Raw genomic sequence first — 83,924 nt, 5'->3', positions numbered from 1 at the left:
AGCAGCACGGTAGCTCGTCGGGCTCATAACCCGAAGGTCGCAGGTTCAAATCCTGTCCCCGCAACCAAATGGTCCCGTGGTGTAGTGGTTAACATGCCTGCCTGTCACGCAGGAGATCGCCGGTTCGACCCCGGTCGGGACCGCCATTTATGTTGGCTCGGTAGCTCAGTCGGTAGAGCAGAGGACTGAAAATCCTCGTGTCGGCGGTTCGATTCCGTCCCGAGCCACCATTTTTTTATGCCGACTTAGCTCAAYTGGTAGAGCAACTGACTTGTAATCAGTAGGTTGGGGGTTCAAGTCCTCTAGTCGGCATCCTTTAGGGGCATAGTTTAAAGGTAGAACTGAGGTCTCCAAAACCTCCAGTGTGGGTTCGATTCCTACTGCCCCTGTAAAAGTGTATGGGCCTATAGCTCAGCTGGTTAGAGCGCACGCCTGATAAGCGTGAGGTCGATGGTTCGAGTCCATTTAGGCCCACCATATATTATTCCGCAGTAGCTCAGTGGTAGAGCTATCGGCTGTTAACCGATCGGTCGTAGGTTCGAGTCCTACCTGCGGAGCCATGGCCCGTTGGTCAAGTGGTTAAGACACCGCCCTTTCACGGCGGTAACACGGGTTCGAATCCCGTACGGGTCATAAAAAAAAGAGTCAGCAATATGCTGACTCTTTTTTTATTTTGTGGAATCCTCCTTTATCAACTGATTTTCCTGAAATAAATAAAGGGATTTAGGAAAAGCTATGGTATGTATAAAAAGGAGGAGACAAAAATGACACGAGTGAGAGACTTTATGAGTACTGATGTTGTACATTGTACACCGCTAGACAATGTATATGAGGCTGCTGTAAAGATGAAAGAAGAATCGATTGGATTGATTCCGGTTGTTGAAAATGAGCAAGTTGTTGGTCTTGTTACGGATCGAGATTTAGTTGTTCGAGGGATTGCTGAGAAACATCCTGGATCTAATAAAATTACAAATGTAATGACAACAAACATTGTTTCAGTTTCTCCAGATGAACCTATTGAAAAGGCTACAGAGTTAATGGCACAGTATCAAATTAGACGATTGCCAGTAGTTGAGAGTGGTCAACTCGTTGGGATGTTAGCACTAGGAGATTTAGCTATAAAAGAATCGGCAGATGATCAAGCGGGATTTGCTTTAAGTGAAATATCAGAGCATACGGAATGAAGTGAGACTTTAATTAGTGGAATAAGTTACGTATAAAAATCAGATACATTATTCTAGTATATAGGGTTAAGCTAATATGTTAGCATGATGTATCTGAGCCATTATATAATAAGTATACAGTTAGTAATTTCAACAGTTTATTTAAATTTGTCATTCCTAATTTTAAATAAGAGAAAAAATGATATACTGATAGATATAAGTATTATGATAGATTTCGAATATAACAATATTTATTGTTAATGATGTAATAATGGATTAATATTTCCTATGTAGACAAAAGGGAAGGGGAATTATATGAGGGCTATACAGCGCGATCCAAATTGGAATTTGGTTACAGATACATATATAGAACCAAATAATTTCGCTGAATTATTTTCTTTACTTGTACCTTGTCATCCGAAAGGTGAAGGGAAAGAAAGAACTATATTAGTGTGGAAAGAAAAAGAATTTTATAAAGAAGAAAATTTAGCGGCATTTATCGTATATGGAATGGATAAAGCAAAAAATTTACCACAGTTTCATAAAGATGAAATTCCAACTTTATTACGTATTCTTCGTTTATGCCAAGAGATTGGCTGGTATGAAGAAGCAAATACTTTTATGGTAACTCAAGGCCTAGCTGAGTTTGTTCACACTTCATTGGAATATGAAACGTGGGATCTTTTGACACAAGCGGTTGCTTTAAACTATTTAATTATTAAATATCGTATTGGTGAATTAACTGATGAGGATGTAGCAATTTGGGATAGAGTTAAATTTAATGAGAAATGTATAACGGACTGTAAACATTTATTATCCCATAAAGAAGTATTAGAATTTACATTCTTTTATATGTGTAAGAGAGCTAAATCTCTATCAAAAGAGCAATTAAATAGTGATATGATGAGTCTAGCAATGTATTGTAATACTTTTGTATATGACTTATATACACATGACTTATTACGAAAATATCGTAAGTGTACAGACTTCCTATCATACTATGGACCTAGTCAAGCGGTGTTAGCTTGTCAAAGAGCTGTACTTTCTCAAATTTCAGATCGATTAGACCCACTCAAGACTACTCATGTAGATGATTATTTATATGTAATGAAAGATATGATGGAGCACATGACGATAGGAATAATGGATCGATATGATCATTTCATCGGAAAACTATTATCATATGTGCCATTTTTCGAAATGATTCAAGTTCCACAACATGCGTATTATTGTGAAGAATTATTGTATATTTGTAAGGGCATTGAATATAAAGAAGAAATATTACGCAATTATATATTTATACAATTACATGATTGTTTACCATCATTCTTTAAACTATTTCTTAAAAATAAGCGTTATGCAACAATTCATGATATTCTGTTCTATTGGTGTGATGATGAACAAAGAATGAGCTTAGAGAAAAAATATAATCTTAGCTTTATTTATGAAAAATATGCTTGCGGATAAAGAGCATTTTCTATATAAATTAAAAAGGATCTCAAGTTTATGTGAGATCCTTTTTTTATTAGTAAAGCAAGGAGAACGCAATTAAGACGAGAAATAACATTCCATAAAGGAGAAATTGTGCCGTATTACTTCCTTGTATACCAAAAAAAGTATTTATTTTTGTGTATAAATTCAATATATATTTTATCGGATTATCTTTGAAAGATCGGTACACAGTGTCTCCTCTTTCTAAGCTTCTTGTTCGTGTTTTTTGGTATTAGGGACATGAATGTATCTAGCTATGAATAATAAAACAGCCATAAAGAATACAGGAAATACGGTAGATAAATAAAAACCATTACTAATAATATTTGTTATTAGGGCACTTAATAGAAAGATGGCATTATATATATGAGCAATTTTTTGTTTTAGTTGTACTTGAAAGGATTCCATCATAATTTCTAAAGTAACAAAAGCAATGATAATAGATAAAAATACAGTGTTTGTATTGTAAATGATTAAACAACAGATTAAACCTAAAAAGGCGAAGTATTCAATTAAGAGAGGTATATTGATATTGCGTTGCATACAATTTACCTAACTAAATATGGCAGTGGGTTTACTGCATTTGTTTTTTCAAAATTCCATTCTCCATTGTGTAATTCAAAATGAAGATGTTGCCCGTATGAATGACCTGTGTTTCCCATATGACCTACTAATTGTCCAGCTTGTACTTGATCACCAGCTTGTACAGTGCGATCTTTCATGTGTGCATAGACTGTTGTATATAATTTCCCGTTTATTTGATGGGCGATGAACACAACATTGCCATAGCTAGCTGAATAATATGATTTCACAACTTTACCTGCAGCTGCCGCCTGGATTGAGACATTACCTTGAGCCGCAATATCTATACCATAATGCATTTGTTCCCAACGTATATCAAAGGTTGAGCTAATTCTTCCTTGAGTAGGGAATTTGAAAACTGCTGGAATGGAAGTAGGTTGAGCCGTTTGAGCTTGTGATTGCATTTGATTTTGCACCACATAATGTTTTGCCACGTATCCGTATCCTGTGCCAAAACGAATTTTATACCAAGTTCCTACAGTTTCCACTACTTGTATTTGTGTACCATTTTGTAATGAACCAAGTAGTGCACCACTTGTACTAGCGTTGCCACGTACATTAAGTTTAGGTGTTGCAACTGTGTATTTCGTATTAGTTTGAACTGTGATGCCTTTTACTAAAGGCTGTGAACCATTAGATACGAATGCTTTTTGTACGTAACCTGTTTTGCCATTATGTAAAATTTTATACCACTCGCCTTGTTCTTCTTGAATGGTAACGAATTTCCCATTTGGTAATACATCTAAAATTGAAGATTCTAAATTAGGTTCAGAACGAACGTTTAATGCATTGGCATTAACGATGTATTGATTATTAGATTGAAGTTTGTTTTTTAGTAGAATAGCATCTTTTTGTACGTAACCTACTTTATTATTAACAGATACTTTATACCAGCCATTAGTTGTTTCAAGTATGTTTACCTTCGTATTAAAGCGAATTGTATCAATTGATGAGCTATTTGCGTTATCTTTTGTATGTAAGGCTACTTGATCGACTTTGACATATCCAGTTTTCACATTAGATAATTGTTCAGCGTTGGCTGTTTGTACATTTGTTTCTCCCATAGAAGGAAGTAAAGAGGCAATTGCGACAGTAGTTGCTGTTAAAGCAGTAGCTTTCATATTCATATAATAGAGACCTCCTCTAGTTGTATAGTTGTAATTTTATTATAGTATAAAGATATAATATAGTGGGTGTATTCACATAAATGTAATATGAAATCAATATAAAAATAAATTTTTTGAGGATAATGATTCCTTTTTATCCAATTAATTAGGATAATAATTTCTAAGATAGAATATAAGTATTATATAGTTTTGTTATTTTGTTGACAATTGGGAAAATTAAAACAGTTGATGATGTCTTATTACGATGTTATACTGACAGTGTTAATTTCATAGTTTGCTAGGAGAGCTGGTGTTGCCAGCTGAGAGTAGGCCGTAAGCCTTTGATCCTTTTCATTACCTGATCTAGATTATGCTAGCGTAGGGAAGCAATTCGGACACTAATAATGAGTCCCCGTTTCTTTGCGTATAGAAACGGGGCTTTTTTGTTTGAAAATTTCATATTGAAACCACTAGGGGTGCTTGTTGTGCTGAGAGAGGAATAATCCTTAACCCTTACAGACCTGATCTAGGTAATACTAGCGAAGGGAAGTGGAACAACGAATAAATTATAATTTTATTTGCTGTAACCACTTCTTATTTAGAAGTGGTTTTTTATTTAGATATATAAATTGAAAGGGGATAGAGAAATGAAATTTTGCGATAGATTATTAGAAACTGTACAACCAGTTTGGGAGATGAGTCATAATCACCCGTTTGTAGTAGGTATGGGAGATGGCACGTTAGAAAAAGATAAGTTTCAGTATTATATTATTCAAGATTATTTATATTTGTTAGATTATGCAAAGCTATATGCGATTGGTGTTGTAAAAGCAACGAATCCACAAGTAATGGGGAAATTTGCTGAACAAATTGATGGCATATTAAATGGAGAAATGACGATCCATAAACAATATGCAAAAAGACTTGGTATTTCTATAGAGGAGATAGAATCTGCAAAACCATCTGCTAAAAATTTAGCCTATACAAATTACATGATGTCTGTATCTCAAAATGGCACACTTGCGGAATTAATAGCAGCACTTCTTCCATGTATGTGGAGTTACTGGGAAATTGGAAAGCGTTTAAACGATATTCCTGGAGCAAGAGATCATGAGTTCTTTGGTGAGTGGATTCAAGGATATAGTTCAGAAGAATACGGTAGCCTTTGTATTTGGTTAATAGATTTATTAAATGAAATGGCAGTTGGAAAGTCTGACAAAGAGTTAGATCGATTAGAGGAGATATTCCTATATTCCAGTCGATTTGAATATTTATTCTGGGATATGTCCTATCGTAAGGAGATGTGGGGATTTGAGGAGCAAGAACATACTACAGTTTCATAATGTTTCTTTTCATTATGATGAGAAAACAATCATCAATGAATTAAATGCTTCTATACAAGATAAAGAGTTTGTAAGTATTATCGGACCGAGTGGATGCGGGAAAAGTACTTTATTTCGCCTTATTACAGGTTTAGAAGAGGTGAGTACTGGACAGATAGAGCTGACAGAAACAAAGAGCCATCCTGTAGGCTATATGCCCCAAAAAGATATGCTCCTGCCATGGAGAACGATTATTGAGAATGCTGCCCTGCCGCTAGAGTGCCAAGGTGTACAGAAGAAAGAAGCGCAAATAAAGGCAAAGGAACTGTTACATAAATTTGGTTTACAAGGGTATGAGACAAAATATCCGAAAGATTTATCTGGTGGTATGAGGCAACGCGTATCTTTCATTCGAACTTTATTAACAGGCGGGGAGATATTGTTGTTAGATGAACCGTTTAGCGCGTTGGACGCTTTAACGAAGGCATCTTTGCAAGAATGGCTGTTTGAACAATGGAAAGAGTGGGAAAAAACAATTTTATTTATCACTCATGATGTGGAAGAAGCGTTGTTTCTTTCTAATCGAATTTTAGTAGTAGAGCAGCAACCGATAACTACTTTAACCGAGAGGGTTGTACCACTTGATCGTAATCGAACAAGAAAAGATTTATATAAGCCTGAAGTGTTAGCGCTTAAAGATGAGCTTCTTAGTATGTTACAAAGGCAGGTACTCGTATGATGAACCGGTTGAAGGAGCTATTACCTGCCCTTACACTTACTAGTATTTTACTTGCCTTTTGGGAAGTAGGCGCAAGAATCGTAGACGAAATGTACATTTTACCGTCACCGTCTGCAATTGTGATGAAGATCTGGAAACTAAAAGATATATTATTTACGGTTCATTTGCCGGCAACCTTATCCGTCGTTTTAATAGGGGTGGCTATTTCTATCGTACTTGGGGTAGGACTAGCGATGTTAATGAATGCGAGTAATTGGATGGAGAGGGCATTTTATCCACTATTAGTTGCCTCACAAACGATTCCGATTACAGCGCTTGCTCCGCTCTTCGTTTTATGGTTTGGATATACGATCTGGAGTAAGGTCGTTGTTACGGTTTTAATTACGTTTTTCCCAATTGCGGTCAATACGTATGATGGACTACGCAGTACGAAAAAAGAATGGGAGGAGCTATTAGTTACGTATGGGGCAACGAAAAAAGATGTTTTTCTTAAATTAAAATTGCCGTCTGCTCTTCCTTATTTTTTCTCAGCTTTAAAAATTGCAGTTCCGCTTAGTGTAATTGGGGCAGCAATTGGTGAATGGCTCGGTGCACAAGCTGGGCTAGGGTATTTCAGTAAAAGAATGATGACGCAGTTAGACGGCGCAGGTGTATTTGCACCCATTGTATTGTTATCATTATTAGCTATTTTCTTCGTCATACTTATTTCGATTTTAGAAAAGAAATTTATTAGTTGGAGGAAGTATTCATGAAATTTTTAAAACGCATCTTTGTGTTTACATTATTAGTTGCAATGATTGCTGGATGTTCTAGTAATTCAGCGTCAGATAAGGGGAAAAAGGAAAAAGAAATAACGGTCATGCTTGATTGGTACCCAAATGCGGTACATAGCTTTATTTATGCGGCGATTGAAAAAGGCTACTTTAAAGAAGAAGGAGTAAAGGTGAATATTAAATTCCCTTCCAATCCGACTGATCCATTAACTTTAGCAGCTGCAGGAAAAGTAACGGTTGGCTTATATTATCAGCCAGATGTTGTCATGGCAAAAGCAAATGAACAAATTCCAGTGAAATCAATTGGAGCTGTCGTACGTTCACCATTAAATCATGTTGTATCGCTGAAATCAGCAGGCATTCAATCGCCAAAAGATTTAGAGGGGAAAACAGTTGGCTATTCTGGAACACCTTTAAGTGAGATGTATTTAAAAACGATGGTAAAAGAAGCTGGTGGTAATCCAGATACAGTAAAAGTAGTCGATGTTGGCTTTGATTTAGTACCGGCATTAATTACGAAAAAAGTGGATGCGGTAACAGGGGCATACATTAACCATGAAGTACCTGTTATGCGTCATGAAGGTCATGAACCAGCGTACTTTAACCCAGCAGATTACGGTGTACCGAATTACCATGAGCTTGTATTTGTAACAGGTGATAAAACGTTGAAAAAAGATAAAGAAGCGTTACAAGCTTTCTTACGTGGTACGAAAAAAGGCTATGATTTCATGAAGAAAAATCCAGATGAAGCATTAAATATTTTATTAAACCATCAAGAAAAAGAAAACTTCCCGCTTGTACCAGAAGTTGAAAAAGAGAGCATGAAAATTTTATTAGAGAAGATGGAAACGAAAGATGAGCCATTCTTATCGGATTCAAAAGAGTCATGGGAGAAACAAAATAAATGGCTGAAAGATAAAGGAATGACGAAAGAAATCGTTCCGGCTGAGGAATTATTCGAAAACATTTTAAAGTAGGCGAATGAATATGAAAAATGAGCTTCATGTAATCTCAAATGGTCACATGTCATTCGAAGAGTTAGTGAATGTAGCGATGCAAATTGAGAGTGAGATTGATTATTTGCATATTCGTGAGCGTGAGAAAAGTACGAAGGATTTGTATGAAGGTGTGGAAAGTCTTTTGAAGAAAGGCTTTCCAGCATCGAAGATAGTAATAAATGATCGAATTGATATTGCTATTTTATTAAACATTCCGCGCGTGCAGCTCGGATATCGAAGCGCAAATGTAAGGTCAGTGAAAGAAAAGTTTTCTTATTTGCATGTCGGCTATTCTGTACATTCTTTAGAAGAGGCGATCGATGCATTTAAGAATGGAGCGGATTCACTCGTCTATGGTCATGTATTTCCGACAGATTGTAAAAAAGGTGTACCAGCGAGAGGGCTTGAAGAGCTTTCAGACATTGCAAAGTGTTTATCCATACCGATTACAGCAATTGGAGGAATCACCACGGAAAACACTAGGGATGTTCTTGCTAACGGTGTCAGTGGTATTGCTGTTATGTCTGGGATTATAAGTAGTAGTAACCCGTATAGCAAAGCGAAATCTTATAAGGAATCAATAAGAAAGTGGGCGGAAAAACATGTGTAAGAAGTATGATGTAGCAATAATTGGCGGTGGTGTAATTGGTAGTTCAGTTGCACACTTTCTAGCAGAAAGAGGGCATAAAGTAGCGATTATAGAGAAGCAAAGAATCGCATCTGAAGCTTCGAAAGCAGCTGCTGGTTTACTCGGGGTTCAGGCAGAATGGGATGCATATGACCCGTTATTTGAACTTGCTAGAGAAAGCCGTGCTATATTTCCACAACTTGCAGCAGTTTTACGTGAAAAAACAGGCATCGATATTGGGTATGAAGAGAAAGGCATTTATCGCATTGCCCAAAATGAAGATGAGAAGGAAAGAATTCTTCACATTATGGATTGGCAGCAGAAAACAGGTGAAGATTCTTATTTTCTAACGGGAGACCTTTTACGAGAGAAAGAGCCGTTTCTATCGGAGTCAATTATAGGTGCTGTATATTATCCAAAAGACGGTCATGTTATTGCACCGGAGCTTACGAAAGCATTCGCACATTCCGCATCAATTTCGGGTGCTGATATATATGAACAGACAGAAGTGTTTGATATTCGTATTGAAAATAATAAAGTGACTGGGATTGTTACAAGCGAAGGTATTATCGCGTGCGAGAAGATTGTGATTGCGGGCGGTTCATGGAGCACGAAGTTACTAGGTTATTTTCACCGCGAATGGGGTACATATCCAGTTAAAGGAGAAGTAGTAGCGGTAAGAAGTAGAAAACCACTTTTAAAGGCGCCTATTTTCCAAGAAAGATTTTACATTGCCCCAAAGCGTGGTGGACGTTACGTAATTGGAGCAACGATGAAGCCTCATACGTTTAATAAAACAGTGCAACCAGAAAGTATTACTTCTATATTAGAGCGTGCTTATACAATATTGCCAGCTTTAAAAGAAGCAGAGTGGGAAAGCACATGGGCAGGATTAAGGCCACAATCAAATCACGAAGCTCCTTATATGGGAGAGCATGAAGAAATAAAAGGTCTATATGCTTGTACTGGACATTATCGAAATGGCATTTTATTAAGCCCGGTTTCTGGTCAGTATATAGCTGATTTAATAGAAGGAAAGCAGGAGAATCACTTGCTAGATTCATTGCTTTCTAAACCGGTTTAGAAAGGGGATGGAAGTTTGAATTTAAAAATTAATGGTAATCAAATAAAAGTGCCAGAGAGTGTAAAAACAGTAGCTGAGCTACTTACACATTTAGAATTAGATAACAGAATTGTAGTAGTAGAGCGTAATAAAGATATTTTACAAAAAGATGATCATGCAGATACATCTGTTTTTGATGGAGACCAAATTGAGATTGTAACTTTCGTAGGAGGCGGTTGATTATGTTAAACATTGGACCATTTTCATTTCATTCTAGACTTTTATTAGGAACAGGAAAATTCCCTGATTTTGATGTACAGCAAAAGGCAATCGATGTATCTGAGGCTGAGGTTTTAACGTTCGCAGTACGTCGTATGGATATATTTGATGCAAAGCAGCCTAATTTATTAGAGAAACTTGATGTGAAAAAATATAAGTTATTACCGAATACAGCTGGAGCAAAAAATGCTGAAGAAGCTGTTCGTATTGCAAAACTAGCAAAAGCTTCGGGGCTTTGCGATATGATTAAAGTGGAAGTTATTGGTGATGATAGAACGTTATTACCTGATCCAGTAGAAACGTTAAAGGCATCTGAAATGTTACTAGAAGAAGGATTTATCGTTCTTCCGTATACATCTGATGATGTTGTATTAGCACGTAAATTACAAGAACTAGGTGTGCATGCAATTATGCCAGGAGCATCACCAATCGGTTCAGGACTTGGTATTGTAAATCCGTTAAATTTAAGTTTCATTATTGAACAAGCGACAGTGCCAGTTATCGTTGACGCTGGTATTGGTAGCCCGGCTGATGCGGCATTTGCGATGGAATTAGGAGCGGATGGTGTGTTATTAAATACTGCTGTATCGGGAGCAAAAGATCCAATAAAAATGGCACAAGCAATGAAATTAAGTATTGAAGCAGGACGATTAGGATTTGAAGCAGGTCGTATTGCACGTAAACGTTGTGCAACAGCAAGCAGTCCTTTAGAAGGAATGAGCGTAGTTGAATAATCGATATTCTCGCCAAGAATTATTTTCTCCAATTGGAGAAGAGGGGCAACGAAAGATAAGAGAAAAGCATGTACTCATTATCGGTGCAGGTGCATTAGGTAGTGCAAATGCAGAGATGTTTGTAAGAGCAGGTGTTGGCACAGTAACGATTGTTGACCGAGATTATGTCGATTGGAGTAATTTACAAAGGCAACAATTGTACGCAGAGAGTGATGTGGAAAATAATCTTCCAAAGGCTGTAGCGGCAAAAAAACGTCTAGCAGAGATCAATCGTGAAGTAAGAGTAGAGGCTCTCGTTCAAGATGTAACAGCTGAGGAATTAGAAGAACTCGTTACAAAGGTTGACGTAATTATTGATGCAACTGATAATTTCGAAACGCGTTTTATTGTGAATGATATAGCGCAAAAACATTCCATTCCATGGGTTTACGGAGCATGTGTAGGGAGTTACGGCCTTTCTTACACAATTCTTCCTAGTAAAACGCCATGTTTATCTTGTTTATTACAATCGATTCCGCTGGGCGGGGCGACATGTGATACAGCGGGCATTATATCACCTGCTGTATCTCTCGTCGTTTCTCATCAAGTAACGGAAGCTCTTAAATTGTTAGTGGAAGATTATGAATCACTTCGAGATGGACTTGTGTCGTTTGATGTGTGGAAGAATGAATATTCATGTATGAATGTGCAAAAGCTTCGTAAGCATAATTGTCCTTCGTGCGGAGAGAATGCGATATACCCGTATTTAAATAAAGAAAACACATCGAAAACAGCAGTTTTATGCGGGAGAAATACAGTTCAAATTAGACCACCTCATAAAGAGGAAATGGATTTTGAACGATACAAAGAGCTGCTGAATGATCGTGTGCATGATTTAAATGTAAATCCATATTTATTATCATTTTCTGTGGAAGAAAAGAGATTAGTTGCTTTTAAAGATGGTCGTGTACTTGTACATGGAACGAAAGATATAAGCGAAGCAAAAACAATTTATCATCGCTATTTTGGATAGAAAAGGATGAGTGGGATGAAAGTAAATAAAGCTTTAACAATTGCAGGATCTGATAGTGGCGGCGGTGCCGGCATTCAAGCAGATTTAAAAACATTCCAAGAGCTTGGTGTGTATGGGATGACGGCTATTACGGCAATTACTGCTCAAAACACGCTTGGCGTTCAAGGGGTATATCCAGTTTCGTTAGAAGGTATTACGGAACAGTTGAATTCAATTGGTACGGATTTAACACCAGATGCTGTGAAACTAGGAATGTTATTTAGCAGTGAAATTATTCAAATTGTAGCAGAACATATTAATAAATTTGGCTGGAATAATATTGTACTAGATCCTGTTATGATTGCTAAGGGCGGTGCATCATTATTACAACAAGAAGCAGTACAAGCATTAAAAGAATATTTATTACCAGTAGCAACGGTTGTAACACCGAACGTACCTGAAGCAGAAGTGTTAACTGGAATGGAGATTCATAATATTGAAGATAGTAAGGAAGCTGCGAAAGTACTGCATGAATTGGGTGCAAAATATGTGCTTATGAAGGGCGGACATGCAGAGTATCAAGGTAATGAAGTAGTTGATTTACTCTTTAATGGTGAGCAGTTTATCGAATTTAAAAGTGAAAGAATTCCTTCAAAGCAAACGCATGGAAGCGGGTGTACATTTGCTTCAGCGGTTACAGCAGGGCTTGCTAAAGGATACTCAATTGAAGAGGCAGTTCAAGAAGCAAAACAATTTATTAGTATAGCAATTGAAGAGCCGCTGCATATTGGAAGTGGTCATGGACCGACGAATCATTTTGCATATAAAGTGAATAAAACGCGTGTATAAGTAAGTGGAAAGTCAGTTTTGTAACTGGCTTTTTTTCTGTTTACTTTTTCCAACTACAGGAGTAATATATCAGCCAGAATATATTTTTTGTAATACGCTGAGTCCAATTATATGGAGCGGAGGAACCAATTTGTGCAGTGTCACTAGGGGTGAATCTTTCAATTTTGAAAGTAGGGCTACTCTCAAAGTCCGAATCCGACAGCTAACTTCGTAAGCGTCTTGAGAGAGGACGGTGCCATGATGGATACATCACTTCATCGATCTGATTAGTATAGGGGAATATCAATCTATGTTTGAGTTCTTTTATGCTAAGGAGGATGAGGTATATGGAATTAACACTTATTTGTGTTGGGGAAGAAAGCAAGGTAAATAGTTTAAGAGATTTAGTAGCATTTCAACATGAGTTAATTATTTTTACAGCAAATGAAGAGATAGCTGCTGAAGTTAGGAATTGTGGGTTTGATTGGACTTATAGCTGTAGTAAGGCACAAGATTTTACTAGTATTTGTGAGTGTATTAAGAAGGTGATTTTACTAGGGGATGAGCTTCCAATCATTAGTTTCTTCACAGAACACATTCGCTTTTCTTTTCAAGCACCTATTACTGTTGTTACAAAGAATAAACGATATCCAACGAGGCTCTATGAAACAATTGGAGCTACATTTGTCGTGTTTACGAATTGTGATAATATTTCTTTTTTATTTTTTGAATAGGGCGGGGGAAAAAGATGAAGGTGTTGTTACTAGGAGATATAGCGAATCGTTGGGCGGTATCAGTAGAACGAGTTCAAGAATTGGTGGTGCTTGATCCCATTTTTCCGAGGCCCTATATCATATTGCCATCGAAAGATGCTTTATATTTAAAAACAGATGTTATCGAATATGAGCAGCTACATGCAGAATTGTCACAAGTTTATATTCGTGGGAGAAATTTGCGCGCGTTTTTGCGTGGAGAATAAATAGTGAAAAAAAGAGCGAATGCTAAGTGCAACAAGCTATGCACTTCATGTCATTCGCTCTTTTTGTTTCGTATTTAAAAGATCATTTCTGTGAAAAAGAAAGAAAAGACGAGAAAACAGATGAAATAATATTAATAACACTCAATGTAAGCGTTTAAATAGATGGATATTTTCTTATTTTAAGTAATTTGACTCTTTACAAGTTAAATATAGAGGAGTATATTTACTCTCATAAATCATTCATAAAATTTCCAAAAAAACCTAAAATCGCTGAGTTCCAGAAATGGAGCGGGGGAACCAATTTTGTGCATCGTCACTTGGGGTGAATCTTTCAGTTTTGAAAGTAGGGCTACTCTTTAGGCCCGAATCCGACAGCTAACCTCGTAAGCGTTTAGAGAGGAGGTTTACTTTGTGTTGTTCATTTCGAACACTAAGTAGAGCTTAGTGTTCTTTTTTTAATAATTTAATGGTAAATTTTTACAGTAGGGAGAGGGGTAGCTATGTTAGATGTTGTAATGATCGGGATTTTTGTTGTGTTAGTCGCATCGATGGTAAGTCTTGCAAGTTGGTCAGATAAAGTTGTGAAAGAAGGGGAGCAATCATGACGGTTGCCTTATCGGTTATTGTTGCAGCAATTACTGTGTACTTAGTGTATGCATTATTAAATCCAGAAAAGTTTTAATTAGGGGGAATCATTCATTATGATTTGGGTCGCAGTTGTTATTACAATGCTGTTGTTTATTCTTGTGGCAAAGCCAATGGGGATTTATTTAGAGAAAGCCTTTCAAGGTAGTAAAAAGTTAGATAAAGTATTCGGGCCTTTTGAAAAACTTATTTTTAAAATTACGGGTGTAAAAGAATACAATCAAACGTGGAAACAGTACGCATTGTCATTAGTTTTATTAAATGGATTTATGATTGTTGTCGTATATTTCATTTTCAGACTACAAGGAGTATTGCCATTAAATCCAGCGCATATTGAAGGGATGGAGCCTACGCTTGCTTTTAATACAGCAATTAGTTTTATGGCTGATACAAACTTACAGCATTATAGCGGTGAAAATGGTTTATCTTATTTATCACAATTAATCGGAATTACATTTTTAATGTTTGCAGCACCAGCAACGACTTTAGCACTTGTAATGGCGTTTATAAGAGGGCTTGCTGGGAAGGAACTCGGTAACTTTTTCGTTGATTTTACGAGAGCTTTAACGAGAGTATTTCTTCCTATTGCGTTTGTTGCAGCGCTAATCTTTGTCGCACTTGGTGTACCACAAACGTTAGACGGGGCAGTTACAGCACAAACAATTGATGGGGCAAAGCAAAGTATATTACGTGGGCCTGTTGCATCATTCGTGTCCATTAAGGAACTCGGAAATAACGGCGGTGGATTTTTCGGAGCAAACTCTACACATCCTTTCGAAAATCCAGGGCAAATGAGTAATATTTTACAAATGATGCTTATGATGTTATTGCCAACAGCACTTCCATTTACGTACGGACGAATGGTAGGAAATAAAAAACAAGGTCGTATCCTTTTCGTATCACTATTCATGGTGTTTTTACTAGGATTTATAACGATTACTACATCTGAATTACATGGGAATCCAGCGTTAAATGGAATGGGCATCGAACATGTACAAGGGAGTACAGAAGGAAAAGAAGTACGATTTGGAACAGTATTTTCTTCCCTATACGCAACAGTGACGACAGCTGCTGAAACAGGAGCCGTTAATACGATGCATGATACGTTAACACCAATTGGCGGGTTAGTACCACTCGTAAATATGATGTTAAACACAGTGTACGGCGGCGTTGGGGCAGGTTTTGTGAACATTATTATGTATGCGATTATCGCAGTCTTTATATCTGGATTGATGGTTGGACGGACACCAGAGTTTTTAGGTAAGAAAATTGAAGGTAAGGAAATGAAATTAATTGCGGTAACGATACTATTTCATCCACTGCTTATTTTAGGGTTTTCAGCATTAGCTCTTTCAACAAGTTTAGGAACGGATGCCATTTCTCATTCTGGTTTCCATGGTTTAACGCAAGTGGTATATGAATACACATCGTCAGCTGCGAATAACGGATCTGGATTTGAAGGGTTAGCGGATAATACACCGTTTTGGAATATTACAACTGGCTTAGTTATGTTTTTAGGGCGCTATTTCAGTTTAATTACGATGCTAGCTGTTGCAGCTTCATTGAAAGAAAAGACGGTAGTACCAGAAACAGTCGGAACGTTCCGTACGGATAATAGTTTATTTGGCGGCATTTTCATCGGAACAATTGTAATTGTCGGTGCATTAACATTCTTCCCGATGTTAGTACTCGGCCCAATTGCAGAATTTCTTACATTGAAGTAATGGAGGGTAAATGATGAGACCGGTAGTAGTAAAAGAAAAGAGAGTAAATGAGTCACAAATACATGCTGTAGAAGATGAAGTTAGACAAGCGAAAACGATGGATCGTGATATCGTGAAACATGCGATGAAACAATCCTTTGCGAAATTGAATCCGAAAGTCATGATAAAGAATTCGATTATGTTTGTTGTAGAAATTGGATTTATCATTACGTTCATTTTATCGTTTCTTCCAAGTCGTTCTAGTAGTGTACCAGGATGGTTTAATATAACAGTTTCTCTCATTCTATTATTTACAGTTTTATTTGCTAACTTTGCAGAAGCGTTAGCGGAAGGACGGGGGAAAGCTCAAGCCGATTCTTTAAAACAGTCGAAGAAAGATGTGTTTGCAAATGTTGTAAAAGAAAATGGAGACATTGTTCAAGTTTCAGCAACTGATCTAAGAAAAGATGATGTTGTTATTGTAAAACAAGGAGAAATGATTCCGAGTGATGGGGAAGTAATTAAAGGATTAGCGTCTGTTGATGAATCTGCGATTACAGGGGAATCAGCTCCTGTAATAAAAGAAGCGGGCGGCGATTTTTGTTCCGTAACAGGCGGGACGATGGTCGTCAGTGATGAGATTACAATTGTCATTACGAGTAATCCTGGTGAATCATTTATTGATAAAATGATTTCGTTAGTAGAAGGAGCTGCTCGTCAAAAAACGCCGAATGAGATTGCTTTAAATACAGTATTAACGAGTTTAACGCTTATTTTCTTAATCGTTGTTGTGACGTTGCCGATTTTTACAAACTATTTAGGGTTTCAAATTGATACAGCTGTACTTGTAGCGTTGTTAGTTTGTTTAATTCCAACGACAATTGGTGGTTTATTATCAGCAATTGGTATTGCCGGGATGGATCGCGTGACAAAGTTCAATGTGTTAGCGATGTCGGGTAAAGCAGTAGAAGCTGCGGGTGATATTAATACAATCATTTTAGATAAAACAGGTACGATTACTTTCGGGAACCGAATGGCTCATACATTGCTTCCTGTAGGAAATGAAACGATTGAGCAAGTAGGAAAATGGGCTGCGATTAGTTCAGTTTTAGATGAAACACCAGAAGGTCGATCGGTTATAGAATATGTAAAAATGAAATCTATATCATATAATCGAGAAATTGCAGAACAAGGTGAGTTTGTTCCGTTTAAAGCAGAAACGAGAATGAGTGGTGTCGATTTACAGGACGGAACGAAAGTGAGAAAAGGTGCTGTAGGTAGCGTAATTGAATGGGTTAGGTCACAAGGTGGAACGATTCCGAAAGATGTAAATCAAAAAGCAGATTCCATTTCCAAAGAGGGCGGGACACCACTTGTAGTTGCAGTGGATAATCGTATTTACGGTTTAATTTATTTAAAGGATACAGTAAAGCCAGGTATGCGTGAGCGTTTTGAGCAATTGCGTCAAATGGGGATTAAAACGGTTATGTGTACAGGTGATAACCCGTTAACAGCAGCAACGATTGCAAAAGAAGCAGGGGTAGATGAGTTTGTTGCTGAGTGTAAGCCAGAAGATAAAATTGCGGTTATTAAAGCAGAGCAAGATAAAGGGAAACTTGTAGCGATGACGGGTGATGGTACAAATGATGCGCCGGCATTAGCGCAGGCTGACGTTGGATTAGCGATGAATAGTGGTACGACAGCTGCGAAAGAAGCAGCGAATATGATTGATTTAGATTCGAACCCGACAAAAATTATTGAGGTTGTAGGGATTGGTAAGCAATTGTTAATGACGCGTGGTGCGTTAACGACGTTTAGTATTGCGAATGATATCGCAAAATATTTTGCAATCATTCCAGCAATGTTTACACTTGCGATTCCGCAAATGGAAGCATTAAACATTATGAAACTAACATCACCACTGTCAGCGATTTTATCAGCATTAATATTTAATGCAGTTATTATTCCATTACTCATTCCGTTAGCGATGAAAGGTATCGCATATAAACCGATGAGTTCGAATGCACTACTTAGCCGAAACCTACTTATTTATGGACTTGGCGGGGTTATTGTACCGTTCATTGGAATTAAAGTAATTGATATAATTGTCGGCTTGTTCATATAAGGGAGAGGGGAAAAAGATGGCGAAGAAACAAAGTATACTATCATCGATTGTCCGTATTACTTTTACATTTTTAGTGTTGTGCGGCCTTGTATACCCGCTTATTGTAACTGGTATTGCACAAGCGGTAATGAAGGATAATGCGGATGGAAGTCTAATATATAATGATAAAAATGAAGTGATTGGTTCTAAATTAATCGGTCAAAATTTCACAGATCCACGTTATTTTCATGGGCGTGTTTCTAGTATTGAATATAAGGCAGAAGCATCTGGTTCAAATAACTATGCACCGTCTAATCCAGATTTAGAGAAACGAGTAGAGAAAAGTATTGAAGAGTGGAAGAAACAAAATCGGGCTGTTCCGGTAACAGAAGTGCCGATTGATCTAGTGACGAATTCAGGTTCAGGGCTAGATCCTGATATTAGTCCGCAGGCAGCTTCTGTGCAGGTGGATCGTATCTCTAAATTAACGAATATTCCGAAAGAAAAGCTAAATCAGTTGATTAAAAATCAAACAGAAGGTGCTGCACTTGGCTTATTTGGAGAGAACCGCGTAAACGTTTTAAAGTTAAATTTAGAATTGCAGAAACTACTGAAATAGTAACAGTGCTACCTCAATCTAACGGATTGAGGTAGTGTTGTTTCGAAAGAAAGGTTGTGAGTGTGTTGTATGCGGATGACTATAAACCAACGTTTCAAAGGCGAACACCAGAAGAGTATTTAGAATATATTCGTCAGCAAAACCGCGGGAAGTTAAAGCTATACGTAGGAGCGGCTCCAGGAGTAGGGAAAAGTTATAAAATGCTACTTGATGCTAGAGAGATGAAAAAGGACGGTATGGATATTGTAATTGGTTTAATTGAAACGCATGGAAGAAAAGAGACAGAAGACGCAATTGCTGATTTAGAAAAGGTTCCTTTAAAAGAAATAGATTATAAAGAGAAAGTGTTTTATGAACTCGATGTAGAAGGAATTATAAAACGTGCACCACAAGTAGTTGTTGTGGATGAACTTGCGCATAGTAATATTCCTGGATCTAAAAATAAGAAACGTTATATGGATGTACAGGAATTGCTAGACGCTGGTATATCCGTATTATCAGCGTTTAATATTCAACATTTAGAAAGCGTACATGACATTGTAGCTCAAATTACGAATGTTAAAGTGCGAGAACGTATTCCAGATTTTATTTTACAAAAAGCAAATGAAATTCAGCTCGTTGATGCAACCCCAGAAGTATTAAGGAAGAGATTAATAGACGGGAAGATATATAAGGAAGAAAAAATAGAGCAAAGCTTACAAAATTTCTTCACGCTTAATAATTTAGGGGCACTAAGAGAATTATCACTTCGGGAAGTTGCCGATGATATGGACGAGAAAATTAGCCAAACCGTTATAGAACCGATTGGTGTGAAAGAAAAAATTCTCGTTTGTGTACAATACAGTTCAACAGCAGAGAAGTTAATACGAAGAGGTTGGCGTATGGCGGATCGGTTAAATGCTGAATTGTATGTATTAAATGTTGAAAGGGAAAATATAGAGTCCCTTTCAGCGGGGAAAAAGCAAACAATTGAAGAGTGGAAGTTGCTAACGAATCAATTTGATGCGAGTTTTGTTTTAGAAGAGGCAAAAGGAAGAAAGCCAGCGGATGTTATTATTGAAGTCGCGAAAAGGCTACAAGTAACGCAAATTTTACTCGGACAATCAGCAAGAACAAGATGGGAAGAAATTCGAAAAGGTTCAATTGTAAATGAAATTATGAGGCAAACGAAGTATATTGATATTCATATTGTTGCGGATCAAAGAGTTTAGAATAGAGACCATTTGTAGGTCTCTATTTTGCTTTTTGTGTGGCAGGGAAGCGTAGCAGTTTCATCGCATATAAGATTATGAGTAGAAACATAATTGCACCTATGAAGAAAATCCAAAAGTAATTTTGATTAAATAAAAGAAATCCACCTACAAGTGGTCCTGTTCCCATACCGAGATAGCGAATAAAGTTGTACATACCGATAGCAGTTGCGCGTTCTTGTACGAATTCTTCTGTTAATAAAGTAGTGTGAGTTGGCATAGAAAGTCCCATACTAAAACCGTATAAAGATGTAACGATAATGATGAATGAGATATTGATGTTATATGTGAAAGAGAATAAAGTGACACATATAATATTGAAGAAACTAGTGATGAATAAAGCTTGCTTTGTTGTGAGGCGTTTTTGCAAAAGCTTGTAGCAATAACTTCCTAACATAATAGAAAGGGACATCGGTACAAATATAAGACCAATTTCACTTGCAGTTAAGTGAAATAAATTTGTTAAAATGCTCGGTAAAAAAATGAGAAAGCAAAAGTAAATACAAAATTGAATAAAGCCAATAAGAGTAATAGAAAATCCAGTTTTATTTTTTAAGATAAACCAGTAATTCTTTTTTGCTTGCGGTTGCTTAATTACAGTGGGTTTTGTTTCTGGAAGTAGTGAAATGTTTATAATTAATAAGAGAATGCCAAGTGTAGATAAAAACAAAAATACGTATAAATGGCCATTTATACTGCCGAGATAACCACCTATAAGAGGGCCAATTGCAGGTGCGAGAGCAAGTAACATTTGATACAGGCTCATCGCCTCTCCGCGTTCTTTTCCTTCAAATAAATCACCGATAATCGTTGCTGCAACTACAGGTATAGCCGCTATTCCTATTGCTTGAACAGCTCTAAAAAAAAGAAATAAATAAACGTTCGCCGAAAAAGCACATCCGATTGAACCAATTGTACTAATGATTAAACTAGGGATAAGGATAGATTTTCTCCCTTTTGTATCAATTAAAGGTCCATATATGAGCTGCATAATTGCAAGAACGAATGTGAATAGTGAAACTGTTAAATTTACTAGATAAAGAGAAGTGTGAAAAGAAGCTTGAATCATAGGCAAGATAGGTGTGTAAATATTTTGAGCGAAGGAACCGAGTAAGGCACTCATACAGACAACGTATAAAATGAAATGTAGTTTGGATTTTTTCATTATGTTAACCTCCTTATAATTTAGTTTCCTAGGAAACTAAATTTATTTTAACATGTTTTTCTCACTTGTAAATATGAAAAAATGATTTTAAAATGGTATATAGTTAAATTGTTTCTTTGGAAACTTAGGGGGCGAACGGATTGGATCATGCAACGAAACAAATGGAAATACTTTCGGACATTCGTACACTTTTGCATAAAAAAGAAGAACATTTGAAAGGGCAAAATGAGAAGTTTCTTCGTGAGACAGGTATAAGTGGTATGTCTTTATCTGAACTACATGTGATCGAGTGTATCGGAAAAAATGCTCTGATGAATGTAACTGCTATTACGACAGAAATGGGAATGACGAAGGGTGCAATCTCTAAAATTTGTACAAAGTTGTTTCAAAAGCAATTCGTTGAGAAGATGCAAATGTTAGATAATCAAAAAGAAATTTTCTTTCGCTTAACGGAAAGCGGAAATGAAATATATAAAGCTCATGATAAATTGCATAAACAAGCTGAAGAAAAGTGGCTGCTATTGTTAGATGGATATACGGAAGAAGAGCAAGATTTTATTCAAAGGTTTATAAAGGATGTCTCCGGTCATTTGGAAATATAATTGGAAGAAAAAACTCCTTTATTTCAAGACTTTTGAATATAATTTCTAAAAGAACTCATATATAATAGAAAAAGATACTTAACATGGTGAATAATTAAAGAGTCAATATATAAAGAGGAGAGAATAACATGCTTGAAAATACGGGGTTAGTATTAGAAGGCGGCGGTATGCGTGGTGTATATACGGGCGGGATATTAGAATACTTTATGGAACAAGATTTATATTTTCCATATGTAATTGGTGTATCAGCTGGTGCTTGTCATGCAGCGTCGTATCTTTCCAGACAAAGAAATAGAAATAAAACGGTCAATATTGATTATGCATCACACCCACAATATTTATCGTATAAAAATTTATGGAGAAAACGCCAATTGTTTGATATGGAGTTCATTTTTCATGAAATTCCAGAAAAACATGTCCCGTTTGATTTTGAAACATATTTTAATAGCCCAGAGCGTTTCCTTGTAGGAACAACAGATTGTGAAACAGGACAGTCTGTTTATTTTGAAAAAGAAGGAACGAATGATGATGCACTAAATTTATTACAAGCATCTAGTTCATTACCTTTCATTGCACCTGTAGTAAATTACCGTGGTAAGCAGTTATTAGATGGTGGGATTTCTGATCCAATTCCAGTTCGTAAAGCACAGGAAGATGGGTTTAAAAAATCAGTCGTTATTTTAACGAGAAATCATGGTTACGCGAAGAAAAAGTCAAAGTTTGGATGGGTGGCAGCGAAAGCATATAAAAAATATCCGAACCTTGTGAACACGATGTTGAATCGTTATGAAGTATATAATGAAACACTTCACTACATTGAAAAAGAAGAGCAAGCCGGGAATTTATTTGTTATTCGCCCAGAAGTGCCGCTTCAAGTAGATCGTATGGAAAAAGATACAGCAAAACTACAAAATCTATATGAGCAAGGCTATGAAGATGCAAAGAGACAGTTTGCAGATTTACAGTCGTTTTTACAAAAATAAGTATTAGACTGCGGGGAAGAGTTTCTCCGCAGTCTTTTTTGTATTGCTTGCTTATCCGTTACTTTTTAAAAATGTATGAATGTTTAAGTGTTTAAAGAGTTTGTAAAACATATGGGTGTCTTATTGAGAAGAATTTACTTGAGAGGTATTATGACGATGTAGCGCTACAAAAAAACTATTTAATTTACGAGGTGATTGTTAATGAAGGGAAAGTTTTTTTCGATTACGACTTTAGTATTATTAGCAACATCAATCTCAACAAGTGCATTTTATCCAACTTTAAGTGGCCACAAAAGCGGTAACTTACTATCTTACAGAGCTCAAACGACTACGAATCAAAACGCATCTCGCTGTTCAGTAGCGATTTCTTTTATTAATTCAAAAGGAAGTTATTCATATATTGAAAGTGCTTCGGATAAATTAGGATCACATGAATCGGGAAGAGCATTAAATGCCACTGTTAGTAATGGCGCATATAACGCCTTTGGTGCAAAGGGGCTATATTCTGAGCATTATGCTAATGAGAATAATGACTATCAAGAAGATACACACAAAGGTACTTTTGATAGTAACGGTAACTTACGATTACAGTGGTAAAAAATATTAAATAGTTGTCTTTATAAATATTTGGATAAGGAGAAGGGGATGTGCATCATCTCCTTCTTATCTAAAAGGAGCAGAGACATGTATTTAGCTTTTAAAAATATAAAAAATAACAAACTGTTTTCAGTCATTCTTCTTATATCATTTTTTATTTCGTTTCTTTCTATATCAGTAGCTGCGCTTTTAACAGAATCTAAACGAAATTTCATATCTGCTTTTCAAATCGGCTTTCCAGAAAAGAATCAAACGTTAACTGTTCCGATAGCGAATACAACTGAATTGGAAGCGATAATTCCTGTCATACAAGATATTTTTGTAAAAAGTGATATTTACGTAGAGCATTTAAAAGCATTAAATAGTTCAGGTGCAATAAAAATCGTAGCTGTGAATTTAAAAGATGATTATTATTGGAAGCCATATATTTCTGAAGGACAATATTTTTATCGTGAAAATGTAAACGATATGGTTGTTGGCGATCAAACGAATGTAGAGGACTTATATGAATTTGATGATACATATAAAAAAATAGGAACTATATCGAGAAAAGACAGTGACGTCGGTGTATCAGACATATACATCCCACTTCAAAATTTACCTACTATATCTAAAAAAGGTATTATCGCGAGTAAACAATTACAATTAACAGTTGTTAATCCTACATCATCTATTCATAACGAAATAAAAAAATTTATGGGTAGGAGTAAAGAAGTGCTTTCGGGAGATGTTCAAATACTGAATGAACGAGATCTTCAGGAACTACATGTGACACATATAGATCCAGCAAATAAGTATTATTATAAATTTATTCTTGTTGCAATTGTTTCTGGCATTTCTGCGGTTTTATTTTGGATTTATAAAAAAGAAAGAGAGATTTCATTAAAAAAAGCAGTAGGCGCTTCTAATATATCTATTTACTACGAACTATATATTCAAATTTTGTTTATTTCTCTAGTAGCGATGTTCTCAGTTTTTTTTACGCTAGAAATATTTTCGGGAACAATTCATACGTATTTTCAGACATACTTATTAAAACCGTTAACACTATATGTATTGATATATAATGTTGTTTTTATAATTTTTCTTACAATATTTGTTACTGTAATTCCAATCAAGCACATCATAAATATATATCCTTCAAAACATTTAAGAACGTAGGTGGTCGTCATGTTTTTTATATTTGATTCTATACGATCTATGAAAAAACGGTTGTTACCAAGTTTAATTATAGTAATTTCTTTAATTATTGCATTTTCTTCATCTATAGAATTTATTAGTAATCTGTCGGGATATCGAAAAATGATGACGGTAGCAAATCATTTATCGACTCATAAAAATTTCTATGAACTTTATGCGACGCAAGATATAACATTGTTTAGCGAAGAAAAAGCGAGAAATGATTATCAACAATTCATTCAAGGGTTATCTAATACGATACCAATAACAAATACAACAAATTATTTGCTCCGTAACTATTCACTTAGCTTAAAAAAAGAAAATGGAACGATAAAGACTCTTATTATTGATAAAGATATTAATAAGTACTTTCATATCCGACTTTCACAAGGAAGGTATTTTGAGGAATCGGAATTTCATAAATCAGTATTTGATATTAGACCTGTTATATTAGGGGCTAATTATAAAGAGAAGGTATCTATTGGTGAGGTTATACCATCTGGAAAAATGAAGCTAAAAGTAATTGGCTTTTTAGAAAAAAATTCACCATTTACATATCCTCGGAGCGGTGAAATATCGGATAATCGTATTACATTATTAGATGACATGGCAATTTTACCAATTGGAACGGAAGAAATAGAGTTCTATAGTGTAGACCTGTTATACAATGGGTTAATTATAGAAATAAATGAGAATATAAATATAAATGAATTTCAAAAGAAAGTATTAAAGGTAACGGAAGGTAAGGGATATTCGTATTATGTTACAAATCCGAATAAATTGTTAGAAAACGAAAAGCAAGGTATTGATAATATGTCATACCCCTTATTATTAAGCGGTACAGTCTTATTTTTTTCATTTCTATCTATCGTATTAACATCAATGGCCGCACTTTATATGGAGCGTAAAAATATTTCTATTAAATCAGCGTTAGGTGCAAGTACTTTTCAAATATGTCTTCCATTTATTATTGAGTATATGTTGTTATTCATTTTATCGATATGTATAGGAATTATGCATTTTCAATGGGAGAATAGCGGAGTAATTGAAATTCAAAAAGAGCTAGAAAATAGTACCATATCTTTTTTTGGAACGTTACAAGTCTCTATAGAATCATTGGTTGTTATAGGTGCTCTATCAATTGCAATGATCCTCGTTATATATACAATCATTTATTTCAATGTACTAAAAATAAAAAATACATATATGAAAGAGGTGTTATAGATGATTCAGCTCGCAAATGTGGCTAAGGGATACGGAAAGAGTAATTTTAGTGCTTTAAAAGATATTAATCTTACAATAGAAAAAGGCGAAATGATAGCTATTATGGGACCCTCTGGTTCGGGGAAATCTACTCTCCTTAACATTATTGGCTTAATCGATAGCCCCTCTGCTGGAAAGTATTTTTTAGATGGAATGGATACGAGTACATTAAAGGCCAACTATCATAAGTATAGAAATAAGGAAGTTGGATTTGTGTTTCAGAACTTTTCACTACTAGATGATTATACAGTTATTGAAAATGTAATGCTCCCGCTTATATATAGAAAAATCTCTCATACGAAACGTATACAAATATCAAAAGAAATGCTGGAAATGGTAGGGCTGGAGAGACATATTAACAAGTATCCTCACGAATTATCTGGAGGAGAGCAGCAAAGGACAGCGATAGCGAGGGCATTAGCACAAGATACAAAAATTATACTTGCTGATGAACCGACTGGTGCTCTCGATCAAGAAAACGGAGAAAAAATTATGAGCATTTTAAAAGAGGTTCATAAACAAGGAAAAACGGTGCTAGTTGTTACACATGATCAAAAGGTAGCTGCATACTGCCAGAGGACAATACGTTTGCTCGATGGATGTATGGTATAATATGGATAAAAGTATGTGAAGAGGTGATACATATGGAAAATGTATATAAAGGTCTTAGGCATACTGGATTTACTATGATGTTTATTTTTGGTGGTGTATTTTTACTGCGCTGGTTCATTCATGATGAAATGCTACTGGATCAGCTTATTGGATTTAGTGTAGGGATGGTAATGGTTATTTCATCCGTTTTCATTCAAAAGTATAGTAAAGAAGTACAGATGAATGAAAAATATTAATAAGTTTTAACTTCTTTTATATTGTTCATAGTTTAGGAATAGTGGAGGCTTTCGTATGATTTTCTTATTTGTAGTATATTTTGTGATCATTATGACATTAGTAATTACGTTTCTTCTTTCAAAAAAATCATATAAGAAGCCTATTATTAAATATATACCAACGTTAATATTGTTTATTTTAGCTTTCATTTCTTCTGTTATGTTTGTATTGAATAACGGAATGGGAGAGCTGATAATAGCGGTATTTTTAGGGATTGCAGCGATAGTGAACGGTCTTTTACTTCTTGTATTGAAAGTAGTTCGTGTGATTGTTGCAAAAGGAAAATAGAGCATCGAAATTCGATGCTCTATTTTTTTATACATAAAAAAAAATCCCTCTTTATGAGGAATTTTAATGTGGTAAGAAAATCAATTGATAAGCGAACAAGATTCCGAATACATACACAAGTGGGTGAACAGAACGGAATTTACCTTTTGCCACTTTCATAAGTGGGTATGAAATAAATCCAAGTGCGATACCTGTTGCAATACTTGATGTAAGTGGCATGCTTAATATTACTAAGAATGCTGGGAATGCTTCATCAAATGTGTCCCAATCGATGTGGCGAACTGATCCCATCATAAGACTACCAACGATAATTAATGATGGTGCAGTAATAGCTGATACGCCAGAAACAGCACTTACTAATGGTCCGAAGAATGCTGCTAGTGCAAATAGAACAGCTACTGTAACAGTTGTTAAACCAGTACGACCACCAGCTGCAACACCAGCAGATGATTCAATGTACGCTGTTGATGGTGTTGTTCCGAACATAGAACCGATTGTTGCTGAGAATGAGTCAGATAGAAGAGCTCGTCCAGCTTTTGGAAGCTTTCCATCTTTCATAAATCCACCTTGTTGAGCAACTCCAAGTAATGTACCTGTTGTATCAAATAATGTAACAAGGAAGAATGAAAATACAACGCCGTACAATCCGTAGTTAATTACATCAGATACAGCAGTAATTGGATTGGAAACGATGATTCCTTCTGGTAATCCAGGCATTGATGTAACGCCGTTTGAGAACGATAATTGTCCTGTGAAGTAAGCGATAATACCAGTTAATAGCATGCCGATAAATAGTGCACCATTTACATTTAAAGACATAAGGACAATTGTAATTCCAAGTCCAGCTAATGCTAGTAGTACTGGAGCAGAGTGAAGATCACCAAGTCCAACTAAGTTTGCTTCATTTTTTGTAACGATACCTGTTAAACGTAAACCGATAAAGGCGATGAAAAGACCGATACCAGCAGTAATTGCATGTTTTAAGTTTTCAGGAATTGCTTCCATTAATTTTGTACGGAAAGATGTGAATGATAACAAAATTAAAATCATACCTGCTACGAATACAGCAGAGAATGCAATTGCGAAAGTCATGCCTTCATGAGCTTTTACAACAGAGTAAGAGAAGTAAGCATTTAATCCCATACCTGGTGCGATTGCGATTGGTAAGTTTGTAAAGATTGCCATAAATAATGTTCCGACAACAGCAGCGATAATTGTTGCTGTAAATGCTTGTTCAAATGGAACACCTGCATCCCCAAGGATGACAGGGTTTACGACAATGATATATGCCATTGTTAAGAAGGTAATAATACCTGCCATAATTTCAGTTTTAATAGAAGTTTTATGTTTTGAAAGGTTAAACATATAAACATCCTTTCTGTTTACGAATAATTTTCACAACAGTTATATATAATATTCGTTTTTTAACTATTTTGCAATAGTTTTGCATAAAAAGTTTACAACAATTCATATTTTGTGTCTTAAATTCGAATATTAATCGTAAAACGATGTGTGAATTTCAGTTTTTATTGTGCGCATATTATAAGGAAAAGGAGTTGAAAGAAGATATGCCACAGCAAAAAAACTTTGTAACAATGCCAGCGCAACATCAAAATAAACAACCTGGTATTGAATCGTTAATGAATCCTCTACCACAGTTCGAAGACCCAAATTATAAAGGAAGCGAAAAGTTAAAAGGAAAAAATATATTAATTACAGGAGGAGATAGTGGGATTGGACGCGCTGTTTCCATCGCTTTTGCGAAAGAGGGAGCAAATATTGCGATTGCGTATTTAGATGAGGAGGAAGATGCAACTGAGACGAAACAATATGTTGAGAAAGAGGGGGGGAAATGTGTATTGTTGCCGGGTGATTTAAGTAATGAACAGCATTGTAAAGATATTGTAGAAGAGACCGTTCGGCAGCTAGGTAGTTTGAATGTTTTAGTAAATAATGTCGCGCAGCAATATCCGCAGCAAGGGCTAGAGTATATTACAGCAGAACAGCTAGAAAAGACTTTTCGTATTAATATTTTTTCTTATTTTCACGTTACGAAAGCAGCACTTTCTCATTTAAAGCAAGGGGATGTCATTATAAATACGGCGTCTATCGTTGCGTATGAAGGAAATGAAACTTTAATTGATTATTCCGCAACGAAAGGAGCAATCGTAGCTTTTACAAGATCGCTTTCTCAATCGTTAGTGCAAAGAGGGATTCGTGTAAATGGTGTTGCGCCGGGACCAATTTGGACACCACTTATCCCATCGAGTTTTGATGAGAAGAAAGTCTCTCAGTTTGGAAGCAATGTTCCGATGCAAAGACCTGGTCAACCATATGAACTAGCGCCAGCATATGTATACTTAGCGTCTGATGATTCATCCTATGTTACCGGACAAATGATGCATGTAAATGGAGGCGTTATTGTAAATGGATAGTTTTCATTGATAAGAGCAAAGTAAAGTTAATTCCACTAATTATATTGAGCGCTAGGGGAGGGATATAGATGAAAAAATTATATTTCGTCATACTATTATTTTTCATCCTACCGGTTAGTGCTTTTGCTGATACAGATCATTTAATATTAGTGAATCTTACGACAAACCAGTTGTCTTTTTTTGAAAATGGAAATTATACAAAAACATTCCCCGTAACAACTGGAAGAGATCGTACACCTACGCCTGAAGGTAATTTTTGTATTATAACTAAATTTAAAAATAAAGAATACCATCGAAAAAAAATAGCTGGTGGTGCACCGAATAATCCTCTCGGTACGCGTTGGTTAGGTTTGGATAAAAAGGAGTATGCGATTCATGGAACAAATCGGGAATGGACGATTGGAAGCCGAGAGTCGAATGGCTGTATTCGCATGCATGACCGGGATATACAATGGTTATATGATCGGGTGCAATTACAGACGAAAGTAATCATTTCTCGTTTTCATACGAGCCCTGAATATGAAGCGAATAAGCTTGGTTACCGCGTTGTGAGCTGGAATGGTCGTAAAATAGAAGAAGAGCAAATTGGCATGCTTACGTTAGTAGACCGTGCTGATATATATTGGCAAGAACCAAATGGGCAGTTAACGAAAGTGAAAACGGTATTGCCGAACGAAAGATATGCAGTGTACTCAAAACGAAAAGATGGAATATATTATATAGGAAACAATTTGTATATTGTGGATGAAACAGGAGAAAAAATTCGTTATGAGCAAATTCCTGCCTCGACTTTAAGTAATATATATAAACGGAAATATAATGTTCCATAATGGCTACCGTATTACAGACGGTAGCTTATTTCTACTTCGAGTTTAACTGCAACTATTGTATTTTGCTGAATATAATACAGTACAGATAGGGGGCGGTTACATTATGAAAAGTGAATTTGCTTTTAAAGTTTTCTTAGTAACGACCTGTTTATTCATCGTGTATTTGTATGCGTTTCTCGTCTTTTCTTTTTATGTTCCATATTTTGATTTAATATTATTTTTCGGATTTATTTGGGCATTTGTGAAAGCGAGAGAAGGAGAGAAGAGTATATATCGGCGCATTACCTTATGTGGGACAGTTGTTCTCGTTATTTTGTACTTTTTTATCATGCATGATTTTTGGAGAGGAATGTAAAAAAAGCATACGAGTAATCGTATGCTTTTTATGTTTAATATTTAGGCTTAAATGTATGACAACAAGTTTCTACACTCGTTGCTACAGAACTTTCTAGCGTCTCGTTTGTTAAAACCGCACCTGTATACGAATCATTTGCATTCGAACCGGCCTCTTGTGCATCTGGTTGAACAACGATTGCACTTGCTTGACAAAAGTTACCTTGTCCCCAAAATGAGCAATTGGAAACAGAACATTTCACTTCTGGCATAAAACCCCCTCCTTATACATTAGTTTGGGATTTTACGCCCATTTCATGTGTAGAAGGAGTTTCCTTTTCGCATTATTTTTTTGTTTGCTCAAGCCATTCTTTTAATTTGTCTTTCGGTTGTTCCCCACTAATACGGCTTACTTCTTTGCCATCTTTGAAATGAATAATTGTCGGAGTTCCTTTAATGTTATATTCATCCCAAGGAGCATCTATTTTTTCAATATCCATAACTTTCATATCAACGTTCAAGTCTTTAGCCATTGGTACTACGACAGGAGATAGCTTTTGACAGTGAACACAAGATGTTTGATAAAAGTATACTGTTTCTTCTTTTTTCTCTTTTAAATTCTTTTGAAGATCTGAAAGAGAGATTTTGTTTGTATAGTAGTCAGGACCATTTGTTTTACTATCAGTAGCATTATCAATTTTTTGACTAGTAGCATTTTTTTCTTCCATTTGTGTGACAGCGAAAATTGCTGCAAATAAGGCGATAATAATACCACCAAATATAAGCATTTTTTTCATTGTTTCATCTCCTTATTTGTTTTTTATTACAATAAAACTACATACAGCGATTGTAATAAAGCCGATAAGTGCTAAAAACGGGATTGTAATAAAACCAAACCAGTTTATGAATTCTCCGGTGCAAGGTACACGGCCGCAAGCTGCTCCAGCAGCTGAAAATGCTGGGACTTTTTGAATTGCATAGTGATATAAAGAAATACAAGCACCGATACTTGCAATTGGTAAAGAATAACTTGCGATGCGATAATCTTTCTTTGCTACAGCGATACCAAGCCATAAAACGAATGGATACATAAAAATACGTTGATACCAACAAAGTACACAAGGCTCAAATTTCATGATTTCGGAAAAATACAGACTTCCTAGTGTAGCGATAAAAGAAGCTCCCCATGCGGTAAGTAAAGCATATTCTTGCTTTTTTTCTCGTCCCATATTTTATACCTCTCTTATAATAGTTACATACTAAATTATAGTATGAAGTAGCACAGAAAAGAAAGAAAAAATATGTTTATCAATAAAAGTTTTATAAGGGGAAACTTTTATTGATATAAACATTTTAAAAAAGCGCTATTCTCATAAAGAGAATAGCGCTATATTTTACATTTGAATTTGCTCTACTTCTTCTATATGTGACTTTTGGGATGCATGGTCAATATATTGAAATAGGAGCTGCAATTGTTTATCAACTTCTGGCATTTCTTTACTGTATTGATAAGCGTGTAAAAAATGTTCAATACGCTTAGAAAATAGTTGATCGTTCGTTTGAACCATAAGAACGAGTAATTTATCCCAATTACAGCTATACGTGTAATAGAGAGCTTTGTCATAGTCGTTATATGTTTGCACTGTGTACCCTCCTTACTGAGGAGTTATATATAGTGTGTGACAAGCAAGGAGAAATACACTTGAAAGAATTTGTTAAGAAAAAAAGCGAATGAAAAGAAAAAACGAGGAATATCCCCGTTTTTAAGCTTTTGGCATTGGCGTAGGTGTTGGCTTGCCGTAGCCCTCTTTATATTTATTGTCGATATAGTTACGAATTTCGAGCGTTGATTTTCCTTTTTGTTTCATGGAAGCAGATTCAACCGCGATTTCTAAGCAATTGACGCAAGTCGTTGCATGGGAGTCCCAAACAACTTCACCATTCTTTTTCATTTCACGAATAAAGCAGTTTTTATTATTTTTATGTCCCACACTCTCACCGCAACCACAGTAACATGGAATCCAATCTAATAGCTCTGCATTTTGCCCAGCGACAGTGTAGATATCTTTCATTTGTGGATCAAGCTTGTCTAGGAAGGTAGGAAGTGTGTCGACCCCTTTTGTTTTTTCTTGAATGTCAGCTTGCTGAGTATGCGATGCGTGGTCATGCTCTTCTTTTGATTCAGATGATTTCTTTTCATTTGTACTAGTAGCTCCGCAACCAGCAAGAATTAAACTTAGTACTGCAAGTAAAGAAAATACATATTTCTTCATACGCTTGTCCCCTTTACAAATGTATTACTCAAATTGTATCAGAGATTATGGTGTATCGGTTGAAGATTTTTTCGACGGATTTTTGAAACGCCATCGTACTGAATGGAATAGAAATAAAATTGGGATATAAGCGTATACAATATATAAACCAGCTTGAGATAGCACCGTATTTAATGTGTTGATACTTTCACGATTTGTGAAAAATAAGGAAGCTGTAAAGACCATGAAAATAAAAAATGGTAATGTGAATGTAAAGGGAATATGGAATGAACGCTTCATCGTTTGACATGATGACCAAATGGTTAAACAAAGGTTTGGCAAAATAATTAAAAACCAAACGAAAATAATAATATATTCAAAGCGTTGAATGAAAGGGACTTTAATGATTTTTAACATTGTTAAAGTAGGCCAAATCGTGTGATTTAATTGGCCCTCGCTATAATACATAAAAGATACGATGGCTAAAACTACATAAATTAAGGTACTAAAAGCAATACCTGCATGAGCCCATCTTTTTAAGGATTTTCCTTTTTCAATAAATGGATAGAAGATTAAGATTGTCTCAAAACCAAGAAACTCTAACGCAGAGTGTTTTGCAGATATAAGCATGTCAAAAGGTGAATGTGTAAAAATAGGTAAAATATTGCGGAAATGTGCATATTTCATTGGATAAATTAAAAAGAATACAACGAAAATAGGAAGAACGACTCCCCAAAAACATATTCCCGTCACAGAGCGAAATCCTCCCTTTATAATATAGTAAGTCACTAATAAAAACATAAGGGTTAGTTTCCATAACTTAATGGTAGGGAAAATCCAAACTTGTATTACTTCTATATATGTACGAAGAACAGTAAGGCAAAATAATAAGCAATAAAGAGTAAAAATTACAGAAAATATAGAACCGATCCATTTTCCAAAGCTCGTTGTATGAATGCTAATTAAATCGCCATCTTTTTCTAACATTTTTAGCATACAAAACAGTACAATATGAGTTGCAATACCTGCTATGATTAGAGATATCCAAGCGTCATAACCAGCATTTTTTAAAATTACCCGTTGATATCCTAGAATTCCTATTCCAATTTGAAGAGAATGTAACAAAACAAATGCAAAATATGGAGAGACAGTCTTTGTTTTATTCATTGTATGCATTGCTTATTTCACCTCACTATTCTCCAATTCCAGATTGTACAATGTTAATATCTAAATTTATATCCACAGCTATATTCGGGTACATATTTCGAATTTGGTTTATATTCCATTTTCTCGTATGGCTTCTAATTTCATCGCGTATTCCTAAAGGATCAATTCTCTTTTGTTGAAATTGTTTTATTAATTCTTCACAATCTTGTTCAACGTTTCGTTCAATTTGTTTTTTTATATAATTGATATTTGTTTTTTTTCTTAAATCAATCCAATTAGGGGAGTTTTTAATTAGTCCATTTAGTTTTAAATGGATTTTTACTTTTGGTATGTCACCAGTTTGATCAATATCATACTTGCTTTCCCCAGCTAAGTTTTGTATGACAACCATACCTTTATGTTTGTTCTTCTTTATCGCTGCTTCGTAACGTCCATTTTTCGTAGGGTTAATAAGTAATTTTGCTAAAACAGAATGTCTTTTATCTGTATACATAACGACTTTATCACCTTTTAAAAAAGCAAGTCCTTTGACAGCCACGGAATGATTATCGTCCATTTTAATATAAGGAACATACGCATCACATACAGAAGAGTAGTAATTATATAAAAAAATGTTTAATGTGGTTTGTGGAATGTTCTCGTTTCGTATATTTTGTTCAAGTAAATCAGCAATGTATAACGAACCATTTTTTTTTACATAATTTAAAAGCTCTTCAGCCGAGCCATCTACAATTGCTAGTTGTACATCACGCCCGATATTTGGGTCACGTTGTAAGTTAGTAATAATTTCCCCCATTCCTTGTTCTCCTAGATCTTTTCCAAATAGAACGACACGCATTTGACCTACAACTACATTGTGGGGGGATTTTGCATTTAATCGTGAAGCGATTGTTTCAAGTGAGCGGGCAGATGTTGATTGAGTTTCTGGTTTCGATTTTACACCATGTGTATACTCTGGAAATAAGATCGTTCCTTGGAATCTTTTGTTTTTTGTGATGTCAAATCCAGCAATATGAATAATACGCTGTGTATCCACTATATACGTTTGTGTACAGCCAGTTTGTAGAACAAAAAGGGGTATAATAAGGAACAATAAGAGTTTTTTCATTCATTATCACCATCACGTTTTTGCTTCGCTTTGTTCGGATTATAGCGCCATTTAGATTTTGGTCTAAGGAAAGAAGGCCTTTGTGCAGTTTGGCTAAACGGTAAACGGAAAAAACCTTCCGCTGTACCTAAACCACGAAATGGATATAAAGGTAATAAATAAGGTGATCCAAGTGATTTTAATTTAATTAAATGAGCTAAAATAAACACAAACCCGACAATAAGACCTAATCCACCAAATGCACCAGCTAAAAGAATAAGCGGGAATCGTAACAACCGAATAGTAGAAGACATTTTTACAGTCGGCGTTGTGAAAGATGCAAGAGCGGATAAAGCAACTGCAATTAATAAAATTGTACTCGTTAAAGCGGCTTCAACAGATGCTTGCCCAATTACAATCCCGCCAACAATACCAATTGTTTGTCCGACTTTCGTCGGTAAACGTGCTCCCGCTTCACGAAGCAATTCGATTGTAATCTCTAGAAAGAGTGCTTCTAGAATAGGCGGGAAAGGTACGTTCGCTCTCGAGAAAATAATAGGTCCTAGTAAATCAGCAGGAATCATTTGATAATGATATGTTAAAGCCGCTGTATAAATAGCGGAGGAAAAAAGAGAAAATATAGCTCCGAAAAAACGGATAACGCGAAAGAACGATCCAATCATCCACGGTAAATAATAATCTTCTGGTGAAATGAAAAAATCTAGTAACGTTGTCGGTCCTAATAAAGCATATGGAGAGCCATCTGTTAAAATTAAAACTTCCCCGTTAATTAATGCAAATACTGCTCGATCTAATCGTTCTGTAGGTAATAGAACAGGGAATGGTGAATTGCTATTATCACTAATAAATTGCTCAATCATAGTCGAATCAAAGGGAACATCAAAGTCAATGTCTTCTAGTCGTTGTATTGCAGTGTTGATAAATTGTTCATTTGTAACCCCTTCAATATAAGCAACTGCTACTTTCGTTTTTGACATAGATCCAACGATAACTTCTTTGAAAATGAGTTGCTCCGTTACAATATTTCGGCGCAATAAGTGTATATTTGTATCAAGGTTTTCAACGAAACCGATTTTAGGTCCAATTACGCTATACTCATTTTCTGTATCGTTATATAATCGTGTTCCTAAAACAGTACTTTCGGCACGAATTAAAGCATATTGATCGGGATTCGAATTGCTTTTTAAGCGTACTAAAATATATCCACCTAATAATTTCTCACGAATATCATCAATAGAGGGAGAGGTAATAATATCTTCAATGGAGACAATATTACATAGGTCAGAGATATTTTGAATATGTTCTGATTCCTTTTTCATAGGAGTTAAAATAAACTGTTTAATAATAAGTGCTTCCACGACAGATTTATAATAAAACAAGCATAACGTTTCATCTTCAAGTACGTTATAAGATACAAAATCGCTAGATTCTTTCATGGTATGTATAAATTCTGGAATAGAACAAAGTGGTTTTGCCGTAGTCTTTTTGGATTTTTCAGATGAGAAACCGAACATTTTTACACCCCCTGACATATAGCATTTACTTATGTTAGTTTTTGGGAAAGGCGGGAATTTATACTTGAAAATTGAAAGTTCATAAAGAAAAGGAAGGGTATTGGGAATCCCTTCCTTTTTTGGCGTATTAATTTGTTTTCTTTTCCTTAATAGACTTCACTAATTTAATCATTTCTGCTCGTATATCTTCTTTTTTTACATTTAATTTTTCTGCAATTTGTTTAATGTCCATTCCGTCTTTTTTCATTTTTAGTACATCATCAAGAGGAGTGTTACTTTTTTGAGAGATGATTGTTAATACCGTGAGCTGACGTAATCCGATATTATAATCTTTCATTTTTTGTTTTAGGCCGTCTGGTGTAGATTTTTGCATATTTGCTAATTCTTGCAGCAGTGCTTTTTTCGTCTCTTTATTCATATGATGCTTTTTTAATTTACTTGGATCTACACCGAAATGCTGGGCTGTTTTCTCCCAAGATTTATTTTGCTTATAGTAAGCTAAAACGTCTTTTATTTCTTTTTTACCGATTCTTGCAATGTGAGCAGCTTTCCAAATTTCATGTTTGTTATAGCCGAGTTTTTCGAGCGACTGCATTTCTTCTTCTGAAATAGGCTTATGATGGTGCAATGTTATTTCTTTTGGCGTGGCAGCGAAAGTAGGGAAGACGGTTGCCCCGAATAATAATGTTGCCATAGTCATACTTACTGCGATTTTTTTGTACATATAAACTCCTCCTAGATGGATAATGTGGAAAACTGTACACATATCATTTCCATAAAATGTGAAATACTTGTGAACAAGTTAAGTTTTTTTATTCACAGTATAAAATGACGTTTTTGGAAGTTTTCCAACATAAAACATTGATTAATAGTAAAAAACTAAGGTATAATCGAAATTGAAAATCAATATCAATAACAAATGTATACATATAGATGAAAATAAGGGAGAGAAAAATATGACTACATATACTTCCATCGCAAATGTGATTAAAGAAAGACGCTCTGTACGTACATTTACAGATAAAGCTGTAGATAAAGAGTTATTAATTGAACTATTAAACGACGCAACATGGGCACCGAATCATAAACACCGTGAACCATGGAATTGTAAATTATACATTGGAGAAGGCCGCAAAAAATTAGTAGATGCAGTATTAAACTCTTTCACAGAAGAAGAAAGAGCGAAACGAGGCAAAATTTTATCAGATCGTTTCTTAAGCACGCCGGCACAAATTGTTGTTTATATTAATGAAGATCCACGTCAAATTCAACGCGACGAAGATTACGCTGCAACATGTGCATTTATGCAAAACTTCCAACTGCTTGCTTGGGAACGTGGCTTAGGTTGCGTTTGGAAATCAGGCGGATTAAACTACAATCCATTATTTATAGAAGGACTTGGTTTAACAAGAGGTCAACGCATCGTTGGAATTCTTCACCTTGGCTATTTCGATAAAGCACCAGAAGGAAAAGCTCGTACGCCGATTACGGAGAAGATGGAGATTATTGAAGGTTAATAGATGAGACATTCTCGTTTTTATGAGGATGTCTTTTTATTATGCAATCAATCCTCATGAAAGCTTGTTCCTCATCATACACTTTCTTAAGGGAAAGTGTAAGGAGGGAAAATAATGAGAGCAAGTGAAGATAAAGCGCTGCAATATGCGATTGCGGAAATTACGGAAATTGCGACTGGATTTGGGCTTGATTTTTATCCGATGCGTTATGAAGTATGTCCAGCGGAAATTATTTATACATTTGGTGCATATGGGATGCCGACGAGGTTTTCGCATTGGAGTTTTGGAAAGCAATTTTTCAGAATGAAATTACAATACGATTTAGGACTTAGTAAAATTTATGAACTCGTTATTAACTCTAATCCATGTTACGCCTTTTTATTAGATACGAATTCTTTAATTCAAAATAAATTAATCGTGGCGCACGTTTTAGCGCACTGTGATTTCTTCAAAAATAATATTCGTTTCTCTAATACGAAACGCGATATGGTGGAGAGTATGGCAGCGACAGCAGATCGTGTGAAGGCGTATGAACATAAGTATGGAAGAGAAGAGGTAGAAACGTTCTTGGATGCAGTACTTGCCATTCAAGAACATATTGATCCATCGCTTATGCGTCCGAAACTTGCTTGGAGTATTGGAGATTTAGAAGAGGATGTAGAAAAGAAAAAGATATCACAGTACGATGATTTATGGAATTTAGATGATCGAAACAAAAAGAGGGAACGACCTAATATGCATAAAAAGAAGAAAATCCCACCGCAGCCAGAAAAAGATTTACTCCTCTTTATTGAAGAATATAGCCGTGAGCTAGAAGAGTGGCAGCGCGACATATTAACGATGATGCGCGAGGAAATGTTATATTTCTGGCCACAGCTTGAAACGAAGATTATGAATGAAGGCTGGGCTTCCTTCTGGCATCAACGCATACTTCGTGAAATGGACTTAACATCTTCTGAAGCGATTGAATTCGCAAAGCTTAATGCAGGTGTAGTTCAACCATCAAAAACAAGCATTAATCCATACTACCTCGGTATTAAAATGTTCGAAGATATTGAAGAACGTTACAACAACCCGACAGAAGAAATGAAGCGACGCGGTGTAAAACCAGGATCTGGTCGAGACAAAATTTTTGAAGTACGTGAAATTGAGTGGGACGTATCGTTCTTAAGAAACTACTTAAATAAAGACCTCGTAATGAGAGAAGATATGTACTTATTCCAGCGCCAAGGAAAAGAATATAAAGTGATTGATAAAGAATGGGAGCATGTGCGTGATCAACTTGTAAATATGCGTACTAATGGAGGTTTCCCGTACTTAGTAGTAGAAGATGGAGACTACTTAAAGAATGGGGAATTGTACATTAAACATAGCTATGAAGGAATTGAACTAGATTTAAAATACTTAGAAAAAGTATTACCGTATCTTCATCAGCTATGGGGAAGAACGGTGCATATGGAGTCCATTGTGGAGAGTAAGGGCGTTGTGTTTTCTTATGATGGGAAGATGGTGCATCGGAAGTATGTGTGATGAAAAGAACGGACATAGAATGCTATGTCCGTTCTTTTTTATTTGGAACAAGGTTAAATATGCTATTCTTGAAAAAGGGAGTTACATAGAGAAATGGAGCGATTCAAATGAGCAAAATAGGGGTATGCAAGGTGGATATTACGCCGCCTGTCGGTATTGATTTTGTCGGATACCATAGAGAGACAGGAATAAATAATATTGAAGAGCGTATTTACGGGACGGTCTTTGTATTTGAAAAAAATGAAATGAAAACGGTGTTTATAAGTGTTGATAATATTGGGATGTTAGTAGAAGATACGAATGTTATTCGTGAGCGAGTAGCTAGTAGGCTTCATGTGCCATTTGAGCGAATAACAGTTGTTTATACACATACACACTCTGGTCCAGAAACAGTCGGTGAGCAATCTTTAGTAAAGTCGTATAAAACGATTTTAGTAAATAATGTAGTGCAAGGTGCGGTTACTGCGGATAACAACTTGAAGCTCTGTGAAGTTGGCTGGGGTGTTACGACAGGTGATATTGGGGTCAACCGAAGAGAGAGAACATCTGATGGAAGAGCAAAGATGGGAACAAATATAGAGGGTGTTGTAGATAAACGAATTGGTATGTTAGCCATAAGAAATGCTGAAACGAAGGAGCTATCTGGGATTGTAGTATTTTGTACGGCTCATCCAAATGTTTTAAAAGGTGATAGTGATGTGTTATCAGCGGATTATCCTGGAATGACGAGAGAGGTTCTTGAGAAGATAGTAAACTGTCCTGTTATTATTGTGCAAGGGGCTGCTGGTAATGTAAATGCGAAGTATCGCGGTTCAAGAGAAGCATTAAAGAAAATGGCTTACACACTTAGTGGACATGTATTAACGATGTTGCCAACAGTTACATACAGCCCAATTGTAAATTTAAGAACGATTTCGAGTACGATGCAAATGAAGTTGAAAGATATTCCTGAAATGAATGAGATACGAAGCATGGCTCGATTGGCCGAGAAGCAGTGGGGGATGAATACGGATGAATGGCTTACTATCATTTTAGAGAAATATAAGCAAGGTATTCGGCAGTTACGTATTGATTTAGAAGTTCAACTGTTTCAGGTTAATGATGGTATGTTCTCTGGTATACCGATGGAACCTTTTTCAGAAACTGCGTTAGAAATGAAAGAGAGTCTTCAAAATGAACTAGCTTTCTTTGGTGGATATACGAACGGATATATTGGTTATTTACCTACAAAGGAAGAGTTTGTATATGGTGGATATGAAGTGGAATTAAGTCCTGTCGTATATGGGCCAGCTACAAATTTGTTGATGCCACCGGAGGAGAATACGGCGAGTTTGATTGTGCAGAGAGTTATGAAATCATATAATGTTTAAAATATAGACTTTCATGTATTTAATATAAAATTTAAAAGAAACAATAATTATTAATAAAACTGTAAAAAACGAATCCATTTTGAAAAAGAATAATCAAAATGGATTCGTTTTTTATATGGAGTTTTTGTTTACCAAACAGGGCGTATATTTGATGATAATTTTCCTGTATTTTTTTTAGTAACGAATGTTGTTAAATCTTCTTTAAGCATTTGCATTCGTTCTGCACCTATGTTTTCAATCCATCGCTGTTCTATTTCAGCTATTATTTCTTCTTTTGCTTTCATTACTGACAAACCACGTTCGGTTAAAACAATGATCTTACCTCTTTTATCAGTAGGATGCGTTTTACGTGTAACGTAACCACTACTCTCAAGAGAATCTATCATTTTACTTACAGCTTGTTTGGAAATCCCTAAATACTCAGCTAGTTCTATACCAGTTGCTCCATTAGGAAGAATGCGTTTGAACATAAAACCATGTGCTGGCCTAATATCTTCAAATCCTAATTCACTTAATTTTTCATGTAGTTCAGTAATTAATGTACTGAAAGATAATGATAAAAGTGAAGTAAGGTCTAGTTCGTTAAATGTTGAATGATCCATGTATATAACCTCCGTAATTATAGTCAATTAAGTTGACTACATGCGAAACCTATTGTACTATACGGAATATAGTCAATCAAATTGACTATATTCCGTATAGTACAAATAATGATTTATATAAATAGAATCAATGGAGGTTTCACATGGTTAATATCGTTAAAATTAGAGGGAGTGTATTTGCACCATATGCATCGCTGGAACCTATTAAGGATTCTGCAACAGGAAGGGTGTTTGAATATGCTGGAGATGCACGTGAGTTTACACCATACGCTGTGAACACAAAGCGTTCAAGATTAGAACAAGAAGTGAATATTGATTTTTATAAAAAAGAAATTTTCACATATGCAGATGCTTGTATCGTCACTGTGAAGATTACAAATCCAGATGGCTCAATTGAGTATCAAAAAGGAGAAACAAGTACAGAAAGCATTGTATGTACAAATATTGTATGGAGTGAAGATGAAGTTTCATTTGAAATGAGAGCAAGTGCAAGTAATCCGTTAAACACGACAGCACCTGCAGCTGACTATTTTTTGACTATACGAGTTAATGAATGTGGTACTGTGCATGTTGAAGGTGTACACGATGGTTTCCCTTGCTATGAATTTTATAAACAAATAGACTTTGGTTCATTTGAATTAATATACACACATGATTTCAGAGAAACGGATGATACCCCAGCAGCACTAGCTGGAGAAATGGAATATAGTTTTAAAACGACAATCTAATAAATATAGCGCTATTTTTCAGAAGGAAGTAGCAAACGTTAAAAGAGAAATCTATTGATTATGGGACCGAAATTGTGATCTGTTTTACTCAATGGTATGCAGTATTTAAAATAAAATTATAGAGGTGTTTCTTATGACTAATATCGTTAAAATTAGAGCCAGTGTATTTATTCCAATGTCTTGGACTGAAGCTAAGAAGGATATGGAAACGGGAAAAGTAATCCAATTCGAAGGTGATTCCCGTGAATTTACACCGTATGCGGTAAACGCTATGCGCTCTAGAGTTGAGCAAGAGGTAGTAGTGGATTTTTATAAAGAAGAAGTGTTTTCATATGCGGACACGGGTATTACGACAGAGAAGGTTACAAACCCAGATGGTTCGGTGAATAAAAGAACAGGAAAAGCGAGTACTGAAAATATTGTGTGTACGGATATTGAATGGAATTCTGATGGTGTGCAATTCAAAATGAGAGCAAGTGCAAGTAATCCGTTAAATGTGTATGCTCCTCCTGTGGACTATTTATTAACTGTATGTGTGAAAAAGGATGGTAGTATCGATATTCAAGGAGAACATGATGGTTTCCCTTGCTATGAATTTTATAAGCAAGTAGATTTCGGTTCATTTGAACAAATTTATACACATGATTTTAGAGAAACTGGTGATACACCTGAAGCGTTAGGTGGAGAAATGGATTATCGTTTTACAAAGATTTTATAGGAAGTATGACAAATTACTTCATTCGTAAATGAATTCAGCCGTCAAAAATAAGTATTACTCCATACTACGCCGCCTTTAGGCATGGATTTAATCATACAGAAAGGAACCTGGAGATAGCTAGGTTCTTTTTTGTTTCGAATTTGTGAACAAAAGATATATATATTGAAAATGATTTTTGTATATTTTATTATATACCCATACGGGTATAAGTTTTCTGTTTTTGATACATTGAGTAAATAAATCATATGGAGGTTTAAAATATGTCTAGAAAAATTGTTGTAGTAGGTGGAGTTGCGGGCGGGGCATCAGTAGCTGCAAGGCTTCGTCGTTTAAGTGAAGAAGATGAAATTATTATGGTGGAGCGTGGTGAATATATTTCATTTGCGAATTGTGGATTACCATACTACATTGGCGGTGTCATTACAGAAAGACAAAAGTTATTAGTTCAAACTGTTGAAAGAATGTCAAAGCGTTTTAATTTAGATATACGTGTATTGAGTGAAGTAGTAAAGATTAATAAAGAAGAGAAAACAATTACGATAAAGAATGTAACTACAAATGAAACATATAACGAGGAATATGATATTTTAATTCTTTCACCAGGGGCAAAACCAATTGTTCCACCTATTCCAGGTATTGAAGAAGCGAAGGCGTTGTTTACGTTACGAAATGTACCTGATACAGATCGTATTAAAGCGTACATTGATGAGAAGAAACCACATCATGCGACGGTTATTGGTGGCGGATTTATTGGAGTAGAAATGGTTGAAAACTTAAGAGAACGAGGAATTGATGTTACTCTTGTAGAGATGGCAAATCAAGTAATGCCACCAATTGATTATGAAATGGCAGCATATGTGCATGAGCATATGAAAAAGCACAATGTTGAGCTTGTTTTAGAAGATGGTGTAGATGCATTAGAAGAGCACGGGACTGTTGTACGTTTAAAAAGTGGTTCAATCATAAAGACAGATATGATTATTTTAGCAATTGGTGTGCAACCAGAGAGCAGTTTAGCGAAGGATGCAGGGTTAGTACTAGGAGTTAGAGGAACGATAAAGGTAGATGAGAGTTTTCAAACGTCGGACCCGCACATATATGCAATTGGTGATGCGATTGAAGTAAAGGATTTTGTTACAGAAACAGAAACGATGATTCCGTTAGCGTGGCCAGCTAATCGTCAAGGTCGCATGTTAGCAGATATTATTCATGGTCATACGGATTCTTTATATAAAGGTACGATGGGAACTTCTGTAGCTAAAGTTTTTGATTTAACAGTTGCTGCGACGGGAGTAAATGAGAAAATATTAAAACGATTAAATATACCCTATGAGGTAGTACACGTACAGGCGAATTCGCATGCCGGATATTATCCGAATGCGACGCCAGTGTTAATAAAATTAATTTTTAATAAAGAAAGCGGAAAAATGTATGGGGCGCAGGCGTTAGGGCGTGACGGTGTAGATAAGCGTATTGATGTTATTGCAACGGCAATGAAGGCAAACTTAACCGTAATTGATTTGCCAGATTTAGAATTATCATATGCCCCGCCTTATTCTTCTGCAAAAGACCCAGTAAACATGGTGGGGTATGCGGCAAGTAATATAGTAGATGGTTTTGTGGACACAGTACAATGGCATGAGGTAGATCGTATTGTTGAAAATGGTGGATATCTTATTGATGTTCGAGAGCCTAATGAACTCAAACAAGGAATGATTAAAGGTTCTATTAATATCCCCTTAGATGAGTTACGTGATCGTTTGGATGAAGTACCGGTAGATAAAGAAATATATATTACCTGTCAACTTGGTATGAGAGGTTATGTCGCAGCGCGCATGTTAATGGAAAAAGGATATAAGGTAAAGAATGTAGATGGTGGCTTTAAATTGTATGGGACAGTATTACCAGAACGTGTTGCGTATTAATATTTTTTCATCTTCCACTTCAAAATTTAGTGGAAGATGAAAGCTTATGTATTAAGGTTTCACTTTTTGTTTTGTGAATATATAAGATAAACATTAAAAATAGGGGTTTACAAAATACCCTATAGGGTATAATATATTGTCATAGGTTATAAATAGTGACATAATGGTAATGAGGTGATTATAGAATGGAATATAATCAAGATATGAAAAATAGATTGAAACGTATTGAAGGTCAGGTTCGTGGTGTGCTTCGTATGATGGAAGAAGGAAAAGATTGCCGAGAGGTTATTACACAGTTAACGGCATCTCGTTCTGCACTTGATCGTACAATTGGACTTGTTGTGGGAACGAATTTAGAGCAATGTTTGCGTGAGCAGTTTGAAAGCGGTAATGGTTCAAATGAAGAGTTAATTAAAGAAGCTGTTCAATTACTTGTAAAAAGCCGATAATCTGTCAAACATAAGTGTTGACAGATTTTCAAAAACATTTTAATATACCCCTACAGGTATATGTGTATAAATTATGGAGGAATCGACTATGAGTATAAAAGTGGATATGAGTTTAGATTGTAAAGGTTTGGCCTGTCCGATGCCGATTGTGAAGACGAAGAAGGCGATGGAAGGTTTGACATCAGGGCAAGTGATTGAAGTTCAGGCAACAGATAAAGGGTCTACTGTAGATATACAAAGTTGGGCGAGTAAAGTAGGTCATCAGTACATCGGGACGAAACACGAAGGTGATGTATTGATGCATTACGTTAGAAAAGCACACGAGCATGAAGTGAATGAAGTAGTGAAATATCCTCAAACAATTACGAATTCGGAATTGGAAGAGATATTATTAAGTGGTGAAGAGTGTATTGTAGTAGATGTTCGTGAAGCGGCGGAATTCGCTTTTGGTCATATTCCATCGGCTGTTTCCGTGCCGTTAGGGGAATTAGACAGTGCAGCGTTAGATCAGAAGAAGCAAATTTATGTTGTTTGCCGAACTGGTAACCGTAGTGATGTAGCTTGCCACATGTTGAAAGAGAAAGGTTATGCAAATGTGAAAAATGTCATTCCAGGCATGTTAGAGTGGCAAGGCAATGTGGAAAAATAAAATTTTTTAAATAAAAATATACCTATGGGGGTAATGAGATGAACGTTAAACCGTTACAAGCAAAAGATGTTGCAGAGAAAGTTTTATTCGGAGAGTTATTTATTTTAGATGTTCGTAATGAGGCGGATTATGAAGATTGGAAAATTGAAGGAAAAGAAGTTACTTCAATGAATGTGCCGTACTTTGATTTATTAGAGGGTGTAGATCATATTGTAAGTGAACTACCTAAAGATAAAGATGTTTTAGTAGTATGCGCAAAAGAAGGGTCTTCTATATTTGTGGCAGAGCAATTAACAGAGGCTGGATTAGAAAATGTTTATTATTTATCTGGTGGTATGAAGGCTTGGAGTGAATATATAAAGCCTATAAAAGTTGGAGATTTAAAAGATGGCGGAAGTATGTATCAGTTTAACCGTCTTGGAAAAGGTTGCTTATCTTATATGGTCGTTTCAAACGGTGAAGCAGCAGTTATTGATGCAGTAAGAACAGTTGAAGCGTACGAAGAGTTTGCGAAAGAGCATGGTGTTACGATTACGAATGTAATGGATACACATTTACATGCAGACCATATTTCTGGCGGACGTAAGTTAGCGGAAAAAGTAGGTGGTACGTATTGGTTGCCGCCAAAAGATGCGGAGGAAGTTGTGTTCTCATATAAACCACTTGTTGAAGGATCTGTTATTACGGTGGGGGGTACTAAAATTGAAATTGACGCATTATACTCACCGGGGCATACGATTGGAAGTACGTCATTTATTGTAGATGATTCCTATTTATTATCAGGCGATATTTTATTTGTAGATTCAATTGGGCGTCCAGACCTTGCTGGGAAAGCTGAAGATTGGGTAAGTGATTTACGTACTACTTTGTATAGCCGATATAAAGAACTATCTCAAAACTTAGTTGTGTTACCGGCTCATTATTCAAAAATAATTGAAATGGACGAGAGTGGCATTGTTAGTGCTAAATTAAAAGATTTATTTGCGTATAATGCAGGATTAAATATTGAGGATGAGGGAGAGTTTCGTAAAGTTGTAACAGAGAATTTACCACCTCAACCGAATGCATATCAAGAAATTCGTCAAACAAATATGGGGCGATTAAATCCAAGTCAAGACGAAGAGCGTGAAATGGAGATTGGTCCAAACCGTTGTGCTGTTCATAATTAATTCGGTTTCAAATGAAATAAAAATAGGAGGTATATAAGATGAAGGTGAAAGAAGTATTAGATGTAAAAGGATTAGCATGTCCAATGCCAATTGTGAAAACAAAGAAGGCGATGGAAGCATTACAATCGGGGGAAGTTTTAGAAGTACACTTAACAGATAAAGGTGCGATTAAAGATATTCCAGCATGGTCACAAAAAGGCGGTCATGAAGTGTTAAAGCATACAGAAGAAGACGGCGAATTAAAGTTCTGGATTAAGAAAGCTTAATTATAAAAATAGGAGGCATATAAGATGAAAGTGAAAGAAGTATTAGATGTAAAAGGATTAGCATGTCCAATGCCAATTGTAAAAACAAAGAAGGCAATGGAAGCATTACAATCGGGGGAAGTGTTAGAAGTACACTTAACAGATAAAGGTGCGATTAAAGATATTCCAGCATGGTCACAAAAAGGCGGTCATGAAGTGTTAAAACACACGGAAGAATCTGGTGAATTAAAATTCTGGATCAAGAAAGCATAGCAGTTCAATAACAAGTGGAAGATTACATCCTATGCTTATTATTGAAAGTAAAGAGGATAATCATATATGTTTTATATAGTTATATCTCTACTAGTATGGATGCTAGGAATTTTAGTAAAACGTTACATTCCGGTTTTAAACGTTGCATATATTTCGTTAGAACAAGTAAGGAAAATGGAAAGTGTTGTTGTAGATGTACGCAATTATACAGAGAGTCACAGTGATAACACTTCTAGAATTATGTGTATACCGTATGCGTATTTAAAACGGTATTATCATGAAATACCAAATAAGCCTTTGCATCTTATTGTTCATAATAAAGTGGATCGGAATTTAAGTGTTCGTTTTTTAAGAAAGAAAGGGTTCCATATTCAAAGCTATAGTATATATTTGGACGGGAAAAAAGCACAAAAGGAGTTTAAATAGTTTTATGGATGTAAAGACAATATTAAATGTAATCTTAATTGTACTTGTATCGTGGTTTATTATTTCTCGCTTCTTACCAGTTAGAGGAGTAAAAAATATTTCAGGAAAAGATTTAAAACGGATGATGGGGCAAAAGAATAAACAATTTATCGATGTACGTACAGTAGGTGAGTATAGAGGGAATCATATGAAAGGGTTTCAGAATATCCCATTAAATGAGTTAGCTAGTAAAGCAAATCAATTAGATAAAAATAAGGAAGTAATCGTTATTTGTCAGAGCGGGATGAGAAGTAAGCAAGCAGCAAAGGTATTAAAGAAATTAGGATTTCAGCACGTTATCAATGTTTCAGGCGGTATGAATGGTTTGTGAGGAGGAAATTTAAAATGAAAGAAATGACAGTAAAAGAATTAGAAGAAAAATTGTTACGTAAAGAAGCAGTCAATATCGTAGACGTACGTGAAGTAGAAGAAGTTGCCGAGGGGAAAATCCCAGAAGCATGTAATATTCCACTAGGACTATTAGAGTTTCGTATGCATGAGTTGGATAAAAAGAAAGAGTATATTATCGTTTGTCGTTCTGGCGGAAGAAGTGCACGAGCAGTTCAGTTTTTAGAGAGCTACGGTTTTCAAGCAATTAATATGGTAGGTGGTATGTTAGCATGGGAAGGTAAAGTCGTATAGTACAGAGATACATGATTTGAGCCTTTTTATAAATGACAAAATACCCCTATAGGTAATTGGAGGGAGAAAAACATGGAACAACAGAAGAAAACAACAATCGTTTTATTTAGCGGAGATTATGATAAAGCAATGGCTGCTTATATTATTGCAAATGGTGCAGCGGCGTATGATCAAGAGGTAACTATTTTTCATACTTTTTGGGGATTAAATGCTTTAAGGAAAGATGAGCATGTGAAGGTGAAGAAAACTTTCATCGAAAAAGTATTTGGAAAGATGATGCCACGCGGTGCGGATAAGATGGGATTATCAAAAATGAATTTTGCAGGTATGGGACCAAAGATGATTAAAGGTATTATGAAAAAACATAATGCGATGCCTTTACCCGATTTAATCGATTTGGCGAAAGAACAGGGGATTAAACTTGTCGCTTGTCAAATGACAGTAGATTTATTAGGGTTAAAAGAGGAAGAGATTATGGAAGGGGTAGAGTTTGCAGGAGTAGGAGCTTATTTAGCAGATGCTTCGGATGGGAATGTAAACTTATTCATTTAATTCACCTTCTTTTTAGAAGGGAGGGGATGTAAGATGAGCTTAGTCGTATTACTTTTTATAATTGGGTTTATAGGATCGTTTATATCAGGAATGGTTGGAATTGGCGGTGCGATTATTAATTATCCGATGATCTTATACATTCCGGTATTGCTGGGGTTTACTGGCTATACGTCACATGAAGTAAGTGGTATTACAGCGGTTCAAGTATTCTTTGCAACTTTTGCAGGGGCATGGGCCTATCGGAAAAGTAATGATATGGATAAAACACTAGTTGTGTATATGGGAGCTAGTATATTAATAGGAAGTTTCATAGGGAGTTTTGGTGCTAACGTATTAGCGGAACATACGGTCAATGTTGTTTATGCAGCGTTAGCAACAATAGCTGCTATTATGATGTTTGTCCCGAAACGAAATAATAGTGGTGAAGTGACATATAATAAATGGTTAGCAAGTTTGTTAGCATTTATTGTAGGCGGAGCATCAGGCATTATAGGTGCTGGAGGTTCTTTCTTATTAGTTCCCATTATGCTGGTCATTTTAAAATTGCCGATACGTACAACAATAGCAACATCTATCGCAATTACGTTTATTTCCTCAGTAGGAATTACGACTGGAAAAGTAATAACTGGGCAAGTAGTTGTAATTCCAGCTCTTATTATCGCGATTGCAAGTATCTTTGCTGCGCCGCTTGGAGTGCGAGTCGGGAAGAGGATCAATCAAAAAGCATTGCAATATATGTTATCGATTTTGATTGTAGGCACTGCTGTTAAGATGTGGATTGATATGATATCGAAATAAAAGGATGGTGCTGCTTGCAGCTCATCCTTTTATTTATGCCGCTATTTGAAGGTAGTAAACGCCTGATTGGTGCAGGCTGATTTATGCCCAAATAACTTTCATTAAGTTTTTATATTCGTCATTTGCTAATTTATATAGCATTCTCGTATGTTCAAAGACAAGTGCTGGATTAAAGTTTGGTTCTGAGAATGCAAGCGATGCTGAAATATCAATTGCATTTTGCTTGTTTAATGTGAATTTTGCAAATCGATAAGATGTGTTTAATTCATTGATAACATGCAAAATATCATTTGTTGATGTTGCATCAGGTACGTGAGCAACATTGAAGCAGTATATATCCACAGTAGGATGTTCGTTTTGGAAAGCAGCGATAAGTTGAATTTTTGCGCCAGCTTCTGTTTCTAAGCCTACTGAAAAATGAACAGAACCATCATTTTCATCTATATTTTCTTCCATGTATATATCGTTGGATTTTAAGTAGTCTTTAAAATCTGAGATGTTATGTTTTACTGCAGCTTTCATATGTATGAGCCCCCTGATAATTGGAATAGATTGCTACTATTTATTATAATTTAAAAATATTAAAAAAGATAGTTAGAAAGTTCTGATTTTTGATTTAGAAGAAATAAAAAGAAGCAGTACTCTACCTCCATAGAGAACTGCTTCTTTTTTATTCATTGTCGTTAGACGATGCTTCTGTATCTTCACTGCTATTTTTATTCTTATTTTTCACTTCATTGTTACTTGATTCGCGTTCACTTGAATTTTCAGACTTAGATTCTTTTGTTTTCTCTGTGCTTGTTTTCTTCGAATCAGAGTCTGTTTTTGTATATGCAGGTAATCCAAGGTGAGCGCGAAGCCCGTTTGTTACATTTGCTAATTCTTTTTTATCTGGATTGTAGTAATATGTTCGGCCGCCGCCAGCAGATTTGCTACATGTATCGTCACCTTTTTCCATATAGCAGTCTTCACCTTGAATTTGTAATTTCTCAATTTCCGAATCCGATCCGTACTTATAGAATGAAAGCATATCATCGAATGTTAAGTTCGTAACGAATTGGCCGTTAATATCATCAATGATGTTACCAACTTTTGTTACAGATCCAACGCTTGTTAGTTTCTTTAAAATAGCTTCAATAACGAGCTGTTGGCGTTGTCCACGCATTGCATCACTATCGATGTGGCGCGTTCTAGCAAGGGCAAGAGCTTCTTCACTATTTAGCTTTTGAACACCTTTCTTCAGGTGAATCGCATCAGCAGTATCATTACTATCTTGTTCAGTAAATTCAACTGGTACATCGACTTCAATACCACCTAAATCGTCGACAATTTTCATAAATGACTTGAAGTTAAACTTTACAAAGTAATCAACGGGAACATTCATTAATTTTTCAACTGCATCAATGCTTGCTTGGGGTCCACCATCTTTTCCGTTTTTAGTAGAACCGTATGCATGAGCGTGTGTAATTTTATCTTTTTTCTTTTCCACTGGGATATAAGTATATGTATCTCGTGGAATACTTAATAGTTTTACAGTTTTGCTATCTTTATTAAACGTTGCAAGTAGTAGTGCATCCGTTCTTATAGCTTCTCCATATTCTTTCCCGCGGACATCGCTTTCATCAACACCCATGATTAAGACGGAGACGTTATTTGTGATAGGTTTTACAGCTTTATCACGTAAATCAGATTTATCACCGCGCGCTAAATCGTGTGCGGCATTTCGAACAGCAGAAGATGCTTTATTTACTAAAAACCAAGTATAACCGCCACCTATTATTAAAAAGAATAGAATAACGCTTATAATAATTTTTGTTTTTTTCCTACTTTTTTTCGGTTTACTGCGTGTATTTTCTTGCAAAGATGGGTTTTGCTCCATTTCCTGTACTCCTTCATTTGGATTGAAATACGACACTCACATCCACTTATTATAATGAAATTTGACGAAAAAAGACATTACAAATCATTTACATTTCGTAAAAATTCAATATATTTATAAAAAGTCAGATTTTCTATATTTTATTTTTCAGATGTAGAATAAGTATAAGTTGTTTTAGTGGAAATGAAAACATGTATTGTGAGAAAGTGATAGAGAAGTAAGATTTGTTGAAATATAGCCAAGAAGAAATGAGTAGGTTTACTGGTTTCTTCTATATAATAAAGAAGAATTTTACGGATAAAGGAGCGGGCATAGTGAATCATACATCATTCCGAGCAATCGTTGTGAACGAAACAGAAAGTAAGCAGTTTGTAAGAAACATTGTAGAGAGAGAAGTAAGTAGTTTACCTGAGGGGGACGTATTAATACAGGTTCACTATTCTTCATTAAATTATAAAGATGCGCTTTCAGCCACGGGTAATAAAGGTGTTACGAGAACATATCCTCATACGCCAGGAATTGATGCAGCAGGAGAAGTTGTGAGTAGTGAAGGGGAAACCATTAAGGTAGGAGATCAAGTCATTGTAACGGGATATGATTTAGGTATGAATACTTCTGGTGGTTTCGGAGAATATATTCGCGTGCCAGCATCTTGGATCACCCCTTTACCAGAGGGAATGTCATTAAAGGAAAGTATGATGTACGGGACAGCAGGTTTTACAGCTGCTTTATCAGTATATAAGCTTATTGGAGCAGGCATAACGCCTAGTATGGGAGATGTTTTAGTAACGGGTGCCACAGGCGGCGTAGGGAGTGTAGCTGTTAGTATTTTAAGTAAGCTAGGATTTAACGTAGTAGGAGCGACAGGGAAAATGGAAGAGGAAGAGATGCTACTACGTCTAGGAGCGAAACAAGTGATTCATCGTACGGAGTTGAATGATGAATCAGGAAGACCAATGTTAAAAGGGATATACGCCGGGGTTATCGATACTGTAGGTGGACATATGCTAGAAACCGCTTTAAAAACGGTAAAGTATGGTGGTTGTGTAACGACATGCGGTAATGTGGCAGGGCAGGAGTTACAAACAACGGTATATCCGTTTATTTTGCGAGGTATAAGTCTTTTAGGAATAGATTCTGTGCAATGCCCAGTGGATGTGAGAAGAAATGTGTGGACGCTCTTAGCAAGTGAATGGGAAAATAATGAGTTACTATCTTATACAGAAGAATGTACATTGGAAGAGTTAGATGAAAGGTTTACACTTATATTGCAAGGAAAGTTAAAAGGAAGAACGGTTGTAAATATGAAATAAAAAAGAGACGCTAACTTAAGCGTCTCTTTTTTATTATAATGATTGTTTTAAATTGATTTTACCTTGTTCACCTAAAACACCATCAGCGATATTTACAGCGTGATCACCGATACGCTCTAAGTTACTTACCATATCAACGTAGATGATACTTGCATCACCTGAACAGCTACGTTCATTCAGACGTAATACGTGACGTTTACGAAGAACACGTTCCATTTGGTCAATTTTACGTTCTTTTGCAATAACCGTTTGAGCTAGTTCAGTGTCGAAGTTAGTTAAAGCATTGATTGCATCTTGTAATGTTGAAATTGTTAACTCAAGCATTTCATTTAATTCAGCTAGTGCTTCGTCTGATAGTGAAACACGATGTGAAATTTGGAAATCTACAAGTTCTACAAGGTTTTCTACATGATCACCGACACGTTCAATATCTCCAACGACACCTGCTAGCACCGAATGCTTTTCAGAGTCTGTAGGTGAAAGTGGTTTTTCTGATAGTAAAACTAAATACTCGATAATTTTTTTATCTAAATTGTTAATAGCTCCTTCTAATTGAGTAGCCATATCAGCGTGTTTTTTGTCTTGTGTATTTAAAAATTGATTCGCTTCTTTTAATCCGTGTAATGAAAACTCAGCCATACGGATGATTTCTTTTTGAGCTTCTGTTAAAGCAATAGCTGGAGATTGCTCAATAAAGATTGGGTTTAAATGTTGCGGTTTGAAGTTAATAGATGAATCTTCACCACGAATGATTTTTGTTACGATCCATGCTAATACTGCAATGAATGGGAACTGAATAATTGTATTCGTTACGTTAAATGTTCCGTGTGCAAATGCAATTGTCATTTCTGGATTTAAATTTAATGACGTTTGGAAATATTGAATTAAACTTGTAAATGGTATTAATATAATCGTAAAGATAAGGGTACCGATAATATTAAAGATAACGTGAACTAATGCTGCACGTCTTGCAGCAATTGAAGTACCGATTGCTGCTAATACTGCTGTAATTGTCGTACCGATATTATCACCGAATAATACAGGAAGAGCAGCTTGTAAATCAATAGCACCTTGACCGAATAGTTCTTGTAAAATACCGATTGTTGCGCTTGAGCTTTGTACAATTAAAGTGAACACTGTACCGACAATAATTCCTAAAATTGGATTGTCACTCATGCTAACCATTAACTCTTGGAATGCCTCTAAAGAACGAAGAGGTTTCATACCTGCGCTCATTAATTCTAAACCGAAGAATAACATACCAAAACCAAATACAACTTGACCTACAGAATGTACTTTTTTATTTTTAAAGAAGAATAGCAAAATTGCTCCAACTGCCATAACTGGGAGAGCGTATTCTCCGATTTTAATTCCGATAATAAATGCAGTAACTGTCGTACCGATGTTCGCACCCATAATAACACCGATTGCTTGTCTTAATGTCATAAATCCGGCACTTACAAGTCCGACTGTTAAAGCGGTTGTTCCTGAACTTGATTGGATTAATACAGTAACTAACATACCTGCTAGCACACCCATAAGTGGGTTTGTTGTAAAGCGATCTAAAATATCGCGAAGACGATCTCCAGCTGCTTGTTGCAGTCCATCGCCCATGTATTTAATACCGAATAAGAAAATACCTAATCCACCAATGAACTGGAAGATCATATCTTGAATATTGTATTCCACGCATTCCACTCCTTAAATTTCATGTACGATGTAATTATTAACTAAACCTTGAGGCACTGTAAACGGTTTGCTAGTAAAATTTACACTAACTTTACAAAGGGGCAAAAAGTTTACAATTCTTTAAAGAAGCAGCTGTATTTTATTGGTTTTCATCTTGTATAAATCTTAATTTTGTAAATAAATCACACTTTTTAGAATAGTATTGTTCAGGTGGATATGAAGGAAGGCGTCTGCGAGTTCATCGTATATTTTTTGATGAAAGTTAAAAAAATATGTAGGAAAATGCATGTAGTTTTATAACAGCAAAAATACGATAAAAAAAGCCACTGAAATTATCCAGCAGCTTTTTCTCTGTTTTTATCTCCATGCTTTTGCTTTCTTATACTTGTAATGTAAATGAATAGGAAAGCAATAAGTAATAGAGAGGAATATCGATATACAGTTGCATAGTTGGTAAAGTGTGCAATGAATCCAAATATAATTGCGCCAGCGCCAATGCCGAGGTCAAATGCTGAGAAGAATGTAGCTGTTGCGACTCCTCGTCGGTGTGGTGCTACTCGGTCGATCATCCATGCTTGTAGTGCAGGTTGAATCGCTCCAAAACCACTTCCGTAGCATGCTGCTGCAATAATTAAACTCGGAATTGTAGTTGTATACGACAATAAAATAATACCTGTAAACGTAATGATAACCCCTGGAATAATAACGAATGCATGACCTTTCGCATCGTATAACTTTCCAGAAAACGGACGAGTGACAGCGATTGCAAGTGCATTAAATAAGAAGAAGAGGCTTATATCAGCAATTCCGACTTCCGTAGCAAATAATGTAATAAAGCTCCCGATTCCGCCGTACATTAATGTAATACATAATATTAATAAGGAAGGAAGTAAAGCTTTGCGCTCAATAAATCCATCGAGAAAATTACCAGATGTTTGCTGTGGTGGTTGCGGCGATTTTTTGATTTGAAGTAGTTTCGTTAATATTAATGAAACAATTGTACATGAAAGTGCACATAAAAAAAGAATCGTGAAGTTATATGTTTGCATGAGCCAAAGTCCGATAAGTGGACCGAGCGCCATTGCAATCGTTCCAGAAAGACCGAAATATCCCATGCCTTCGCCGCGACGAGCTTGCGGAATTAAATCTGAAACGACAGTTCCATATGTAGTCGTTGTAATACCAAAGCCAGCTCCGTGTAAAATTCGCACGGCAAGCAATAGGAAGACGGTTGAAGCGAAAAGATAACTACCCATAGCGAGTAAACAAATAGCAGTACCGATCATTAAAATGATTTTTTTGTTGAATTTTTGCAAGGCGTTTCCAGTCAGTGGTCGAACAAAAAGTGCCGCCACGGTAAACATGCCTACAACAAATCCGATATTAGAACTTGTGCCGCCAATTTCTTTCACATAAACAGGTAAAGTAGGAATTAACATTTGAAACCCTAAAAACATACATAAGTTTGCAAAAATTAAAGCGACAAACTCTTTCGTCCATAACGATTCTCGTTTTACGAGTATTGCTTCTCCCATATATTCATCCCCTATATAAAATTTTCTCTTTTCTTTCGAGTATATGTATTGGTCAATGTAACAGTCAAGGAAGGTGCCTTGAAAACGTATAACAATTTTTGCGGTGAAAAAACTGACAAATTTGTGTAAAAGCTACACAACTATGAAAAAAAGATGTAAAGTATAGATGTATAGACTTGTAGTTGTTATGAATGATAGAAGTTGTTTTTTCTTTAAAGAAAGCGGATTCAAAAAGTAGTGAATGAGAAGGGGATATATACTTTTTCACTACACATATTTGAAAAGGTTTACAAAACAATGAAGAAAGAGGCGTGTACATATGAGACGATTAGGTATTTCTATTTATCCAGAACATTCAACAGTAGAGAAAGATAAGGAATATTTAACATTAGCAAGTAAATACGGATTTACTCGTGTATTCACATGCTTATTGTCTGTAGATGGAGAAAAAGAGAAAATTATAGAAGAGTTTAAAGAAACGATCTCTCATGCAAATGCATTAGGGTTTCAAGTATTAGTTGATATTAGTCCGTCTGTTTTTACACAATTAGGTATTTCATATAATGATTTATCTTTCTTCCATGAGTTAGGAGCGTACGGTATTCGTTTAGATGTTGGATTCTCTGGTTTAGAAGAATCGATTATGACTTACAATCCATACGGCTTAAAAATTGAAATTAATATGAGTAACGGTACGAAATATGTAGATAACATTATGAGCCATAGACCAAATCGTGAAAATTTAATTGGTTGCCATAATTTTTATCCGCATCGTTATTCAGGATTATCATACGATCATTTCATTAAATGCTCGAAACAATTTAAAGATTACGGTATGAGAACGGCTGCGTTTATTTCATCATTTGATGCAACGTACGGACCTTGGCCAGTAACAGAAGGGTTATGTACGTTAGAGCAGCATCGTGAATTACCGATGACAACACAAGCGAAGCATTTATTTGCGACAGAATTAATTGATGATGTTATTATTGCGAACGCGTATGCATCAGCAGAAGAATTACAAGCACTAGGTGCATTAAATAAAGAGAAACAAACATTTGATATAGGATTATATGATACAACAACAGAACTAGAAAAAATTATCGTATTAGACGAGCCTCATTTTTACCGCGGAGATGTATCTGAATATATGATTCGCTCGACACAAAGTCGTGTGAAATATAAGAAAGAAGAGTTCAAACCGCATAATACACGCGAAATTAAACGCGGTGATCTTTTAATTGATAATGAACAGTATGGTCAATATAAAGGTGAATTACAAATTGCGTTAAAAGATATGGTGAACACAGGAAAAACAAATGTAGTTGGCCGAATTGTAGAAGAAGAAATTTTCTTATTAGATTATTTACAAGCATGGGATAAATTCGGATTTACATTAAAGAAATAGATAAAATGAAAAAGGAAAAAACTACTGACCTCAGCAGCTTTTTCCTTTTTATATATAAATTGTGAGAGGAAGAGCTATGACAAAAGTGCATCAGCGATTAATTTCTATTTTAGAGGAGTTTTTAGAAGAGAAGTCGATGTTAAATCGAGCGTTTCTAGCGAGCCGTTTACATGTATCAACGAAGACGATTCAAAAAGATATAAAATTATTAAATGATATATTGGAAGAAAACGGAGCGAAAATTGAATCGCAAAGAGGGACTGGATACGAACTAGAAATTATACAGGCGAAGAAATTTGAAGAGTTTTGCTTGAGTCTATTTCAAAAACAGACTGAAAAGATCCCGACTTCTTATGAAGAAAGGATAGCGTACATTCTGCAACGTATTGTAACGACAGAGGGGTATGTGAAGCTTTCACAGTTAGCAGAGGAGATTTATGTGAGTAAATCGACTGTAAATTTAATTATGAAAGATGTGACAGATATATGTGGTCGCTATCAATTACAAATTGAAAAGAGACCGTATTATGGTATACGTATTGTGGGAGAGGAGTTTCATATTCGGTCTTGTTTATCACAATATGGTTTACCGCGCTATGATCATACTCCGTTTCATGAGCAATTTGAGCAGAGGGATACATATTTATCGTTACCTCATATCACACTTATCCGTTCGGTTATCTTAAAGTATATCGAGGGAGGAACGATATATTTATCAGATATAGAAATTGATAATTTAGTCATTCATATTGCAATTGCAATAAGGCGTTGTGAAGATCAACATTATATGAAAGGACTGAATGCGGAGCAATCAGAACTCATAATAAAGAAAGAGTATACAATTGCGAAAGAGATTGTAGGGGATTTAGAGAAAGAGTTGCATCTTTCATTTCCAGAAGAAGAAGTTTTATATGTGACGATGCATTTATTGAGTACTGCTGTTACAGCGAGAGATCGTTATGAAAATGTGGAAGAACTATTAGGGAAAGATCTATATGCATTTATGCAACATATTCTTTTTAAAGTAGCGGAAGAACGGAATCTTATTTTTTATTATGATGAAGAATTATTATTTGGATTTGGTGTTCATTTAAAAACGTTATTAAACCGTTTGAAGTATAAGTTAAATACGAGAAATCCTCTTTTGGCAGAAGTGAAAAAGAATTATCCGTATGCTTTTGAAATTGCGGTTCTCGTTGGAGATATAATTGGTGAATATACGGGAGAATCGATTCCGGAAAGTGAAATTGGTTATATTGCGATTCACTTTGGCGGAGCGATGAGTCGTTTACAGGAACAGAATCAAAAGAAAAGATGTTTACTAGTTTGTGCGACTGGTCAAGGAAGCGCCCAGCTATTGAAATATAAAATTTTATCACAGTTCCGAGATAAATTAGAGATTGTAGGGATTACAGGTTATTATCAATTGAAAGTGGAAGACCTTTATAAAGATAAAATAGATTGTATTATTAGTACGATTCATATACCGAGTGGTTTGCCTGTGCCTGTTATAAAAGTGAACTCAATATTTGATGATAAAGAGATTAAGTCAATCGGTCAGCAGTTGTTTACGCATGTGAATACTAGTGTGCAGCAGTATATAAAGGAAGATTTAATCTTTTTAAATCATAGTGCTTCTACGAAGGAAGAGGTTATCCAGTTTTTATGTGAGAAAGCTGCTGAGAAAAACTATGTACTAGAAAACTTTTATGATTCTGTTATGGAAAGAGAAAATACATCTCCGACAGCGGTTGGGAATTTAGTTGCGATTCCTCATCCGATGCAGTTATTAAGTGAGAAAACATTTTTGATGTTTTGTACACTTGATAAGTCCGTTGACTGGGGAGATAAAAAAGTACAAGTTATTATTTTATTTAGTGTAAAGCGCAATAATAGTGAAGATTTACAAAAGCTTTATGATTTTTTATATGATATTATGTCTAGTCAGCATACGATAGAGAAATTAACTCAGGCTGGAATGATTGAAGAATTTCAAGAGATTTTACTATCGTTTTGAAAAAGTATATAAAAACTTCCGTTACATAACGGAAGTTTTTTATGTTTAATTGTATGCGTTTTCATAATAAGATAACAATATAGAAAAAAGATAGCTTGGGGGAATTTAAAATGACTGATATGCAAACTCCATTTGCGTTAATTTTACATGGTGGCAATGCGAGAAGCGCAGCGCTTGAAGCAATTGCTTTTGCAAGACAAGGAGATTTTGAGAATGCTAGTGAAAAGATGACACTTGCTAGTGAAGAGATTTCAGCAGCTCATCGCATTCAAACAGACTTAATTCAAGAAGAAGCAAGAGGAAATCATGCAGAAATCAGTTTACTGTTAGTGCATGCACAAGATCATTTAATGAATGCAATTACAGTGAAAGAACTTGCTGAAGAATTTATTACTCTTCATAAACGAGTGGAAGAGAAAGTGACAGTATAAGATGTACATTTTATTATGTTGTGCAGCAGGCATGTCAACGAGTATGGTCGTAAGAAAAATGCAAGAAGAGGCAAAGAAACAAGGGAAGGATTATAAAATTAAAGCAGTTGATTCAGAACTTGTGAAACTGGAAATAAAAAATGCTGATGTTGTTTTAATCGGACCACAAGTGAAGTATTTGTTTCCAGCGGTACAGTTTCTTGCGAAGTCATACGATATACCGGTTGCAATAATAGAACAAAGAGATTATGGCATGTGTGACGGTTTAAAAGTACTGAAACAAGCAGAACAATTAGTTTTAGCATAATTATATTTTTTTAAATATAAACATTATAATGTTATAACTTTTTATTCTTACGTATTAAAGAGAAAGAGGAGGGGTATTGATGAATGGTTTTATGAGTTTTATGGAACAAAAGATTATGCCAACAACGCAAAAGATTGCAGGACAACGACATTTATTAGCAATTCGAAACGGAGTTATTTCTACATTGCCGTTAACGATTGTCGGATCATTTTTCGTTATCTTTTTAAATTTACCAATTGATGCATATATGGAATGGATTGCACCATTTCGCCATATTTTAGATATTCCATTCCGGTTTACAGTAGGTTTAATGGCATTATACGCAGCATTTGGGGTAGGAGCTTCACTCGCAAACTTTTATCAGCTCAATCAGTTAAGTGCAGGGTTGTTATCTGTACTCGCCTTTTTACTAGCATCAGTTGAACCAATTCAAATTACGAAAGCTGTACCAGGTGTTATTGATGCAGGAAGATACATTTCAGTAGGAACATTAAGTGCAACGTCTTTATTCGGCGCAATTGTTACAGCATTAATTGCAGTAGAAATTTATCACTTTATGATTAAGCATAATATCTCGATTAAATTACCAGACAGCGTACCACCAGCAGTTGCAAACTCGTTTGCAGCATTAATTCCAACTTTAGTCGTTATTCTTTTATTCTGGGGTATTCGTTACGGTTTAAAATTCGATGTGAATACAACAATCACATATTTAATCGCACCACTAAAATCAGTATTAGTAGGAAATAATTTATTCGGCGGTTTATTAACAGTATTCTTAATCGTGTTCTTCTGGTCATTCGGTATACATGGCCCAGCGATTTTAGGACCAATCATTCGTCCGATGTGGGATTCAGCAATTCTTGAAAATATGGAAGTATTCACAGCTACAGGAAATGCACATCAATTACCAAACTTATTTACAGAGCAATTTATTCAATGGTTCGTATGGATCGGTGGATCAGGCTCAACATTAGCTTTAGTTATTATGTTTATGTTCTCTAAATCTAAATTCCTAAAAGAGTTAGGTAGATTATCATTCGTGCCAGGTTTATTCAATATTAACGAACCGATTATTTTCGGGGCACCAATTGTAATGAACCCAATCTTAATTATTCCATTCGTTATAACACCGTTAGTTACAACGACAGTATCATATTTCGCAGTTGTTTCAGGCATGATTCCGCTCATGATGGCGAAACTGCCATTTACGATGTTAGCACCAATTGCAGCGATTATTAGTACGGACTGGACAATTATGGCTGGTGTACTTGTACTTATTAACTTTGTTATCTCATTCGTTATTTACTACCCATTCTTCAAAATGTATGAGAAACAACAATTAGCAGGAGAGGAGAAAACAGAATGCTCGGAGCAATTATCATCTTAATTACATTCGTAGCGGGGCAGTGTATTGCACATTACTCAAAATGGGTACAAAGTAAATCTTTATTAGTGTTACTACTCGTATCAATTGTATTTATCGGTAGTTCAATGGGTGCCTATGTAATGTTAGGGTTACAATCACCGTACGTAATCATTGTACCAACGATTTTATGTGCAACATGTTTATCTGCAAAATATAGATTTACGAGCATGGCATTAATACAACGTGTGAAGGAGATGCAAAAGCATGGAGCGTAAATTAGGAATTTCACTTTATCCAGAGCATTCAACGAAAGAACAAGATATGGCATACATTTCGGCAGCGGCACGCCACGGTTTTTCAAGAATATTCACATGTCTATTATCTGTGAATCGTCCGAAAGAAGAAATTGTAGCTGAATTTAAAGAAATTATTAATCATGCAAAAGATAACAATATGGAAGTTATTTTAGATGTAGCTCCGGCAGTATTCGATCAACTTAGTATTAGCTATAGTGATCTATCATTCTTTGCAGAGTTAGGTGCAGACGGTATTCGTTTAGATCTAGGATTTGACGGATTAACAGAAGCGAAAATGACGAATAATCCGTACGGCTTAAAAATTGAGCTAAACGTAAGTAACGATATTGCATACTTAGAGAATATCCTTTCGCACCAGGCGAATAAACCAGCTTTAATTGGCTGTCATAACTTCTATCCACAAAAATTCACTGGTCTTCCATATGATTATTTCATTCGCTGTAGTGAACGCTTTAAAAAGCATGGCATTCGCACGGCAGCCTTTATTACGTCACATGCAGCCGACATCGGTCCATGGGATATTAATGACGGATTATGTACGTTAGAACAACATCGTAACTTACCGATTGAAGTACAAGCGAAACATTTATGGGCGACAGGGCTTATTGATGATGTGATTATCGGAAATGCTTATGCGAGTGAAGAAGAGTTAAAGAAACTAGGAAACTTAAATCGTTACATGTTACAGCTGAAAGTACACTTTGTAGAAGAAGCGACTGAAGTAGAAAAGAAAGCGACGCTGCAAGAATTACACGTAAGACGCGGCGACATAACAGAATATATGGTGCGTTCTACAGAAGTACGTAAAAAGTATAAAGACTATGACTTCCCAGTGCGCGAAAGTGTATTACAGGAAAGAGGGCAAGTTGTAATTGGAAACAACTCATTTGGTAAGTATAAAGGCGAATTGCAAATCATTCTAAAAGAAATGCCGATAGATGAACGGAAAAATATTGTCGGTACAATTGCAGAAGAAGAGTTATTCTTACTAGATTATGTAGGAGCTTGGACGCAGTTTACTTGTGTGGAATAGGGAAGGGCAGGAGAGGATGCTATGGCATCCTCTTTTTTTGTTGAAATAGTAATCTATCGTATATAGAATGCAAAGAGATAGATTTAATTTGGACGGGAGAGAAGGAGAAAGAATACAAGAATTATAAAAAAAGAGTCAGTCTCAACAATGAGACTGACTCTTTTTTATATAGTAATTAGTTTAAAACTTTTACTGTAACTGTTTTACGTCCCCAGTTACTAGATGTACCTTTATCAGGCATTAAAACGTCGATTTTATTTCCTTTAATAGCTCCACCAGTATCACCAGCGATTGCTACTCCGTAACCTTCAACCCATACTTTTGAACCTAATGGAATGACACTTGGATCAACTGCAATTAGTTTCATGTTTGGGTTAGCTGTTAAGTTGTGACCTAAAGCTGATTTTACTTGGTCGCCTGCTTTATAACCATTTTCAAGTGGATCTGCTGTGTAAGCTGTTGCTACAACGCGTAGTTCACGAGAAGATGATGGTGCACTTGTTTCAGTTTCTTTTGCAACAGGTTGTTGTGTAGCAGGTTTTTGAGCTTTAGCCGCTTCACGAGCTTTAGCTGCCTCTTGAGCTTTAGCCGCTTCACGAGCTTCAGCTGCTTCTTGAGCCTTAGCCGCTTCACGAGCTTCAGCTGCTTCTTGAGCCTTAGCTGCTTCACGAGCTTTAGCTGCTTCTTGAGCCTTAGCTTCTGCTTGAGCTTCAGCTGCTTCTTGAGCTTTAGCTGCTTCACGAGCTTTAGCTGCTTCTTGAGCCTTAGCTTCTGCTTGAGCTTCAGCTGCTGCCTGAGCTTTAGCTTCTGCCCCGGCTTTAGCTGCTTCACGAGCTTTAGCTGCCTCTTGAGCCTTAGCTTCTGCTTGAGCTTCAGCTGCTTCTTCCGCCTGAGCTTTAGCTTGCGTTTCAGCTACTTCACGAGCTTTAGTTGTTTCCACTGCTTTAGCTGTATCTTGAACTTTAGTTGTTTTTTCAGCTTTAACTACTGGTTGAACTTTAACTGGCGCTTTACCTGTTAAGTAAGGAACATGAACATAAGCTGTTTTACCGTTATATTCAAATTGGATCCAGTCGTTTTGTACTTGGTGTGTTGTTTCAATTACATCATCTTGTTTCAATTTACCAAGAATTTCTGAGTCTGTGTTTGCACCAGCACGTACGTTTAATACGTTTGCTGTTACGTAGTAAGTGTCTTTTGTATAGTCAGCGCTAATGAAAGCTTCTTTACCGCTATTCAATTTCACTTTTGACCATCCGTTTTCTGTATGTAAAACGTTAACTTTATATCCATCTAATAACTTTCCGACAACTTGTGATTCAGTAGTTGGGTTTTCTCGTACGTTTAGTACGTCAGTTGTTACAATCGTTTCTGCCTTAGCAGATGTTGTGAAAATCCCAAGACCAAAAACCGCTGCTGTTGCTATACCCATAAATTTTTTCATAATAGCCTCCATTGCATTTGTTTTCGTTGACCTCATTATAGCAACCATTATTTTCTTATTTGCGGAAAACATAAAATTACAAAGGTTTCGTAACGGGTCATTAATATTCTGTAATAATTCCAGTAATATCCTAAAAGCGCTTTCTTATAGTTGTTAGGGGAGGTTAGAGCATACAATACATAAAAAGAGGAGTATTTCAATTTCTAATCGGTTAATAATGTTTCTTAAACGTTACGAAAATGTTTCGTGATTGTTACAAAAGCGGCGTGTTTTGCTGTTAGGACAGAAAAGTAGTTATGTAAAAATAACTATTTTGGTTGTAGATAAATATAAATGAGGTGAAAATCGATAAAATATCGCTATAATTGTTACAAAATAAGTCGAGTTATGGAAAAAATTACGCCTTGATTTTAGTCTGTCACATATTATTTTTGCAATAATAGGATTCTATAATAGCTTTAGTAAGCTAAAATAATTAAAGGTGTTTATAACGTGAAACATATATAATAGAAGAAACACGATTTAATAGATAAAGTGAAACTTTAATCAGTGGGGGGATTCTTCCTCCCCCACTGATTATTAGTTGAACCAATCGGGCTTTTATGGGCAGCCCGACCCCCACCTAAATTCTTTGCTTTCGCTGAATTTTGAGGTGGGGGTCTTACTGCCCATTAAAGCGGGATAAATAAAAAGCGTAGGAGTGTAAACTCCTACGCTTTTGTTTATTCATATCGTAAACATTCAATTGGATCAAGTTTTGCAGCTTTGTTAGCTGGTAGTAGACCGAATATAATACCGATTAACATGGAGATACCTACTGCAAGAAGTCCAAGCTCTTTTGAGACAACGAGTGGCCATCCGGCAAAGATTGAGACGATCCAAGCGAAGAAGATACCGAGCATGAATCCGATGAAACCACCGAGTCCTGTTAAAATACAAGATTCAATTAAGAATTGTGTTAATACTTTACCGCGCGTTGCACCAAGTGCTTTACGAATACCAATCTCACGTGTACGTTCTGTTACAGATACAAGCATAATATTCATTACACCGATACCACCAACAAGTAAGGAGATAGCGGCAATACCACCGAATACCATTTTCATCATACCGATGGATTCGTCTAATTGCTTCGTAAATTCACCTAAGTCTTGTGCTTCGAATTTGTGCTCAAATTTCGGAGCTTTCATTTCGTTTAAAACAGAAACGGCTTGTTTTTCTACACTTTTACGTTCTGTTGGAGAGGTCATCGTTAATCTTACAGAGTCATACTCATTTACTCCTGAAATGACAGGTGCGTTTTCCAGTGATGTGTAACCTTCAGGCATAGCCATTCCAAATTCGTTTTTCGTTTCGTATACACCGACTATTTTATACGGCTTTCCTTTTATATCTGTGTATTGATTTGATTCCCAACCACTAAATAATTTGTTGAAAGCTTCTTCATTTAATATAACAGCAGGGATTGCCTGGTTTAATTCGCTGTCGTTTAATTCACGACCGTGAACTAATTTTATTTTCGAATCTGTCATAAAGGCACCTGTTCCACCTTTTAAATCAAGAGAGACATCTTTTGAACCAGCAGACGCTTTTACTTTCATACTTACATCTGGATAAACATCTTTAACGCCTGGCACAGTTTGAAGACGGTTTAGCATATCAGGTGTGATTTTGGCACTATCTGTTCCATAATCAGGGTTGTTGTAGTAAATTGTTATTTCATTATCTTTTCCTTGGCCTAGCTCTTCTTTAAACTTTGCATTTGTACCATCACCCATTGAAATGATAGTAATAATGGCACTAATACCGATAATAATTCCTAGCATTGTTAAGATGGAACGCATTTTGTGGGCAAAGATAGAGGAAAGGGCCATGCGTATATTTTCACTCGTGTTCAAAATTAACCTCTCCAATCTTGGACGATGTTTCCGTCACGAATTACAATTTGCCTTGCTGCAGCTTCCCCAATTTCACGATCATGGGTAATCATAATGATTGTTGAGCCTTGTTTGTTTAATTCGTAAAAGAGATCCATAATTTGTGTACTTGTTTTCGTATCAAGTGCTCCTGTCGGTTCATCGGCTAAAATGAACTTTGGATTATTTACGATTGCACGTGCGACTGCGACACGCTGTTTTTGTCCACCTGATAATTCGTTCGGTAGGTGAGTAGCACGATCAGCTAAACCTACTTTTGTTAAAGCGGCTAATGAGCGCTCGCGTCTTTCTTTTTTATCGACTCCAGCGTAAATAAGAGGTAGCTCTACATTTTGAAGTGCTGTAAGTCTCGGTAATAACATGAAGTTTTGGAATACGAACCCAATCTCTTTATTACGAACGCGTGCAAGTTCTGTCTCAGACATGTTTGAAATATTTTGACCAGCTAGTTCATACGCACCTGTCGTTGGTTTATCTAAGCAGCCGATAATGTTCATTAATGTTGATTTACCAGAACCAGATGGTCCCATAATAGAAGTGAATTCTCCCTGGTTCAGTGTTACGTCAATGCCGTGTAATATTTGAACGGATTCTGCACCATTTTGGAAAGATTTCGTGATGCCTTTTAAGTTAATCATCGGGCGACGACCTCCATACCATCTTTTAAGTCTTTTTCAGGTTTAGAGATAATTTGCTCTCCTTTTTTCACTCCAGAAACTTTTGCTTCGCTATCAGTCTCGAATTCAACAGTAACAGCTTGTTCTTTCGCTTTACCGTCTTTTACAACGAAGACAATATTTTTGTCACCTTTTTTCACGATGCTGCTTTTCGGAACAATCGTACCAGTTGCTTCGCCAGATTTACTTGTTACGTAAACGTGGAAGCCGTTTTGTAATTCTTCACTATTATCTAATGTGACAGTGAATTGATAGTTAGAAACTGTTTTGTTTTCATCCATGCTCTTTAATGGTGTAGAACCGATTTCTGTTACTTTTCCTGTCCAAGTCTTACCAGCGACAGTTTTTGAGGAAACAGTTACTTCTTGCCCGACTTTCATACTAGCAAGCTCATATTCAGAAAGTTGACCTTTTACTTTAAATGGCCCAGCGTGGCGAAGTGTAATGCCGCTCATACCTGTTTTTTCATCAGCAGTTTTTACGATATCATCAATTACGCCATCAGTAGGGCTCGTTACAGAAAGTGTATTTACTTTCTCTTTTGCTGCTTTAATCATTTCATCAGATTTTTCAACTTCAAACTTTTTCATTTCAATTTGTGATTCTAATTGTTGTACTTCGACTTCTGATGCTTTTAATGCTTCAGCAGGAAGGCCTGCATTTTTATCTTTTTGTAATTTTTGTTTCGCTGTATCAATTTGTTTTTGGAACAATGTTACTTCTTTTTGTGCGATTTTCTTTTGCATTTCTGCTTCCGTTACACCTTGTTTAGCAGTAGGGTCATTATATTTAAACAGAAGCTGCCCTTTCTTAACTTCATCGCCTTTTTTAACAGCTAATTCATACGTACCTTTTGTTGGATCAAATGAAATTGTTTCGATGCCGTTTGGAATGACTTCACCGCCAAATTTTTGCGCGTTTTCAATTTGTTTTTCTGTTACTTTATATCCGCTATATGCCATTGCTACTTCTGAACTACCGCCAGCAAATGCAAAATATGATCCAGCTGCAATACCGATTGCTACTACACTAGTAATTAACACTTTATTTTTCTTCTTCATCTATTTATCACCTTTTCGTTCGTTTTAGTATCTACATTAAGTATAGAAGAGGTGAAGAATCTGACAAATCGTTTTAGCTTACAATAACCTTACAGTTTTGTAAGGTATGAATATGTAAATGTAAGGTAGGGCTTGTCCAAGTGTGAGCAAATGAATTGACTCGTCGTTTCTTTCTAACAATAATATTGTATGAAAGAGAGGAGGAGGCAAGATGGAAGCTTATTTTAGTGCGCATCCATTAAAACCATTTATTCCATACTCAAGGCAACATGTCCTTATATTATTTATTATGTTGGTGGGGATATTTTTTCTATATCAATACCAAGATTTATTGCGTCAAAATGAGTGGAATATAACGGTTCGATATGCGATTGCATTTTTATTTATTGGGAGTGAAATTGGGCTCCATATGTGGGAATGGAAAGCGGGGATTTTTGAACTAGGCACTTCATTACCATTTGAGTTATGTACGATTAGTTTATTGTTAGCATCGATTATGATTGTAACGAAAAGTTACCGCATATATGAGATTGTATTTTTTACAGGGATTATCGGTGCATCACAAGCTATTTTAACGCCGAACGTGCAATATGCTTTTCCGCATTTTCGCTTTATAGAATTCTTCGTTGCACATGTATTACTCATTTGGGCACCACTCTTTATGACGTGGGTAGAAGGATATAGACCGACCTTGCAATCAATTAAGCGTACGATGATATTTTTAAACATAATAATTCCAATCGTTTCTTTTGTGAACTACAAAACAGGTGGCAATTATATGTTTTTAGCTCGTAAGCCAGAAACTGCTTCATTACTCGATATGTTAGGGCCACACCCTTACTATATTATTTCATTAGAAATAGCTGCGCTTATTGGATGTTTTATTTTGTATATGCCGTTTGCGAAAAGAGAAGGGCATGCGCATAAAGAATCACTAGGATCATAACCTAGTGATTTTTCTATATAAATATTTACAATTCAGAAAATTGAGAATAAAATTAAGGGGTAAATTATATAAAGAGAGAAGGGAAAACGTGGTCAAAAAAGTTTTTCTGAATGGGATGGAAGTGACGGTTCAATTTATTATTTCGATTTTGGGTATTATTTGTTTAGGGGCACTGCCAAAGTTATTTTACGGATTTGAGCTGCATGCATCACAGTACATAAAGAGTTTACAAGAAGTGTTTGTGAATTTAATGGACATCTCTAATTTTAAATATGTGGGAGATAAATTTTTATTTCCGCAGTTGTTTGTCCATTATAAAGAAACAATTGTTATATTTTTAGCTGCTTTTTTCATTTCATTATTTGTAGCATTTTGTATTGTTTATGTCATTATGAGTAGTTCACCTCGTATACAACATCGTATTAAATCATTTCTCATCTTCCTAGAATCTATTCCAGACATTTTACTTATTTTAGTATCGCAAATTTTAGTTGTATGGGTTTTTAAACAAACAGGCTTTTTACCTTTTCAAATTGCTTCAATCGGAGGCGAGTCGATTAGAGGATTGCCGATATTTTGTTTGAGTATACCGACTACGATTCTGTTTGTAAAAATGTTAGTGCTTCGTTTCGAAAATGAGCTAGAAAAAGATTATGTACTATTTGCTAAGGCGAAAGGGCTGGGGCGCTTTCATATTTTAAATCGTCATATTTTACGAAATGTGTTGCTTAGTACACTATTCTTTGCGAAAACGAATATCTTTTTTATGTTATCTAATTTATATATTATAGAATGGATTTTTAATACGGGTGGTATTTTTATGTTTTTGAAATCGTATGCAGGTATTAGGATTGAGGTTTTCATCGTTAGTGTGCTGCTTATTTATATTCCAATTTTTATTTTGTTTAAATTGTTTCATTATTTCATTCCAGCTGCGATGAAGGAGAGACTATAATATGTGGACGTATATAAAACGTGATAAAAGATTTTGGATAAGCATTGGGTTTCTTCTCATATTAGTTCTTTTGAGCATCGGAAATACGATATGGAATGATGGACATATTAGACAAGTTACATTGCAATATGATGTGGATGAAAATCCACAAGTACCACCGTTTTCACCTTCATTCCAATTTTTACTTGGGACAGACCGGAAAGGATACGACTTGTTACATTTAGTCATTGAAGGTGCGAAGTGGACAATTGGTATATCTATTTTAATTGCGGCACTTAGAATGGTGATAGGTGTGTTTTTCGGTGTCGTACTCGGAACATATGTAAAAAGAGGTTTTTCAAAAATTGAGGCTTTTTTTGATAGTTTTACAGTTGTTCCAACAGTTATGATTGCATATTTTTTTCTTCAATCTGCAAATGCATTTGGGAGTGGAGAGGAAACAACAACCTTTTTTGAAAGGGCTTCGTTTCAAGTTTTATTACTTGTAATGCTTGTGATGCCAGTTATTGCACTGTATGTTGCGAAGGAAGTCCGTAAGTTGAGAACCGAAGAATTTATTGAAGCTGCGTACATATTGGGTGGATCGAGAAGGCACATTGTTATAAAGCATATTTTCCCGCATCTCTATATGACATTTATACTTGTATTTTTTCAGCAGTTTACGCAAACTCTTACTATTTTACTCCACTTAGGATTACTTGAAGTGTTCTTTGGTGGAACTGTTACGTTTGGTGGATATATAAAAGAGGTGGAATCTTATACACATGAATGGTCAGGTTTAATTGGCGTCTATTTTAGATCATTAACAGTGAATCCATGGATTCCTCTCGTTCCCATTACATTTTTTGGCCTTACTATTTTTTCAGGAAATATGATTGTAAAAAGTATAGAAGAGGCGATGATGAAAGTAAGGTTAGGAGGAGAGATAAAGAAGGACATTGTAGAAGAGGAACAATCTGCTGTACAGTCAAAAGAAGAGTTATTTACTTTTAAACATACGATGTGAAGAACCTAGGAAACTAGGTTCTTTTATTTTGCTATATTACAATATCGTAAGAGAGATGTAATGAAAATCGATAGGGGAGAAATACAATTTCGTATACACTTCATGTATAGAGAAATGCGAGAGCGGGTGAAGGTGTACGATGGATTTTTTAGAAGTATCAAAACGTAGCATAAAACGAAATATGAAAGATTATTTTCTATACTTTATTTCATTAGTAGGCAGCATTATTATTTATTTTACATTCGTATCGATTAAACGAAATGAAAGTGTAGTAGCTCTTTTAAAAGAGTCGGATAAAGTGGAAACAACATTTACGTTTGCACAAATATTGTTAATTATCTTTTTAACGATATTTATTTTTTATTGTAATAGCTTCTTTTTGCGAAAGAAAAAAAAGAAATTGCGCTATACAGTTTATTAGGTATCCGTAAAGAAGAAATTGCGAAGTTACTCTTTTATGAAACGTTATTAGTTGGTGGTGCGGCAAGTGTGTTAGGTATTCTTGCTGGTTTATTTATAGCGAATATGTGCGCAGGGCTTCTTGTGAAGCTAATGGGAAGTGCGTTTACGTTCACATTTACGATTTCATTTTTATCTATAGTAGAAGTTCTTATAACGATAGGCGCAATTTTCTTTATTGCATCATGGAAAAGTAAAAAGTTAATTTATGAGCATCGTTTAGTTGAATTACTATATGGTGAAAATCAGAAAGAAGAGGCACCTACGTATGCAAGTGAGAAGGCAAAACGAGCGATTGTTTTATTAATTACAGGTTATATCATTGCGCTACTTACACAAATCTTTGGGTTTGGGGCCATTTTCATTACAGGTCTACTTATTTTTGGTTGTATTGTAAAAGGTACGTTTTTACTATTTGAGCAATATACAGTGAAATCACTCCATAAAATAAAGGGAGATAAAACGAAATATTGGAATGGAACGAACATTTTATCCATTTCTTCATTGTTCTTTAGAATAAAAGGGAACGTAAAGATGCTGGCGCTATTATCTTTATTAAGTGCGGTAACATTATGTACGATTGGAATTAGTTCTAGTATGTATTATGGAGCGCAGAAGACAGCGGCATTAATGAATCCAGTTAGTTATGAATATGTAACAACTGGAAAAGGATTAGATAAGAAAGTTAGAGAAGAAATTCAAAAGCATGAGTTAGCAATTAAAAATGAAACGTCTGTAGCTATGCTCTCTATGCAAGGGAAGATAGATGGAAAACAAATATTAACAGGGTATTTAATAGGTAATGGTAATGTACAAGTTATAAAAGTGACAGATTATAATAAATCAGCTTCTATGTTAGGCAATAAACAAGTTATTCTCGGTTCTGAAAAGGAAGTTATTTTATTAGATCCATATAAATCATATAACATCGAGAAGAATTCGCTTGAAGGAAGTAATGTGTCCTTTGAAGGGATGAAGAGTGGTGTAACAATCGTTGATCACCGCGAAGAAACAGTTGTTAGTGCGAAACTTGCACCAGTGGGGCTTGTTGTTCGAGATTCGCTATTTAATAAGTTGTAGCAAGGAAAGGATGTTTCAACAGTTAGCGGATTTATCGTTGAAGGAAACGGTAATAGAGAGCTAACGAAAGAGCTAGGGACAATCATTCCTAAAGAAGTGAAATTCCAATCATTTGAAGAGGCGAGCCAATCTGAATTGCAAGATGGTGCAGTATTATTATTTGCTAGCGTATTTTTAGGGATTGTTTTTATTCTTGCAACAGGTTGTATTTTATACTTTAAACAAATAACAGAAGCGATGGCAGAGCGACCAGCGTACGGAATGTTAAAGAAAATTGGACTAACGAAAAAGGAAGCAACAGAGTCTGTAAGAAAGCAAGTGGGGGCGATATTCGTAGTACCATTACTGCTGGCAATATGTCATACATTCTTTGCATTTTTAAGTTTGATGGGCTTTACAGGAATGTTTGAATATAGCCTTCCTTTACTAGGCAGTATAGGTGTGTATATAATCATTTACTTTGGTTACTATACGTTAACGGTCCGTTCGTACACAAATATTGTATGTAGCGATAGAAAATAAAAAAGGAGCAAGCATGGATTTCATGCTTGCTTCTTTTCTTTATTTTGTAGAAACTTCACCTTCAGCTTCTGTTTGAGGAATATAGTATCCGATTATACCACCAATGATTGCTGGAATAATCCAACCAATTCCTAAGTTATAAAAAGGAATGGTGTGTACGATATTAGCGATAAAACTTGGTATCATTCCCACATTATCCAGTGCATGAATACAGCTAATAATGAATGCTGCGATCATTGCTCCGATGTAGACAGAAGGTTTACGTTTCGTATATTTATCAAGAAATGATACGAAAATTAAAATGATTGTAATTGGATATAAAATAATTAATACAGGTAATGTAATTTTGATTAATAAACTTAATCCTAAGTTTGAAATCACGAAGCTAAAAATACAAACGTATAGTACGAGCTTTTTGTAGGAAACGTTTGTTAATACTGTTGCAAAATAGTTGGCGAATGCACTTACAACACCAATGGCTGTCGTTAAACAAGCGAAAATAATGGCGATGCTTAATAAAACATTACCGCTTGTCCCAAAGAATTGGTACATAACAGTAGCTAATAGTTGACCACCGTTCTCGAATTGTCCTAAGTTGCCGTTTGAAGCGCCGATATAACCAAGTAAGAAATAAACAATTGTTAAGAATAAGGCTGCAATGCTTCCGCAAATAATTGTATATTTCGCAATTGATTTCTTCTCTTGTATACCGTTTTGGCGAATTGCATTTACAACAATTGTTGATAATACGAGAGCACCGATTGCATCTAACGTTAAAAATCCTTCAAGAAATCCTTTGAAAAATGGAATTTCTTTATAGTCACCAATAGGTTCTGTAAACGTTCCTGGTGAAAGAATCGCTTTTGTTGCCATAATTGCAATAATTCCAAGTAAAATTGGCGTTAATATTTTTCCAATATGATCTACTAATTTTGATGGATTTAATGATAAGAAGTAAACGACTGTAAAGAAAATCGCACTAAAGATTAACATAGAGTACCATTGGTCCGGGAAAAGTGGTGCAATCCCAATTTCGTAAGATACAGATCCAGTTCGTGGAATAACAAATAGTGGGCCGATTGAAAGATAAATAATGATAGCGAATATTGCTGCGAATTTTGGATGAACACGGCTTGCTAAAGTGTTAAAACTACCACCGGCAAGGGCAACAGCGACGATAGCTAGTAAAGATAAACCGACGTCTGTAATAATAAATCCTGTAATGGAGACCCACATATTTTCTCCGGAAGAAAGACCGAGAAGGGGCGGAAAAATCATATTACCAGCACCGAAGAAAACTGCGAATAGTAATAAACTAATCGAAAGTATTTGCGCTGGCTTTAAAGTTGTACGCATATAAAGAAAATCCTCCTAATGAGTATTTTTGTCGAAAATTCAAATAATTTGTCGAGTAACTGTTACTATTTTAAAGGTCTGATGACTAGAAAGCAATAGGGAATTTTGAAAATATTAAAAAATAATACATTAAATCGAATAAATATACTATTTATATCTTTAATAGGAAGGATTTAACTTTTAACGTAAAAAAACACATATCACTAGGATACGTGTTTTAAAAAAATATTTTTTTATCACGTTCTTCTTTTAAAATTTCAACTGCTTCTCGGAAACGTTGTGAATGGACAATTTCTCGTTCACGTAAGAAGCGTAGGCTGTCATTTATATCTGGATCATCTGATAAATTAATGAGCCATTGATATGTTGCACGTGCTTTTTCTTCAGCTGCGATATCCTCGTATAGATCGGCAATTGGATCACCTTTAGCCTGTATATACGTTGCAGTAAATGGAACACCAGCAGCATTATGGTAATGAAGTGCACTATCATGATCAACATAATGAGGATCAAGTCCAGCGGCTTTCATTTGTTCAGGAGTTGCATCTTTCGTTAGTTTATAAACCATCGTAGCAATCATTTCAAGGTGAGCAAATTCTTCTGTACCAATATCAGTAAGTAGGCCAATGACTTTATCAGGAATTGTATAACGTTGATTTAAGTAACGTAGTGCAGCAGCTAGCTCGCCATCTGCACCGCCATATTGCTCAATTAATAATTTTGCAAGTGCTGGATTGCAAGTTCCCACTTTAACTGGGTATTGTAATTTCTTTTCATAAATCCACATAGTTTCTCTCCTTTATATTTGCCATGGCCAAGGACCTTTGCTCCATTCCCAAGGAGCATTGGAATAGCTGTTTCCAAACTGTTGGAGTGGCCCGTATTTTTCTTCCATCTTTTGTTTTAATACTCGCCGTTTATAGGAAAAATCATTAAATTGATTAATCGCAGCGGTGTCATCTGGATGTGTATCTAAATAAAGAGTGAGTTCAACTAGTACAAAGTCCAGTTCTTGAAGCTCCAGTAAAAGCTGATAGTATTCTTCTGGTAGCGATTGAGTCACGTCAGTAGTCACCGCCCTTTTTTATAAGGATTTTCATAATAGTCATAAAAAATAGGCCATAAAGTCCCTTTTTGTAGCGCTTCTTTTGGCGTGAATTGTGGTAAGTTTGGCGGTTGAAAGCCTAAAAATAAATTAGGAGGAGTAGAATAATATTTTTTTCCGATAGGAGGACAAGGGTCGAGAGGACTATGATAGGGCACGAATGATCTCATATATTTATTCACGAATAAACCTCCTTAAATGTTCATTACTACGTATTGTATTCAGACATAATGAGCATTTATGACACATATAAAAAAGTAATAAGTACAGGGGGAATGAATGTGGAGAATGTAAAGAATTTAATTGTGTTAGAAGTAAAGAACTTAAAGGAAACTCTGTATTTTTACGAAGGGATTTTAGGAATAACACCTAGTTCAGAGAGGCCGCAATTAGATATTACAGGGGTTTGGTATGATACCGATTCAACGAGAATTAGTTTTGTTATGAATCGCAGCTTGGGCGGGCGTGAGAAGAGTGTTACGGACTCAGTTGATGTTCTAACGTTTTCAATTTCTAACATAGAGAATGTAAAGAAGAGGTTAGTATTTTATAAAATTGCATATACAGAAAACAAAAGTGAGAAAAGTATTGTAGTACAAGACCCAGATGGATATAAACTTCAAGTGGTAGAGAAGGATGAATAAACGGAGGGGATTTAGTGGAGAGAAATTATGAAGAAAGTGCGTTGTTTGAGCATCAATTTTGGCTAAAGGTACTTACTGATCATGCACAATTTTTACTTGATACATTAGCTCCGAAGGAAAAAGAGGATATAAAAAAAGCTACTTACTTTGTTGAAACATTTACGAACCTGTTAAATAAAGTTCGGAATGTGAATCTGATGGCATTCTCAAAAGAGGCAGAACAAGCTGCTAAGGAAATTCGGACGTTTAAATTAAGTATTATACAGAAGCAGTTGGAAGGGAAAATTACTATTCATTTTACACCAACTTTTATTAATCATATGGTAAACGAAGTGGAAGAGTATATAGCGGTTTTAGAGTTTTTGAAGAAAGGGGAAGTTCCGCCTGTTTTTCATGAATTGCATTATCATCTCGTTTGGTTAACGGATGCGGCTGGTCATGCGGGCTCTATTTCTGGTGGGCTAGATCTTGTTGAAAAAAGATTAAAAGAGAAAAGCGAAGAATTTACGAAGCATTTTGAACAATTTTACTTAAAGGCAGTTGAGATGACTGGGTATTTACGAACGGAGCTTCATCATTTTCCAGCATTAAAGAAGTTTACAAAAGATGTTTCACTTGAATTGAAATTATTTTCGCATTTTTTACATGAAGTGGAAGAGCTCGAGTTATCGCATGAAGTATTAAGTGCACTATCAGCTAGAATGGCAGATCATATGGCAAGAGAGGAATGTTATTATTTATTAAAATTAGCTCAATCATCTGGACTCGAAATGCCGAAATGTAATCCGCTTTAAAGAACAAGAGGTCAATTTCATTTGGCCTCTTGTTCTTTTTTGTTTTCTCTTTTTATTTTTGCTTGTTCAATGCTTGCCTGTAATGTCTCCATAATATTAATGATGTTCGGAGCTGGAGAGATTGTTTCAGTTTTTTCCTGTTGTTCAATTTTATTCTCGATTAATTCGGTAAGGGCTTCTGTATATTCATCTATATACATTTCTTGTTCAAAAGGATTTGTAAGGTGGTGGATTAAATTAATTGCTGCGGTGAGTTCTTGTTTTTGGATAGGGTAATTTTCATTACTTGGTAAGTTAGGTGTATTTGTTATATCGCGAATTTCATTAGGGTAGTGGATGGTTTGTAACATAAGTCCATCTTCAAAGTTACGGATAATAGCTAAATGTTGTTTTTTTCTAATAGAAATATGAATAAGCCCAAGTTTATTTGTACGTTCAAGAGCTTCTTTTAATAATAAATATGATTTTTCATGTCCTGGGGTAGGGCCTATAAAATAAGAACGGTCATAAAGAACAGAATCGATTTCGTTATTTTGGATAAAAGATATAATACGAATGGATCGTGGTTCGTGAGCTTTTTGCAACGCAGCTAATTCTTTTTCATCAATAATGATGTATTTATGAGGTGCATATTCATAGGCTTTTACAATATCTTTATCATCAATTTCTTCATCCGTACAATCAGGAGCAAATTTTTTATATTTAATAGGTGTTAAGCATTCTTTATGGAGACTTAAAAATTTTATATCGGTTTCTTCTACGGCGCTATATAGTTTAATTCCTATATTTAATAGTCCAAGTGAAAGTGCACCTTTCCATACGGTATGCAAATGAAACCTCTCCTTTCATTCAAAAATGATTATGTATATTATGAGATAGTAAGAAATTTCCTATACGTTTTTTGTTTTTTACGGAAGGGTAAGCAGGAGGGATTGGGATATAAAATATATTGACAAGCCCTCTGAAATATTTTAATGTGAGTGTATAAAATTGTGTATAAAGGGGAGTAACTTATTACAGTAAAGTCGTCATTACAGGGAGAAACCCTCGGCTTTATTGGCAACGTTTCGTTGTTAGTGAGACCTTTACCAGCAATGGTAAAGGCCCCTTATTGTCTTTTTTAGGACCCTTACCATATTTGGTAGGGTCCTTTTTGTATACAAAGAGAGGAGAAATAAAAATGAAAAAACTTATTAGTAGATTAAGAGTTGTATTTCATGTCCGTCGTTTCGTTCCATTCCTATTTGACTTTTTTACTTCAAAAGAGGTTTCAATAAAGAAGAAAATTTTATCTGTTGCTTTTTTAGTTGGGTATGTTGCGATGCCGCTTGATTTAATTCCAGACTTCCTGCCGTTTATCGGTATTTTAGATGATATTGGAATTGTGTTATTCATTTTGAACCGAATTGTAAAAATGGCGCCAGTTCAATTACAAGAAAAGCATAACGTAAACGTAGGATAGGAGTTAAAAATATGGAGCAAATTATTTTAGATATAATTGAGTTTTTAAAGCAGTTTTCTTATTTTGGAGTTGTGTTAGCATTAACGTTTGAATTTATTCCAGCAGAAGTAGTGTTGCCTATGGTTGGATATTGGGTATACGAGGGGGATATGAATTTTTGGCTAGCTGTATTAGCTGGAACACTGGGGGGAACGACAGGACCATTAACGTTATACGCACTCGGTTATTACGGTGGTCGTCCTCTATTAATAAAGTACGGGAAATACTTCTTTATTAAAGAAGAACAAATTCAAAAAGCAGATGATTTCTTTGAGAAATATGGACCAGTTGTAGCATTTGTTGGACGCTTTGTACCGGGAGTTCGAACGCTTATTTCTGTTCCATGTGGTATGGCAAAAATGAACATATGGAAATTTAGTATATATACATTTGTAGCAATGTTCCCGTTAACGACTTTGTATATTTATTTTGGGATGAAATTAGGTCCGCATTGGGAAAAAGCGGCGGATGTTGTTGGACAATATATGTTACCGATATTACTAGTCGTAGTTATTGTTGTAGGTGGTATTTTAATCTATAAATTTATGAAAAAAAGAAACAGAACGGAATCTATCTAGTCATTAGTACAGGAGTTGTCTTATTTTTGAAAATAGATGAATAGTACAGGCAAAAGACTCTGAAGGACATACACATATAAGGAATAAGTAAGAGAGAGGGGAAACTTCTATGTCTTGTGAATGCTCAGGGGCGGCATTAACGTGTTGTCCAGATAAAAATTATGTGCAAGATAAAGTGTGTAGTCCATGGTCTGCTACTGTAGTTGCAACAGCAATTGATAATGTTCTTTATACAAATAATATTAACCAAAATGTAGTTGGTACTGGTTTTGTTAAATATGATGTTGGCCCAGGTCCAATTACTGTAGAAGCGCTTGATTCTGCTGGGGCTACAATTGATACACAAACATTAAACCCAGGAACGAGTATTGCTTTCACGTATCGTCGCTTTGATAGTATACAAGTTGTGTTACCTGCAACACCTGCTGGAACGTATCAGGGAGAATTTTGTATTACAACACGTTATCCACTTTCATAGCAGAATAGGAGAGGATCAAAATGGGAATGAGAAGTTCCGGTTTGTCTTGTTGTTCTAATAAAACACTTGTGCAAGATCAAGTATGTACAGACTGGTCTATTACAGGTGCTGGTACTCAAATTGTATATACGAATAATATTACACAAGAAGTATATGGTTCAGGTTACGTGAAATATGATGTAGGGGCAGCTCCGATTACAGTTGATTTTTTAGTAGGTGCTACAGTAGTTGATACAATTACTGTACAACCACAAAGTAGTGGTACTTTCACTGTACGATATTTTACGACTGTCCGAATTACTACGACAGGAACAACTGTTAATCAAGGAGAGTTTTGTATTACTGTACGTTATCCAATTTCATAAAAAAGCATACCGTAAATGGTATGCTTTTTTTATTAAGGACGTAATGAAATTGGTATTTTATAAGCAACATGTAAATTGGCAACAGTACTTACCTTCTAAATATAGTGAAGGATTACTTTGTATATTGATAATCCTGACTGACTCTAAGTCTTTTCCTGTGTACGATATTGTATTACCAGGAAACACAGTGAAAACATTAGTTACTGCTCCAGTGATTTGAATTGTAATTGCTTCTGTGCTGCTAGTACTATTGTAAACCGAGACAGTACCTGATATAAGTAGTATCCCATCACTTTGCCATAGTATCATTGACTGTAATGCATCTTTGGCAGATGGGATGGTGTTATTAGTTATGAGGAAATTCCCTGCAAATTCATTTGTTACTCGCTCGCAATTTGGATTTGGGGGAGGGGGCGGTGGACAAGGGTCTGGACAAATAATAGATAAAGGAGCGAAACAGCCAATATTTCTTTTATTCTTCAATATAACCCCTCCTTTTAAGTTGTCTTTTACTACTATTAAATGTAGAAGCATGGCCGATGTGTTAAAAAAGAAGGAAATGTTAAAAATTAAGATTGTCCAATAGGCTTAAACTTTAATTTATCATTAGTGTTATAGAAAAGATTATATGTGAATAGTCATAGGAAAAGAATGATCAGACTCTTTTAGACAAAAGGTGGTTGTATACAATAGTACGAGGAATGTTGGACTTAACTTCTAATTAACTGTATATTTACAAAAATCTAATAAAATTAATTTGTTATTTAAACGGCATTAATATGTTTTAGATAAAATAGCCCTTGTAATGAATCAATTATTATGAGGAGGATTCACGTGGAAAGAACTATTTTACGAAAAGTAAAAGGCCTTATTGGATTATTAATGGTTTTTGTATTAGCGTTCGTATCATTTCCGTGGAGTACATCAGTCAAAGCGGAAGAGAAGAAGCAAGAAAAGGCACCAAGCGAGAAGAAGATCGTTTTTCCAGTCGTAAGTGATGTACATATTAAAAATAGTGGAACGGATGATACGTTTCGCTGGAAACGAGCAATCGAGCAACTTAATACACTTGCACCTAAACAAGATGCGTTCGTAATTGTGGGAGACTTTACTGATTCAGGATCGGTACAACAATATGATCGTTTCATGCAAGTATATAATGAAAATGCAAATAAAGATGCGGTACGAATGAATTCTCTAGGCAATCATGATTATTGGAACGGTTTAACTGTAGAGGGAGCGCAGAAACGTTTCTTAGAAAAAACAGGTATGGAATCGATTTACTATCATAAAGTGGTGAAAGGGTATCACTTCCTTGTAATGTCTCCAGAGGACGGGACAACTCACGGATATTATTCAGACAAGCAAATTAATTGGTTAAAAGAAGAGATGGCAAAGGCGCAAAAAGATGATCCAGAAAAACCAATTTTCGTATTTTTACATCAACATATTAAAGATACAGTATACGGTAGTCAAGAATGGGGAACAAAAGATAGTGCGAAAATTAATGAGGTATTAAAACAATACCCACAAGTTATTACGTTTTCAGGTCATTCACATTATCCGTTAGATGATCCAAGATCGATTCATCAAAAAGACTTTACATCAGTTGGCACATCTTCAGTAAGTTATATGGAGGTTGAAGGTGGTAAAGTACAAGGAAATATCCCGTCAGGAGCTAGTACATTAAGCCAAGGTTTATTAGTAGAAGTAGATGATAAAGAAGTAACGATTAATCGCCGTGATTTCCATACAAATTCTTGGACAGGCGAGCCTTGGAAAATTAAATTACCATCAAAGAAAGACACATTTACACATGTAGAAGATCGTGATAAAGAAAAGCCATACTTTGCAAAAGATGCGAAGTTGTCGGTATCAAATGTAACAGAAAATGCAGCAACAGTAACATTCCAGCAAGCGTTGGACAACCTTCTTGTTCATTCTTACCGTGTACAAGCGAGAGATAAGCAAACGGGAGAAATAAAAAATAAATTGTTAGCATTCTCAGAGTTTTATCGTGATCCAGTGCCGAAAGAACTGACATTTACGCTTGCAGGACTAGATGGCGGGAAAACATATACACTGGAAGTCGTTGCGATTGATTCATTCGGCAACGAAAGTGTACAATCATTAACGGCAGAGATTACTACGAAAAAAGATAATATTGACCCGAATGTGAAAGTACCAAAGGCGGATGTTTTTGATGTAAACTTTGCAGATGGTACATTTAAAGACAATTCATCATTTGGTACAAAAGGTGATGTTAAGGGTAATGTGACTATTGAATATGATAAAGTGTTGAAAAAGAATGTTATGAAGCTAAACGGAAAAGCAAATACATTTGGATACCTTCCATTTTCAGCAGCACAAAAAGAGAAAGTAGCAAATACATTTACATTAGAAACTGTGTTTTCAATGAATGAAATTCGCGGACAAGGTATTTTACAAAATACAGAGAGCGGCGGAATTGGTTTTGAATCTACAGGAAGTGGTTATGTAGAATTATGGGCTCATATTGGTGGAAGTTATAAACGTGTTGGCGTTCAATTAGAGGCTAATAAAACGTACCATTTAACAGGAACGTATAACGGAAGTGAAGTAGCAATTTACGTAGATGGTAAAAAAGTAAATAGCCAACCAGCTACAGGGAAAGTATATCACCCGAACGTACCATTTGCGCTTGGGGCAGACCCTGATAGTAATGGGAATGGTGGTATTCCGCTAAATGGACAAATTGCGCTTGCGAAATTATATAGTAAAGCGTTAAGTTCTTCAGAAGTATTAGCAGCGTATAATGAGTTTTCTAATCGTACAAAATTAGAAGAAGTAAACGCTTTATATGAAGAGCTTGGAAAAGTAAAAGAAGTGTTAGCTGGAACGTATGAGTTTGGTGACAAACCAGGTCAATATTCAAAGGAAGCATTTCAAGCACTAGAGAAAAGCTATAACACTGCAAAGCAAGCATTTGAAAATGTAGGAAGTACTGGAGAGCAAATCGTTCAAGCGTATAACGAATTAAAAACAGCTAATGTAACATTTGTACAATCTAAAGTAGCAGAAGAACAACCGAAAACACCGAAAGAAAAATTACAAATCAATATTGAAACTGCAAAAGCAGTAGTGAAAAAAGCGCAAGCTGCAAATGTAACGGACGGTTCAGTGAAATCATTGAGTCAAAAAATTACAGTGGCAGAAGCTGTATTAAAAGATGCGAAAGTAAAAGATGCACAAGTAGAAACGATGAATCGTACGATAGAATATGCGATTTCACTCGTTGAAAAAAGCATAAGCAAATAAGAGAGAAGAAAAAGAAGCTTATCATGATAGGCTTCTTTTTTGTTATACTAAAAATAGCATAGTATGAGGGAGCGAATAATTTGGAAGAGAAAAAGCTAAAAAGAATTCTTGAATATGTATGGATCGCGGTTGTGCTCCTTGTAGGATATTATTTCTTAAAAGAGAAAAGTATATGGGTTCTATTTTTA

Annotated in this window: 94 protein-coding genes, 7 tRNA genes, 1 pseudogene and 4 riboswitches (1 of these 106 running past the window's edge); of the genes and pseudogenes, 74 read left to right on the top strand and 28 right to left on the bottom strand. The window is 35.6% G+C overall.

Annotation, left to right across the window (positions count from 1 at the left end; genetic code table 11):
* Positions 1-70: 70 nt before the first annotated feature.
* The 9 genes from AC1DMU_RS18830 (at position 71) to AC1DMU_RS18790 (ending at position 2,630) form a co-directional block, all read left to right on the top strand.
* Positions 71-146: transfer RNA gene (locus AC1DMU_RS18830), tRNA-Asp, on the top strand.
* Between the two features lie 8 nt (positions 147-154).
* Positions 155-230, top strand: a tRNA-Phe gene (locus AC1DMU_RS18825).
* Between the two features lie 9 nt (positions 231-239).
* Positions 240-312, top strand: a tRNA-Thr gene (locus AC1DMU_RS18820).
* 6 nt (positions 313-318) lie between these two features.
* A tRNA-Trp gene (locus AC1DMU_RS18815) sits at positions 319-389 on the top strand.
* Positions 390-400: 11 nt separating this feature from the next.
* Positions 401-477 (top strand) — tRNA-Ile (locus tag AC1DMU_RS18810).
* Between the two features lie 8 nt (positions 478-485).
* Positions 486-560: transfer RNA gene (locus tag AC1DMU_RS18805), tRNA-Asn, on the top strand.
* A 1-nt stretch (position 561) separates the two neighbouring features.
* Positions 562-633: transfer RNA gene (locus tag AC1DMU_RS18800), tRNA-Glu, on the top strand.
* Between the two features lie 131 nt (positions 634-764).
* A complete protein-coding gene (locus AC1DMU_RS18795) occupies positions 765-1,184 on the top strand; it encodes a CBS domain-containing protein (protein ID WP_087985846.1) in 420 nt (139 codons plus the stop codon).
* 294 nt (positions 1,185-1,478) lie between these two features.
* Complete coding sequence (locus AC1DMU_RS18790; protein WP_088061960.1) at positions 1,479-2,630, top strand: DUF3965 domain-containing protein; 1,152 nt, start codon at positions 1,479-1,481, stop codon at positions 2,628-2,630.
* 228 nt (positions 2,631-2,858) lie between these two features.
* On the opposite strand, the gene AC1DMU_RS18785 is transcribed toward AC1DMU_RS18790, so the two are convergent.
* Complete coding sequence (locus AC1DMU_RS18785) at positions 2,859-3,197, bottom strand: hypothetical protein (protein WP_088061961.1); 339 nt, start codon at positions 3,195-3,197, stop codon at positions 2,859-2,861.
* A 5-nt stretch (positions 3,198-3,202) separates the two neighbouring features.
* Entirely contained in the window at positions 3,203-4,363 is a 1,161-nt protein-coding gene (locus AC1DMU_RS18780) for an SH3 domain-containing protein (protein ID WP_088061963.1), read from the bottom strand.
* Between the two features lie 269 nt (positions 4,364-4,632).
* A riboswitch (TPP riboswitch) is annotated at positions 4,633-4,744 on the top strand.
* 60 nt (positions 4,745-4,804) lie between these two features.
* Positions 4,805-4,907: riboswitch (TPP riboswitch) on the top strand.
* 82 nt (positions 4,908-4,989) lie between these two features.
* Between AC1DMU_RS18780 and tenA the strand changes: the two genes are divergently transcribed.
* The 18 genes from tenA to kdpDN all read left to right on the top strand — a co-directional run bounded on the left by tenA (position 4,990) and on the right by kdpDN (position 19,958).
* Entirely contained in the window at positions 4,990-5,685 is a 696-nt protein-coding gene (gene tenA, locus AC1DMU_RS18775; RefSeq protein ID WP_000666832.1) for a thiaminase II, read from the top strand.
* On the top strand, positions 5,654-6,403 hold the full coding sequence (locus AC1DMU_RS18770) for an ABC transporter ATP-binding protein (protein WP_088061965.1): 750 nt from the start codon (positions 5,654-5,656) through the stop codon (positions 6,401-6,403). The genes tenA and AC1DMU_RS18770 overlap by 32 nt, the downstream gene beginning before the upstream one ends.
* The gene (locus AC1DMU_RS18765) at positions 6,403-7,155 is read left to right on the top strand and encodes an ABC transporter permease (RefSeq protein ID WP_088062351.1); all 753 of its coding nucleotides are present in this window, start codon (positions 6,403-6,405) and stop codon (positions 7,153-7,155) included. The genes AC1DMU_RS18770 and AC1DMU_RS18765 overlap by 1 nt, the downstream gene beginning before the upstream one ends.
* A complete protein-coding gene (locus AC1DMU_RS18760) occupies positions 7,152-8,153 on the top strand; it encodes an ABC transporter substrate-binding protein (RefSeq protein ID WP_087985842.1) in 1,002 nt (333 codons plus the stop codon). The genes AC1DMU_RS18765 and AC1DMU_RS18760 overlap by 4 nt, the downstream gene beginning before the upstream one ends.
* Positions 8,154-8,163: 10 nt before the next feature.
* Positions 8,164-8,784, top strand: coding sequence for a thiazole tautomerase TenI (gene tenI / locus AC1DMU_RS18755; RefSeq protein WP_088061970.1), 621 nt, complete (start codon positions 8,164-8,166; stop codon positions 8,782-8,784).
* Complete coding sequence (thiO, locus tag AC1DMU_RS18750) at positions 8,777-9,886, top strand: glycine oxidase ThiO (RefSeq protein ID WP_088061972.1); 1,110 nt, start codon at positions 8,777-8,779, stop codon at positions 9,884-9,886. Before tenI ends, thiO begins: the two co-directional genes overlap by 8 nt.
* A 15-nt stretch (positions 9,887-9,901) precedes the next feature.
* Positions 9,902-10,105, top strand: coding sequence for a sulfur carrier protein ThiS (thiS, locus tag AC1DMU_RS18745; protein WP_088061975.1), 204 nt, complete (start codon positions 9,902-9,904; stop codon positions 10,103-10,105).
* 2 nt (positions 10,106-10,107) lie between these two features.
* Positions 10,108-10,878, top strand: coding sequence for a thiazole synthase (thiG, locus tag AC1DMU_RS18740; protein WP_000931990.1), 771 nt, complete (start codon positions 10,108-10,110; stop codon positions 10,876-10,878).
* A complete protein-coding gene (thiF, locus tag AC1DMU_RS18735) occupies positions 10,871-11,890 on the top strand; it encodes a thiazole biosynthesis adenylyltransferase ThiF (RefSeq protein ID WP_088061977.1) in 1,020 nt (339 codons plus the stop codon). The genes thiG and thiF overlap by 8 nt, the downstream gene beginning before the upstream one ends.
* A 6-nt stretch (positions 11,891-11,896) precedes the next feature.
* Complete coding sequence (gene thiD, locus AC1DMU_RS18730; protein ID WP_002006945.1) at positions 11,897-12,718, top strand: bifunctional hydroxymethylpyrimidine kinase/phosphomethylpyrimidine kinase; 822 nt, start codon at positions 11,897-11,899, stop codon at positions 12,716-12,718.
* A gap of 85 nt (positions 12,719-12,803) precedes the next feature.
* Positions 12,804-12,951, top strand: a riboswitch (cyclic di-AMP (ydaO/yuaA leader).
* Between the two features lie 93 nt (positions 12,952-13,044).
* Positions 13,045-13,431, top strand: coding sequence for a hypothetical protein (locus tag AC1DMU_RS18725; RefSeq protein ID WP_000424084.1), 387 nt, complete (start codon positions 13,045-13,047; stop codon positions 13,429-13,431).
* A gap of 14 nt (positions 13,432-13,445) precedes the next feature.
* On the top strand, positions 13,446-13,676 hold the full coding sequence (locus AC1DMU_RS18720) for a hypothetical protein (protein ID WP_000866315.1): 231 nt from the start codon (positions 13,446-13,448) through the stop codon (positions 13,674-13,676).
* A gap of 258 nt (positions 13,677-13,934) precedes the next feature.
* Positions 13,935-14,080, top strand: a riboswitch (cyclic di-AMP (ydaO/yuaA leader).
* Between the two features lie 96 nt (positions 14,081-14,176).
* A complete protein-coding gene (locus AC1DMU_RS18715; protein ID WP_088061979.1) occupies positions 14,177-14,281 on the top strand; it encodes a SipW-dependent-type signal peptide-containing protein in 105 nt (34 codons plus the stop codon).
* Positions 14,278-14,358, top strand: coding sequence for a K(+)-transporting ATPase subunit F (gene kdpF, locus AC1DMU_RS18710; RefSeq protein ID WP_000214976.1), 81 nt, complete (start codon positions 14,278-14,280; stop codon positions 14,356-14,358). The genes AC1DMU_RS18715 and kdpF overlap by 4 nt, the downstream gene beginning before the upstream one ends.
* 19 nt (positions 14,359-14,377) lie before the next feature.
* Positions 14,378-16,045, top strand: a complete 1,668-nt coding sequence (gene kdpA, locus AC1DMU_RS18705) for a potassium-transporting ATPase subunit KdpA (protein ID WP_088061982.1) — start codon at positions 14,378-14,380, stop codon at positions 16,043-16,045.
* 13 nt (positions 16,046-16,058) lie between these two features.
* Positions 16,059-18,149 (top strand): potassium-transporting ATPase subunit KdpB, encoded by a 2,091-nt coding sequence (kdpB, locus tag AC1DMU_RS18700; RefSeq protein WP_215558994.1) that lies wholly within the window; start codon positions 16,059-16,061, stop codon positions 18,147-18,149.
* Positions 18,150-18,165: 16 nt separating this feature from the next.
* Positions 18,166-18,747 (top strand): K(+)-transporting ATPase subunit C, encoded by a 582-nt coding sequence (gene kdpC, locus AC1DMU_RS18695; protein ID WP_215558995.1) that lies wholly within the window; start codon positions 18,166-18,168, stop codon positions 18,745-18,747.
* 56 nt (positions 18,748-18,803) lie between these two features.
* Positions 18,804-19,958 carry a KdpD-like non-kinase potassium sensor gene (gene kdpDN / locus AC1DMU_RS18690; protein WP_088061988.1) on the top strand — a complete coding sequence of 385 codons (1,155 nt, stop codon included), beginning with the start codon at positions 18,804-18,806 and terminating at the stop codon, positions 19,956-19,958.
* Between the two features lie 22 nt (positions 19,959-19,980).
* Here kdpDN and AC1DMU_RS18685 read toward each other — a convergent pair whose 3' ends face one another.
* Positions 19,981-21,162, bottom strand: a complete 1,182-nt coding sequence (locus AC1DMU_RS18685) for an MFS transporter (protein ID WP_088061990.1) — start codon at positions 21,160-21,162, stop codon at positions 19,981-19,983.
* Between the two features lie 140 nt (positions 21,163-21,302).
* Here AC1DMU_RS18685 and AC1DMU_RS18680 point away from each other — a divergent pair, with 140 nt between their 5' ends.
* The 8 genes from AC1DMU_RS18680 (at position 21,303) to AC1DMU_RS18645 (ending at position 26,962) form a co-directional block, all read left to right on the top strand.
* Positions 21,303-21,764, top strand: coding sequence for a MarR family transcriptional regulator (locus AC1DMU_RS18680; protein ID WP_088061991.1), 462 nt, complete (start codon positions 21,303-21,305; stop codon positions 21,762-21,764).
* Between the two features lie 128 nt (positions 21,765-21,892).
* Positions 21,893-22,747, top strand: coding sequence for a patatin-like phospholipase family protein (locus tag AC1DMU_RS18675; RefSeq protein ID WP_087985830.1), 855 nt, complete (start codon positions 21,893-21,895; stop codon positions 22,745-22,747).
* A 201-nt stretch (positions 22,748-22,948) separates the two neighbouring features.
* The gene (locus AC1DMU_RS18670; protein WP_137012262.1) at positions 22,949-23,344 is read left to right on the top strand and encodes a hypothetical protein; all 396 of its coding nucleotides are present in this window, start codon (positions 22,949-22,951) and stop codon (positions 23,342-23,344) included.
* A gap of 87 nt (positions 23,345-23,431) precedes the next feature.
* A complete protein-coding gene (locus AC1DMU_RS18665) occupies positions 23,432-24,505 on the top strand; it encodes an ABC transporter permease (protein WP_088061993.1) in 1,074 nt (357 codons plus the stop codon).
* Positions 24,506-24,514: 9 nt separating this feature from the next.
* On the top strand, positions 24,515-25,747 hold the full coding sequence (locus AC1DMU_RS18660; RefSeq protein WP_142291675.1) for an ABC transporter permease: 1,233 nt from the start codon (positions 24,515-24,517) through the stop codon (positions 25,745-25,747).
* The gene (locus tag AC1DMU_RS18655) at positions 25,748-26,398 is read left to right on the top strand and encodes an ABC transporter ATP-binding protein (RefSeq protein ID WP_088061998.1); all 651 of its coding nucleotides are present in this window, start codon (positions 25,748-25,750) and stop codon (positions 26,396-26,398) included.
* On the top strand, positions 26,386-26,634 hold the full coding sequence (locus AC1DMU_RS18650; RefSeq protein ID WP_088062000.1) for a hypothetical protein: 249 nt from the start codon (positions 26,386-26,388) through the stop codon (positions 26,632-26,634). Before AC1DMU_RS18655 ends, AC1DMU_RS18650 begins: the two co-directional genes overlap by 13 nt.
* A 55-nt stretch (positions 26,635-26,689) precedes the next feature.
* On the top strand, positions 26,690-26,962 hold the full coding sequence (locus AC1DMU_RS18645; protein WP_000576485.1) for a hypothetical protein: 273 nt from the start codon (positions 26,690-26,692) through the stop codon (positions 26,960-26,962).
* A gap of 63 nt (positions 26,963-27,025) precedes the next feature.
* Here AC1DMU_RS18645 and AC1DMU_RS18640 read toward each other — a convergent pair whose 3' ends face one another.
* Entirely contained in the window at positions 27,026-28,327 is a 1,302-nt protein-coding gene (locus AC1DMU_RS18640; RefSeq protein ID WP_088062002.1) for an NCS2 family permease, read from the bottom strand.
* Positions 28,328-28,530: 203 nt separating this feature from the next.
* Here AC1DMU_RS18640 and AC1DMU_RS18635 point away from each other — a divergent pair, with 203 nt between their 5' ends.
* The 3 genes from AC1DMU_RS18635 to AC1DMU_RS18625 all read left to right on the top strand — a co-directional run bounded on the left by AC1DMU_RS18635 (position 28,531) and on the right by AC1DMU_RS18625 (position 30,582).
* Positions 28,531-29,397, top strand: coding sequence for an SDR family oxidoreductase (locus AC1DMU_RS18635; protein ID WP_088062004.1), 867 nt, complete (start codon positions 28,531-28,533; stop codon positions 29,395-29,397).
* 68 nt (positions 29,398-29,465) lie between these two features.
* Complete coding sequence (locus tag AC1DMU_RS18630) at positions 29,466-30,227, top strand: L,D-transpeptidase (protein ID WP_088062006.1); 762 nt, start codon at positions 29,466-29,468, stop codon at positions 30,225-30,227.
* Between the two features lie 103 nt (positions 30,228-30,330).
* On the top strand, positions 30,331-30,582 hold the full coding sequence (locus tag AC1DMU_RS18625) for a hypothetical protein (protein WP_088062008.1): 252 nt from the start codon (positions 30,331-30,333) through the stop codon (positions 30,580-30,582).
* Positions 30,583-30,616: 34 nt separating this feature from the next.
* Here AC1DMU_RS18625 and AC1DMU_RS18620 read toward each other — a convergent pair whose 3' ends face one another.
* From AC1DMU_RS18620 to AC1DMU_RS18580, 9 genes are all read right to left on the bottom strand, one after another.
* Complete coding sequence (locus AC1DMU_RS18620; protein ID WP_088062010.1) at positions 30,617-30,832, bottom strand: DUF1540 domain-containing protein; 216 nt, start codon at positions 30,830-30,832, stop codon at positions 30,617-30,619.
* A gap of 72 nt (positions 30,833-30,904) precedes the next feature.
* Positions 30,905-31,357, bottom strand: a complete 453-nt coding sequence (locus AC1DMU_RS18615; RefSeq protein ID WP_088062012.1) for a thioredoxin family protein — start codon at positions 31,355-31,357, stop codon at positions 30,905-30,907.
* A gap of 12 nt (positions 31,358-31,369) precedes the next feature.
* Positions 31,370-31,789, bottom strand: coding sequence for a disulfide formation protein C (locus tag AC1DMU_RS18610; protein WP_000532264.1), 420 nt, complete (start codon positions 31,787-31,789; stop codon positions 31,370-31,372).
* Between the two features lie 165 nt (positions 31,790-31,954).
* On the bottom strand, positions 31,955-32,203 hold the full coding sequence (locus AC1DMU_RS18605; protein WP_001195461.1) for a YhdB family protein: 249 nt from the start codon (positions 32,201-32,203) through the stop codon (positions 31,955-31,957).
* A gap of 120 nt (positions 32,204-32,323) precedes the next feature.
* Complete coding sequence (locus AC1DMU_RS18600) at positions 32,324-32,833, bottom strand: PCYCGC domain-containing protein (RefSeq protein WP_048545771.1); 510 nt, start codon at positions 32,831-32,833, stop codon at positions 32,324-32,326.
* Positions 32,834-32,878: 45 nt separating this feature from the next.
* Positions 32,879-33,988 carry a GerAB/ArcD/ProY family transporter gene (locus AC1DMU_RS18595; RefSeq protein WP_088062014.1) on the bottom strand — a complete coding sequence of 370 codons (1,110 nt, stop codon included), beginning with the start codon at positions 33,986-33,988 and terminating at the stop codon, positions 32,879-32,881.
* A gap of 16 nt (positions 33,989-34,004) precedes the next feature.
* Positions 34,005-35,087: a Ger(x)C family spore germination protein gene (locus AC1DMU_RS18590; protein WP_060487580.1), complete on the bottom strand. Its 1,083-nt coding sequence runs from the start codon at positions 35,085-35,087 to the stop codon at positions 34,005-34,007.
* Positions 35,084-36,601, bottom strand: coding sequence for a spore germination protein (locus tag AC1DMU_RS18585; protein WP_088062016.1), 1,518 nt, complete (start codon positions 36,599-36,601; stop codon positions 35,084-35,086). Before AC1DMU_RS18585 ends, AC1DMU_RS18590 begins: the two co-directional genes overlap by 4 nt.
* Positions 36,602-36,728: 127 nt before the next feature.
* Positions 36,729-37,325 carry a hypothetical protein gene (locus AC1DMU_RS18580; protein WP_141542708.1) on the bottom strand — a complete coding sequence of 199 codons (597 nt, stop codon included), beginning with the start codon at positions 37,323-37,325 and terminating at the stop codon, positions 36,729-36,731.
* A gap of 232 nt (positions 37,326-37,557) precedes the next feature.
* Between AC1DMU_RS18580 and AC1DMU_RS18575 the strand changes: the two genes are divergently transcribed.
* The 3 genes from AC1DMU_RS18575 to AC1DMU_RS18565 all read left to right on the top strand — a co-directional run bounded on the left by AC1DMU_RS18575 (position 37,558) and on the right by AC1DMU_RS18565 (position 41,018).
* Positions 37,558-38,118: a nitroreductase family protein gene (locus tag AC1DMU_RS18575; protein WP_000214808.1), complete on the top strand. Its 561-nt coding sequence runs from the start codon at positions 37,558-37,560 to the stop codon at positions 38,116-38,118.
* A 114-nt stretch (positions 38,119-38,232) separates the two neighbouring features.
* Positions 38,233-39,648, top strand: a complete 1,416-nt coding sequence (spoVR, locus tag AC1DMU_RS18570; protein ID WP_001202728.1) for a stage V sporulation protein SpoVR — start codon at positions 38,233-38,235, stop codon at positions 39,646-39,648.
* A 107-nt stretch (positions 39,649-39,755) separates the two neighbouring features.
* Positions 39,756-41,018 carry a neutral/alkaline non-lysosomal ceramidase N-terminal domain-containing protein gene (locus AC1DMU_RS18565; RefSeq protein WP_476941541.1) on the top strand — a complete coding sequence of 421 codons (1,263 nt, stop codon included), beginning with the start codon at positions 39,756-39,758 and terminating at the stop codon, positions 41,016-41,018.
* Between the two features lie 128 nt (positions 41,019-41,146).
* Here the strand turns inward: AC1DMU_RS18565 and AC1DMU_RS18560 are convergent, their stop codons facing one another.
* Positions 41,147-41,620, bottom strand: a complete 474-nt coding sequence (locus tag AC1DMU_RS18560) for a MarR family winged helix-turn-helix transcriptional regulator (RefSeq protein ID WP_046956729.1) — start codon at positions 41,618-41,620, stop codon at positions 41,147-41,149.
* A gap of 143 nt (positions 41,621-41,763) precedes the next feature.
* On the opposite strand from AC1DMU_RS18560, the gene AC1DMU_RS18555 reads away from it, so the two are divergent.
* The 13 genes from AC1DMU_RS18555 (at position 41,764) to AC1DMU_RS18495 (ending at position 50,233) form a co-directional block, all read left to right on the top strand.
* The gene (locus AC1DMU_RS18555; protein WP_088062022.1) at positions 41,764-42,348 is read left to right on the top strand and encodes a DUF3238 domain-containing protein; all 585 of its coding nucleotides are present in this window, start codon (positions 41,764-41,766) and stop codon (positions 42,346-42,348) included.
* Positions 42,349-42,481: 133 nt separating this feature from the next.
* Complete coding sequence (locus AC1DMU_RS18550) at positions 42,482-43,066, top strand: DUF3238 domain-containing protein (RefSeq protein ID WP_046956727.1); 585 nt, start codon at positions 42,482-42,484, stop codon at positions 43,064-43,066.
* 260 nt (positions 43,067-43,326) lie between these two features.
* Positions 43,327-44,991, top strand: a complete 1,665-nt coding sequence (cdr, locus tag AC1DMU_RS18545; RefSeq protein ID WP_088062024.1) for a CoA-disulfide reductase — start codon at positions 43,327-43,329, stop codon at positions 44,989-44,991.
* 185 nt (positions 44,992-45,176) lie between these two features.
* Positions 45,177-45,440 carry a metal-sensitive transcriptional regulator gene (locus tag AC1DMU_RS18540; RefSeq protein ID WP_000456206.1) on the top strand — a complete coding sequence of 88 codons (264 nt, stop codon included), beginning with the start codon at positions 45,177-45,179 and terminating at the stop codon, positions 45,438-45,440.
* Between the two features lie 88 nt (positions 45,441-45,528).
* On the top strand, positions 45,529-46,089 hold the full coding sequence (locus tag AC1DMU_RS18535; protein ID WP_088062026.1) for a sulfurtransferase TusA family protein: 561 nt from the start codon (positions 45,529-45,531) through the stop codon (positions 46,087-46,089).
* Positions 46,090-46,127: 38 nt separating this feature from the next.
* Positions 46,128-47,258 carry an MBL fold metallo-hydrolase gene (locus AC1DMU_RS18530; protein ID WP_088062028.1) on the top strand — a complete coding sequence of 377 codons (1,131 nt, stop codon included), beginning with the start codon at positions 46,128-46,130 and terminating at the stop codon, positions 47,256-47,258.
* A gap of 38 nt (positions 47,259-47,296) precedes the next feature.
* Positions 47,297-47,524 carry a sulfurtransferase TusA family protein gene (locus AC1DMU_RS18525; RefSeq protein ID WP_044796320.1) on the top strand — a complete coding sequence of 76 codons (228 nt, stop codon included), beginning with the start codon at positions 47,297-47,299 and terminating at the stop codon, positions 47,522-47,524.
* A 24-nt stretch (positions 47,525-47,548) separates the two neighbouring features.
* Entirely contained in the window at positions 47,549-47,776 is a 228-nt protein-coding gene (locus tag AC1DMU_RS18520) for a sulfurtransferase TusA family protein (protein WP_000864996.1), read from the top strand.
* Between the two features lie 66 nt (positions 47,777-47,842).
* Positions 47,843-48,202 carry a sulfurtransferase gene (locus AC1DMU_RS18515; RefSeq protein ID WP_088062030.1) on the top strand — a complete coding sequence of 120 codons (360 nt, stop codon included), beginning with the start codon at positions 47,843-47,845 and terminating at the stop codon, positions 48,200-48,202.
* A gap of 4 nt (positions 48,203-48,206) precedes the next feature.
* Positions 48,207-48,572, top strand: a complete 366-nt coding sequence (locus AC1DMU_RS18510) for a rhodanese-like domain-containing protein (RefSeq protein WP_000382694.1) — start codon at positions 48,207-48,209, stop codon at positions 48,570-48,572.
* A 14-nt stretch (positions 48,573-48,586) separates the two neighbouring features.
* Positions 48,587-48,883: a rhodanese-like domain-containing protein gene (locus tag AC1DMU_RS18505; RefSeq protein ID WP_000661816.1), complete on the top strand. Its 297-nt coding sequence runs from the start codon at positions 48,587-48,589 to the stop codon at positions 48,881-48,883.
* Between the two features lie 72 nt (positions 48,884-48,955).
* Positions 48,956-49,435 carry a DsrE/DsrF/DrsH-like family protein gene (locus AC1DMU_RS18500; RefSeq protein WP_000437728.1) on the top strand — a complete coding sequence of 160 codons (480 nt, stop codon included), beginning with the start codon at positions 48,956-48,958 and terminating at the stop codon, positions 49,433-49,435.
* A 33-nt stretch (positions 49,436-49,468) separates the two neighbouring features.
* The gene (locus AC1DMU_RS18495) at positions 49,469-50,233 is read left to right on the top strand and encodes a sulfite exporter TauE/SafE family protein (protein ID WP_088062032.1); all 765 of its coding nucleotides are present in this window, start codon (positions 49,469-49,471) and stop codon (positions 50,231-50,233) included.
* Positions 50,234-50,314: 81 nt separating this feature from the next.
* Here the strand turns inward: AC1DMU_RS18495 and AC1DMU_RS18490 are convergent, their stop codons facing one another.
* Positions 50,315-50,755: a hypothetical protein gene (locus AC1DMU_RS18490; protein WP_000642361.1), complete on the bottom strand. Its 441-nt coding sequence runs from the start codon at positions 50,753-50,755 to the stop codon at positions 50,315-50,317.
* Positions 50,756-50,903: 148 nt separating this feature from the next.
* Positions 50,904-52,112: an LCP family protein gene (locus AC1DMU_RS18485; RefSeq protein ID WP_088062034.1), complete on the bottom strand. Its 1,209-nt coding sequence runs from the start codon at positions 52,110-52,112 to the stop codon at positions 50,904-50,906.
* A 314-nt stretch (positions 52,113-52,426) separates the two neighbouring features.
* Here AC1DMU_RS18485 and AC1DMU_RS18480 point away from each other — a divergent pair, with 314 nt between their 5' ends.
* Positions 52,427-53,425, top strand: coding sequence for a YhdH/YhfP family quinone oxidoreductase (locus AC1DMU_RS18480; RefSeq protein WP_088062035.1), 999 nt, complete (start codon positions 52,427-52,429; stop codon positions 53,423-53,425).
* 33 nt (positions 53,426-53,458) lie between these two features.
* On the opposite strand, the gene AC1DMU_RS18475 is transcribed toward AC1DMU_RS18480, so the two are convergent.
* A complete protein-coding gene (locus AC1DMU_RS18475; RefSeq protein WP_048545730.1) occupies positions 53,459-55,114 on the bottom strand; it encodes a Na/Pi cotransporter family protein in 1,656 nt (551 codons plus the stop codon).
* A 332-nt stretch (positions 55,115-55,446) separates the two neighbouring features.
* Positions 55,447-56,649: an MFS transporter gene (locus AC1DMU_RS18470; protein WP_088062037.1), complete on the bottom strand. Its 1,203-nt coding sequence runs from the start codon at positions 56,647-56,649 to the stop codon at positions 55,447-55,449.
* A 319-nt stretch (positions 56,650-56,968) separates the two neighbouring features.
* On the opposite strand from AC1DMU_RS18470, the gene AC1DMU_RS18465 reads away from it, so the two are divergent.
* From AC1DMU_RS18465 to AC1DMU_RS18435, 7 genes are all read left to right on the top strand, one after another.
* Positions 56,969-58,057 (top strand): DUF871 domain-containing protein, encoded by a 1,089-nt coding sequence (locus AC1DMU_RS18465; protein WP_001253361.1) that lies wholly within the window; start codon positions 56,969-56,971, stop codon positions 58,055-58,057.
* A 76-nt stretch (positions 58,058-58,133) separates the two neighbouring features.
* Positions 58,134-60,074 (top strand): BglG family transcription antiterminator, encoded by a 1,941-nt coding sequence (locus AC1DMU_RS18460; protein WP_088062038.1) that lies wholly within the window; start codon positions 58,134-58,136, stop codon positions 60,072-60,074.
* A 110-nt stretch (positions 60,075-60,184) separates the two neighbouring features.
* A complete protein-coding gene (locus AC1DMU_RS18455) occupies positions 60,185-60,505 on the top strand; it encodes a PTS lactose/cellobiose transporter subunit IIA (protein ID WP_000131328.1) in 321 nt (106 codons plus the stop codon).
* Between the two features lies 1 nt (position 60,506).
* A complete protein-coding gene (locus tag AC1DMU_RS18450) occupies positions 60,507-60,812 on the top strand; it encodes a PTS sugar transporter subunit IIB (RefSeq protein WP_000275638.1) in 306 nt (101 codons plus the stop codon).
* Between the two features lie 79 nt (positions 60,813-60,891).
* Positions 60,892-62,202 (top strand): PTS sugar transporter subunit IIC, encoded by a 1,311-nt coding sequence (locus tag AC1DMU_RS18445; RefSeq protein ID WP_002063903.1) that lies wholly within the window; start codon positions 60,892-60,894, stop codon positions 62,200-62,202.
* Complete coding sequence (locus AC1DMU_RS18440; protein ID WP_000900036.1) at positions 62,178-62,456, top strand: hypothetical protein; 279 nt, start codon at positions 62,178-62,180, stop codon at positions 62,454-62,456. The genes AC1DMU_RS18445 and AC1DMU_RS18440 overlap by 25 nt, the downstream gene beginning before the upstream one ends.
* Complete coding sequence (locus AC1DMU_RS18435) at positions 62,446-63,531, top strand: DUF871 domain-containing protein (RefSeq protein ID WP_088062040.1); 1,086 nt, start codon at positions 62,446-62,448, stop codon at positions 63,529-63,531. The genes AC1DMU_RS18440 and AC1DMU_RS18435 overlap by 11 nt, the downstream gene beginning before the upstream one ends.
* 175 nt (positions 63,532-63,706) lie before the next feature.
* Here AC1DMU_RS18435 and entC read toward each other — a convergent pair whose 3' ends face one another.
* The 4 genes from entC to AC1DMU_RS18415 all read right to left on the bottom strand — a co-directional run bounded on the left by entC (position 63,707) and on the right by AC1DMU_RS18415 (position 68,650).
* Complete coding sequence (gene entC / locus AC1DMU_RS18430; RefSeq protein WP_476941542.1) at positions 63,707-65,098, bottom strand: cell wall-binding protein EntC; 1,392 nt, start codon at positions 65,096-65,098, stop codon at positions 63,707-63,709.
* A 599-nt stretch (positions 65,099-65,697) separates the two neighbouring features.
* The gene (locus AC1DMU_RS18425; RefSeq protein ID WP_404841059.1) at positions 65,698-66,849 is read right to left on the bottom strand and encodes an ABC transporter permease; all 1,152 of its coding nucleotides are present in this window, start codon (positions 66,847-66,849) and stop codon (positions 65,698-65,700) included.
* A gap of 26 nt (positions 66,850-66,875) precedes the next feature.
* Entirely contained in the window at positions 66,876-67,550 is a 675-nt protein-coding gene (locus tag AC1DMU_RS18420) for an ABC transporter ATP-binding protein (protein ID WP_000609098.1), read from the bottom strand.
* Positions 67,547-68,650, bottom strand: a complete 1,104-nt coding sequence (locus AC1DMU_RS18415) for an efflux RND transporter periplasmic adaptor subunit (protein ID WP_088062044.1) — start codon at positions 68,648-68,650, stop codon at positions 67,547-67,549. Before AC1DMU_RS18415 ends, AC1DMU_RS18420 begins: the two co-directional genes overlap by 4 nt.
* 211 nt (positions 68,651-68,861) lie before the next feature.
* Here AC1DMU_RS18415 and AC1DMU_RS18410 point away from each other — a divergent pair, with 211 nt between their 5' ends.
* The 4 genes and pseudogenes from AC1DMU_RS18410 (at position 68,862) to AC1DMU_RS18395 (ending at position 73,618) form a co-directional block, all read left to right on the top strand.
* Complete coding sequence (locus AC1DMU_RS18410) at positions 68,862-69,596, top strand: YwaF family protein (protein ID WP_088062046.1); 735 nt, start codon at positions 68,862-68,864, stop codon at positions 69,594-69,596.
* Positions 69,597-69,684: 88 nt separating this feature from the next.
* Complete coding sequence (locus AC1DMU_RS18405) at positions 69,685-70,551, top strand: ABC transporter permease subunit (protein ID WP_141555591.1); 867 nt, start codon at positions 69,685-69,687, stop codon at positions 70,549-70,551.
* Between the two features lies 1 nt (position 70,552).
* Complete coding sequence (locus tag AC1DMU_RS18400) at positions 70,553-71,557, top strand: ABC transporter permease (protein WP_088062048.1); 1,005 nt, start codon at positions 70,553-70,555, stop codon at positions 71,555-71,557.
* 139 nt (positions 71,558-71,696) lie between these two features.
* Positions 71,697-73,618: pseudogene (locus tag AC1DMU_RS18395) on the top strand (FtsX-like permease family protein).
* Positions 73,619-73,657: 39 nt separating this feature from the next.
* On the opposite strand, the gene brnQ2 reads toward AC1DMU_RS18395, so the two are convergent.
* The 4 genes from brnQ2 to AC1DMU_RS18375 form a co-directional block, all read right to left on the bottom strand.
* Complete coding sequence (gene brnQ2 / locus AC1DMU_RS18390; protein ID WP_046957263.1) at positions 73,658-74,974, bottom strand: branched-chain amino acid transport system II carrier protein BrnQ2; 1,317 nt, start codon at positions 74,972-74,974, stop codon at positions 73,658-73,660.
* A 217-nt stretch (positions 74,975-75,191) separates the two neighbouring features.
* Positions 75,192-75,761, bottom strand: coding sequence for a spore coat protein CotJC (gene cotJC, locus AC1DMU_RS18385; RefSeq protein ID WP_000265275.1), 570 nt, complete (start codon positions 75,759-75,761; stop codon positions 75,192-75,194).
* Between the two features lie 12 nt (positions 75,762-75,773).
* Positions 75,774-76,037, bottom strand: a complete 264-nt coding sequence (locus tag AC1DMU_RS18380) for a spore coat protein CotJB (protein WP_000194492.1) — start codon at positions 76,035-76,037, stop codon at positions 75,774-75,776.
* A gap of 8 nt (positions 76,038-76,045) precedes the next feature.
* Positions 76,046-76,261, bottom strand: coding sequence for a spore coat associated protein CotJA (locus AC1DMU_RS18375; protein WP_046957262.1), 216 nt, complete (start codon positions 76,259-76,261; stop codon positions 76,046-76,048).
* 48 nt (positions 76,262-76,309) lie between these two features.
* On the opposite strand from AC1DMU_RS18375, the gene AC1DMU_RS18370 reads away from it, so the two are divergent.
* Positions 76,310-76,723: a VOC family protein gene (locus AC1DMU_RS18370; RefSeq protein WP_097891327.1), complete on the top strand. Its 414-nt coding sequence runs from the start codon at positions 76,310-76,312 to the stop codon at positions 76,721-76,723.
* A gap of 14 nt (positions 76,724-76,737) precedes the next feature.
* Positions 76,738-77,517 (top strand): DUF2935 domain-containing protein, encoded by a 780-nt coding sequence (locus tag AC1DMU_RS18365; RefSeq protein WP_088062050.1) that lies wholly within the window; start codon positions 76,738-76,740, stop codon positions 77,515-77,517.
* Positions 77,518-77,534: 17 nt separating this feature from the next.
* Here AC1DMU_RS18365 and ku read toward each other — a convergent pair whose 3' ends face one another.
* Positions 77,535-78,347: a non-homologous end joining protein Ku gene (gene ku, locus AC1DMU_RS18360; RefSeq protein ID WP_088062052.1), complete on the bottom strand. Its 813-nt coding sequence runs from the start codon at positions 78,345-78,347 to the stop codon at positions 77,535-77,537.
* A 350-nt stretch (positions 78,348-78,697) separates the two neighbouring features.
* Between ku and AC1DMU_RS18355 the strand changes: the two genes are divergently transcribed.
* The 4 genes from AC1DMU_RS18355 to AC1DMU_RS18340 all read left to right on the top strand — a co-directional run bounded on the left by AC1DMU_RS18355 (position 78,698) and on the right by AC1DMU_RS18340 (position 80,439).
* Positions 78,698-78,979: a YkvA family protein gene (locus AC1DMU_RS18355; protein WP_000733852.1), complete on the top strand. Its 282-nt coding sequence runs from the start codon at positions 78,698-78,700 to the stop codon at positions 78,977-78,979.
* An 11-nt stretch (positions 78,980-78,990) separates the two neighbouring features.
* Positions 78,991-79,596 carry a DedA family protein gene (locus AC1DMU_RS18350; protein WP_061677846.1) on the top strand — a complete coding sequence of 202 codons (606 nt, stop codon included), beginning with the start codon at positions 78,991-78,993 and terminating at the stop codon, positions 79,594-79,596.
* 109 nt (positions 79,597-79,705) lie between these two features.
* Positions 79,706-80,074: a DUF3992 domain-containing protein gene (locus tag AC1DMU_RS18345; protein ID WP_088062054.1), complete on the top strand. Its 369-nt coding sequence runs from the start codon at positions 79,706-79,708 to the stop codon at positions 80,072-80,074.
* A gap of 20 nt (positions 80,075-80,094) precedes the next feature.
* A complete protein-coding gene (locus AC1DMU_RS18340) occupies positions 80,095-80,439 on the top strand; it encodes a DUF3992 domain-containing protein (RefSeq protein ID WP_000525802.1) in 345 nt (114 codons plus the stop codon).
* 57 nt (positions 80,440-80,496) lie between these two features.
* Here the strand turns inward: AC1DMU_RS18340 and AC1DMU_RS18335 are convergent, their stop codons facing one another.
* Positions 80,497-80,922, bottom strand: coding sequence for an S-Ena type endospore appendage (locus AC1DMU_RS18335; protein ID WP_088062056.1), 426 nt, complete (start codon positions 80,920-80,922; stop codon positions 80,497-80,499).
* A gap of 351 nt (positions 80,923-81,273) precedes the next feature.
* Here AC1DMU_RS18335 and AC1DMU_RS18330 point away from each other — a divergent pair, with 351 nt between their 5' ends.
* Complete coding sequence (locus AC1DMU_RS18330; protein ID WP_142291677.1) at positions 81,274-83,736, top strand: LamG-like jellyroll fold domain-containing protein; 2,463 nt, start codon at positions 81,274-81,276, stop codon at positions 83,734-83,736.
* A gap of 80 nt (positions 83,737-83,816) precedes the next feature.
* On the top strand, positions 83,817-83,924 hold the 5' portion of the coding sequence (locus AC1DMU_RS18325; RefSeq protein ID WP_000391504.1) for a hypothetical protein. Its footprint extends 96 nt past the window's final position; 108 of the gene's 204 nt are visible here — the first part of the coding sequence; its start codon is at positions 83,817-83,819; its stop codon lies off the right edge, out of view.

This window comes from Bacillus sp. 01N45, from assembly GCF_056399205.1.
This window is presented reverse-complemented; position numbering and strand designations above follow the sequence as displayed.

What these genes read in the sequence shown, in the direction of transcription:
- AC1DMU_RS18630 (WP_088062006.1), top strand. Translation starts at nt 29,466, where the DNA reads ATGAAAAAATTATATTTCGTCATACTATTATTTTTCATCCTACCGGTT.
- AC1DMU_RS18560 (WP_046956729.1), bottom strand. Translation starts at nt 41,620, where the DNA reads ATGGATCATTCAACATTTAACGAACTAGACCTTACTTCACTTTTATCA.
- AC1DMU_RS18440 (WP_000900036.1), top strand. Translation starts at nt 62,178, where the DNA reads ATGCTCGGAGCAATTATCATCTTAATTACATTCGTAGCGGGGCAGTGT.
- AC1DMU_RS18620 (WP_088062010.1), bottom strand. Translation starts at nt 30,832, where the DNA reads ATGCCAGAAGTGAAATGTTCTGTTTCCAATTGCTCATTTTGGGGACAA.
- AC1DMU_RS18470 (WP_088062037.1), bottom strand. Translation starts at nt 56,649, where the DNA reads ATGGGAGAAGCAATACTCGTAAAACGAGAATCGTTATGGACGAAAGAG.
- AC1DMU_RS18645 (WP_000576485.1), top strand. Translation starts at nt 26,690, where the DNA reads ATGATTTTCTTATTTGTAGTATATTTTGTGATCATTATGACATTAGTA.
- kdpF (WP_000214976.1), top strand. Translation starts at nt 14,278, where the DNA reads ATGACGGTTGCCTTATCGGTTATTGTTGCAGCAATTACTGTGTACTTA.
- kdpA (WP_088061982.1), top strand. Translation starts at nt 14,378, where the DNA reads ATGATTTGGGTCGCAGTTGTTATTACAATGCTGTTGTTTATTCTTGTG.
- AC1DMU_RS18495 (WP_088062032.1), top strand. Translation starts at nt 49,469, where the DNA reads ATGAGCTTAGTCGTATTACTTTTTATAATTGGGTTTATAGGATCGTTT.
- kdpB (WP_215558994.1), top strand. Translation starts at nt 16,059, where the DNA reads ATGAGACCGGTAGTAGTAAAAGAAAAGAGAGTAAATGAGTCACAAATA.
- AC1DMU_RS18795 (WP_087985846.1), top strand. Translation starts at nt 765, where the DNA reads ATGACACGAGTGAGAGACTTTATGAGTACTGATGTTGTACATTGTACA.
- AC1DMU_RS18785 (WP_088061961.1), bottom strand. Translation starts at nt 3,197, where the DNA reads ATGCAACGCAATATCAATATACCTCTCTTAATTGAATACTTCGCCTTT.
- AC1DMU_RS18425 (WP_404841059.1), bottom strand. Translation starts at nt 66,849, where the DNA reads ATGGCCCTTTCCTCTATCTTTGCCCACAAAATGCGTTCCATCTTAACA.
- AC1DMU_RS18595 (WP_088062014.1), bottom strand. Translation starts at nt 33,988, where the DNA reads ATGCATACAATGAATAAAACAAAGACTGTCTCTCCATATTTTGCATTT.
- AC1DMU_RS18760 (WP_087985842.1), top strand. Translation starts at nt 7,152, where the DNA reads ATGAAATTTTTAAAACGCATCTTTGTGTTTACATTATTAGTTGCAATG.
- AC1DMU_RS18765 (WP_088062351.1), top strand. Translation starts at nt 6,403, where the DNA reads ATGAACCGGTTGAAGGAGCTATTACCTGCCCTTACACTTACTAGTATT.
- brnQ2 (WP_046957263.1), bottom strand. Translation starts at nt 74,974, where the DNA reads ATGCGTACAACTTTAAAGCCAGCGCAAATACTTTCGATTAGTTTATTA.
- AC1DMU_RS18345 (WP_088062054.1), top strand. Translation starts at nt 79,706, where the DNA reads ATGTCTTGTGAATGCTCAGGGGCGGCATTAACGTGTTGTCCAGATAAA.
- AC1DMU_RS18725 (WP_000424084.1), top strand. Translation starts at nt 13,045, where the DNA reads ATGGAATTAACACTTATTTGTGTTGGGGAAGAAAGCAAGGTAAATAGT.
- AC1DMU_RS18575 (WP_000214808.1), top strand. Translation starts at nt 37,558, where the DNA reads ATGACTACATATACTTCCATCGCAAATGTGATTAAAGAAAGACGCTCT.
- AC1DMU_RS18780 (WP_088061963.1), bottom strand. Translation starts at nt 4,363, where the DNA reads ATGAATATGAAAGCTACTGCTTTAACAGCAACTACTGTCGCAATTGCC.
- cotJC (WP_000265275.1), bottom strand. Translation starts at nt 75,761, where the DNA reads ATGTGGATTTATGAAAAGAAATTACAATACCCAGTTAAAGTGGGAACT.
- AC1DMU_RS18520 (WP_000864996.1), top strand. Translation starts at nt 47,549, where the DNA reads ATGAAAGTGAAAGAAGTATTAGATGTAAAAGGATTAGCATGTCCAATG.
- AC1DMU_RS18720 (WP_000866315.1), top strand. Translation starts at nt 13,446, where the DNA reads ATGAAGGTGTTGTTACTAGGAGATATAGCGAATCGTTGGGCGGTATCA.
- AC1DMU_RS18580 (WP_141542708.1), bottom strand. Translation starts at nt 37,325, where the DNA reads ATGTACAAAAAAATCGCAGTAAGTATGACTATGGCAACATTATTATTC.
- AC1DMU_RS18540 (WP_000456206.1), top strand. Translation starts at nt 45,177, where the DNA reads ATGGAATATAATCAAGATATGAAAAATAGATTGAAACGTATTGAAGGT.
- AC1DMU_RS18455 (WP_000131328.1), top strand. Translation starts at nt 60,185, where the DNA reads ATGACTGATATGCAAACTCCATTTGCGTTAATTTTACATGGTGGCAAT.
- AC1DMU_RS18410 (WP_088062046.1), top strand. Translation starts at nt 68,862, where the DNA reads ATGGAAGCTTATTTTAGTGCGCATCCATTAAAACCATTTATTCCATAC.
- AC1DMU_RS18515 (WP_088062030.1), top strand. Translation starts at nt 47,843, where the DNA reads ATGTTTTATATAGTTATATCTCTACTAGTATGGATGCTAGGAATTTTA.
- AC1DMU_RS18790 (WP_088061960.1), top strand. Translation starts at nt 1,479, where the DNA reads ATGAGGGCTATACAGCGCGATCCAAATTGGAATTTGGTTACAGATACA.
- AC1DMU_RS18435 (WP_088062040.1), top strand. Translation starts at nt 62,446, where the DNA reads ATGGAGCGTAAATTAGGAATTTCACTTTATCCAGAGCATTCAACGAAA.
- thiD (WP_002006945.1), top strand. Translation starts at nt 11,897, where the DNA reads ATGAGTGGGATGAAAGTAAATAAAGCTTTAACAATTGCAGGATCTGAT.
- AC1DMU_RS18585 (WP_088062016.1), bottom strand. Translation starts at nt 36,601, where the DNA reads ATGTTCGGTTTCTCATCTGAAAAATCCAAAAAGACTACGGCAAAACCA.
- AC1DMU_RS18400 (WP_088062048.1), top strand. Translation starts at nt 70,553, where the DNA reads ATGTGGACGTATATAAAACGTGATAAAAGATTTTGGATAAGCATTGGG.
- AC1DMU_RS18660 (WP_142291675.1), top strand. Translation starts at nt 24,515, where the DNA reads ATGTTTTTTATATTTGATTCTATACGATCTATGAAAAAACGGTTGTTA.
- kdpC (WP_215558995.1), top strand. Translation starts at nt 18,166, where the DNA reads ATGGCGAAGAAACAAAGTATACTATCATCGATTGTCCGTATTACTTTT.
- AC1DMU_RS18670 (WP_137012262.1), top strand. Translation starts at nt 22,949, where the DNA reads ATGAAGGGAAAGTTTTTTTCGATTACGACTTTAGTATTATTAGCAACA.
- tenI (WP_088061970.1), top strand. Translation starts at nt 8,164, where the DNA reads ATGAAAAATGAGCTTCATGTAATCTCAAATGGTCACATGTCATTCGAA.
- AC1DMU_RS18685 (WP_088061990.1), bottom strand. Translation starts at nt 21,162, where the DNA reads ATGAAAAAATCCAAACTACATTTCATTTTATACGTTGTCTGTATGAGT.
- thiG (WP_000931990.1), top strand. Translation starts at nt 10,108, where the DNA reads ATGTTAAACATTGGACCATTTTCATTTCATTCTAGACTTTTATTAGGA.
- AC1DMU_RS18530 (WP_088062028.1), top strand. Translation starts at nt 46,128, where the DNA reads ATGAACGTTAAACCGTTACAAGCAAAAGATGTTGCAGAGAAAGTTTTA.
- AC1DMU_RS18615 (WP_088062012.1), bottom strand. Translation starts at nt 31,357, where the DNA reads ATGAAAAAAATGCTTATATTTGGTGGTATTATTATCGCCTTATTTGCA.
- AC1DMU_RS18610 (WP_000532264.1), bottom strand. Translation starts at nt 31,789, where the DNA reads ATGGGACGAGAAAAAAAGCAAGAATATGCTTTACTTACCGCATGGGGA.
- AC1DMU_RS18550 (WP_046956727.1), top strand. Translation starts at nt 42,482, where the DNA reads ATGACTAATATCGTTAAAATTAGAGCCAGTGTATTTATTCCAATGTCT.
- AC1DMU_RS18485 (WP_088062034.1), bottom strand. Translation starts at nt 52,112, where the DNA reads ATGGAGCAAAACCCATCTTTGCAAGAAAATACACGCAGTAAACCGAAA.
- AC1DMU_RS18420 (WP_000609098.1), bottom strand. Translation starts at nt 67,550, where the DNA reads ATGATTAACTTAAAAGGCATCACGAAATCTTTCCAAAATGGTGCAGAA.
- AC1DMU_RS18655 (WP_088061998.1), top strand. Translation starts at nt 25,748, where the DNA reads ATGATTCAGCTCGCAAATGTGGCTAAGGGATACGGAAAGAGTAATTTT.
- cdr (WP_088062024.1), top strand. Translation starts at nt 43,327, where the DNA reads ATGTCTAGAAAAATTGTTGTAGTAGGTGGAGTTGCGGGCGGGGCATCA.
- AC1DMU_RS18665 (WP_088061993.1), top strand. Translation starts at nt 23,432, where the DNA reads ATGTATTTAGCTTTTAAAAATATAAAAAATAACAAACTGTTTTCAGTC.
- AC1DMU_RS18355 (WP_000733852.1), top strand. Translation starts at nt 78,698, where the DNA reads ATGAAAAAACTTATTAGTAGATTAAGAGTTGTATTTCATGTCCGTCGT.
- AC1DMU_RS18535 (WP_088062026.1), top strand. Translation starts at nt 45,529, where the DNA reads ATGAGTATAAAAGTGGATATGAGTTTAGATTGTAAAGGTTTGGCCTGT.
- AC1DMU_RS18510 (WP_000382694.1), top strand. Translation starts at nt 48,207, where the DNA reads ATGGATGTAAAGACAATATTAAATGTAATCTTAATTGTACTTGTATCG.
- spoVR (WP_001202728.1), top strand. Translation starts at nt 38,233, where the DNA reads ATGAGAGCAAGTGAAGATAAAGCGCTGCAATATGCGATTGCGGAAATT.
- AC1DMU_RS18555 (WP_088062022.1), top strand. Translation starts at nt 41,764, where the DNA reads ATGGTTAATATCGTTAAAATTAGAGGGAGTGTATTTGCACCATATGCA.
- AC1DMU_RS18460 (WP_088062038.1), top strand. Translation starts at nt 58,134, where the DNA reads ATGACAAAAGTGCATCAGCGATTAATTTCTATTTTAGAGGAGTTTTTA.
- AC1DMU_RS18500 (WP_000437728.1), top strand. Translation starts at nt 48,956, where the DNA reads ATGGAACAACAGAAGAAAACAACAATCGTTTTATTTAGCGGAGATTAT.
- AC1DMU_RS18490 (WP_000642361.1), bottom strand. Translation starts at nt 50,755, where the DNA reads ATGAAAGCTGCAGTAAAACATAACATCTCAGATTTTAAAGACTACTTA.
- AC1DMU_RS18650 (WP_088062000.1), top strand. Translation starts at nt 26,386, where the DNA reads ATGTATGGTATAATATGGATAAAAGTATGTGAAGAGGTGATACATATG.
- AC1DMU_RS18525 (WP_044796320.1), top strand. Translation starts at nt 47,297, where the DNA reads ATGAAGGTGAAAGAAGTATTAGATGTAAAAGGATTAGCATGTCCAATG.
- AC1DMU_RS18350 (WP_061677846.1), top strand. Translation starts at nt 78,991, where the DNA reads ATGGAGCAAATTATTTTAGATATAATTGAGTTTTTAAAGCAGTTTTCT.
- AC1DMU_RS18465 (WP_001253361.1), top strand. Translation starts at nt 56,969, where the DNA reads ATGAGACGATTAGGTATTTCTATTTATCCAGAACATTCAACAGTAGAG.
- AC1DMU_RS18565 (WP_476941541.1), top strand. Translation starts at nt 39,756, where the DNA reads ATGAGCAAAATAGGGGTATGCAAGGTGGATATTACGCCGCCTGTCGGT.
- AC1DMU_RS18640 (WP_088062002.1), bottom strand. Translation starts at nt 28,327, where the DNA reads ATGTTTAACCTTTCAAAACATAAAACTTCTATTAAAACTGAAATTATG.
- AC1DMU_RS18635 (WP_088062004.1), top strand. Translation starts at nt 28,531, where the DNA reads ATGCCACAGCAAAAAAACTTTGTAACAATGCCAGCGCAACATCAAAAT.
- AC1DMU_RS18450 (WP_000275638.1), top strand. Translation starts at nt 60,507, where the DNA reads ATGTACATTTTATTATGTTGTGCAGCAGGCATGTCAACGAGTATGGTC.
- tenA (WP_000666832.1), top strand. Translation starts at nt 4,990, where the DNA reads ATGAAATTTTGCGATAGATTATTAGAAACTGTACAACCAGTTTGGGAG.
- AC1DMU_RS18415 (WP_088062044.1), bottom strand. Translation starts at nt 68,650, where the DNA reads ATGAAGAAGAAAAATAAAGTGTTAATTACTAGTGTAGTAGCAATCGGT.
- AC1DMU_RS18600 (WP_048545771.1), bottom strand. Translation starts at nt 32,833, where the DNA reads ATGAAGAAATATGTATTTTCTTTACTTGCAGTACTAAGTTTAATTCTT.
- thiO (WP_088061972.1), top strand. Translation starts at nt 8,777, where the DNA reads ATGTGTAAGAAGTATGATGTAGCAATAATTGGCGGTGGTGTAATTGGT.
- AC1DMU_RS18370 (WP_097891327.1), top strand. Translation starts at nt 76,310, where the DNA reads ATGAGCATTTATGACACATATAAAAAAGTAATAAGTACAGGGGGAATG.
- AC1DMU_RS18625 (WP_088062008.1), top strand. Translation starts at nt 30,331, where the DNA reads ATGAAAAGTGAATTTGCTTTTAAAGTTTTCTTAGTAACGACCTGTTTA.
- AC1DMU_RS18675 (WP_087985830.1), top strand. Translation starts at nt 21,893, where the DNA reads ATGCTTGAAAATACGGGGTTAGTATTAGAAGGCGGCGGTATGCGTGGT.
- AC1DMU_RS18445 (WP_002063903.1), top strand. Translation starts at nt 60,892, where the DNA reads ATGAATGGTTTTATGAGTTTTATGGAACAAAAGATTATGCCAACAACG.
- AC1DMU_RS18505 (WP_000661816.1), top strand. Translation starts at nt 48,587, where the DNA reads ATGAAAGAAATGACAGTAAAAGAATTAGAAGAAAAATTGTTACGTAAA.
- AC1DMU_RS18590 (WP_060487580.1), bottom strand. Translation starts at nt 35,087, where the DNA reads ATGAAAAAACTCTTATTGTTCCTTATTATACCCCTTTTTGTTCTACAA.
- AC1DMU_RS18715 (WP_088061979.1), top strand. Translation starts at nt 14,177, where the DNA reads ATGTTAGATGTTGTAATGATCGGGATTTTTGTTGTGTTAGTCGCATCG.
- AC1DMU_RS18340 (WP_000525802.1), top strand. Translation starts at nt 80,095, where the DNA reads ATGGGAATGAGAAGTTCCGGTTTGTCTTGTTGTTCTAATAAAACACTT.